The organism is Corallococcus exiguus, assembly GCF_009909105.1.
Taxonomy (GTDB): domain Bacteria; phylum Myxococcota; class Myxococcia; order Myxococcales; family Myxococcaceae; genus Corallococcus; species Corallococcus exiguus.
Genome location: NZ_JAAAPK010000014.1, coordinates 1 through 114,456, shown reverse-complemented (window position 1 = coordinate 114,456; position 114,456 = coordinate 1). Strand labels below are relative to the sequence as shown.

Here is a 114,456-nt window from a genome sequence, read left to right as displayed (position 1 = left end):
TCTCCAGCTTGTCGAACTCGTTGCGCCAGCTCTCCAGGTCCGCGCCGCGCCGGGACAGCTCCTCGTCGCGGAGGTTGACCTCCTTGCGCAGGACGTTGATGTCCTTTTCCTTGGAGGCGACGACCTCGATGAGGTCCTTCTCCGAGGAGAACTTCTGGAGGAGCAGGTCGTCGACGGTGGCGCCGTGCTCGCGCTCCTTCTGGACGATGGACTGCTGCGCGTCGTTGAAGCGCCGCAGCAGGTCGTCCACCTGCATCTTCAGGCCCTGCAGCTCCACGTCCTTCTCGTGGAGGCGGTCCTCCACGGAGAGCAGCTCGCGCTCGCGGACGCTCCAGATTTCCGACAGGCGCGCGAGCTGGGCTTCACGCGTCTTCAGCTCGTCCCGGAGGATCTGGACCTTGCCCTCGGGCGTGCCCATCAGCTCGCGGCGCGGGGGCGGGCGCTTGAGCTGACGCGACTCCGCCAGCAGCTCCGCCTTGCGGTCCGCGATGGACGAGAAGGCCCGGTCCATGAAGGCCTTGTCCTCGTCCGTCATGGCGCTGCGGCGCTCGCGCTTGGGCAGCTTGGGCGGAGCGCCCGTGCGCACGCCGGGCATGGGCGGCGGGGCTTCACGCGGGGCGCCGGAGAGCGCGGCGTCCAGATCCGCGTCCGAGTCGTCGGAGCCGGGCGGAACGATGCCCGCGCTCATGGAGGCCAGCTCGCCCATCTCGAACGGGATGACGAGGTAGCCGTCCGCGGCGGCCGGCGTCTCACGGTGCTTGTTCAGACCCTCCACGCCGGAGTCGGAGGAGAGCAGGAGGACCTTGAGATTCTGGCCCCACTTGCCCTTCTTGATCTGCCCACAGAGGGCGAAGCCGGACTGGTCCGGCAGCTCCGCGCGCACGACGACGAGGTCCGGTCGGCGCTTCTCCAATTCCCGCTGCGCGTCTGACGCAGTGGTGGCCATGGCCGTGTTGTAGCCCGCGCTCTTGAGCACGGAGGCCATGCTGAGTGCGAAGTCGTTCTGGCTTTCGACGATGAGGACGCGACGCTCCATGAAGCCCTTCACCCAGCAAAAAGTGCAGTGAAAACCGCCACATCCTATCGGGCGGGCACAAGGCTTGGGAAGTTTCCGAGCAGTGCTCGGTCGGCTGCCTCACGAGTTCTTGCCGCGAACCGCCCCCTGGCCGACAGGGGGGACCGACTCGGGGGGCACGCCTGCTTCCGGATCCCGCCCGGGGAAGTTGGTGGGCGGGGTGGGCCGGGTGAAGCGAGCGCCCTCCGGAGGGCAGTACCCGTGCGCGAGCTGAGCGAACCACGGGTTGAGGGTGGAGTCGGGCGGCGCGGGCGGAGGCCCTGGGTCCTCTGCGTCCGCGGCCTCCACGTCGAGCGAGTCCGCGTCGTGGACCTCGTCGTCGTTGATCTCCTCCGCCTCGGCCAGCGCCGCGCTGGCGTTGGAGGGCGTGTGCCCGGCGTCGTCGTCCAGGGACAGGGCCTCGTCGGCGGCGATCTCCTCCGGCTCATCGTCCGGTGACGCGGCCGTGGCGGGCTTCAGCACGGGCGGCGTGGGGATCAGCCGGGGCGGCGGTCCCTGGCGAGGAACGGGAGGCGGCGCGGTGGCGCGGGGCGGCAGCTGCGGCGGGCGGTCCGCGTCGGAGACGGAGCCTCCGCGGATGGGCGGCTTGTCTGACTCCGCGAGCACCGGGGGGCGGGAGGCGGGCCGGCCTGGATCCGCGGCGAGGCCGCCACGGATGGGCGGTTTGTCCGCGTCGGCCATGGGTGAGGGACTTGGGAAGAGACGCGGGGGTTCAGAGGGAGCGGAGTCCTGCGGCCGCTGCGCACGGCCGGCGTTCGTGCTCCGCGCTCCGGTCAGCAACGAGCGCATGGGCACGATGGGCGTGGGCGCGGGGACCTCTTCCTCCTCACGCATCACTCCGGCCCGGCGCACGACGGGCGTGGGCGCGCGCTCCTCGTCCTCCGTGAGGGAGGTGGGGCGGCGCACGATGGGCGTGGCCGCCGGCGGCTCGTCTTCCGGCAGGGGCCGACGCACGACAGGCGTGGGCGCGGGGGCCTCTTCCTCGGAGGCCGGCCTGCGCACGATGGGCGTGGGGGCGCGTTCTTCCTCCTCGGAGGCCGGCCTGCGCACGATGGGCGTGGGCGCGGGGGCCTCTTCCTCGGAGGCTGGCCTGCGCACGATGGGCGTGGGGGCGCGTTCTTCTTCCTCGGAGGCTGGCCTGCGCACGACGGGCGTGGGGGCCGGCGTGCTCGTGTCGTCTTCTTCCACTTCCACCGGCCGGCGCACGACCGCCGTCGCTCCGGAGGAGCCATCCTCGGAGGCGCGGGCCTCCGCATCCGAATCCCCGGCGTCGTCCCCGCTGGCATCCTTCAAGCCGAGGGCCTTCACCAGGGGACTTGTCACCATCTCCGTGGGCGGAGCCGGCTCCGAGCCACGGCCTCCCAGCGGTTCCGGCTCCTCTTTCTTCGCGGTGTCGTCGGTCGTCTTGGGCGCGGCCGCGGGCTCCGGAGGCGGCGTGGCTTCCTTGCTCGCGGGGGCCGGAGCGGCCTTTGCGGACTCGCGCAGCGGCAGGCCCATGACCATGGGCACTTCGTCCGGCCGCATGTCCGGCTCGGTCTTGACGAGCCGGGTGTCCATCCCGTCGTCCAGGGCCATGCCCATCACCACGGGCGCGTCCTCCGCGCCATCCTTCGCGGGGGGCGGGGCGGCTTCGTCGGAAGCGGCCTGGGCCGCGGGCTTCGCGGGCTGCCTGGCCGCGACCGCGGGCTGGGACGCTTCCGGCATGCCCAGGCTCGCGAGCCGGTTCGTGGGCGTGCCCGTCATCGTGACGTCGGGCGGTTCGCTGGCGGCTTCGACCGGGACGTGGCCGCGCTTCTCCAGCAGCGAGTCGTAGAGGTCCAGCAGCTGGCCCCGGATGAGGCCCGCGTCCAGCACCTTCTCCGCGAAAGCGCGTCCGGCCTTGCCCAGCGCGACTCGGCGGGGCACGTCGCGCGCAAGGTCCAGGATGCGCTCGGAGAGGGCGCGGGCGTCGCCCGGAGGGAAGAAGACGGCCGCCTCCTTCGGAATCAGCTCGCGGGTGACGGGCAGGTCCGCGGCGATGACCGGCCGGCCGGCGGCCAGGTACTCAGAGACCTTGGCCAGCGGTCCGCCCTGGAGCCGGTTGCGCTCCGAGTCGTCCAGCGGCAGCACGCCCACGTCCGCCAGCGCCAGCACCTTGACCAGGTCGTCATGCACGACGGGCGGCTGGAAGTCGACCTTCTCCTTGATACCCAGGTCGTTGACCAGGTCCTCCAGGTGCGGCTTCCAGTCCGGATGGTGCGCGCCCACCAGCGTCAGGCGCACGTCCACCTGCTGGGCCGCGAGCGCCGTGGCGCGCAGGAGGGTGGGCAGGCCCTGCCAGCCCACGTGGCTGCCCAGGTACATCATCCGGAGGGGCGAACCGTCCGGGGCGCCGAGCACCTCCGGGTCGTACGGCTTCAGGTCCACCGGCGCGCGAATCGTCCGGAGCTGGTCCTCCGCCGCGCCCAGCCCCTGGATGAACGCGCGCGTCGTCTGCGATCCGGTGACGACGAGGTCCGCGTTCATCAGGCAGAACAGCTCCTGGCGGCGGATCTTCGACAGGAAGCGGCGGTCGCCGTCCGTCTGCGGATGGGTGTAGCGCAGCTCCTGTGAGGGGAACGTCTGCGCCTCATAGATGAGGCGGTAGCCGTAGTCCGCCTTCAGCTCGCACAACGCGTACCCGCCGAAGGGGTCCGTGAAGTGGGCGAGGGCGTAGTCCTCGCTTTCGAGCTGGCGGCGAACGGCCCGTTCAAAGGACTGGATGCGCGACGCCAGGTCCCCTGAGCCTACCGGGACGCGGAGCAGCCGGGCGCCCTGGTACTTCTCGATATGGGAGTGGTCGGGCGTCTTCGCCGACAGCACCACCACGGAGAAGCGATCAGGCAACGCCTTCAGATACTCGGTCAGTCGGCGTGAGGAGCCAGACGGGCCGGGGATGACGTCAAAGCTGCACAGGAGAAGTCTGGGCAGGTCGCTCAAGCGGTCGCAGGATACTTGGACAGGGGTGAGGTGTCATCGGTCGTGACGGAAGATGAAGGGGGTCGGCGGAACAACACATCCCGTGACGGATGCGTTGACCCCCTGTATGCCGCGTCATAACGAGGCGAGGTGTCCATGGATGAGCGGAAGGGCGTCACCGTGAGCTACCTGCGGCAGCTGGCCCGGAAATACCTCCGGGAGGGAGCTGGCGCGTCCCGCGGGCGGGAGCTGGTCACCTCGCTGGCCGAGCGCATTCCCGCCCTGGGGCGGCTCGCGCGCATGGCCGGCCTGGCGACGTCCCGGCGCGGCTCCGGTGACGTGGGCGGCGAGGAGCGGACGCTGGATTCCGGCCCTGCGGATTCCCGCTCCGCCAAGGGGCCGACCCCCGAGTCCATGCCCCTGCCTTCGCCCGAAAGTGCCGCCGCGCCGCAGGCACGAGAACTTTCCGAGGAGCCCATCACGGAGCCCAGCGGTGGCCCCAAGACGCGGCCCGCGCGCGTGGTGACGTTCCCCGCCCGCGAGAAGGCGCGCCGCGACCCGGAAGACGAGGACACGGTGTCCCTGTCGCCGGAAGCGCCCACGCCGCGCCCGTCGAGTTCTCCCAAGGCAGAACAGCCCGCCGCCGCGCCGCCCGCGCCCGCGAGCGAGCCGCCGCACGCCGCCGAGCCCCTGGTGGAGGGGTTCTTCGTGACGAAGATGGCGGGGGAGAAGGAGGCGCGCCGCCATCACCTTCTGGAGGAGCAGGCGCCGCGTCTTCCTCCGGCGGACGCGTCGCCCGAGCGGAACGAGCACCTGGCCATGCTGCCCCTGGACTACCAGGACGACGCGATGGTGCTGCTCGCGAGGGATCCGCACACGCTCTTCGTCTTCTGGGACTTCAGCGACGCGAGCCGGAGCCGGGCGCTGGACGACCTGCCGGCGCCGCGCGCGGTGATGAAGGTGTTCGACGGCGAGGGCGTGTCGCGCGAGGTGGACTTCGCGCTGGAGTCGCGCAGCTTCTATCTGCAGGGCATGACGCCCGGGCGAACGTACCGGGTGGAGGCGCACTTCGTCGGTTCGGATGGCCGGTCGCGCCGCATTGGACATTCGTCCAATCGGGCCACGCTGCCGCCCGCGGGGCCGTCGGCGGACACGTCCATCCGGTTCCTGCGCATGCCGCCTCCACCGGTGGTGGACCGGTCGCGCGAAGCCGTCCCCACCGCGGCGTCCGTGCGCGTCCCTCGGGTGGAGGAGCGCGAGTACGTCACCTGGCGCCGGGTGCAGCTGCCGGGGAGCGCCGGGTTGGCGGACGTGCCGGAGGTCCACCGTGAGCGCACCGAGACTTATGTCGATGCGCCGCGCGTCCCTGGGGCTTCGGATCAGCGCTACGCGGAAGAGGCGTATCTGGAGAGCGCGCCGCGTGCGCCGGGGGCGTCCGACCAGCAGTATGCGCGCGTGGGGGAGGCGACGCTCGGTGAGGGCGCGGTGCTGGCCCCGTCTCGCGCTCCCGGGGCGTCGGATCAGCGCTACCTGGACGTGGAGCGGGCTCCGGGTGCTTCGGACCAGCGCTACGGTGGAGACGTCGCGGGTCCTTCGTACCTGGAGGTGCCGCGCGCTCCGGGTGCTTCGGATCAGCGGTACGGTGGAGACGTGGTGGGCACTCCGTATCTGGAGGTGCCGCGCGCGACGGGCGCTTCGGATCAGCGCCACGGTCAGGTGCTGCTGCCGGGCGGCGTTTCGGAGTACCGCTATCTGGACGTGCCGCGTGCACCCGGCGCTTCGGACCAGCGGTACGTGGCGGGAGGGCAGGGGACCCAGGGCGTGCAGCGTGCGCCGGGGACTTCGGACCAGCAGTACCTCACCGTGCCTCGTGCCGCGGGCGCTTCGGATCAGCGGTATCTGACCGTGCCTCGCGCCGCGGGTGCGTCGGACCAGCAGTACTTGAGCGTGCCTCGTGCCGCAGGGGCTTCGGACCAGCAGTACCTCACCGTGTCGCGTGCGGCGGGCGCTTCGGATCAGCGCTACCTGTCCGTGGATCGCGCCACGGGCGCGTCGGATCAGCAATACCTCACCGTGCCTCGGGCGGTGGGCGCATCGGATCAGCGCTACCTGTCCGCGGATCGTGCGACGGGCGCATCGGATCAGCCTGGTGCGGCCGGGCGCTCGGATGCCTGGTCTCCGGAGTCCCCGACCTCACGGGGTGACCTGCTCGAAGCACGGGACCTCTCGTCGACATCGTCTCCAGTGGGCGCCGAGGGTTCGTTCCCGTCCGGCCCATCGACGCACGGCGCGGCCACCACGGATTCGTGGCGGCCCACGGAGCCGGAGCCTCCCAAGGACCCGTGGGCCTTGAGCGTGGCGCGCGGTCCTTCCGCGTCCGAACAGCGTGCCCTCGACAAGGCCCGCGAGGCCGCGCGACGGGCCGCAGTGGCCTCCGTTTCCGCGAGCCCCTCGCCCGCGAAGGCCGAGGCTCCGCGCACTGCGCCCGCGCAAGTCGAGGCTCCGGCCCCGAAGGTGGAGACCCCGGCGGCTTCGAGCGCCGTGGCTCCCAAGGCGGACGCCGCGAAGTCCCCGCCCGCGAAGGCGGCCCAGAAACCACCGGAGCCCAAGCCCTCGGGCTCCAAGTCCTCCAAGTCCCGGCCCTCGCGCCGTGGACGGAAGTGAACCCGCACGGCCTCTCCGACCGACCTATGAGCCTGGGCTCCCTCGCGCTGGTCCTTCACGCGCACCTGCCGTTCGTTCGCCACCCCGAGTACGAAGACTTCCTCGAGGAGGACTGGCTCTACGAAGCCATCTCCGAGACGTACCTGCCGCTCTTGCGCGTGTTCGACAGACTGGTCGAGGACCACGTCCCCTTCCGGGTGACGATGACGCTCTCGCCCACGCTCGTGTCGATGCTCAACGACGACCTGCTGCGGGAGCGCTACGCCCGGCGGCTGGATTCGCTCTGCGAGCTGGGCGCCCGCGAGGTTCACCGCACCCGGGACGACCCCACCTTCCACCCGCTGGCCGTCTTCCACCGCGACCACTTCGAATCGCTGCGGCTCGCGTACCACAACCACTACCGGCGCGACCTGGTGGCCGCGTTCCGCAGGCTCCAGGACTCCGGCCACCTGGACATCCTCACCTGCAACGCGACCCACGGCTTCCTGCCGCTCATGCAGCAGACGCCGGAAGCAGTTCGCGCGCAGGTGACGGTGGCGGCGAACCACTACCGCCAGAACTTCGGCCGAGACCCCGCCGGCATCTGGCTGGCCGAGTGCGGCTACTACCCGGGCCTGGAGCGCATCCTCTCCGCCGAGCGCATCCGCTACTTCTTCGCGGACACGCACGCGCTCACGGACGCCACGCCCCGCCCGCTGCACGGCCCGTACGCGCCCATCTTCACCGAGCCCGGCGTGGCCGCCTTCGCGCGCGACCCGGAGAGCAGCCAGCAGGTCTGGAGCACCGAGCACGGCTACCCCGGCGACCCCGTCTACCGCGAGTTCTACCGGGACATCGGCTGGGACCTGGACCTGGACTACGTCCGGCCCTTCATCCAGCCCACCGGCGACCGCAAGAACACCGGCTTCAAGTACTTCCGCATCACCGGCAAGACGAACGACAAGCAGCCCTACGACCCGGCCGCAGCTCGCGAGCGCGCCTGGGTCCACGCGGGCAACTTCCTCTTCAACCGCGAGCGCCAGTTCGAATACCTCGCGTCGCGCATGGGCGGCCGCAAGCCCGTGGTCGTCGCGCCCTATGACGCGGAGCTCTTCGGCCACTGGTGGTTCGAGGGTCCCCACTTCATCGACGCCCTCATCCGCCAGGCCGCGCGCAACCCCAGCCGCTTCCAACTCATCAGCCCGCTGGACGACCTGCGCGAGCACCCTGAGAACCAGGTGGCCACGCCGCCCCTGTCGTCCTGGGGCGCGGGCGGCTACGCGAACATGTGGCTGGATGGGACCAACGACTGGATCTACCGGCACCTGAACCACGCCGCGCGGCAGATGGTGGAGCTGGCCCGGGACTTCCCGGACGCGTCGTCCCTCATGCGCCGGGCGCTGAACCAGGCCGCTCGCGAGCTGCTGCTGGCGCAGGCCTCCGACTGGGCCTTCATCATGAAGACCGGCACCATGGTGGACTACGCCGTGCGCCGCACGAAGGAGCACCTGCAGCGCTTCCTGCGCCTGCACGACCAGGTGCGCGCCGGAACCATCGACGAGTCCTGGCTGTCCCACGTCGAAGGACGCAACAACCTGTTCCCCGAGCTGGATTACCGCGTCTACCGGCCCGGTTGAGCGGCTCGGGAACAGGCGGCCGGGTTGGGGGTTCACCTTCCGTCACCGGACACGGTCGTTCCGGTTGCGGGGCTTCGTTTCCGCTTTAGGTTGAGGAAATCCATGACCCACACGCTCCCTTCGTCCCGTCGCAAGCTCGTGGCCGCCGTGCTGGTGTTGGCGTCGCCCACGCTCGCCCTCGCGCAGGCTCCCGCACCCCAGCAGCCGGCCGCGCCCAAGACGCAGCAGGCGGCCTCCGGTCAGGCCGGCAACCTCCAGCCCGCCACGCGTGAGGCCCAGTCGCTGGCCTCGCTGGCGCCCCTGGTGGAGTCGGTGAAGTCCGCCGTGGTGAACGTGGACGTGCAGGCCCGTCCGGAAGTGCCGGAAGGCATGGAGGACAACCCGCTCTTCGACCGCTTCTTCGGAGGCAACGGGCGGGGCCGCGGCGGCGGACGCAGCGAGCGCGAGCAGATCCGCCAGGGCGCCGGGTCCGGCTTCATCATCGACCCCAAGGGCCTGGTGCTCACCAACAACCACGTCATCGAGGACGCGGTCACCATCACCATCCGCCTGGACGACGGCCGTTCGTTCTCGGGCGAGGTGGTGGGCCGCGACCCGCTCACCGACGTGGCCGTGGTGAAGATCAAGGAGAAGGTGGATCAGCTCCCCACCGTGAAGCTGGGGGACTCCGACGCCGTGCGCGTGGGTGACTGGGTGCTGGCCATCGGCAACCCGTTCGGTCTGGCCTCCAGTGTGAGCGTGGGCATCCTGTCCGCTCGTGCCCGGGAGATTGGCGCCAGCGTGTACGACGACTTCCTGCAGACGGACGCGGCCATCAACCCTGGCAACTCCGGTGGCCCGCTCTTCAACATGAAGGGCGAGGTGGTGGGCATCAACACCGCCATCGTCGGCGGCGGCACGGGCATCGGCTTCTCCGTGCCCAGCAACCTCATCAAGGCGCTGCTGCCTCAGCTGGAGAAGGAGGGCGCCGTCACGCGCGGCTGGCTGGGCGTGGGCATCCAGCCCCTCACGCGCGAGCTGGGCCAGGCGCTGAAGCTGTCGGTGAGCGAGGGCGCCATCCTCACGCAGATCACCCCCGACTCCCCGGCGGCGAAGGCCGGGCTCAAGCCGGACGACGTGGTGGTGGCCGTGGACGGCAAGCAGGTGCGCTCCGACAGCGACCTCACCCGTACCGTGGCGCTCAAGAAGCCCAACACCGTCGCGACGCTGTCCCTCTACCGCGACGGCAAGAAGCAGGACGTCAAGGTGACCATGGGCACCCGGCCGGACCTGGAGGGCCTGTCCAAGAAGAAGCCGGGGGCCACCGACGAGCAGGACAGCTCACGCCGCGTGGGCGTGTCCCTGCAGGACCTGGATGCCCGCACGGCGTCCCAGGCGGGCTTCACCGAGCGCGCCGGCGCGCTCATCACCGACATCGTCCCGGGCTCGCCCGCGGACCGCGCGCAGCTGACGCCGGGCATGCTGGTGGTGGAGGCGAACAAGAAGCCCATCGCCAGCGCGAAGGAGCTGGCCGCGGCCATCCGCGCCGCGCCCAAGGGCAGCACGCTGCTCTTGCGCGTGGCCGGCCCTGGCGGCGGACGCCTGCTGCGCGCGCTGACCGTTCCTTGAGCTGGGGATGAGCGTCAACTACGTCTCGTTGGGTGACAGCACGGCGGTGGGGGTGGGGGCGTCGCAGGGCGGGGGATATCCCGACCGGCTCGCCTCCCGCCTCCGCAAGGACGGCCTGCCCGTGGGCCATAGCAACCTGGGGCAGAGCGGTGCGCGTGTGCGCGACATCGTCAACAACGCCCTCAAGCGCGTCATCGCGTTGCAGCCCACGCTCATCACCCTGGGCGTGGGCACCAACGACATCTGGCGCGGCACCGAGGTGGCGGAGTTCCAGGATGACCTGGACCGCATCGCCCGGCGGCTGAAGCAGACCGGCGCGTCCATGGTGGTGGTGAACCTGGCGGACATGGCGCTCGCGCCGGTGGCGAAGATGGTGCCCAGCGCGCTGTATGAAGGGCGCATCGAGCCGTTCAACGAAGCCATCGCCTCCGTGGCCCGCGCGCACGGGCTGCACCTGGTGGACCTCTTCACCGCCAGCCGGGAGATGATCCCCCGGCGCCCGGACTTCTTCTGCTCGGATGGCTTCCACCCGTCCGCGGTGGGCTACGAGGAGTGGGCGGACCTGATGCTCCCCGTGGTCCGCACGCTCGTGCAGCGGTAGCGCCGGGCAGGGCGCCCTGGCGCCCCGCGCTCAGGCCTTCGCGATGCCGGAGGGCGCGGGCGGCGTGGGGGGCGCGTCCGCGGGCGGCGCGCTGATGCTGCGCTCGCGTCCGGGGTGGACCTCCATGCCGGGCTCGAACGCCGTCACCCGGTTGCGGCCCGTGCGCTTGCTGCAATAGAGCGCCGAGTCCGCGCAATCCACCAGCATGTCCTGCGCCGACGCGTCCGTGGGGAAGTGCGAGACGCCGATGGACACCGTGACGTGGCCCCCGGGCAGCCCCGGGCGGCTGAGCGTGACGGAGTCCGCCACCGCGCGGCGCAGCGTCTCCGCCACCTCCACCGCCGTGGCCTTGGACACCTGCGGCAAGAGCAGCACGAACTCCTCGCCGCCGTAGCGCCCCAGCGTGTCCACCTTGCGCGCGCGGGTCCGGAGCACGTCGGAGACCCGGCGCAGCGTCTCGTCTCCGGCGCGGTGTCCGGCCAGGTCGTTGAGCCGCTTGAAGTGGTCCACGTCCACCATCAGCAGCGCCAGCGGCACGCCGAAGCGCTGGGCCCGCGCCAGCTCCAGGTCCAGCCGCTGGAAGAGGTGGCGGCGGTTGGGCACGCCCGTGAGCGCGTCCGTCAGCGTGAGCTTCACCGTCTCCGCGTGCAGGCGCGCGTTCGTCACCGCCGTCGCGGCCTGATCCGCCACCGCGGTGAAGAGTTCGATCTCCTCCGCGGAGATGCTCGCCGTCTCCGGGCGCTGGAAGTTGATGACGCCCAGGAGCGTGTCCGCGTGCACCATGGGCACCGCCAGCAGCGAACCGTGCTCCGAGCCGCCGCGCAGCCCGCGCCGCGCGAAGATGCTGGTGCTGTCCGTCAGGTCCGGCAGGTACACCGCCTTGCGCGTCTGGGCGGCCCGGCCGCACGCGCCCTCGCCCATGGCGAAGGTGTGGCCCTCCAGGCCCCGGCCCTGCGGCCACGCGTGCTTCACCTCCAGCATGCCCTCCTCGTTGAGGAGCATGATGGAGAAGTCCGGGATGTGCAGCCGCTCCACCACCAGGCGGGTGATGCGCGACAGGAGCTCGTCCAGCTCCAGCGTGGTGTTGAGCGAGCGGGCCACGTCGAACAGCAGCGACAGCTCCGTCAGGCGCTCCTCCAGCTCGTCCTTCAGCGCCAGCTTCTCCTTCACCAGCTGCAGGTCGCGGTGCGTGTCGATCTCCTCCACCTTCATGGAGGTGAGCCGCGCGAGCATCTGGTTGAAGGCCGCGCCCAGCCGGGAAATCTCGTCCGTGCTCCGGGCCTCCGCGCGCACCAGCAGGTCGCCGTCGGCCGCGCGGCCCATGGCCTCGCTCAGCCGCTTGAGCGGCGCGGTGAGCACGAAGCGCAGGGACAGCCACGTGACGAGCCCCAGGATGCCCACGAAGAGCACCATCGCGCCCAGCGCGTCCTGGAACACCGTCTGGAGCTGGCGGGTCAGCGCGGGCTCGCCCATGCGCACCTGAAGCACGCCCATGCGCTGCGCGGCCTCGCCGGTGTGACAGCCGGAGCACTCAGGACCGCCCAGGGGCCGCACCACCTCCGTGCCGTGGTCGCTGGAGCGCGCCGTCTCCGGCCCCGTCGCGGACAGCCGCGCGGCCTCCGGGTGCGGATGGCCCTGCTCGGCCGGCCGCCTGCTCCACCGGATGCGCCCGTCCGGCGTCAGGACCCGCAGGTCCTCCACGGAGCGGAACAGCCGCGTGTCCGACGACAGCACGTCCGCGACCGCGCCATGCGGTGCCGCGCCCGGCGCCTGCGGCAGCGTGAAGGTGGAGGCGACGGCCTCCGCCAACGCGAGCGCCTCCAGGTGCGTGCCTTCACGCACCGCCTGCCGGGCTTCGCGCGAGAAGTGCCCCACGCCCAGGAGCGCCACCACCAACCCGGGCAGCGCGATGCTCCACAAGAGCTTCCTGCCAATCGTCTCGGAACCGAGGGCCATGTGCGGGGCGCAGTGTGCTTCGTGCACTCGCGTTCTGTCCGCGAGTGACGGAGTGTTCAAAATTGTCAGGGGCATGACACGCCCTGTCAAACGTACTGGTGTCGAAATATTGAAATGGGGGTGTTGTTCCTCGGCATGTTCCTGTTTTCACGGGCTGTACCCGTGGCACGGTGGCGGTAGTCCCGAAGACCGCGTCCGGAAAGAGGAGTTCCGCCCATGACCCCGACCGTGTTCCTCACCTCCGCGCTGCTGCCGGTGCCCCACGGCTTCGCCACGCGCGCGGGTGGGGTGTCCGAGGGGCCCTACGCGTCCCTCAACCTGGGCTTCTCCGTGGGCGACGAGCGTCCCCACGTGGAGGAGAACCACCGCCGGCTGGCCCAGGCCGCGGGCGCGCGTCTGGGCTCGCTCTGCCGGGTGTCGCAGGTGCACGGCGACACGGTGCTGGAGGCTCGCGGCGAAGCCGACGACGTGCTGCGCCCCACGCTGGGTGAGGCGGACGCGCTGTGGACGGAAGGGGAGGGCAGCTGGGTGGCGGTGGGCACCGCGGACTGCGTGCCGGTGCTGATCGTGGATCCGCGAGCCCGGCGCGTGGCGGCGGTGCACTCCGGATGGAAGGGCACGGACCTGGAGATCAGCGCCCGCACGGTGGAGGCGCTGGTGGCCCGGGGCAGCCGGCCGGAGGACCTGCTCGCGGCGGTGGGCCCCTGCATCCAGGCGTGCTGCTACGAGGTCTCCCCGGAGCTGGGCGACCGCTTCCGCGCACGCTTTGGTCCGGACGTCGTCCGCGCGGGAGCCAGGCCGCACCTGGATCTTCCACTCGCGGTGAAGTCGTCCCTCACAAAGGCGGGCCTGAAGCCGGAGCAGGTGGACGTGCTACAGGCCTGTACGGCGTGTGATCCAGAGCGGTTCTTCTCCCACCGCCGGGACGCGGGGCGCACAGGGCGGCACCTCAACTTCGTGCTGCACCGCTTCTAGCAGAGGCCCGCCGGGGTCGTTTTCTTGACGGTCTCCGACCGGCCTTCCTATCCTCGACCTGGAATTCCCTCCGTCCAGGCTCGTGCCGGTGCGTCCCTTCCTCTTCCGCCTGTTTGCCGCCGTCGCGCTGTCCGCGCCGACCGCCTGTGCCACCACCGCTGCTTCGCAGACGGAAGTGGGCCGGCTGGAGGCTGAGGTGCGCACGCTGCGCGCGGCCCAGTCGTCGCTGATCGAGCGCCTGGAGCGGCTGGAGAACCGCGACGCCGTCTCGCGCGCCCGCGCCGCCGCCCCGGCCCCCGCCGCGTCGTCCCCGAAGGCCCCCGCGAGCGCGAAGCCGGAGGCCGCCTCGCCGGAAGTAGGCGAGCCGCTGGGTCTGGCGCCGGCGGAGCTGACGGTGGTCCGGCTCAAGCCGAAGAAGGAACCCGCGCCGCGCATCAACACGGCGGTGGCGGTGATGGAGCCGGACACCGACCAGATGGAGATGTTCATCTCCCCGGTGGAGGGCTCGTCGGGGACGGGCTCGGTCAGCCTGGGAGGCTCGATGGCCTCCACCACGGCCACCCGCATGGAGCCGCCGGAGAAGGATCCGGACATCCTCGACGCCGAGTACGAGCGCGCGGTGGCCATGCTGCGCACCGGCAACGTGGAAGGCGGCGTGGAGACGCTCACGCGCTTCGCGGCGGAGAACCCGCGCCACCCTCGCGCCGACAACGCCCTGTACTTCAGCGGCCTGGGCCAGATGGGGCTCAAGGACGCGACCGGCGCGGCCAAGACGTTCGAGAAGCTCATCAAGAACTACCCCGCCGGGGATGCCGTCCAGGACGGCATGCTCCGGCTCGCGGAGTGCCGGGTGCGGCTGAACCAGGCCGTGGATGCCCGAGCCCTCTATACCCGCGTCGTCACCCAGTTCCCGGGGACGGCCGCCGCCACGCAGGCGGAGCAGCGGCTCGCCGCGCTCTCGCCGTAAGCCCTTTTTGTGAAAGGAAGTCGTCCGATGCGCTCCCGGATCCTCGCCTCCCTGCTCGTGCCCCTCACCGTCGCGCCGGCATGGACGGCTTTCGCCCAGGACGCGCAGGAGGATGAATCCCAGTCGTCCTCCGAGACGGAAGGGCAGGACATCTCCGACGACGTGGAGCAGCGCCCCACCTCCGTCACGCTCCCGCCCGGCGCCGCGCAGGGCCGTGAGAGCGCGCCCGGTCAGGTGCACACGGTGGAGACGGGCGACACGCTGTGGGACCTGTCCCAGCGCTACCTGGGCAGCCCCTGGTACTGGCCCAAGGTCTGGTCCTACAACCCGCAGATCGCCAACCCGCACTGGATCTACCCGGGCAACAACGTGAAGTTCTTCCCCGGCGGCGAGGAGGTGCCCTCGCGCGTGGAGGCCGGTGACCTGCCCTCCGACGACGTGGCGGCGCCCACGGACGTGAGCGGCGGCCGCCTGGTGTCGGTGGTAGGGAAGATCGGCTTCGACCCGTCCGCTTCCAGCCCGGTGACGACCAAGGGCTTCGTGACGACGCGCGAGCTGGACGAGGCGGGCCGCATCGAGGGCTCGACCTCCGAGGCGCTGATGCTCTCCGCCCCGGAGAAGGTCTACCTGCGCTTCAAGAAGCGCGGGTCCGCCAAGATTGGCGACCGCTACGTCATCTTCCACACCGTGGAAGAGGTGAAGCACCCGGTGTCCAACGCGCGCACGGGCTACCTCACGGAGCTCCTGGGCACGGTGCAGGTCGTCTCCATCAACAACGACGTGGTCACCGCGCGCATCATGGAGACGTGGGACCCCATCGCCCGTGGCGACCTGGTGGGCCCCTCCAGCGAGAAGCTGTCGGAGCGCATCGCCCCCAAGCCCAACAGCAAGGAGATCCCCGGCTTCGTGCTCACGCCGATGACGCCGGGCCAGACGCTGCTGGGCGAGCACAACTTCATCGTCGTGGACCGCGGCACCGCGGACGGCGTCCAGGTGGGCAACACGTTCACCATCGAGCGCCGCGGCGACCCCAGCAAGGACGTGCTCGGCCGCAGCGACTACAAGATGGGCGACGCGGGCAAGGAGCAGAAGGCCTACCCCTGGGAGGCCGTGGCCCAGTGCATGGTCACCGAAGTGCGTGAGCGCACCTCCAACTGCCTGATGACCCGGTCCATGGTGGAGATCTCCGCCGGCGACCGCGCCACCATGCGCAAGGACGGAACGCCCACCGCCAGCCGCTGACCCAAGCCGGCGATCGGCAGGAATGCTGCATTCCGACCCGCCCGGGAAGGGCGGGTCGCTTGACCCTCGAAGAACCGGTGTTATGTGTCACGCCCCTCCCGGGACCACCTCTATATAGGTGGGAAACAGGCGGGGACGGCATGGCGGACACAAACACGGATACGCACCTACACTGGGACGAGCAGCGCGCCACCCTGGCGCTCTGGGCCATTGCTGGCCTGGGGCCCCGGACGTTGGACGCTGTGCGCGCGTTCGCCGGTGGGGCGCTGTCCCGGCTCGCGTCCACGCCCGTGCGGGACTGGGTGGCGGACGTGCCGGTGCCCGCGACCGTCCGCCAGCGGCTGGCCGCCGTCGCATCGCTGGACGCCCTGGCGTCCCGGACGGAAGAGGCCTGTGCCCGGACGGGGCTCCAGGTGGCCTTCGCGGGCTCGCCAGCCTATCCCGCCCGGATGGTGGGGCTGGAGGACGCGCCCCCGCTGCTGTTCTTCCTGGGCAACCCGGGGCCGCCCCGCCGCAGGCTGGCGATGGTGGGCAGCCGCCATCCGGATCAGGGCTTCCTGCCGTTCGCGCGCTCCTTCGCCCGGAAGGTGGCGGAGGCCGGGGTGGGGGTGGTGTCGGGCGCGGCGGAGGGCGTGGACCGGGCCTGCCACTGGGGCGCGCTGGATGTGGGGGCGGAGACGTGGGCCTTCCTGGGCTCCGCGCTGGACGCGTTGGACCCCGCCCAGGCCCGGATGCTGCCCCACTTCCTCGAGCGGGGAGGGGTGTACTTCAGCGAGCTGCCGCCGGGAGTCCGAGCGAGCACGACGACCTTCCCCCGGCGCAACCGGCTCATCGCTGGCGCGTCGGATGCGGTGCTGGTGATGCGGGCGGGGGAGGGTTCCGGGGCCCTGTACACGGCGGAGGCGGCGCGGGTGCAGGGCCGGCCGGTGTTCGCCCTGCCCGGGGACGTCTGGCAGCCGGCCGCGGCGGGCTGCAACGCCCTGCTGGCGGACGGGCTGGCCCGCGCATGTACGTCCGCGGAATCGATTTGTGCGGTGGTGGGCGTTCACCCGGTCCGCGCGGTGCCTGCGGGGCGGGACAGTGGGTGGTGGGAGGCGCTGTCGGCGGAAGCGCGCGGGGCCTATGGGCTGTTGGACCGGGCTCCCCGTTCGTTCGACGAGGTGCTCGCCGCAAGCCCGCTGTCGCCCGCGGCGCTCACGAGCGCCCTGGTGGAGTTGGAATTGTCGGGGCTGGTGGTCCAGCACCCGGGTAAACGGTACGAGAAGGTCTAGAGGCAGTTCGAGGTAGGAGAGCCATGGCCACGCGGAAGAAGACACAGGCGGCGCAGACGGAGGCGGCGGCGGAGGAGGAGACGCCCAAGAAGGCGGCTGCGAAGAAGCCGGCGGCCAAGAAGGCCGCCAAGAAGAAGACGGCGGCGAAGAAGACGACCGCCAAGAAGAAGACGGCGGCCCGTCGCCGTGGCGCGGACGCCGAAGAGCTTCCCACCGTGGACGCGGACGCGGACGCCGAAGAGGAAGTGCCCGAGCGTCGTGGCAAGGGCCCGCACTACCTGGTGGTGGTGGAGTCGCCCGCCAAGGCCAAGACCATCAAGAAGTACCTGGGCTCCGGCTACACGGTGAAGGCCTCCGTGGGGCACGTGAAGGACCTGCCCAAGAGCAAGATTGGCGTCGACGTGGAGGACGACTTCAAGCCCGAGTACACGGTCATCAAGGGCAAGGAGAAGGTCCTCAACGAGCTGAAGAAGATGGCCAAGACGGTGGATCGCGTCTTCCTGGCGACGGACCCCGACCGCGAGGGAGAGGCCATCGCCTGGCACATCAAGGAGGAGCTGGGCCACCCGGACTCCCTGCGGGTGACCTTCAACGAGATCACCAAGCGCGCCGTGCAGGACGCCATCGCGCAGCCGCGCCAGCTCAACCAGGACAACTACGACTCGCAGCAGACCCGCCGCATCCTGGACCGGCTCGTCGGCTATCAAATCTCGCCGCTGCTCTGGAAGAAGATCCGCCGGGGCCTGTCCGCCGGCCGCGTGCAGTCCGTGGCGGTGCGCCTCATCGTCGAGCGCGAGGCGGAGATCAAGGCGTTCCAGCCCGAGGAGTACTGGACGCTGGACGCGCTGGTGCAGGGCCCGCAGGGGCCGCCGCCCTTCAAGGCGAAGCTGTCCCGCGTGGACGGCAAGAAGGTGGAGCTGAAGGACCGCGCCACCACGGACGGGCTCGTCGCGGAGCTGAAGGACGTGCCCTTCACCGTGGCGAAGGTGGACCGCAAGGAGCGGCGCCGCAACGCGCCCGCGCCCTTCATCACCTCCAAGCTCCAGCAGGAGGCGGCGAACCGGCTGCACTTCACCGCCAAGAAGACGATGACGCTGGCGCAGAAGCTGTACGAAGGCGTGCCGCTGGGTGAGGAGGGCCAGACGGCGCTCATCACGTACATGCGTACGGACTCCACGCGTCTGTCCGACGACGCCGTGACGCAGGTGCGCGAGTTCATTGGCCAGAAGTACGGCGCGGACTACCTGCCGCCGGAGCCCATGGTCTACAAGAGCCGCAAGAGCGCCCAGGACGCGCACGAGGCCATCCGGCCCACGTCCCTGGAGTACCCGCCCGAGCGCGTGCGTCCCTTCTTCGACGCCATGGACGAGCTGGACATGTTCCGGCTCTACGAGCTCATCTGGAACCGCTTCGTCGCGTGCCAGATGAAGCCCGCCGTGTATGACCAGACGGCCGCGGACATCACCGCGGGCCGCGCCACCTTCCGCGCGTCCGGCAGCACCCTGAAGTTCCCCGGCTACCTGGGCGTCTACGGCGCCGGCCTCACGCCGGAAGAGGAGTCCGAGCGCGACAAGGCCAAGGCCGCCGGTGAAGAGGGCGCCGAGGACGTGGTGGGCGAGCTGCCCCCGCTCAACGAGGGCGAGGTCCTCTCGCTGGACAAGCTGCTCAACGAACAGCACTTCACCCAGCCGCCTCCGCGCTTCAGTGAAGCGACGCTGGTGAAGGAGCTGGAGGAGCGCGGCATCGGGCGTCCGTCCACGTACGCGGCCATCCTCTCCAACATCCAGGACAAGAAGTACGTGGAGAAGCTGGAGAGCCGCTTCCGTCCCACGGACCTGGGCCAGATGACCAACGAGCTCCTGGTGAAGCACTTCCCCCATGAGCTGGACGTGTCGTTCACGGCCAGCATGGAGGAGAAGCTGGACCAGATCTCCGACGGCGGCGCGTCCTGGAAGACGGTGCTGCACGACTTCTACGGCCCCTTCAAGGAGACGCTGGAGAAGGCCGAAGCGGAGATGCGCGACGTCAAGCGCGAGGAGATCAAGACCGACATCGCCTGCGAGAAGTGCGGCAACCCGTTCGTCATCAAGTTCGGGAAGATGGGCCACTTCCTCGCCTGCTCGAACTACCCCGACTGCAAGAACACCAAGGACTTCAAGCGGGACGCCGAGGGCAAGATCGTCATCGTGGAGGAGGAGACCACGGACGAGAAGTGCGAGAAGTGCGGCAAGCCCATGGTGATCAAACGCGGCCGGTTCGGGCGCTTCATGGCGTGCTCGGGCTACCCGGACTGCAAGACGTCCAAGCCCATCTCCATTGGCGTCAACTGCCCGGAGTGCAAGGTGGGTTACCTCACCGAGCGCCGCAGCGGCCGCGGGAAGATCTTCTTCGGCTGCAACCGGTATCCGGAGTGCAAGTTCGCCGCGTGGGACCGGCCGCTGGCGGAAGCCTGCCCGCAGTGCGCGTCGCCCTACCTACTGCAGAAGTTCTCCAAGCGGGACGGCGCCTACATCGCCTGCCCGAACAAGGAATGCGACTACCGCCGCGAAGTGGTGGAGCCAGCCATTCCGGGGGCTTCCACGGAGGCTGCGCCTGCTCCCACGCCCACCGTGGAAGCCTGAGCGCAAAAGCCCAGTCATTCCAGGGGGGTAGGCTCTGCCCCCTGGCTTGACACCCTCGCAGGCGAAGTCCTAGAAGTCCGGATTGCTCCCGGCCCACCAGCATGCCTCCTGCCCGTTTCGCGGCAGGAGTGCGCGCGGGGGCAGCGAAAGGACGCCGTCCGCGATGATTCCCTCCATGAATGAGTTGCTGCGTGTGGTGGTGGCCGAGGCCGCTCCCGCCGCGGCGGGCCATGCCTCTTCGGGAGGCCTGGGGGACTTCATCGTTGGTGCGTTCAAGGCCGGCGGCCCGTTCATGTTCGTGAACCTGTTCTGGCTGGCCGCCTCGCTGGCCGTGATTGGCGAGCGCGCGGTGACGCTGCTCTTCCGCTACCGCCTCAACGCGACGGCGTTCATCGAGCAGGTCCACAAGATGGTCCGCAGCGGCAACCTGGACCGCGCGGTGAAGTTCTGCGGCATGGCGCCGCGCTCGCCCCTGGCCCGCGTCATCCGCGCGGGGCTCATCAACGCGAACCGGGGTGAGCTGGAAGTGGCCAAGGCGGTGGAGGAGGCGCTGGCGGAGTACACGCCGCACGTGTCGCGCCGGGTGCAGTGGCTTTGGTCGCTCGCGAACATCGCGACGCTGGTGGGCCTGGTCGGCACCATCGTGGGCCTCATCGGCACCTTCCGCGCGCTGGGCAACGTGCCAGCGGAGCAGAAGCAGGCGCTGCTCTCCAACGGCATCTCGGAGGCCATGTACAACACGGGCTTCGGGCTCTCCATCGCGGTGCTCTGCATCGTGTCGCACCTGTTCTTCAGCAACTACTCCAAGAACATGGTGGAGCTGGTGGAGCTCAACGCGCTGAAGCTGGAGAACCTCCTGTCGCGCCGGGGCTCGCTGGAAGTCATCCCTTCGGACTCCGACGTCCGCGCCGCGTCTTGAGCCGCCGAAAGGCACCGGACACGCCATGGCGTTCCACTACTCGCGCCGAAAGCTGAAGCCGAGGGAAGAGGAGGAGGCGGGCGAGCTGAACATCGTCCCGTACCTCGACATCCTCATGAACCTCATCATCTTCATGCTGCTGTCGATTACCGGCCTCACCGCCTTTGGCGCGCTCAACGTGAACGCGCCCAGCTACGGCGCCACCGCGGGGGCGGGAGGGGACGCGGACGCGCCCAAGCTGAACCTGTCCGTGCTCATCTCCCAGAAGGGCCTCTTCATCCGAGGCGACAGCCCGGACGCCGCGCCCGCGGAGGGTGGGGCGCCCTCGGTGCCGCTGCGCGCGGATGGCACGCACGACTTCGCCGCGTTGAACGCGCGGATGGTGAAGCTCAAGGCCGCCTTCCCGAAGGAGACGAAGGTCATCGTCGCGGCGGATCCGGACATCCCCTACGACGCGCTGATCCAGACGATGGACGCCCTGCGTGAGACGACGGGCACCGTCGCCGAGCGCAAGCTGCTCTTCCCCGACGTCACCCTGGGCGTCCTCTAGCCATGTCCGAGACCGCGCCCCTGTCCGCCGAAGAAGCCGACCAGCTCGCGCGCATGCGCTACCGCCGGGCCCTCGCGCGCAAGAAGCGCAAGGAGCGCGAGGCCGCCAGCGAGGTGAAGGAGCTCAACATCACCGCGATGATGGACATGATGACCATCATCCTGGTGTTCCTCCTGAAGTCCTTCGCGTCGTCCTCCGCGGCCATCACCGCGTCCGAGGACGTGCGGCCGCCGGTGTCCTCCACGCGCGCCACGCCCAAGGACACGGTGGCCATCACCATCACCCCCAAGAACATCATGGTGGGGGACAAAGAGGTGGTGCGGCTGGAGAACGGCCGCATCCCGGCGAACCAGCTCCAGGGTGAGCGCCTGGTGCTCGGGTTGGACGCGCAGCTGAAGAAGGAAGTGCAGAAGCTCAAGTACATCGAGGAGCGCAACCCGGCGGCGCCCTTCACGCACGAGCTGTCGGTCATCGCGGACAAGATGGTCCCGTATGACCTGCTGCTCACGGTGCTCTACACGGCGGGCGTGAACGAGCTGCAGAACTACCGCTTCATCGTGCTCCAGCGCGACGCGGAGTAGCCGCCGGACACTCGACTCCCCCGCGCGGGATGGACGCACGGGGGAGCGCTCGGACGGCTTCGCTAGAGGGACAGGCTGCCCACGTGGCGCGCGGCCTCCCGCGTCTCCTGCTCGTGCAGGGCGGCGTCTTCCTCACAGCGGATGGCGAAGGGCATGGCCTCCAGCCGGTCCAACGAGATTTCGTTGCCGCAGTCCACGCACTCGCCGAACACGTCGTTCTCCATGCGGCTCAACGCGGCGTCGATGAGCATGATCTCCCGGCGCTGCGCTTCGATGAGCGTGGAGAGCGTGTAGTCCGCCAGCTCCGCTTGCGCCTGTTCCTCGTACTCGGGATCGCGCTCCTGATCCTTCAGGGCGGCCAGCTCCCGGCGGGCCCCCGCCTGGGCGGTCTCGGTCGTCCTGCGACGCTCCTGCAACAGGCCCCGGATCTTCAACAAGTCGTTGGCTCGGCTCATGGCTGCGTCACTCCCATCCCAGATTCGAGGTTGTAGGGCGCTCGCTCGGACGCTTCCCGTCCCGAGCGAAGACCGCGAGAAACCTAGGGTTGGATCCCAGGTGGGGAAACCTCACCTCCCGTTCCGCACGCATGGTGGGACGTGGGGCAGGCGGGCGAACGTGAAAGGGAGTGGCCTCTCTGCTAACAGGGCCCTTTGGGCCCCGGTGCGGGGGCCCGGAGGCATGCATGTCGGACGCGAAGCAGCAGCGGGTGACGGTGATTGGTGGCGGCCTGGCGGGGACGGAGTGCGCGTATCAGCTGGCGCGGCGTGGCGTGCCGGTGGTGCTGCGCGAGATGAAGCCGCACAAGCGCTCCCCGGCGCACAAGTCGGACACGCTCGCGGAGCTGGTGTGCAGCAACTCGCTGCGCTCGGACAACCCGGAGAGCGCCATTGGCCTGCTGCACGCGGAGCTGCGCGCGCTGGGTTCGCTGGTGCTCTCCAGCGCGGACCTGCACCGCGTGCCCGCGGGCGACGCGCTGGCGGTGGAGCGCGAGGGCTTCTCGCGGGAGATCACCACCCGGCTGGTGTCCGGCGCGGGCGTGGAGATTGTCGGCGGCGAGGTGGAGAGGCTTCCGGAGGACGGCGTGGTGGTGGTGGCCACGGGGCCGCTGACGTCGGAGGCGCTCACGGTGGACCTGGAGCGCCACGTGGGCACGAAGCTCTACTTCTACGACTCCATCGCGCCCATCCTGTCGGGGGACTCCATCGACATGGACATCGCGTTCCGCCAGAGCCGCTACGGCAAGGGCGGCGGGGATGACTACCTCAACCTCCCCATGACGAAGGACGAGTACTACCGCTTCGTGAACGAGGTGAAGGCGGGCCAGAAGGTGGTGCCGCACAGCTTCGAGGAACCGAAGTACTTTGAAGGGTGTCTGCCCATCGAGGTGATGGCGGAGCGAGGCGACGAAACGCTGGCCTACGGGCCCATGAAGCCCGTGGGCTTGAAGGACCCTCGCACGGGGACGGACCCGTACGCGGTGGTGCAGTTGCGCATGGAGGACCGGGCGGGCACGGCGTGGAACATGGTGGGCTTCCAGACGCGTCTGACCTGGGGTGAACAGAAGCGCATCTTCAGCACGTGCATCCCGGGTCTCCAGAATGCGGAGTTCCTGCGGATGGGGCAGATCCACCGCAACACGTTCATCGACTCGCCCCGCCTCTTGGCGGAGGACCTGTCGTTGAAGACGGAGCGGCGGGTGTTCTTCGCGGGACAGGTGACGGGCGTGGAGGGCTACGTGGAGAGCGCGGCGTGCGGCTACATGGTGGCGCTGGCGGTGCACGCGCGGCTGACGGGCACCGCGTTCGTGCCGCCCCCGGCCACGACGGCGCTGGGGTCGCTGTACCGGCACCTCACCGGGGAAGCGCACCCGCCGGATCACCCGCACCAGCCCACCAACGTCATCTACGGCCTGTTCCCGCCGCTGTCCGGGCGGATGAAGAAGGCGGACAAGCGCGCGGCCTACTCGGCGCGGGCGAAGCAGGACCTGGCGGCCTGGCTGCCACTCGCGGGCGTTGTCGCCCAGACGGAAGGACAGACGAGCGCATGATGCGAACCGGGATGGTGGGCCTGTTGGCCCTGCTGGCGGTGTCGGGGTGCAAGAAGGGCGAGGACAACGCCGCGCCCTCCCAGCGCAGCGCCGCGCAGGGGGACACGGTCCGCAGCGCGGCGAAGGGCACCGCGGTGGTGGGCGGGCAGGGGCAGTTGCTCGCGGCGGGACGCGCGGCGGATCTGCGCCTGTCTCCGGACGGGCAGTTCGCCACGTTCCTGCTCAACGGGCAGAAGCCCCGGCTGGACGGCATTCCGCCGCAGATGCTGGTGGGCTCGCTGCACGTCGTGCCGACGGCGGGCGGGAAGTCGCGCGCGCTGGGCGACGGCGTGACGAACGTGCCGGGCAGCCTGCTGTTCTCCCAGGACTCGAAGCACCTGCTGTACGTGACGGGCTACAACCCGGCCTCGCAGTCCGGCGAGTTGAACGTGCTGTCGCTCACGGACGCGGGCGCGGAGCCGGTGAAGCTGGGCACGGCGGTGAGCTACCTGCTGCCGTCCCCGGACGGCGTGAGCGTGGCCTTCGTGGACGCGGGCACGCTGAAGCTGGGCAAGCTGCCGCAGGGGCCGTTCCAGGACGTGGCGGGCGAGGTGAGCACCGCGCAGTTCACCCCGGACGGCAAGACGCTGCTCTTCAAGCGCCGGCTGTCAGCGGCGGGCGGGCTGGCGGCGGTGACGGTGGGCTCCACGGAAGCGCCGCGCAAGCTGGCGGATCAGGTGGGCGACTACCAGGTGTCCTCCGACGGCAAGCACGTGGCCTACCAGGTGCGCAGCGAGGCCGTGCGCGGGATGTATGACCTGTTCCTCGCGGACGTGCCCGCGCTGAAGGGCACGAAGCTGGCCACGGGGACGAAGGCGTTCGGCTTCTCGCCGGATGGCCAGTGGCTGGCGCGCACGGAGAACGGCAAGCCGGAGCAGCTGGGCGACCTGCACGTGGGCCCGGCGTCCGGAGGCGCGGGGCGCAAGGTGGGTGAGGCGGTGGAGGAGATGGCGTTCGCGCCGGACTCCAAGGCGGTGGCCTTCCTGGAGAAGTATGATCAGCCGTCGCGCGCGGGCGCCCTGGGCGTGGCGTCGCTGCCGGACGGCGCGCCCAAGCGCGTGGGGGACCGGGTGCCCAACTTCGTGTGGGGCTCGGACAGCCGCTACGTGGCGTTCCTGTCGCGCTTCGTGAAGCCGGTGTTCTCCGTGGACCTGATGCTGTACGCGCTGGGCCAGGAGAAGGCGGAGAAGGTGCAGCCGGGCGTGTTCGGCTACGGCTTCGCGCCGAACAACAGCGCGGTGGTGTTCCGCACCAACTGCATCCGCAACGGCCGCGCGTGCGACTTCAAGGCCGTGGACCTGAACGAGAAGCAGGCCGAGGCGAAGACGTGGATGCAGGGCATCTTCAGCTACAAGATCTCCGAGGACGGGGCTCGCGTGCTCGCGACGTACGCGCGCATGGACGCGGACACCTACGACGTGGCCGTCTACGACGTGAAGTCGGGGGCGCGGAAGACGCTCGACCAGGGCGTGCAGGTGCCCGTGTACTTCGCGGGCAAGGATGACGCGCGAGCCGTCTACATCATCGGCCAGGGGCAGAATCCCGGCGTCTACAGCGCCGTCGCCACCGCGCAGTAGCGGGTGACCCAGGGCAGGGAGGCCGCCGGGGCCTTCCTGCCTGGGCGCGACCTGATGTTGAGGCGTGCACACCCGGACAGGGTGTGCTGTCTTCTCGCGCCGAATGGCACAGCTCGTCTATCGCCGCTATGGCGGCTCGCTCCAGGTCGACATCCCCGATTTCAACACCCTCACCGAGGCGGTGAGGATCCCCGCGACGCAATGGATGGCGCTCGCGTGCCCCATGGAGGGCATCGCGTGTGATCCGCGCTTCCTCACGCTGATGGACGCGGACGGCAACCGCCGCATCCGCGTGGAGGAACTGCGCGGCGCGGTGGACTGGACGGCGGCGCGGCTGACGGATCGCAAGGGCGCGGACGCGGGCAGCGACGTGCTGGAGCTTTCGGCGCTCTCCGATACGGCATCCAACCTCAAGGGCGCGGCGGAGCTGGTGCTGCGCACGCTCAACGCGCCGGACACCACGCGCCTGTCGCTGGAGCAGCTGCGCACCAGTGACAAGGCGCTGCGCGACGCGGGCAAGAACGGCGACGGCCTCATCGCGCCGGTGTCGCTGCCGGAGCGACTGCGGCCCCTGGCCCAGTCCATCATCGCGGCGTTCCCGCAGGTGACGAACCGCGCGGGCCTGGCGGGCGTGGACGTGGGCCTGGTGAAGCGCTTCCGGGACGAGCGCACGGCCCTGCTCGCGCACCTGGGCGGCCGGGATGCCGTGTTCACCTGGGGCACGGCGAGCCTGGAGCAGGCGAAGCGGGTGCATGACGTGGCGCCGCTGCTGGATGGCTACTTCGTGCAGTGCCGGCTGGTGGCCGCGCAGCCGGAGGCCGCCGCCAGCCTGCGCCTGCGCGCGGACCGGGTGGAGGGTGCGCTGGGTGACCTGGGCGCCATGGGCAAGGCCGCGAACGAGCTGCCCATCGCGCCGCCAGACCCGAGTGGCGTGCTGGTGTGGGCGCGGCTGTACCGCGGCGCCGGCTACGAGAAGCTGGAGGCCTTCCACCAGGAGGTGGCGACGCCGCTGCTGGGCGACGGCGTGAAGCTGACGGACACGGCCTGGCGCGAGCTGTCCTCGAAGGCGGAGGCCATCCTCGGCTGGCAGGCGAAGCGCGACGCGAGCCCCCTGCACGCGGTGGCGGACACGCTGGGCACGGTGTCGGATGAGGAACTGGACGCGCTGGAGGCGGTGAGCCGCGAGGACCTGTCGCTCAAGCCCACGCTGGACGTCATCGCGGAGCTGGAGCGGTTGGTGCTGTACCAGCGCTGGCTGCTGCAGTTCGCCAACAACTTCATCAGCATGCCCAACCTGTACCTGCCCAAGCGGCGGGCGCTGATGGAGCGGGGCACGCTCATCCTGGCGGGGCGCAAGTACACGCTGTCCGTGCTGGTGACGGACCGCGCGGCGCACGCGGCGCTGACGGGGCAGGGGACCACCTGCATCCTCTACGTGAAGGTGCTGCCCCGCGACGCGACGGACGGCTACGAGGTGGCGGTGCCCGTCACCGCCGGCCGCAGCACGGAGCTCGTCGTGGGCAAGCGCGGCGTGTTCTACGACGTGGACGGCAAGGAGAGCGACGCCATCGTCACGCAGGTCATCCGCCAGCCCGTGTCGCTCTGGGAGTCGATGACCATGCCGTTCATGCGCATTGGCGCGTTCATCACCAGCAAGGTGGAGGGGCTGGCCGCGTCCGGGGAGAAGGACTTCGATTCATCGCTGGAGTCCGGCTACAAGCAGACGGTGACCGCGCCTCCACCCACGGCGGCTCCAGCCCCGGCGGCCGCTGCGCCCGCGGCGGCTCCCTCGGGAGGCGGCATCGCGGGGGTGCTCGCGGCGGGCGGCATCGCGTTCGCGGCGCTGGGCTCTTCGCTGGCGTTCATCCTCACGCAGGTGAAGTCGCTCACGCTGGTGGACGTCATCACCGCGGCGACCATCCTGGCCATCGTGGTGATGGCGCCCGCGGGACTGCTCGGGTGGCTGAAGCTGCGCCGGCGCAACCTGGCGTTGCTGCTGGAGGGCTCCGGCTGGGCGCTCAACGACCGGCTGATGCTCACGCGCGGCGTGGCGACGCTCATCACCCGCAAGCCTAAGTTGCCCAAGGGGGCGCGCGTGGACCACGCGGACCTGGTGCGCGGGGCGCTGCGCCACACGCAGGACGACGACGAGACCGAGAGCATGTCGGTGGGGGCCCGCATCGGGCTCACGCTGGTCATCCTCTTCGTGCTGGGCTGGCAGGTGCGCGTGCCCGTCACGGAGTGGCTGTGCACGTACCACTGGCTGTCCGAGGACGCCTGCCGCGTGCTCTTGCCCAAGCTGGTGCCCACCGAGCTGCCGGCGGGGGCCATTCCCGTGGTGCCAGTCGCCCCCGCTCCGGCGCCCGCGAAGTAGGGCGGGGCTCGCGGACCGACACGAATCTTGCGAGGCTCGGGGAGGCCCCTAGGCTTCCCCGACCATGTCGACCCTGTCCCCGCTGCTGGAGCAGTTCAAGGTCCACCTCGAAGGCGAGAAGGGCGCGTCCCCTCACACGGTGCGCAACTACCTCATCGACCTGGTGGACTATGAGCGCTACCTCGTGGAGCGGATGAAGCTGTCGCTGCTCGCGGGCACGCACGCGGCCATCCGCGGCTACCTGGGCACGCTCGCGGTGGACCACGCTCCGTCGAGCCGCGCGCGGCGGCTGGCCAGCATCAAGTCGTTCTACAAGTACCTGGTGCGCCAGAAGCTGCTGTCCGCCAGCCCCGCGAAGCTGGTGAAGAGCCCCAAGCTGCCGAAGTCGCTGCCCAAGGTGCTGCCGGTGGAGGAGGTGTTCGCCATCCTCGACATGCCGGACGTGAAGACGGTGCTGGGGCTTCGCGACAAGGCCATCCTGGAGATGCTCTACGGCGGCGGCCTGCGCATCAGCGAGCTGTGCGGCCTGGACCTGCTGGGCGTGGAGCGCAGCAGCCGCATCGTCCGGGTGATGGGCAAGGGCAGCAAGGAGCGGCTGGTGCCGCTCAACGCGAAGGCCATCCGGTCCCTGGAGGCCTACCTCGCGCGGCGCGGCGAGCTGCTGGCCGAGGTGCGCGAGGGCCAGGATCCGGATGCGCTCTTCCTCAACTTCAAGGGCGGCCGGCTGACGGCTCGGAGCATCGCGAGGCACCTGGACGCGTACGTCCTCAAGCTGGCCCTGGCGCGCAAGGTGAGCCCGCACGCGATGCGCCACTCGTTCGCCACGCACCTCTTGGGCGGTGGCGCGGACATCCGCAGCATCCAGGAGTTGCTGGGCCACGCGAGCCTGTCCACCACGCAGAAGTACACCCACGTGACCTTCGAACAGCTGCAAGAGGTCTACGACTCCGCGCACCCACGCGCGTGACGCAGCGGAAGGAAGGAGCCGGAGATGGCGAACCGGGGCGGCGAAGTCGAACAGTTCATGGCGGAGCTCGAGCACCCGCTGAAAGCTGAGATCGAAGCCGTGCGCGCGGCCATCCTGGCCTCCGACGCCAGCATCACCGAGCGCATCAAGTGGAAGGCCCCCAGCTTCGTCCACTCGGGTGATGACCGCGTGACGTTCCGCCTGGCCCCCAAGGGCATCTTCCAGGTCATCCTCCACCGGGGCGCGAAGGTGAAGGACGCGGCGGGCTTCGCCTTCGAGGACGGCTCCGGGCTGGTGGAGTGGCTGGCGAAGGACCGGGGCGTGGTGACGCTTCCGGACGCGAAGACGGTGAAAGCGAAGAAGGCCGCCCTGATTAAGCTCGTGGGCCGCTGGATGAAAGCGACCGCGACCTGAGCGCCTTGCGCAGGGTGAGGGAGCGGACAGCCGCGCGGTTTTTGTGGGTAGGGGCCGGGTGGTCTTGTTAAACCTCCGGTCATGTTCCACGGAACCACCATCCTCTGCGTCCGTCGCGACGGGAAGGTCGTCATCGCGGGCGACGGCCAGGTCAGCCTCGACAAGACCATCATGAAGAACACGGCGCGCAAGGTGCGCAAGCTCGGCGAGGGGCAGGTGCTCGCCGGCTTCGCGGGCAGCACCGCGGACGCCTTCACCCTCTTCGAGCGCTTCGAGGCCAAGCTCAAGGAACACCAGAAGAACCTGGCCCGCGCCTGCGTGGAGCTGGGCAAGGACTGGCGCACCGACCGCTTCCTCCGCCGCCTGGAAGCGCTGCTCATCGTCGCGGACAAGGAGAAGACCTTCATCCTGTCCGGCGCCGGCGACGTCATTGAACCGGACCACGGCATCGCCGCCGTGGGCAGCGGGGGGCACTACGCCCTGGCCGCCGCGCGCGCCCTCCAGGCGCACTCGCCGCTGTCCGCCCGCGACATCTGCACGCAGGCCATGGCCATCGCCGCGGACATCTGCGTCTACACCAACGCCAACGTCACCTACGAAGAGCTCTGAGAGGACCGCCCCGTGGCCGAGTCGCGCAAGTTGTCCGCCTTCACGCCTCGCGAGGTCGTCAGCGAGCTGGACCGTTACATCGTCGGGCAGAACGACGCCAAGCGCGCCGTCGCCATCGCGCTGCGCAACAGGTGGCGCCGCCAGCAGGTGACGGACGACCTGCGGGATGAAATCTACCCGAAGAACATCATCATGATCGGCCCCACCGGCGTGGGGAAGACGGAGATCGCCCGCCGCCTGGCGAAGCTGTCCCAGGCCCCCTTCGTCAAGGTGGAGGCCAGCAAGTTCACCGAAGTGGGCTACGTGGGCCGCGACGTCGAGTCGATGATCCGCGACCTCGTCGAGGCCGCCATCGCGCTGGTCCGTGAGGAGGAGACGGAGAAGGTCAAGCCGCGCGCGGAGGAGCTGGCGGAGGACCGGCTGATGGAGCTCATCAAGAACGGCGGGCAGACGCGCACGCCGTCCTCTCCGCCGTTCGGATTCTCGCCTCCTCCGACCCCCGCGCCCTCGCCGCTGGGCGAGAACGAGCGGGAGAAGCTGCGCGCCCAGCTGCGCGCCGGCACGCTGGATGATCAGACCGTGGAGGTGGAGACGAACGAGAGCTCCCCCACGTTCATGCGCAACTTCAGCGGCCAGGGCATGGAGGAGATCGGCGTCAACCTCCAGGACCTGTTCAAGAACATGCCGGGCATGAAGAACACCCGGAAGCGCAAGCTGCGCGTGCCGGAGGCGCTCCAGGTGCTGCGCGCGGAAGAGGCGCAGAAGCTGGTAGATCCGGACCGCGTCCAGCGCGAGGCCGTGGCGCGCGCCGAGTCCAGCGGCATCGTCTTCATCGACGAAATCGACAAGATCGCCAGCCGAGAGGGCGGCAAGGGCGGCGGGGGCCCGGACGTCTCGCGCGAGGGCGTGCAGCGCGACATCCTTCCCATCGTGGAGGGCTCGGCCGTCAACACCAAGTACGGCCAGGTGAAGACGGACCACATGCTCTTCATCGCCGCGGGCGCCTTCCACGTCTCCAAGCCGGCGGACCTCATCCCGGAGCTCCAGGGCCGCTTCCCCATCCGCGTGGAGCTGGAGCCGCTGTCCGGCGACGACCTGGTGCGAATTCTTCGCGAGCCGAAGAACTCGCTCTTGCGCCAGTACACCGCGCTGCTCGCCACGGAGGGCGTGCGGCTGTCCTTCACGGACGACGCGGTGGCGGAGCTCGCCCGCATCGCCCAGCAGGCCAACGAGCGCACGCAGAACATCGGCGCCCGGCGGCTGCACACCGTGCTGGAGCGCTTGCTGGACGACGTGTCGTTCACCGCCAGCGAAATGGGACCTCGCGATTTCCAGGTAGACGCCGCTTATGTGCGCGAGCGCCTGGCCGCCATCGTCCAGGACGAGGACTTGTCGCGCTACATCCTCTAGCGCGCTAGGGTCCGCCGCGTCGCCACACCGCGTCGTCAGGAAGAGAGAGGTACACCCCCTTGCAAACGCCGCCGTCCCCCGCATCCGCCCCTGGTAACGAGAACCTCATCCAGAAGGCGAAGCAGCACCTGCTGCAGAACTACAAGCAGCAACCCATTGCCCTGGTGCGCGGGCAGGGGACGCGGGTGTGGGACGCGGATGGCAAGGCGTACCTGGATTGCATTGGCGGCATCGCCGTATGCGCCCTGGGCCACTGCCACCCGGAGGTGGTCGCGGCGGCCAAGGCGCAGCTGGACACGCTGTGGCACGTCTCCAACGTCTTCTACTCGCAGCCGCAGATTGACCTGGCCGCGCAGCTCACCGAGTGGGCGGGCCTGCCGCGCGCGTTCTTCTGCAACTCCGGCGCGGAGGCCAACGAGGCCCTCATCAAGTTGACCCGCAAGGTGATGAAGGACCGGGGACAGCCCGAGCGCTTCGAGATCCTCACCTTCGAGAAGAGCTTCCACGGCCGCACGCTGGCCACCGTCACCGCCACCGGCCAGCCGAAGTACCACGCCGGCTTCGAGCCGCTGCCCCAGGGCTTCCGGCACCTGCCGTTCGGCGACCTGGAGGCGGTGCGCCGCGCCGTGGGGCCGTCCACCGCCGCCATCCTGGTGGAGCCCATCCAGGGCGAGGGCGGCGTGCGCATGGCGCCCCCCGGTTACTTCCAGGGCCTGCGCGCCCTCTGTGACGAGAAGGGCCTGCTCCTGCTCGTGGACGAGGTCCAGACGGGCATGGGCCGCACGGGCCAGCCCTTCGGCTTCATGCACCACGGCATCCGGCCGGACGCCATCAGCATCGCCAAGGCGCTGGGCAACGGGCTGCCCATGGGCGCCATGCTCTGCCGCGAGGAGCTGGCGGTCAGCCTCTCCGCGGGCACCCACGGCTCCACCTTCGGCGGCAACCTGGTGTCCGCCGCCGCGGGCAACGTGGTGCTGCGCCTGATGCGTCAGCCCGGATTCCTGGAAGAGGTGCAGGCCAAGGGGGAGCACTTCCTCGCTGGCGCACGCGCGCTCCAGGCCGCGCTGCCGGAAGGCCGCATCAAGGCCGTGCGCGGGCAGGGGCTGCTCTTGGGCGTGGAGCTGGACCGGGAGGTCGCCCCCGTCATCGCGAAGCTGCGCGATGACGGGCTGCTGGTGAACTCCGCCGGGGACGTGACGCTCCGGTTCGCCCCGCCCCTCATCATCACCCGGAACGAACTGGACGAAGCGCTGGGCATCCTCCAGCGTGTCCTCTCCACGCTGTAGAAGGGGGAGCGGTTTGGCGGTGCCGGGAGGTTTGACGCCCTGCTTCCCGGACACCTACACTTGGGGATTCGCCAGCCTGCGGAACTGACACCTTGAGCGCGCCCATCCCCATCGTCGGCCTGGGGGGCAGGACCGACCACATCGCCACGGTGCCCCACCTGGACCCGGCCCGTCTCCAGCTCAGCCCCGAGGAGGGCTCCGTGCTGGCATTGGTGGGCCGCGTCGAACGCATCGACGCCGTGCTGTCCCGCTCCTCGCTGGGCGAGGCACGCACCATCGCCGTGCTGCTGGCGCTGCGCGCCAAGGGGGCCATCGTGCCCGCCCGGGTGGTGCAGCGCGCCCCGTCCGCTGCCCCGGCGGTGGATGCCTCCATGGCGGAGGAGGTGGACCTGGATCCCGACCAGAAGCGAGACATCATCGAGATGGAGCGCTCGCTGGAGCGGATGGACCACCACGCGGTGCTGGGCGTGGCCCGGGGCGCGAGTCCCCAGGAGGTGAAGCAGGCGTATTACAACGCGTCCCGCCGCTTCCACCCGGACCGCTACTTCGGCAAGAACCTGGGCAGCTTCCGCGCCCGGCTGGAGCGCATCTTCAAGCGCCTCACGGACGCCCACAACGCCCTCAGCCGCCAGGAGCCGACGCGCGCCCCCGACGCGCCCCCGGCCCCGGCCGCTCGCGTCCCGACGACGCCTCCGCCGGCCGCCGCGCCCCCGCGGACGGTGTCCGGCAGCAACTTCGCGGCGATGATGCCCCCCTCCGTTTCGGGGGCGCGCCCGCCCTCGGGGTCGTTCGCCACGGTGCCGCCTCCCGCCGCCTCGCCCCCGGACGACGCGGAGTCCGAGGCCCGCCGCGCCGAGCGCCAGGCCCGCTTCGCTCGCCACCCGTACATGGCGCGCAGCCACAAGCTCACGGAGCTCATCGCCCGGGGCAGGGCGGCCACCGCGCGCGGGGACTTCGAGCGGGCCTACCAGGACTTCAACCACGTGCTGGGCCTGGACCCGAAGAACCGCGAGGTCGCGCAGCTGCTGGTGGAGGCGCGCCGCAAGCACGACCTGACGCGCGCGCAGGCGGAGGTGGAGCGCGGCCAGGAGCTGGAGATGCGCGGCGACTTCGCCGGGGCACAGGCGGCCTACCGGCTGGCCGTGTCGCTCAACGGGGACAACCCGGAGGCGGCCTTCCAGGCGGCGCGCGTGGGCCGGGAGCTGGCGCAGGACGCGCAAGAGGTGATGAAGCTCGCGCAGCGCGCGGTGGAGCTGAAGCCGGGGCGCGCGGACTACCAGCTGCTGCTGGCCCACGTGCTCCTGGTGGCGGGGCAGAAGAAGCAGGCCAAGCACCACTTCGAGGAGGTCGTGCGCCTGGACCCCGACAACGCCGACGCTCGCGCCGCCCTCAAGAAGCTGCGCTGGACGTTCACGTGATGAGGTGCATGCGTCCCCATGGCTGCTGAGCCCGAACCGCTGATTGGCATCGACCTGGGGACGACGAACAGCCTCGTCGCCACGGTGCAGGACGGTCAGCCCCTCATCATCAAGAACCGCACCGGCCAGCCCCTCACGCCGTCCGTGGTGGCGGTGTCGAAGAACGGCAAGCGCCTGGTGGGTGGCATCGCCAAGCGCCAGGCCATCACCAATCCGCAGGAGACGGTGTCCGCGGCCAAGCGCCTCATCGGCCGCAAGTACTCCTCGCACCCGGTGCAGGACGCGCTGCGCGCGCTCACGTACCAGGTGGTGTGCGGCGCGCACGACGATGTGCGCATCCGGCTGGCGGGCCGCGACCTCGCCGTGCCGGAGGTCAGCGCCATGATTCTCGCGGAGCTGAAGGCGGACGCGGAGGCGCACTTCGGCCGGCCCGTCACCCAGGCCGTCATCACCGTGCCGGCCTACTTCAACGACGGGCAGCGCCAGGCCACCAAGGACGCGGGCCGCATCGCGGGGCTGGACGTCCTGCGCATCATCAACGAGCCCACCGCGGCGGCGCTGGCCTACGGCTTCGGCCGCACGGTGAACGGGAAGATCGCCGTGCTGGACGTGGGCGGCGGCACCTTCGACGTGTCGGTGCTGGAGATCAACAACGGCATCTTCGACGTGGTGGCCACCGGCGGTGACACCTTCCTCGGCGGCGAGGACTGGGACCACCGCATCATCGAGTGGATGGTGTTCGGCTTCGCCAAGGAACACGGCATCGACCTGCGCAAGGACCGCATGGCGCTGCAGCGGCTGAAGGACGCCGCGGAGAAGGCGAAGGTGGAGCTGTCGTCGGTGAAGGAGGCGCAGGTGCACCTGCCCTTCATCTGCACGCCGCCGGGCGGAGGCGCCGCGCTGCACCTCCAGTCCACGCTCACCCGCGAGAAGCTGGAGGAACTCACGGCGGACCTGGGCGAGCGCCTGGTGGGCATCACGTCGGAAGTGCTGGGCGAGGCGAAGGTGCGCCCCTCCGACCTGAAGGAGGTCATCCTCGTGGGGGGCATGTCGCGCATGCCCCGCATCGTGGAGCAGGTGCGCCAGTACTTCCGCCGCGAGCCCTGCAAGGGCGTGCACGCGGAGGAGGTGGTGGCCCTGGGCGCCGCCATCCAGGCGCACGCGCTGGTGGGCCAGCAGAGCGAACTGCTGCTGCTGGACGTCACGCCGCAGAGCATGGGCGTGGCCATCGCCGGCGGCTACGTGCGGCGGCTGATTCCGCGCAACACCACCGTGCCCACGTCCGCCACGGAGGTGTTCGCCACCTCCAAGGACTTCCAGCGCACGGTGAAGATCATGGTGCTCCAGGGCGAGCACGAGCTCGCGCACCACAACGAGCTGTTGGGCGAGTTCCTCCTCACCGGCCTGCGCGAGGCGCCGCGCGGACAGGTGGAGATTGAGGTGACGTTCGACATCAACGCGGAGGGCATCGTGTCCGTGTCCGCGCGCGACCGCGATACGGGCCTGCGCCAGTCCATCACCGTCACCGCCTCCAGCGGCCTGACGGAGGACGAGCTGCGCCGCATCATGGACGAGCAGCGCGACTGGCTGGTGGCGGCGCGCAACACCGAGGAGCTGAAGGCCAAGCGCGTGGAGCTGGAGATCCTGGCGCGCGACCTGGTGGACGCGCTCTCTCGCGTGCGGCTCATGCCCGGGGCCGGAGGCCTGTCGCCGGATGTCGTCGCCCGCGCGGAGGCCGCCCTGGATTCCGCGCGTCAGGCGCGCGGCGCGGAGGACGTGGGCGCGCTCACCCGGGCCTGCGAGGCCCTGGCCCAGAGCCTGCCGCTGTTGCGCTCGGCGGGCTCGCGCGGAACGCCGGGGAGGTAGGCGATGAACGCGCTCCGCGCCAAGGCGCTGGTCGAAGCCGGGTTGCTGCTGCGACTGAGTGGCGACATGGCCGGCGCGGAGAAGCTGTTCACCCGGGCCCTGGAGCTGGACCCGGGCAACGCGCGCGCGCGCCGGCTGCTGGGGCGGGACGGCCCGGTGGATCACGGCGGGGACACCGGCTGGAACCTGACGGGCCCGGATCAGGAGGCGGACTGGGGCGTCTGGGCCGGTCCCTCCGAGCCCGGCCCTGTGCAAGCCCCCTTGCGTGAATCCGTGAGCCTGCCCGAGGGCACGGGCGTGCGCGGCGACGCGTTGGACCTCATCGCGGAGGCGCACCGCACGCAGGAGTTCGGGCTGCCGGACACCTTCACGCCGGCGGGCGGGCTGCCGGAGGGCTCGGAGGTGGAGAGCCTGCTGCGGGGCGCGGAGGACCTGCTGGCGCTGGATGACCACTCCGGCGCGGTGGAACTCCTGCGCCGGGCCCAGTTCCTGGCGCCGGAGAACCCGCGCGTGGAGGCGCTGCGCGACCGCAGCGAGCGCATCCTGGTGGCCATGCTGGAGGCGCGGCTGGGAGATTTGCACCGCATGCCGCGCGTGCGGTTGCAGCCGGACGACATCATCTGGCTCAACCTGGACCACCGCGCGGGCTTCGTGCTGGCGCAGATTGACGGCGCGGTGAGCTTCGACGACCTCTTCGCGCTGTCCGGCATGTCGCGCCTGGACACCGCGCGCATCCTCGCGCAGCTGCTCGACGAGGGCATCATCGCCCCCGGCGAGTAGGCGCACGCGGTTTCTGCTTCACCCGGGGCGGATGACGGCCGTCCACACGCCGCGCACCACGGGCTCGCCCTTCGCGTTGCGCGTCTCCGTGGTGACGACGAGGAAGTCCATCCCGGCCTTGCGGTACAGCTCCGTGATTTCGCCCGTGGTGGTGAGCACGTCCCCAGGGCGCATCACGCCCAGGAACTCCAGCTCCTGCTCCCCGTGCACCAGGCGCACGCGGTCCACGCCCAGCTCCGGATCCGCGATGGCGGCGCTGAAGGGGCGGATGGCGAACACCACCGCGAAGCTGGGGAAGGCGATGACGTCGCCGTACGGGCCCGCCTGGGCCGCCTCCTGCGAGTAGAGCAGGGGGCTCACCTGCGCCGGGGGCTCGCCGAAGGTGCCCGCGGAGGGCACGGAGCCGCCGAGGATGAGGGAGAACTCGCGCAGCTTCTCCCGGCCAATCTCATAGGTGAAGGGGCCGTACGCACGGCCGACGAACTTGGGGTCCAGGGCCATGGCTATCCGAGCGAGGTTTCGACGACGGCGCCCCGGAGGACGGGCTCGCCGCGCTGGTTGGTGGCGGTGACTTCCGTGGTGAGCCGGCCGTCCGCGACGGCGGTGACGCGGCCCTGGAAGGTGACGGTGTCCTCCGGCAGCACCGGCCGGGAGAAGCGCACCCTCACCCGGCGCACCAGCCCCGGGTCTCCCACGAAGACGGCCACCGCCTCCACTGCCCAGCCCAGCGTGCAGAGCCCCTGGAGGATGACGCCGTTGAAGCCGGCCTGCCTGCCCACCTCCGGGTCGATGTGGATGGGGTTGTAGTCCCCGGAAGCGCCCGCGTAATACACCGGCCGCAGCCGGTCGCACTGGCGGACGTGCGTGAAGGTGTCTCCCACCTGGAACGTGCGTGCCATGAGGCGCGCGAGCCTACCGCATCCCTTTGTCCGTGGATGCCCACGGGAAATGAAGAAGGGGCGGCCCCCACTCGCGTGAGGACCGCCCCTCGTCACTTCAGGGCTTCAGGATGAAGCGCCGGCTTACGCCTTGCGACGGCGAGCGAACGCCATCGCCGCGAACAGCGCCATCAGCGGCGCCATGCCGCCAGCGGAGCCGCCCGTGGAGGAGCAGCCGCCGCCGTCGTCGTCGGCCTTCGGCACGGAGACCTTGATCTCGGCGGTGCTGGTGGCACCGGCCGCGTCCTTCACCGTCACGGTGAAGGCGTAGTTCTCCAGCGTCTTCTTCGCCGGCGGGGTGAAGCTGGCCTCGGCGGCGTTGGCGCCGGTCAGCGTCACGGACGGGCCACCCGTCTGGGCCCAGGCGTAGGTCAGCGTCTCGTTGTCCGGATCCGTCGACGTCGCGGCGTCGATCTTCACCAGCTCACCGCCACGCACGCCCGAGATGACCCGGACCTTGGCGACCGGCGCCTGGTTCACCTGCTTCACGTTGACCGTGTAGACGTACGGGCCAGCGACGGCGCCGTCGGAGTCCGTCACGGTCAGGCTGAAGGCCAGGGCCGTATCGACCTGGACCTGCGGCGCGGTGAACTTCACGTTCGCCGTGCCCGTGCCTTCGAGCGTCACGTTCGTGCCACCGACCTGGGCCCAGGCGTAGGTCAGCACGTCACCGTCCGGATCCGTGATGCCGGAAGCGTCCAGCTCCACGTTGCTGCCCTCATCCGCGTCGACGGCGGACGGAGCCTGGCCCACCGGGTGGCGGTTGGCCTTGCGCACCGTCACGTTGACCAGGTCGGAACCAGACTGGCCGCCGGAGGTCGCCGTGAGCTTGAAGGTGAGCTCGGTGGGGGCGCTGACGTCCGGCGCCGTGAAGCTCGCCGTCGCCGTGTCCGCACCCGTCAGCGTCACCGTGGTGCCGCCCGTCTGCTCCCACAGGTAGGTGACCGCCGTGCCGTCCTCATCCGTGCCGGTGCCGGTCAGCGTCACCGTGGAGCGGGCATCCGCTTCCACATCCGCGCCGGCGTTGGCCACCGGAGCGCGGTCCACGTTCTTCACCGTCACGGCGACGGCCTTGGTGGACTTCGCGCCGCTGCTGTCCGTCACGGTGACCGTGAAGTTCAGCTGCGTGTCCGCCGTCACTTCCGGAGCCAGGAACGTGGCCTTCGCCCGGGTGGCGTTGGTGATCGTCACCTTGGGCATCGAGGGGCTCGTCTGGACCCAGGCGTACGTCAGCGTGTTCGCGTGGATCACGTCCGCGTCCGTGGAGCCCGAGGCGTCCAGGGTCACGGGCGTGGTGTCACGCTCGTTCACCGTCGCCGGCGCGGTGGCAGCGGCCACCGGGGGCTGGTTCACGTTGTTGATCTGGATGTCCACCGTCTTCGGGGCGCTCGCCTTGCCAGACGCGTCGGTGACGACGAGCTGGAAGGTGAGGGTGTCCGTGTAGTCCACGTCCGCCACGAAGCTCGGCGTCGCGGTGTCCGCGCCGTTCAGGGAGACAGGCGTGGCACCACCGGTCTGCGTCCAGCTGTAGGTGAGCGCTTCACCCGCGGCGGCGTCCGGGTCGAAGCTGCCCGTGCCGTTCAGGGTGATGGTGGCGCGGTTGAGGACGCCGCTGACGAGCGTGCCCTCGGCGACCGCCGCCGTGCCCACGCGCGACGGACCCGCGTTGGCCACCGGAGGCACGTTGCACGCGCCCGTGGAGGCCGGCTGCTCCGCCTGGCCCGAGAACACCGCCGTGGCGCCCTCGAACTTCACGTTGTCGATGTCCAGGCCGTACCCGCCGACGGCCACGTCACCGCCGATGCGGAAGCGGAAGCGGACGTTCTTGAGCTCCAGGTCGGGGAAGAAGGTCCCGAAGTTGATGCTCGCGGCCGTGAACGCCGGGAAGCCCGCGCTCACCTGCGCCATCGCGGCGCGATCCTCGAGGGGGTTGCCGCCGCCCGCGGCGATGTAGTCCACGTAGCCCGGATCCGCGTCCACCACCGGGTACAGATCCCAGGGGTCGATCCAGTCGATGCCGTCGACCGTGAACTCGAGCACCGCGCCGTCGTAGGAGGCGTTGGAGTCGAACTCGAAGGAGTGGCGGTAGTTGTAGCTGATCACGAAGTCGGCCGCGTCATCCACCGTCAGCCAGGGGCTGGTGATGGTGGTCTCCGCGATCGTGCCCGGGTCACCGCCGTGCGCGTAGCGGTTGGCCGGAGAGCCGGACAGCGTCCAGTCGCCAGAGGACGACAGGTTCTGCGACACCGTCCACCCGGTCAGGCCGCCCTCGAACGTCTCCGTGTTGCTGGTGGTGGGGACGTTGTCGTAGTTGACGCGCGGGTCGTACGTCGCCGTCTTCGCCGCCGCCGGGATCTCCGTGGAGTCGAAGGCGACCTTGATGCCGGCGCGCGCGGGCGAGCCGGACACCGCGGTGACGTTGACGGGCACGGTGATGGTGGCGGAAGCCCCACGCGACAGGGCGGGGACGTTGATCGCGCCGCCGCTCGGGAACTCCACCGTCGCCGTGGTGCTGGTGCTGCTGACGGTGCCGGAGAAGGCGCTCAGCCCGTTGCCGCCCACGTTGCGCACGGTGATCTTCAGCTCACCCTGCTCACCGATGTCCAGGATGCCGTCCTGGTCGCAGCCGCCGGCGTTGTCGGTCAGCGTGATGCTGGTGACCTCCAGGTTGCCACCCGTGGCGAAGCTCTCCGTCACGCTCAGGTGGTCGAACGCGTCGCGGTCCGGCGACTTGGCGCCGAAGCCCATGCCGCGCTTGGCGAAGGCCGCCACGAAGCGCTGGTAGTCCGCCGGGTCGCTCGCGAGCGCCACGGCCAGCACCGCGTCACGCGCTTCCGTGAAGGTCGGCGCGTTCGGCGTCGCCTTGTAGGACGCGACGAGGTACTGCTTCATGCGGTTCTGCGCTTCCGCGAACGGGTGCGCATTCAGCAGGCTCGCGTAGCACTCCCACAGCGCGGTGGCCCACACCTCACCGCTGTTGTGGACCTCGCTGTTGATGTCCGTGCGCGTGCCCGCGTCCGTGGGCAGGGTGGTGAAATTGGCGATGTGCTTGAACGTGTAGCCGTTCTTGCTCATGTCCGTCGAGTAGGGCAGGCGACGGATGCCGAAGTAGTAGCCCTGGTTCTTGCCACCGCTCGTGACGTAGCCCGCGGTGCTGTAGACGCCCTGCCAGTTGCTGTTGCCCGCCTTGGTCCGGTCGGACTCGCGAACCTGCATCAGCATGGCGTGGAAGTCGCCCCAGCCCTCGCCCATCGAGCGGCCCTGGTTGTTGCTCAGGCCCGCGGCGTTACCGATGAGGCGGTTGCTGATGTAGTGGCCCCACTCGTGCGCGACGATGCCGTTGTCGAGCGTGCCGTCGCGGTCCTGGTTCGGCTCGCGCAGGAAGTGCACGGACACCGGCTCGGTGGACGCCTTCCACGCGTTGGCCGCGTCCAGGGTGATCATCAGGGACGGCGTGGTGACCTTGGCGTCGTCCACGTTGTTGCCGCCCATGCTGATGGTGCTGCCGGCGGCGTTGTTCGCGATGACCGTGGCGATGGCGCCACCGTTCTGCGCGTTGAGCGACTTGATGACGAAGTTGCACGTCCCGCGGTCGATGAGGGCGATCTTCCCGGTGAAGGTGCCCGCGGGGAACGCGGTGCAGCCGTCCTTGTTGGTCTCCGGGATCTGGATCTCACCCGTCACGTCGTACGCCTGCTTGCCGTAGCTGGCGGAGCCGGCCTCGTAGACACCGGCCAGGGGCGCGGGAGCCGTCACGGACAGCTCGGGCGTGCCGTCGAACACGTACATCTGCATGCGCGGCGACGCACCGTCGGCCGGCGTGCTCATGTTCGCGTTGTTGCGGCCGCCGTAGTCCTGCGCCTGGGCCTGGATGGGGTCGCCTTCCACGCCGCCACGGCCGAAGTTGAACGCCTGGGCGTTGGCCGAGGCCTCGTCGAAGCCGGCGTCGTAGAACCAGTCGTGCAGGAAGTTGTTCACGTAGAACAGGTTCACCACCGAGGCCTTGATCTGCTCGGTGCTGGAGCCCGGGGCCTTGGTCGTGTCGTAGACGTACGAGAAGGTGTTGTCGCTCGTCGTCTCCGCGCGCTTGTCGTTCGTGCCGGGCTGGAAGCCGTCCGGCGCGTTCAGGTCCGCGTACGCGTCCACGTTGTTACCCGTGGTCTGCGTGGCGTTGGCCGGCAGCCAGGGGTCGTTCTTGCTGTAGGGGCTGTTGGCCAGCGTGATGTCGTTCGCCGGGCGGTTCAGCGGGGCCTGGTAGCCGTCCTTGGTGCCCGTGGGGTGCGGGGTCGCGTCGTTGCCCTGGGGACCGTCCTCCGGGATGAACGGAGACGCCGTGTCCGCCCAGACCTTGTACGTGAAGGCCGTGCCCGCGTCCGCGGTCAGGTCGTTGCGGAAGAGGACCTTGCCGGTGGCCGCGGAGACCACGTAGCCGAAGTACTGGCTGGAGCGCGCGGCTTTGGGGCCGGCGTTCACTTCCACGTACCAGGCCGGCTCCAGGTTGCCGGCCAGCATGAAGTACACCTGCCGGGCGCGGGCCGGGGTGGCCAGGTCCTGCGGCAGCGCGGACTTCGTGGCGGGGGCCAGCTCGAAGAAGGTGTAGTCACCCTTCGTGCCCACGTTGATGAACGACGTGGCCTGCGTGCCGGAGCCCGTCAGGTCCTTGAACGCGCCGGACACCGCGTCCGCGGCGCCCAGGTTGTAGCCGGCGCGCGCCTTGCCGCGCGCGGAGAGCGCCAGCTCGGACGGGGCCAGGTAGCCGCTCACGGCCACCAGGCGCAGGTCCTGGCCCATGACGACCTTGATCTCGTTGCGGAAGACGGGGATGCCACCCACCGACTGGCTGAAGGTCGCGATGATGGCGCCCTTGCCGGTGTTGTGCATGGAGCGCAGGTTGGCGCCCGCGACGTCGTCACGCGTCAGGCGGTAGTTGTCCGCCACGGACTGCAGGTGCGCGCGCGCCGCGTTCTCCGCCGTCATGCCAGCGCGGATGACGGACTTGGACTGCGCACCGTCCTGCGTCGCCCAGGCGAACGTAGGCACGCCGAGCCGCTGCTCGGTCTGCTCGATGCGAAGCCCGCGGGACACCGCCGTGTTCGAATCCACGGCGAGAGAGCGGGAGTCCCGCTGCTCCAGGAACGCGTCGAAGTTCGACCGCTCCTTGGCCCACGCACTGGTACCCGCGATGGGCACCAGCAGCAGGCTGGTCAACAGCTTTTCCCTGAGACGCATGCGCCTTCCTTCTTGGGGGTGATGAACTGCAGGACGAGGGGACTGCGAGTGACGACGACTGCGACAGGAGAAGTCCGCCGGGGGAGGCGGGCCGCTCCTTACGGATGGTGGACCCTGGGTGGACAACAGCCCGATAGGAAACGCAGCCCAACGCCACAGGTCGCATTGGCGACGTGAGCGGGGAACTCAGCGTGGAAAGGCGGCACGCACGAGGCGAGCAGGGCGGGTGCGAAGCGCTGCGACAGGCTGGACAGTCGAGGCGCCACACCCGAACCCGGGGCGGCCCATCCGAATCGACTGTCTACGGTCACCGGCAAGCGCTGCTCTCCAACCCACTCTTCTGGCCGCGGTTGTCTTCACCGCGCCAGATTCAGTGGGAGCGCATGCTAACCAGGACACTGTTTCGTTGCATAGAGGGGGGGCCCCTCAATTTTGCGTTAGCAACCCAGTAACAATTGGCAGTCTGGAATAAGCCGTAGCGGCCAGGCGGGCGCGAGCGTGTGACACGTGGCGCGCCGCACCTTGCCTGCGGGCCCGAACCCTGTTCAGCGGCGCGAGCGCGGTGCCGGCGCGCCTTCATCCGAAGTGGGCAGTGGACCGTGGTCCAGTGGATCCTCGACCTCCGCGCCCTCCTTGCGCTGCTTGTACTGTTCCCGCACGTAGGCGACGAGCTGATCCAGGTACGACGACAGCGGGGGACACCGCACGCCGGTGCCGTCGAGCAGCTCCAGCGTGTTGTGGCAGTTGTAGATGGCCAGGTGGTTCACGTAGCTGATGGCGGCGCGCTGGGGCCGGGCCAGCTTCTCCAGCACGGGCAGCCGCAGCATCACGTCCGCGGCGCGCGCGGACAGGTTGAAGCGCGGCAGCCGCTTGTGGGACTTCTCCGCGATGAGCTCGTACACGCGCCGCGCGCTCATGGGGTTGGGGTCCACCAGGTGGAAGATGCGCCCCTTCGCGCGCGCGTCACGCGACAGCCGCCACACGGCCTCCACCACGAAGTCCACCGGGACGACGTTGAGCGGCGCCACGCCGTTGCCCGGCAGGGGCAGCGGCACCACCAGCGGGGACGTGACGAGCAGGATGCCCAGGTAGTAGGGGCCCTCGAAGCGATCGATTTCGCCCGTGCGCGAGTCGCCCACCACGCTGGACGGACGGAAGATGGTGACGGGGAGGGTGGCGGAGGCGCGCTGCACCAGCCGCTCCGCCTGGAACTTCGTCTCCTCGTAGGCGTTGCGGAAGGACTGGCCCCGGTCCAGCTCGTCCTCGGCGATGACGCCCACGCGGTCGCCGGACACGTAGCAGGTGGAGAAGTGGTTGAAGCGGGAGAGGTTCTCGCAGTCGCGCGCCAGCTCCAGCAGGTTGCGCGTGCCGTCCACGTTCACCCGCCACGCGGTCTCCTTGGGCACGCCCAGCTGCGATACCGCAGCCAGGTGGAAGATGTCCGTCACCCGTTCGCACAGGCGCTGGTACTCCTCGCCGGACAGGCCCAGGTGCATGTCCACCGCGTCACCGGTGAGCAGCTCCACGCGCGCGCCCTTCACCTTCGCCGCGAGCGACTGCGCCTCCTTGAAGGCCTTGGGCTGCACGAGCGCGTAGATGTGCCCCTTCGGGTCCTCCCGCGCGATGTGCTCCACCAGCCGCTTGCCGATGAAGCCCGGGTAGCCGGTGATGAAGTAGGTGCCAGGGCCCTGCCGCGTCTTGGACGTCTCGCTCATGCGCGGCGCAGCATAACCGCCCGTCAGCCGTGTGCGAGCATCGCCCGCCACACCGCCTCCACCTGAGGGCGGGTGGCCTCCGGCGCGCCGCTGTTGTCAATGACCCAGGTCGCGTGCTCGCGCTTGTCGTCCAGCGCCATCTGCGCCTGGAGCCGCGCCTCCGCCTGGTCCGCCAGGAGCCCGTCGCGCGTCATCAGCCGCGCCTTCTGCACCTCGCGCGGCACCCACACCACGGCCACGCCCTCCATGGCCTGGTGCAGCCCCGTTTCGATGAGCAGCGGCACGTCGTAGACGGCGTGGGTGACCCCTTCCGCCTCCAACGCCTGGAGCTTCTGGAGGAAGAGGGCGCGTATCTCCGGGTGCACGATGGCGTTGAGGGCGGCCCGCTCCTCGGCGTTCGCGAAGATGTGCGCACCCAGCTTCACCCGGTCCAGGCGGCCGTCGGGGCCCACCACGCCGGGGAAGCGCTCGTCGATGCGCCTCAGGCCGGGCGTGCCGGGCTCCACCACCTCGCGGGCGAGCACGTCCGCGTCCAGCACGCGCGCGCCCAGCTCCCGCAGCATCCGGCTCACCGTGCTCTTGCCGGAGGCGATGCCGCCCGTCAGTCCGAAGACGTGCACGGGCTACTTCGCGGCCTTGGGGGTGGTGAAGACGAAGGACTGCACCGTCTTGCCGTCCTCGTTGAAGAAGATGGCCACGCCCAGCTTCACGTAGAGGAAGTAGGTGCGGAAGTCGTCCGTCAGCTTGCGCAGGTAGCAGGGCGTGGCGGGCATGGCGCCGGCCGGGCACGCGGGGCCGTAGCTGTTCTCGATGGTGTCCTTCTCGATGACGGGCCCGGGGAACACGTCGATGCGCTCCACCATCTGGGTGGCCGGGTCCACCTTGAACTGGGCCTGGGTGGTGCCCTTGATGGCCTCCTTGGCGAAGTAGGCCAGGATCTCCTTGCCCTCCTGGCTCATGGTCCGGGACGGCTCCCCGAACTTCTTCACCACGTCCTCCTTCTTGGAGGACCCGGGCTCGATGCCCTGCCACGGCTTGGCGGAAGCAGGCAGGGAGACGGCAGCGACGGCAACGGCGAACAGGACGGCAATCACGGGGGTCCGCATCTCGACTCCTCCCTAGCGGATCAGGCAGGCACGCCTCAAGGTCCGTTACCTCAAGCCACGCAGCTGTCCGCCCGGTATTCAATCACGAACGAGACGCCTTGCCCCCTCCAGGGGCCTCTGCTACGTGCTCAAGGCATGTCTTCTCGTGCCTTCCGGGTCTTTTCCGCCCTCTTGCTCGCCGTTTCCGGCGGCCTCGCCGGCGCCGCGGACTTCACGGGCCCCGACAGCTGCAAGGGCTGCCACCCGGAGGCGTACGACGCGTGGATGAAGTCCAAGCACGCCCGTGCGACCGAGACGCTGGCGGAAGGGCAGAAGAAGGACGCGCGCTGCCTGTCCTGCCACGCGCCGGACCAGGCGGAGCAGCAGCTGGCGGCCGTCACCTGCGAGACATGCCACGGCGGCGGGCAGTACTACTCGCCGTCCTACGTGATGAAGGACCCGGAGCTGGCGCGGCTGGTGGGGTTGGTGGACCCGTCGGAGAAGCAGTGCCGCACCTGCCATGACGCGTCCTCGCCGTCCCTGCGCCCGTTCGACTTCAAGGAAGCGCTGAAGGCCATCGACCACTGGTCCGCCGAGCGCGCTCGCAAGCAGCAGACCCGGGCGGACGCCGCCCCCTCCACGCCGGCTCCGGCCACGGCGAAGAAGTAAGTGACCTCCGCTTGATCAAGATCCTCGATTCCCGCTTCGTCACCACCGCCGTGGAGCTCAAGGGGCTGCCCACGGACCACGGCGCGGAGGTGGCCTTCGTCGGCCGCTCCAACGTCGGCAAGTCGTCCATGATCAACGCCCTGACGAACCGGCGGAAGCTGGTGCGCGTGTCCAACACGCCGGGGCGTACCCGCACGCTCAACTTCTTCGACATCGACCTGGACCGCGACGGCGTGCGCCACACGGTGCGCCTGGCGGACCTGCCCGGCTACGGCTTCGCCAAGGCGAGCAAGGCGGACAAGGCCCAGTGGCAGGAGATGATCACCACCTACCTCAAGAACCGGCACCGGTTGGAGGTGGTGGTGAGCATCATCGACGCGGAGATTGGCCCCACGCCGGAGGACATGCAGACGCTGGACTACCTCCAGGAGCACAACCGCCGCATCCTCGTCGTGGCCACCAAGGTGGACCGGCTGACGAAGGCGCAGCGCAAGCCCCGGCTGCACAAGGTCGCGGAGCAACTGGAGCTGCCCCGCGAGGCGGTCATCCCGTTCTCCTCCACGGAGAAGCTGGGCGTGGAGGAGGTCTGGGGCACGCTGCTGGACACCTTCGGCAAGGCCACCCGCGTCTGAGGCTGCCGGCCGTAGGCGCGCTGTGGTAGCACCCCCGGCGTGTCCCAGAACGGCAAGACGAATGGTGGTGGTTCGCCCCTCGCGCCTCGCGAGGAGCGTCAGCGGTTGATGCGCCTGTCCCCGCGCCAGCGGGTGGCGGCGCTCTTCGACGCGGAGGACACGCCCGCGCTGGTGCGCTCGCTGCCCGCGGAGGACCTCTACGTCACCATCCAGGAGGTGGGGCTGGCGGACACGACGGAGCTCGTGCAGCTGGCGTCGCCCGCGCAGTTCCGCACCTTCGTGGACCTGGGCGGCTGGGCGAAGGACAAGCTGGATCCGCACGCGGTGCTCACCTGGCTGCGCGCCGCGCGCGGCGACGAGCCGGAGGACTTCCTGCGCAAGGTGCACGCGGTGGACCTGGAGGTGGTGGAGACGCTCCTCAAGGAGTTCACCGTCGTCCACGACCTGGAGGAGAACCCGGACGTCAACCCGCAGGGCATGACGATGGAGACCCCGGAAGGGCGCTACCTGGTGGAGGTGAAGGTGGAGGGCGTGGAGATGTCCGCCATGCGCGCGCTCCTCAATGACCTCATCGCGGAGAACCCCTTCGAAGCGGTGCGCCTCTTCGAGGCCGTGCGCTGGGAGATTCCCTCCGAGCTGGAGGAGACCGCGTTCCAGTTCCGCCGCGCGCGCCTGTCCGACCTGGGCTTCCCGTCGCTGGAGGACGCGCTCGCCCTCTTCAGCCGAGTGGACGTGCCGCCGCGCCCCACGGGGCCCGGGACGCCCGCGCTCACCGCCACGGGCGGCCACCTGGACTACCTGGAGGCGGCCTTCCGGGACCTGTCCGACGTGGAGCGGATGAACGCGGAGGACGAGCTGCGGGAAGTGGCCAACGCGGTGCTCGTCGCGGAGCTGGGCGACCCGGGCGACCTGGACGCCGTGCGCCGCGTGGGCGAATGGGTGCGCGACTACCTGTCGCTGGGCCTGGAGCACCTGACGGGCGCCGACCCCGCGAAGGCGCCGGACGTGCTGCGGGATACGCCCCTGCGCCGCGTCTTCCAGGTGGGCTTCACGCTGACGCTCCAGCTCAAGTACCGCGCGGATCGACTCTTCAAGGCACCCTTCATGAAGCTGGAGGACGTGCCGCTGGTGCTCCCGGAGGAGGCCGCCGCGCTGGAGGCCCTGCGGCGCAAGCGTCCCCGGCGGGCGCTGCGCGTCCCGGGCGCGGAGCCCGTTCCGTTCCGTTCGCTGCGGGAGGTGGCCGGTTCGGAAGCACTGCTCGCGCGCGCGGAGGGACAGGTGGCGGCGCTGGGCGCGCTCCTGGGCGGCTCCGAGGACGCGGCGCACACGGTGCTGGCGCGCTTCGGCGTGTCGCTGGACGTGCTGGGCGTGGAGCGGCTGTGGGCGGCGGTCGTGTCCATGGCCGTGCTGGAGGAGGGCGTGGACGTGCGGCCCGTGCCGCTGGGGCGCACGGTGGAGCTGGGCCAGCGCCTGTTCGAAGGCACTCCGGATGCACCTCGCCTGCGTGCGAGCGCGGCGGAGCGCGCGGTGGCGGCGCTTTCGCCCGTGGTTCCGGAGCCAGCGCGTGAGGAGCTGCGTCGGGTGGTGAACGTCACGCTGGCGCGGCTTTTGTCGGAGCTGGGGCCGGCGTGGCTGCGCGAGGGCCGTTTGGATCTGATCGCCTCCGCGGTCCTACCGATGGAGAGCGCCCCGGTCCCGTAGCTTTTTCAGCCTTGCCCGGCCCGGCGGTCGGGGGCGAGCCCGCAACCTCCCGAAGATACAGGCCTCCCGCGTTGCCATCTTCTGGCACGCGCGCTGCTTTGCCCCTCGCCCGCTAGCTGTTTGCAAACCGCTGTTTGCAAACAGCAGACGGAAATCCACGAGGGCCAGGGGCACGCGTGTGACGGGACGAGCGACCGACAGCGAAGGGGTGGCGTACATGGGACCGGGCGCGGTGGGGCAGCGTCGCGACGTACTGGCTTTCTACATGCTCGCGGGGTTCGCGGCGGTGATGTACGCGGTGCCGGGTGAGTGGATCCCCGCGCTGGAGCCGCTGCGGCTCGCGCTGCTGACTTCAGGGCTTGGCGCGGGCCTGATGGTGATGCGCCGCATTGGCAAGGCGGAGCCTCTCTTCTTCGACGGCGCGCGGGGCATCGCGCTGCTGGCGTTCTCGTCGCTGGCGTTCTGCTCGGTGGCGTGGAGCGTGAACCCGGAGGTGACGCGCTTCCAGGGCGTGGAGCTGCTCAAGCTCACGGCCATCTACGTGACGCTCGTCAACGTCATCACCACGCCCAAGCGGCTGGCGGTGGTGGCCGGCGCCATGGTGCTGGGCGCCATCGTGACGTCCATTGGCGTCATCAACTGGTACATCGTCGGCGAGAACATGGTGGAGGGCTTCCGTTCGCGCTGGGTCGGCGTGTACGCGGACCCCAACCACATGGCCATGAACATGGTGCTGGTGGTGCCGCTCGCGGTGGCGTTCCTCGCGCGCAAGAGCACCCCGTGGGTGTTCCGCGTGCTGTGCGCGGTGTCCGCGGTGCTGGCGGTGGTGGCCATCGTGTTGTCGCACTCGCGCGGTGGCTTCATTGGCCTGTCGGTGGCGATGGCCATGTGGGCCATCCGCGAGAAGCGCCGCATGCAGGCCATCGTGCTGGGCACCGTGTTCGTCGCGGGCCTGGCGGTGTTCGCGCCCAAGAGCTTCTGGCAGCGCAATGAGACGGTGGCGTCGTTCCACGAGGACGCGTCCGCCATGGGCCGCGTCTACGCGTGGCAGGTGGCCAGCCGCATGAGCCTGGACAAGCCGCTGCTCGGCGTGGGCGCGGGCGGCTTCCGCTACGCCTGGTTCGAGTACGCGCCGCCCGAGGCGCACCGCGCCTACGTGGCGCACAACATCTTCCTCGACGTCATCGGGGAGCTCGGGTGGATTGGCCTCCTGTGCTTCCTGGTGTTCTCGGGCGGAGCCGTGGGCGGGGCCGCGGCCGCGTCGTCGGACTCGGAGATGGGATGGCTGGCACGCGCCTTACTGGCGGCGGTGGCGGGCTACCTCGTCTGTGATTTGTTCTCGGGCTACATCCTGTCCGCGCACTGCTACGTGCTCTTCGGCTTGGCCGCGAGCGCGCACCGCATCGCGCAGGCACGGGAGCGAGCCCTGGCGGTGGGGAGGCAACCGGCGATGAGTCCCGCGCCGGTGGCCACGTGGGAGGGGTCTGGGCATGCGGCGTGAGGATGCGCGGATGGGGCAGGAGCCCCTCCGCCTGGTGCAATTCACCCGGTCGTTCCACATTGGCGGCACCGAGGTCCAGGTGCTGGAGCTGCTGCGAGGCCTGCCCTCCAGCTATCAATTACAGGTGTCTGTGTTGGAGGACGCCGGGCCCTTGATGGGCTCGGTCTGGAAGCTGGGGCACGCGCCGGAGGTGTTCTCACTCAAGGGCTCGCTCGTGCAGCCCAACACGCTGCTGCAGATCCACCGGATGGCCCGCTGGCTCAAGCAGCACCGCGTCCAGCTGGTGCACGTGCATGACTTCTACTCCAGCATCATCGCGGTGCCGGCCGCGAAGCTCGCGGGCGCGAAGGTCATCGTCGGCCGGTTGGACCTGTCCCACTGGCAGGGCAAGGCCCGCCGCCTGCTGCACGCGCAGATGACGCGCATGGCGGATCACGTCATCGCCAACGCGGAGGCCATCCGCCAGCTGCTCATGAACGAGGAGGGGCTGCCCGCCTCACGCATCTCCGTCATCCACAACGGCCTGGACCTCCAGCGCTTCGATGCGCGCGCGGCGGAGGGGCTCAAGGACACACTGCCCGACACCAGCGGCGTGCCCACGGTCCTCCACGTGGCCAACATGAACCACCCCGTGAAGCGGCAGGAGGACCTGCTGCTCGCCCTTGCCATGCTGCGTCATGAGGGCACGAAGCTGAACGCGTGGTTCGTGGGAGACGGGCCGCGCCGGCCGGGGTTGGAGAAGATGGCGCACGAACTGGGGGTGGCGGACGGGGTGCACTTCCTCAAGCACCGCACGGACGTTCCGGCCCTCTACGGTCAGGCCACCTTCGGCGTCCTGTGCTCCACGGCGGAGGGCATGTCCAACGCAGTGATGGAGGGCATGGCGGCGGGGCTCCCCATGGTCGTGACGCGGGTGGGCGGCAATCCGGACCTCATCGCGGACGGCGAGCGGGGCCTGGTGGTGGAGCCGGAGCGGCCCGCCCAGCTGGCCCAGGCCTTCCGCCGGCTGCTGGCCAACCCCAAGGAGGCCCGGAAGATGGGCAAGGCCGCCCGGGGCTTCGTCGCCCGCGAGCTATCCCTGGAGAAGATGGTGCGCCGACATGACGCGCTGTACCGCCAGGTGGCAGGACTGCCCCCAGGCTGAAACCGCCCCCAGGGGCCGGCAAATGTCAGACCGATCCGGATAATCCACGCCCGTCCTCAGCAATTGGGGGCGGGCGCGTTTCGTAGAAAAGGGAGGCGGTTGCTCCCCGAGGACCTGCGTGTGCGCAGGTTATAGATGGGAATAGCTAGATTTTCGTGGAGATTGGTGGGCAAGGCGTGGTAATGGCGCCTCGGGTGTTGCCGGAGGTGGCAAGCGTGCCCACCCTGGGTGTGGCGGATCAGGCGGGTGGAGGAATCACCGCCGGTACGCAGGGGTTTTTGAAGGAAACGGACGCCGAGCGCGGGGCCCGGGACGCGGGACGCGGGGCGGATGGCTGGAAACATGAAGGTGGCGTGGGGTGGGCCGACAGGCCGCTCTCCACATCCGCCGCGACTTTACGAGGCCCTGCCAGTCGGCACGCGGCCCGGGGCGCTCGCCGGTAAAACTCCAAGGTGCCGGCGAGCGCTCTCTTTTTTTGCCTCACAGCGCCGCATCCGTGCGTCCTTCAGGGTCGTCTCCGCGAGGAGGACGCACCGGGTGGGATACGGGCGTCAGGCGTCCTCGACCAGATCGAACCGCTGGCCCACGCCCTTCACCAGGGCGACGTCGTAGAGCGCGCGGGCCAGGGCCACGTCCTGCACGGCGAGGCCGGTGGAGTCGAAGACGGTGACCTCGGTGCCGGTGCGGCCGGGCTTCCGGCCAGCGACGACCTCTCCCAGGGTACCGGCGAGCTGCTCGGCCTGGATGAGCCCGTCGTGCAGCGGCACGTTGACCTCGCCGGAGTGGAGCGCCTGATCCGCGTCGTCGATGAAGACGCGCCCTTCGACGAGCAGTCGCGGATCCAGCTCCTGCTTGCCGGGAGCGTCCGCGCCCATGGCGTTGATGTGGGCGCCGGCCTGGACCCACTCACGGCGGACCACCGGGGCGCGCGCGGGCGTGGCGGAGCAGACGATGTCCGCGCCAGAGGCCTCCTGGAGGCTCACCACGCGGCCGCCCTTCTCCTTCTGGAGCGCCTCCGCGGCCTGGGCGGACGCGTCCGCCAGCAGCAGCTCCAGGTCCCCGAAGAGGGCGCGGTGCGCGTCGATGAGGACACGCGCCTGCACGCCGCAGCCCACGAGCCCCAACGTGCGCGGCTTCTTCTTCGCCAGGTACTTGGACGCGATGCCGCCGGCGGCGCCGGTGCGCCACGCGGTGAGCAGCGTGCCGTCCAGGATGGCCAGCGGGGAGGCGGTGTCCGGGTCGCTGAGCACGTACACGGCGCGCACCGTGGGCAGCCCGTGCTTGCGAGGGTTGTTCGGATGGGCGTTGACCCACTTCACGCCGGCCGCGCCGTCGAGGAACGCGGGCATGGCGCGGAAGTCGCCGTCGTACTTCGGCAGGGACAGGTACACCTTGGGGGGCATGAGCGCGTCACCGCGGCCATGCGCCAGGAAGGCACGCTCGACGGCTTCCAGTCCGAGCTCGACGGTGTAGAGGCCGCGCAAGTCCTTGGCACTGAGGAGAAGGGTGGGCATGGGCGCCGCTATAGCCAACCGCCCCTGACCGTGTGCGTCGTGTCCGATGTGCAATGTCTGCCATTGGGCATTGTCACAATCACTACCCGGAGCAGGTAGGCAGGCACGGATAATGGGGAAAGGCGGGTTCAGGATAGGCTGGGGGCGATGAAGACCTCCCGGCCCACTGAAGACACCGGTTCCCAGGCGCCGAACACAGGCCACCCGACGGGTGACTCCAGCGCGCCGGAGCGTCCGCTCCATGCGACGCGCGTGGGCCGCTACGTGTTGCTGGCGCGGCTGGGCAAGGGCGGCATGGGCGAGGTCTTCGAGGCCTTCGACCCGGAGCTGCGCCGCACCGTCGCCATCAAGCTCCTTCACGAGCGGCGTCTGCCTGACGAGGAGGAGGACGCCCGCGCGCTGCGGCTGGTGCGCGAGGCCCAGGCCATGGCGCGCCTGTCCCACCCGAACGTGCTCACGGTGCACGACGTGGGCACACACGAGGGCCGGGTGTTCATCGCCATGGCGCGGGTGGAGGGCGGCACGCTGCGGCAGTGGCTGCGCGAGGGGCCGCACCCGCAGCGCCAGGTGCTGTCGGTGTGTCGGGCGATGGGGCAGGGGCTCGCGGCGGCGCACGCGGCGGGGCTGGTGCACCGCGACTTCAAGCCAGACAACGTGCTGCTGGGCCGCGACGGCGGCGTCTGGGTGACGGACTTCGGCATCGCGTCCGACGCGGGCGTGGGTACGGAGGCAGGGCCCGCGGTGCCACCGGCCGCGCTGTTGGAGGGGCCGCTCGACACAAGGCTCACTGCGACGGGCGCGCTGGTGGGGACGCCCGCGTACATGGCGCCGGAGCAGTACGCAGGCCGGGGCCCGGACGCGCGCGCGGATCAGTTCAGCTATTGCGTGTCCGTCTACGAGGCGCTCACCGGTCAGCGCCCCTTCGAGGAGGGGACGCTGCGGCGCATGGCCGTCACGCTGCTGGATTCGCAGCGGGCCCCCCAGGGCGCGGTGGTGCCCCGGGTGGAGCTGGAGCCGCCCGCGCATCCATCCGTCCCTGGCTGGGTGCACCGCGTGCTCGCGCAAGGCCTGGCGGTGGCGCCGGAGCAGCGCTTCGCGTCCATGGAGGCGCTGCTGGCGGCGCTGGAGCGCGACCCGGAGGCGGGACGGAAGAAGCTCGCGGGCCGCTCCATCGCGGTGGTGGCCGGGCTCTTCCTGGGCGTGGGCGTGGCGTGGGTGCGTCCCACGCCGTGCAGCGGCGCGCCCAAGCTGTTCGCCCGCGTGTGGGGCCCTACGCAGAAGGCGGCGGTGGCGGAGGCCTTCGAGAAGAGCGGCGCGAAGGACGCGGATGGCGCCTTCGACCGGGTGGAGCGCGCGCTGGATGCCTACGCGTCCGAGTGGAGCCGCATGCACCGCCAGGCCTGTGAGGCCACGCGCGTGACGGGAGAGCAGCCGGAAGCGCACCTGGCGCTTCGCATGTCGTGCCTGGATCGGCGCCTGCGGGCGGTGGACGCGCTGGGGGCTGAGTTGGCGCACGCGGATGTGGCGCTGGTGCAGCGCAGCGCGGAAGCGGTGGATTCGCTGCGCGGCGTGTCTGGCTGCGCGAACGTGGAGGCGCTCTCCGCCGCGGTGCCCCCGCCGGAGGACCAGGCGGCGCGCACCCGCGTGGACGCCGTGCGCAAGGACGTGGCGCATGCGCAGGCGCTGCTCGACACGGGCCGCTACGCGCAGGCGGTGCCCGTGGCCAAGGCCGCAGTGGAGGCGGCGCACGTGACGCACTACCGGCCCGTGGAGGCGGAGGCGCTCCACGTCCTGGGCTGGGCCCACCACCGCATGAGCCAGTCGCGCGACGCGCGGGCTACGTGGCACGAGGCCATGGCCGCCGCCACGGCGGGACGGCATGACGAAGTGGCGCTCCAGGTGGCCACGGAGCTGGTGCTCGGATTGAGCGGGGATCCCGAGTGGTTCCCCGAGGCCCACCTGTGGAGCGCCCAGGCGCACGCGCTCATCGAACGGTTGGGCTCCGCGCCGGACCTGGAGGGACGGCTCGCCAACCACGAGGGCATCCTCGCGCTGAACGAGGAAGCGCTCGACGCGGCGGCGGAGCACTACACGCGGGCCCTGGCGCTGCGCGAGCGCACCCTGGGGCCCACTCACGTGGACACCGCGAAGGTCTACAACAACCTGGGCATGGTGATGCTGCGCCAGGGCAAGAAGGCGGAGGCCACCGCGCTGTACCAGAAGGCGCTCGCCATCTACGAGGAGCGGCTGGGCCCGGTGCATCCGCTGCTCGCGGGCACGCTCACCAACCTGGGCTTCGCGGAGCAGGAGTCAGGAAACCTGCCGAAGGCGCTGGAGTGGTTGCAGCGCGCGTACACGTTGCAGCAGCAGACGCTGGGGCCGCTCAATTCCCAGACGTTGTTGCTGCTCCACGACATCGCGCTGGTGCAGGAGTCGCTGGGCGCGCCGGACCGGGCGCTCGCGCTGCACCGGCAGGCGCTGGAGGGCATGCGTCAGGGCTTTGGCGCGGAGAGCCGCGAGGCCATTGATTCCCTGAAGGCCTTGGCGGGCGCGGAGGAGCGGCTGGAGCGGGACACGGACGCGCTCGCGCACTTCCAGGAAGGGCTGACGCTCCAGCGCAAGGTGTTGCCGCCGGAGGAGTTCGCGGTGGAAACGCTGGAAGAGGACGTGGGGCGGCTGATGGTGGCGCAGGGCCGTCCGAAGGAGGCGGTGCCGCTGTTGCGCGCGGCGCTGGATTCCAAGTCGCGCTCGCTGGGCGCGGAGCATGCGCGGACCATCCACAGCCGCACCGCGCTGGGGCTCGCGTACTTCCTGCTGGGGCAGGGCGACAGCGCGCGTGAATTGCTGGAGACCTCCGAGCGGGTGCTGGCGCCGCTGGGTTGGAACCCCGTGGATGCGGCCATGACGCACTTCGCGCTCGCGCAGGCGCTCTGGAGCCAGCCCGCGGAGCACGCGCGGGCGCTGACGCTGGCGAAGCAGGCCGAGGATGGCTTCACCCAGGGCGGCTCCATGACACGGCGCGAACTGGCACAGGTGAAGCAATGGATTGCCAGTCGTTGAGTCTCACTGTCATTGGATTTGACCGCTATTGATGGAATTGCAGTGAAGGCTTGGAGTGGTCTGGGAAATCCGGATTGCCTAACATGCGGCCTTGTCGGAAGGCCGGGCGCCATGCCGGCGTCCTCCTCGGACCAAGGAGCCATCCATGAAGCCTGGAATCGCGTTGCTGCTGTGCACGGGTCTGGCATTGACGGCGTGCGGTGGAGCGATGACGCCCGAGGAGGCCGCCGCCGAGGAGACGCCGCTGGCCACATCGGAGGCCGCGCTGATCACGTGTGGCGATTGGGTTGGATGGAGTGACACCGGCCTGACGAGGTGTTTGGCCAATCCAGACTGTGGGACCAACTGGGTTTGTGAGCCGAGGCTGAAGGCGGACGAGGCTCCGTCCCTCGACAATGGACCCCAGCAGCGGCCACCGGTGTGCCCCGCGGGCCAGGTGGCCGTCCCGTACACCAACTCGGGCAAGATGCGTTATCAGTTCCAGTACCGGGCGTGCCACGACGAGGCCGGCAACTACACGCACACGGAATATCAATACCGGAACTACGCCAGCAGCTGCATCAGCTGCTGATCAGCTCCACCACCAGGCCGCCGCGGCAAGCAGGCTTCCCGCCACGGACACGGCCACCCACTTGAGCCACGATGCCTGTGAGGACGGTGGCGGCGGCTCGGAAGGCCGGAACCGCTTCACTGGCTCTGGGAGCGGAGCCTGCTCCTTCACGGGAGCGGGCTCCGGTGGCCGGGACACGGGACGCTGGGGCCTCAACGCCTGGGTCGGCGCCTCCGAGCGCAGAGGAGGCGCGGGCTCCAGGGGCAGGGTGGGCGGCACCTCCGGCTTCATCACCTCCGTGGGCGCGGGGGCGGGCGGTTCCGGCAGGGCCGGACGGAGCCTCCGGGGCTTGGCCGGGACGCCGGTGGGCGGCTCCATCAGCCGGGACGGAAAGAGCGGGGACTCGCCCAGCCGGGCCAGCTCCGCGCGGAGCTCCTTCGCCACGGCGGCGGCCTCCGTGGGCCTGCCCTTGCGGTCCTTGGCGAGCAGGGCTTCCACCAGCGACACCAGCGACGCGGGAATCCCCGGGCGCTGCGGCATGAGCGGTGGCGGAGCGTCATACAGCACCGACTCCATCAGTGCGCGGCCGCGCTGGATGGGGAACGGCCGACGTCCGGCGAGCAGTTCGTAAAGACAGATGCCCAGCGAGTACAGGTCCGCGCGCGCGTCCAGGACGTCGTCGCGGATCTGCTCCGGGGACATGTATGCCAATTTCCCCATCACCACGCCGGACGTCGTCTGCGTGCCTTCGGACGTCTTCACGATGCCGAAGTCGGCAATCTTCACCGTGCCGGTGTAGGACAACAGCAGGTTGTCCAGGGACACGTCGCGGTGGATGAGCTCCATCCACTTGCCCGACTCCGGGTTGACGAACTGGTGCACATACGCGAGCCCGTCACACGCCTGCGCGATGGCATCCAGGATGGGGCCCAGCGGCAGCAGCTCTGGCCGGCTCGCCGCGTGGACGTGCGCGAGGCTGGAGCCCGCGACGTACTCCATGGACAGGTAGACCTGGTCGTCGATGACGCCCGTCTCCAGCACCCGCACCACGTTGAGGTGGTCCAGTCCGGCGGCGACCTCCGCCTCACGCAGCAGGCGGCGGCGGAAGCGGACGTCGGCGGCGTGCTCGGAGTGGATGCGCTTGAGGACGACCGGCTCTTCCCAGCCCTCGCGTTCCGCGAGCGAGACGCGCCCCATGCCGCCTTCACCAATGTCCCGCAGGACGCGGTACGGCCCGAATCGCTGGACGTCGTTCATTCCGGGGCAAGCCTACCGTCACTCTCGCCCGGAACGCAGGATCACGCCGTGGGTCAGCCGCCGACCCGGGCCGAGTCGCTGGCCTGGAGGTCCTCTTCGGCCCCGATGCGGCCCTGGCCACTGCCGGAGTGCTTGGAGCCCGCGGACCGGGAGCTATCGCCCGTCGCCACCCGGCCACGGTGAGAGCCTTCCGGCGCGGCCCCACCCAGCAGCTTCGCGAACAGGTCGCGGAGCTTCTCGACCAGCTTCTCCACGGGGGACGACGGCTTCGACCCGGCCGTACCCGGCGCTCCGCTATCCGCAGGCACGAAGCTGCACGAGACCGTACCGGAGTGACCACCGCCCTGGCCCCTCACGCTGGAGCCGGAGGCGCAGGGCCGCGCCTTGCCGCCGTCGCCCACCGGGCCGCGATGGAGGCGGTCCTGGATCGAGATGCCGGGCTGGTCATGCGTGGGGCCACCCTGGAACTGGTCCGGGGGATCCTTGTAGCCCTGGGCGCTGGAGGCGCTGCCCTTGCCGCCGCCGAGAATGCTCTGTCCGGACGCACGGTGCACCGGAAGCTGGGTGGACTGCTCGGGCTGCGTGGAGCACGACGGCGGGCGGGCGATCTTCACGAAGCACCTCAGGACGGAGTTCCTGAAACCATCATCGGACCCACCACGTTCCAAGTTTCCGAGGAGTCCCGGAAAACCGAAGACGCGTCTGGGGTGCAGCGCGTCAGCGTTCAAAGCCAGACAGCGCTTCCGCGCCCACCAGAAGGTGGAGGGAAGGGGTGCGACAGGTATGGTGCGGCGCGATGACGACCGCCCCGCGCCCCAAGAGCGTTCCTCCTGAAGCCACCTTCGATGCCTCCACCAAACTCTGGCGATGCGGAGGTCCCAACGACGCGCGCGAGCGCCTGTGGATCCATCCGTCGGGCCTCCTGCTGCTCGACGCCACGCGCAAGGACGGCAAGCTGGATGGAGAGATCAAATGGTCGCTCGGCATCCACGAGATGTCGGAGCACGCACCGCGCCTGGCCATGCAGGAGGCGCTTGGGCTGCCGAGCGGGCCGAACAATACGATGATCGCGACGTTCGCGGACGGCGCGCTGGTCGAGGTGCGCTTCCGCCCCGGCTTCGACTTCCCGGACGAGCTGCGGATTGAACTGCGTGATGGCGTCATCGACGGCGCCCTCGAGTGGGTCGTCGGCCCGGTCGATGGCGCCCTGTTCGAGTACGCCGGCACGAAGCTCCTGCACAAGATCTTCAAGGTCCCGAAGCCCTGGCCTCATCGCCTGACGGCGGTGTTCGCCAAGGGCAAGCTGAAGAGCACGACGTTCTTCGCCAAGGACGGCACGCCGCTCGACGTGAGCAAGCCCACGCTCACCGAGTGGGGGGAGAGCACCGAGGCGAGCACCCTGGCCGGCTACATCGAGCGCGGTGACTTCGCGGCCGACGCGGCGCGCTTCTTCCCGAAGGCGCCCCGCGTGTCGAAGCCCGGCAGCAAGAAGGTTCGTGCCGTTCCCGCGGGTCGCGCGCTGGACGAAGTGGTGACGGGCGGTGGCGTGCCGTCGATGACCCTCGCCTTCGACTTCGACAGCTACGGCTTCGACTGCAAGAAGGAGGACCTGGCCGGTGCGAACGACGACAAGTACGTCGGCATCGCGAGCGACGGCTCCGGCGAGATGTTCCTCCTCGACGTCACGACGGGAGCGGTCGTCCGCTACGCGCACGAGGAGGGCTCTGTCTCGCCGGCCTTCGACTCACTCGATCAGCTCGCCTTCGCGCTCCTCCGCGTAGAGGCGGCCGCGAAGAAGCTGATCCCGAAGGCGAAGGTCTCGGCGTTGTTCAAGCGGCTGGACCTCAAGGTGGCCGCCGCGCTCCTGAAGGAGTACTGAGCGCACGGTCGCGGGAGGAACGGCGTCTTCAGTCCCTCCGGTGGGGCGTGCAGGGGGGATCGCCCTGCGTCCCGCCGGAGTTGCCCCGGCCGCCCGCGCGGATGCTGCTGCCGGAGGCGGTCGTGCCCGGGCCGCCGGGGCCCTGTGAGGGCTTGAACTTGTCCCGGTCCTCGATGCCCTGTCCGCCACTCGAGGCGCTCGCGCCGACGCGGATGCTGCTGCCTGAAGCACCCTGCTTGCTGTCACCCACGTTCGAGCTGGCCACCGGACCGTCGAAGACGTCGGAGGGGCTCTGCTCCGCGGGCGGCTTCGGCGGGACCGGCTGCGGCACGGAAGGGCGCGGCGTCGAGGTCGGCGACGCGGGCGGGGACGACGGCGGACGGGAGATCTTCAGGGCGCACCTCGAAGGGCGGAAGACGTCCCACCATCATCGCCCGGGGCCTGTCCCGAGTTTCCTGTGTCACCAGGAAGACAGGTTACCTGCCCCGGAGGGCAGGTGGGCCTATGCGGGCATGCCTTCGCGAGCGTCCACGCCAATCACGTCGCGCACGGAGGCGAAGCCGTCACGGGCCAGCAGGGCGCCCAGCTCCGGGAGGATGCGGTCCGCCATGCCCGGGCCTTCGTAGATGAAACCCGTGTACACCTGCACCACGGTGGCGCCCGCGCGCAGCTTTTCGTAGACGTCCTGCGCGGTGAACACGCCGCCCACGCCGATGAGGGGCAGGGCGCCCTTGCTGCGCTGGTACGCGCGGCGGATGACGGCGTTGGACAGCTCGCGCACGGGGGCGCCGGACAGGCCGCCGGCCTCCTTCGAGTGCTTGTGCTCGAAGGGGCGGGTGAGGGTGGTGTTGGTGGCGATGAGCCCGGACAGCCCTCGCGCCATCGCCACGTCCACCACTTCATCCACGGCCTCGGGCGTGAGGTCCGGGGCGATCTTCAGGAACAGCGGCGTGCCCGGGGCCACCGGGAAGGCCGGTCGCTGTCGGCGACCGGATGAAGTGCTGCCCGCGCGGACATGCTCGCGACGGTGAGCTGTGCGGAAGACTGCGGCTTTCACGTCCGGGGGCCATATGCGTTGGATGCTTGGGCTGCTGCTCGTTGTCAGCTGCGCGCCAGCTGGAGTGCACCGGCTAACGCCCGAGGAGGTGTGGCGGGAGGCGGGAACGACGGCAGGATGTCGCTATGACACGCACGACATCTGCACCGCGGCGCTGTGTGCCGGCGAGGGCTGCGCGCTGTACCGCTGCGAGGACCTGGTGCCCGGGCGCGTGGTGCGGACGCGAGGCGCCACGGTGGCACCACTCCTCGTCGCGCCTGGAAGTGGCGCGCAACGCAACTGGGGAAATGCCCAGGGACTTCCAGGCGGTGCGCAGCCCATCATGGTGTTTCGCTGGCACAGGCGAGAGCCGCTGCCCAGCGAACTGCGTCGGCAGCAGGCCATTGAAGAATGGGCGAGGCGACCGAAGGAGCGGCACCACATCTTCCCCCAGGCCTTCGAGCGTCGCTTCGCGCGCAGAGGCATCGATGTCCACCAGTACGTGATTGCCATTGATGCCGACCTGCATCACAAGATTCACCGCGGAGAGGCAGGCGGGCCGTGGAATCGCGAGTGGGAGGAATGGCTTCGCATGAAACAGGACCGTGCCAGGAAGGTGGAATACTTCGAGCAGGCGTCGGCCATGATTCAGAAGCACGGCCTCTTCGGCCTGACGATGACGTACTGGCAAGTCGTCGACCTGAGTCCCCAACCCGTAAGGGAGGACTGATGCGGTACTACGAAGTGCGCGCGTCGCAGGGGCCATGGCGGTGGAGCGGGCGCTACGACGCCGAGCATCGATGGGTGCTGCCAGGAGTGGACTGTCCGCGCTGCGGAACCTGGGCGGGCGCGGGCGCGTACCCGACGGTGGACTTGAGCGGGACGGGGGCACTCGCGAAGGAGCTCGAGGAGACGCTCTTGCCGACGACGGTGGCCGAGTACCGCCGGATGGCCGCGGCCATCACGCCCTGGGTGGCGGTGGACCAGGAGGTGACGCCAGGCTGCGCCTTTGGGCCACTTCGGGGCACCGCGTCCGGTGACTTCGGTCCGCTGACGGCATGGCCTGGCTGGCAGCTGCTGGTGCGCGAGGACGCACGGGCGGCCCTTCGCGAACTGCCGCTGCAAGGCGTGGAGGCGGTGCCGGCGCAGCTGCAGGGGAGCAGGGGACAGCTGTACGAGGTGGAGGCGCGCCCCATCGGCCGCGCCCACTACGCCTCGGTGACGCCGGACAGCCCGTCCTGCGACTACTGCGGCCACCAGGGCGGCTTCAGCCTCGCCACCGACTGGGCGCTGGACGCGGCCACTGTGTCATCGAGCGACGTGTTCCGCGTATGGGGAACGGGGGTGATGGTGGTCTCCGAGCGGTTCGCCGCGACGCTGGACAAGCTGGGCCCGAGCGACGTCGAGCTGCGCGAAGTGCCGACACACTGACGGAGCCGTGTCAGGAGTTGCGCGGAGAGTCCTGGGCGACTTCCCCGGCGTAGGGGTGACTCAGGAGCGCGAAGAAGAGGACTCCCCTAGCGAGCGTCCACGCCAATCACGTCGCGCACGGAGGCGAAGCCGTCACGGGCCAGCAGGGCGCCCAGCTCCGGGAGGATGCGGTCCACCATGCCCGGGCCCTCGTAGATGAAGCCCGTGTACACCTGCACCACGGTGGCGCCCGCGCGCAGCTTCTCGTAGACGTCCTGCGCGGTGAACACGCCGCCCACGCCGATGAGGGGCAGGGCGCCCTTGCCGCGTTGGTACGCGCGGCGGATGACGGCGTTGGACAGCTCGCGCACGGGGGCGCCGGACAGGCCGCCGGCCTCCTTCGAGTGCTTGTGCTCGAAGGGGCGGGTGAGGGTGGTGTTGGTGGCGATGAGCCCGGACAGCCCGCGCGCCATCGCCACGTCCACGACTTCATCCACGGCTTCGGGCGTGAGGTCCGGGGCGATCTTCAGGAACAGCGGCGTGCCCGGGGCCACGGCGTCCATCCGCTCGCGCACGGCGAGCAGCAGCGCGGACAGCGCCTCCGGCTCCTGCAGCTTGCGCAGGCCCGGCGTGTTGGGCGAGGACGCGTTGACGACGACGTAGTCCCCCAGCGACGCGAGCGCGTCCACGCACGCCACGTAGTCGTCGACCGCGCGCTCCAGCGGCGTGTCCTTGTTCTTGCCGATGTTCACGCCCAGCGGGCCGGGCTTCCACGAGCGGGCCTTGAGGCGCTCCGCCGCGGTGGCCGTGCCGTGGTTGTTGAAGCCCATGCGGTTGATGACCGCGCGGTGCTCCGGCAGGCGGAACAAGCGCGGCTTTGGGTTGCCGGGCTGGGGCTTCGGCGTGACGGTGCCAATCTCCACCGCGGAGAAGCCGCAGGCGAACAGCCCGTCCACGGCCTCCGCGTCCTTGTCCAGCCCGGCGGCGAGCGCCACCGGGTGGGCGAACTTCAGCCCCGCCAGCTCCACGGACAGGTCCATGGGCGCGAGGCGCAGCGTGTGCTCGCGCATGGCGCGGCAGCGGGCGTTCCACTTCCCCAGGGCCGCGAGCCCCGACATGCCCAGCCGGTGCGCGGGCTCCGGGGGCAGGCTGAAGAGCAATGCGCGAGTCAGGCCGTACATGCGTCAGGCCGGGATGAAGGACGCCTCGCGCGCCCACGCGAGTGCCTGGTCCACCTGCTCGGTGGTGAGCAGGTTGTTGGACTCGACGATTTCAATCTCCCGCCGCATGTCCGTCTCCAGCAGGTAGGGGCCGTCCGTGTTGATGGTGAACTTCACCTTGCGGTCCCAGAACGTCTGCATGATGTGCTTGAGCTCCTGCAGGTCCGCCACGGCCTTGGTGTGGATGTTGGACGTGGGGCACAGCTCCAGCGTGATGTTGTTCTCGCGAAGAATCTTCATCGCGGACTCGTCGTACGCGGCGCGGATGCCGTGGCCGATGCGGTGGGGCTTGAGCTTCTCCACCGCCGCCATCAGGCCGTTGGCGCCCGTGCCGGCCGTCTCGCCGGTGTGCACGGTGCACTTGAGGCCGGCCTTGCGAGCGCGGGCATAGAGGTCCTCGTACTCGGAGAGCGAGGCCTTGTGCTCCATCGCGTCGCGCTCCGTGCCGGCCAGGTCGATGCCGTACACGCCGCGCGAGCGGTACTTGATGGCCTTCTCCACGATGATGCTGTTGAGCTTGTGGTCGAACTCGCGGGCCAGGCAGAAGATGAGGCCCACCTTCACGCCGTACTCCAGCGTCGCGCGGTCCATGCCCCGCAGCGCCGCGTGGATGATGTGGTCCAGATCCAACTCGCTGGAGAGGTTGCGCTTCATCGGATTGAAGCGCAGCTCAATCTGCGTGACGCGGCTGCCCCGGTACTCCTTGCCAATCACCTCGTAGACGGAGCGCTCGATGGCGCTGGGAGAGGATTGGATCTTCTCCGTCCAGGTGTGGAGGATCTTCAGGTAGTCATCGAGGCTGCCCACCTTGCCCGGACGGGAGGTGATCAGCTCGACGAAGTCGAAGTAGTTCTTGACGGGGAGCTTGAAGCCCTGCTGGTGGGCAATGGACCACAGGATGTGCGGAGCCACCGCGCCACCCACGTGGATGTGAAGGTCAATGAGGTCGCGAACCATGGCGGCATGTATGCACAGCCACGGCCACGCGTAAAGCTATCGGCGCAGCAGCACGTAGACGGCGCCAGCCCCGCCGTCCTGCGGACGGGCAGTGGAGAACGCCAGCACCATCCGCTCCAGCCGCTTCTGCGACAGCAAGTCCCTCACCGCGTCCTTGAGCACCGGGATCTGATCCTTGGAATTCAAACCGCGCCCGTGGACGATGAGCACGCAGCGGCGCTTGGCGCGACGGCTGTCGGACAGGAAGCGCTCCACGGCGGCCTGGGCCTCGCGCTGCGTCTTGCCGTGAAGGTCCAGCCGGTCCTGCACGGAGAAGTCGCCCCGGCGCAGGGAACGCAGCAGGTTGGGGTCGGTGCCGGGGGAGGCGCCCTCGAAGGCCGCGTCCGAGCCGGTGAAGGACAGGGGCCCGTCCACCGCGACCAGGTCGGAGAGCTGCGCGAGCGCCTCCGCGTTGTCGTCGATGAGCTCCGGCAGGCGCGGGTTCGTCTTGGGGGCTTCACCGCGATGGGTGATCTGCTGCACGCCGTCCATGGCGGAGAAGAAGAGGCCCACGTCGTCGTCTTCCGGACGCGCCTTGGGGGCCTTGGTGGGCTTCTGCGCGACGGCCTTCTTCTTCGAGGCCTCCGCGGCGGCGGCCGCTGCCTTCTCCTGCTTCTCCTGGTCCTGGAGCGTCTTGATGGCGGACTTGAACGGGTTGTTCTGGAACTCCGCTTCCTTCTTCTTCGGGGGACGCTGGCTCATGGGATTCCTGTCTTCTAACCCGGGCTACAGGCCGCGCAGCCTGCGGATTTCCTCGTAGGCGTCGCGGGCGGCCTGGAACCGGCGGGCGGCCTGCTCGGCGGCCTTGGGCGCCAGGTGGGCGGCCTTGTCGGGATGGAAGCGGGCGGCGAGCTTGCGGTAGGCGCTCTTCACCTCCGCGTCGGTGGCGTCCGGGGGGAGGCCCAGCGTCTGGTAGTGGGCGGTGGCGTCGCCCAGGTGCAGTTCGGCCAGGGCCTGGACCTTGGCGTCGGGGACGTCCAGGCCTTCGGCCATGCGCTTCAGGGCCTCGCGTTCGGAGCGCTGGAGGGGGCCGTCCGCGAGCGCCATCTCATAGAGCGCGTCCAGCAGGCGGAGCCGTTCGCCCGAAGGCAGGGAGTCCAGGCAGGAGGCGAGGGAGGCGGGGGCGTCCAGGGAGGCGGGGCGGGAGAGGAAGTCCTTGAGGTAACGGCGCACGGCCTGGACGGTGTGGGCGTCGGCGCGGAGGACCTCCTCGAAGTAGCGGCGGACCTCGCGGACCTCCTCGCGGCGCATGTCGCCGTCGGCGCGGGCCACGTCCACGAAGAGGGCGGTGATGTCGCGGTCGAGCGGGTCCTCGTCCGGGGCCTGGACGATGGGGAACTCGCCCGGGCCCTGGGTGAGGGGGGGCTGTTCAGGAGGCGGCTCGAAGGTGGCGGGGAAGTCGCTGAGGATTTCAGGGAAGTCCGGGGGAGCGCCGTGCTGTTCGTCGAAGTAGTGGCCCAGGGCGGTGCCCAGGATGAGGGCGAGCACGATGGCCCAGGGCCCGCCAATGAGGAGGCCGGCCATGAGACCCAACATCGCCCCGAGAACTTTTCCCGCGCCCATGCCTTCGCTTCGCTCCCTTGTGCCGGGCCAGTCTTGCATAAGGTGGGTCGCATGACGGCTCAGTTGATTGACGGCAAGGCAGTGGCGGCGCGCGTGCGGGCGGAGATCAAGGAGGAGGTGGCGCGCCTGAAGGCCGAGCGCGGCATCACCCCGGGGCTCGCCGTGGTGCGCGTGGGTGAGGACCCGGCGTCCAAGATTTATGTGACGGGAAAGAAGAAGGCCGCCGAGGAGGTGGGCTTCAACTCCTGGGAGCATCACCCGGACGAGACCATCACCCAGGACGAGCTCCTGGCGCTGGTGCACCGGCTGAACGAGGACCCGGCGGTGCACGGCATCCTGGTGCAACTGCCCCTGCCCAAGCACATCGACGCGGACGCCATCATCGCGGCGGTGATGCCGGAGAAGGACGCGGACGGCTTCCACCCGATGAACGCGGGAAATCTGCTCCTGGGAAGGCCGGCGACGCGGGCGTGCACGCCCTATGGGGTGATGCGGCTGTTGGAAGAGGTGGGGTGCAATCCGGCCGGCAAGCGCGCGGTGGTGGTGGGCCGCAGCAACATCGTGGGCAAGCCGCAGGCACTGATGCTGCTGCAGAAGGACGCGACGGTGACGGTGTGCCACCGCAAGAGCGACCTGCCGGCGGAGGTGGCGCAGGCGGACATCCTGGTGGTGGCGGTGGGCGTGCCGGAGCTGGTGAAGGGCGCGTGGATCAAGCCCGGCGCGGTGGTGATTGACGTGGGGATGAACCGCAAGGCGGATGGGAAGCTGGTGGGGGACGTGGAGTTCGCCGCCGCGGCGGAGCGGGCTTCGTTCATCACGCCGGTGCCGGGTGGCGTGGGTCCGATGACGATCGCGATGCTGATGAAGAACACGCTGGAGGCGGCTCAGCGCGCGGGGAAGTAACCGCTGTCCGATCCCCGGATGCAGGTGTCCGGGACGGAGCGTCGGCAGCCCGCGAGAAATCTCGCGGTCCGCTGACATTGGTGGGGTGGGCCTCACGGATGCGAAGCCCGCCGCGCTTTCTACGGTGCACCGGTTCCGTCGCTGTTGATGGCCCAGGCGCCGTTCGCGAACCGGACCCAGCTCGTCTTCCGGCCGCAGCCCGTCACGCCGACACCGCGTGCGTCGGTGGGAAGCTTCGGGTCGCCCGCCACGGACAGGACCTGGAGCTCAAGCTGCTCGGAGGGGCAGTTCGTGGCGAACGAGGCCTGCGAACGGATGGCTCGCTCGTCATTCTCCCAGGAGTATGTTCCGAGGTGGAAGCCATCGCGCTCGACGGTGGAAATCGTGGCGCAAGCGGGGCCAAGCCACGCAAGGGCTGAGAGGCAGAGCAGGGGGCTTCGCATGAGCGCGCCAGATAGCACCTGGCTCTTCGGCGCGGCAAGGAATGGAGCCTCATCTGGATGTGTCACCAAGCTGTGTCCTCCGTGCGACTGGGCTCCCCATCCGTGAGTGGGCAGGGAGGCCGGGATGCCAGGAGCTACAGACCGCAGACGTACGGTCCGCCCTGGTTCTTGCAGGCGTCGTAACGGATGCACCAGCCGTCCGGCGTCGAATAGGCATACATGTAGAAGCCATTCGCGCAGCGGACGCGGTCGGTGGGAATGCGGCACCAGCCGACATCGGTGTCCGGGTCACAGCTGGTCGGTGGTGCCATGGCGTGCACCGGACGGTCTGACTCCGAGGACTGCGTCTCCGGCGGTGCTTCCTGCGCTGCTTCAGGCCCGCAGGCGACGAGAAGCATCGCAGCGCCGGCCGCCATTCCAACTGACTTCACCAATGAATGCCATTGCATGGCTGTCTCCGTGACGGGGTGGGGACCGCTGGAACAGTCTAGCTTGGAAATCCGAATAGGAAGCCATGGCCCGGGTTCCAGTCGGGAGCGACTGGAACCGTCACTGCGGACAGATAATTTCGGGACCCTGACTGTACTTGCAGACGTCGCGCGGGATGCACCAGCCATCCGGTGTCCAGATGGCATACATCTCGATGCCGTTGTTGCAGGGCACGCGGTCGCTGTAGACGCGACACCATCCGACATCCACGCTTTCGTCACAGCTGTTGGGCGGAGTCATCGCGCGCACCGGGCGGTCCGAGGTCTCCTGGGCGGCTTCGGGGCCGCAGCCAGCGAACAGCAACGCGCCGACCAACAAGCTCCAAGACTTCCTCAACGGCTGCATTTTCATGAGCGTGTCTCCAAGCGGGGAGGGGAGTCTAACCGCCATTCCTCTTCGCCCAGGGCGGGACATGACGGAGATTGCGTGCATGGGTCCGGCCTTGCACCGATGCGCAGTGGGCGGGGCCGCGCTGGGGCTGTTGCTACTTGCCACCCCCGCGCGTGCCCAGGACGCCACGGCCCTGCCCACGTTCTCCCTGGAGCGACTGGACCCGAACCCGGGGCTGGGACCCATTGCACTCGGTAATGGCGAACTGCTGGCGCCCGGGGTGCTGCGCATCTCGTTGATGGCGCACTACCAGCACTCCTCCCTGCAGATCCCGAACGGCTTGCTGGAGCCCTCGCTCGTCCTGTCCCGGACCACCGCCCTGGTGTCGATGGCCGTCGGCGTGCTGCCGTGGCTGGAGCTTCATGCCCAGCTTCCGGGAGTCATCCACCAGAGCGGCGCGGACCTGAGCACCTCGCTGTCCATCGCCTCGCCTTCGCGCAGCGGGCTGGGGGCGCCACGGATCGCGGCCCGGTTGGGCTTGCTGGGGACCTCCGCTCACGACGCCTTCCACCTGGCGGTGGACCTGGACATGCGGTTGCCCGTGGGCGGCTCGGGAGCGTTTGCCCGTGACCGGGGAGTCCGCGGCCAGGGCCGCGTCATGATGGGGAAGCGGTGGGGGGCCGTGGCTCCGGCGCTGGCGCTGGGCGTGCTCCTGCGGCGCTCGGTGTCCGGCTCCAGCGTGGACCGCATCAACGGCGTGGGCAACGAGCTTCGCGCCGGTGCGGGAGTGACGGTGGGCTACGCCCTTCGCGCGGAGGTGTCCGCGTTGGGTGCCTACTCCTGGCGGTAGCAGCGCTTCAGCGGCGAGCTGGTGGGCGGCCTGCGCTACGCACCCGTCCGGCCGTTCGAGTTCTTCGCCATGGGCAGCGCGGGTCTGGGCTCGGAGCCTGGGACGCCCCGCTTCCGGGTGCTCGCGGGACTTGCCCTGCTGCTCTTCGACAAGCCACCGCCTCCGCCCCCGGAGGACATCGTCTACGAACTCGTCCAGGGGCTGCCGCGTGCTCCCGCCGAGCCCCAGCTCGAGCCCGAACCCACGCCTCCCGAGCCCCCCACGCCCGAGCCCTCCGTCGAGCCGACATGGTCCGACACCGACCCGGATGGGGATGGTGTCGTGGACGCGCTGGATGCCTGCATCCACGAGAAGGGGACCCGGGAGTACGGCGGTTGCCCCGAGACCGGCGACCCGCTCGTCACGCTGGAGGTCTCCAGCGTCGGGCTCGGCGTCCAGAATATGAGTCGCACCTACCAGACCACGGTTCCGAGCCGTCCCGAGATGCTCAACATCATCCGGACCGCCTACGACCGGGGCGTCACCTTCTTCGATGCGGCCGAGGCATACGGTCCACATGAGGTCGAGCGCATCCTCGGCGAGGGCATTGCCTCATTCCGGGACAAGGTGGTCCTCGCATCCAAGTTCGGTTGGAACATCGACCTCGAGACCGGAGAGCGCCGCCCAGGCCTCAACAGCCGCCCGGAGCACATCAAGTTGGCCGTCGAGGGCATGCTCAAGCGCCTCCGCACCGACCGTATCGACCTCCTCTACCAGCATCGGGTTGACCCGGAGGTCCCCATCGAGGACGTCGCCGGGGCGGTCAAGGAGCTGATGGCCCAGGGCAAGGTTCTGCACTGGGGCCTGTCCGAGATGGGGCCGAAGACGCTGCGCCGTGCGCATGCCGCGCTGCCTGTGAGCGCCGTCCAGAACGAGTACTCGATGCTGTGGCGTGGCCCCGAGGCGGTCATCATCCCGCTCTGCCAGGAGCTGGGCATCGGCTTCGTGCCTTGGAGCCCACTCGGCGTGGGGTTCCTCACAGGGGCCATCGACGCGAACACGCGCTTCGCTCCGGGCGACATTCGCGGCGTCGAGTCCCGCTTCGCGCCCGAAAACCTGCCGCACAACCTGGCCCTCGTCGAATCGGCCAAGCGCTGGGCAGAGCGGAAGCGTGCCACGCCCGCCCAAATCGCACTGGCCTGGCTGATGGCGCAGACCGGCGTCAGCCGTGGGGTTTTGATCCTGAGGCATCCCCTCATCTGAGTCAGATAAGTCCGAAGGCCTCTCGGAGCACGGCGTGCTTGCGGACGAGTCGTCCAAAGCGCTCCACCAACGGGCGGAGATGAGCAGCAGCCTGTCTCGGCGCTCCGGTGTCTTCACTCGCACCTGCTTGAGGCCCATGCCGAACTTGAGGTCCTTCACGTCCCGGAATGTCTCCTCGATGGTGAACCTCCGGGCGTGAAGGCCCGGGGTGACATCCAACCGTACAGCTCCCACGAGGGGCGCCATGACTGAGCAGGCGTTGCGGGAGTGCATCCAGGACATCCCGGACCCGTGCCGTTGCGCCACCGGTGCCGTTGGGCATCGGGGAGATGGGCCTCATCGAGTCCGTGAAGCACATGGGAGAGGTGACGGTGCGGATGCACATCACCTCTCCCATGTGCATGCCTGCTGCCGCGTGACGAGGCGCGAACCGAACCCTCCTGACGGCGGTCACCCGCTGTTTCGCGTGAGGCTTCGCCGCCTCCAGCGTTCGACAATGGTTCCACGACAAAGACAAACACCTGTCTGGGCAACCACGGACCCAGGCAGGTGCTCTCAGCAATGAGCGCGGCTCACCAGCAACACGTCTGGCAGATGTCGAACTCGGACTCACAGTTCACTTCGCACGCCTCTGCGGGCGGCCGCCCGACGCAGGCCGCCAGGCATTGATCCAGCCGGGGCTGACACAGGGTACAAGGACGGCAGGCGAGAAGCTCCTCCGAGGAGCTCGCCTCACCCTGCGCGCCGCAGACGCCGGTCGCCGCCACGCTGGTGGTCAAATCCCCCTGCCCCGGGGAGAGGCCCTCATGAGCCTGGACACTTCCAAAAGCAACGAAACACAGAGAAAGGCACAGCCGCAGGGCGCGCTTCATGAAAATCTCCACTGTCTGTTGATGGATGCGCTTGGGAGCAACGAATCATTCCGTGGCTCCGGGAGGCAGAGAATAGAAATGGCAAAGGCAAGTCAAGCATTACAAGTCTGTGAAAGAGTTCCAGGGTTCCGCTCTCAAATCAGCCCGCCCTCAGAGAGATTAGAGGCTCCAGGTCTCCAAACTCGTGGGGCGGATCTTACCTCCTGGGGGAACCCCTCATATGAAGCCGAGCGCTTCTTGGAAGACAGGGTGGCGGTGGAAGAGTTTGGCGAAGCGCTCGACGAGAGGCCGCAATCGCTCCTCCTTCATCATGGGAGGGGCCTGGTTGCGTGTTCCGGACGATCGCGATCACCGATTCCGGAGCAAGCCGAACTGTCATGGGCCGCCCTGTCGGATCGCTCGCGGGTCACCCACCCAGATCGCGGTTTTGATCAGAGCAAGGAGCCCGCGTGCTCGGAAGCGTCAAGGGTCGGCTTCGCCGAAACCTGAACGGTTCTGCGCCCTTGACCCTGAAGGATCCCCTCATTTAGCGAGTTGATCAGCATCGGCTCGCTCGGTAGGTGAGTGGGACGGAGCTGGCAGTCGGGCAAAGAGTGCATCCACCATGAGGCGCAAGGTGGCCATTGACGCAGAGCAGGTGCGGGCGTTCCTGACGGAAGTGTTCGAGGACGACCTGCACGTCAAACGAATCCTGTCCCTGTCGCACGCGACGCTGGGGGCGGTGCAGGCGGCGAGCCTGTCGGTGGCGGCCATCGGCAAGGCCATGGCGTGGGCGCGTGGAGAGGATGTCACGTCCAAGCACGCGGTGAAGCAGGTGGACCGACTGCTTTCGAATGGGGGCTTCGACGTGTGGAGGCTCTTCGCGTCCTGGGTGCCCTTCGTGCTGGCGGAGCGGACCGAGGCGGTCATCGCGCTGGACTGGACGGACTTCGAGCAGGACGACCAGGAGACGCTCGTGGCCAGCCTCATCACCCGGCATGGGCGGGCCACGCCGCTCTTGTGGACGACGCTGGTGAAGTCCGCCTCCGTGGGCAACCGGCAACTGGTGGAGGGCCAGACGCTTCAGCGACTGCGCGAGCTGATTGCCTCGGAGGTGAAGGTGACGGTGGTGGCGCGGACCGGGGCTTCGCGGATGCGAAGTTCTACGCGCTGCTGCGGCAACTGGGCTCCGAGTGGGTCCCAGAAGGCGGACGCGCGAAGGTGCTCCGAGGCGCACGCGTCACCGCAGCCATGGCGCAGGTAGGGGCGGTGGTGTGTGTGAAACGCAAGGGCATGAAGGACTCCTGGTGCCTGGCCGCCAGCCTCACGGAAGCCACGGCCCAGGAGGTACTGGACGTCTACGCCCGGAGATTCACCATCGAGGAGACGTTCCGGGACGTGAAGGACCTCAAGTTCGGCATGGGACTGAAGCAGGTGCGCGTGAAGACGCCGGAGCGCCGAGACAGGGTGCTCCTCATCAGCGCCCTGGCCCAGGTCCTTTTGACGTTGCTGGGCGCCGCGGGCGAGCCGCTTGGTTACGACAAGCATTTGAAAGTGAATACGGTGACGCGGCGTACGCACTCGCTGTTCACCCAAGGCGCCTACTATTTCATGGCCATGCCGCGCATGAGCGGTGAACGACTCCGCCCGTTGGTGGAGCGTTTCGGGCAACTCGTCCGCGAGCATGCCGTCTTCCGAGAGGCCTTCGGACTTATCTGATTCAGATGAGGGGATGCTTCAGGGCGGGGACCGCAGGCTTAGCCTGGCTTGGAAATCCGGGCTGGGGCCATTGTCCGGGTTTCATATGGGAACGGCTGGAATGCTTGACTGGGAGCAGATGAACTCGGGGATCTGGCTGTACTTGCAGACGTCGCGCTGGATGCCCCAGCAGTCCGGCGTCCAGACGTGTCTGACCGCCATTCCCCTTCAGCCCGGGCGGGACCTGACGGATGATGCGCGCATGGGTCCGGCCTTGCACCGATGCGCAGTGGGCGGGGCCGCGCTGGGGCTGTTGCTGCTCGCAACCCCCGCGCGTGCCCAGGACGCCACGCCCCTGCCCACGTTCTCCCTGGAGCGCCTGGACCCGAACCCGGGCCTGGGGCCCCTGACGATGGGGAGCGGGGAGCTGCTGGCGCCCGGAGCGCTGCGGATCTCCCTGCTGGCGCACTACCAGCGGAGATCGCTGACGGTCCGCAACGGGCCGGACGAATACCCGCTCGTCCTGTCCCGGTCCACCGGAGTGGTGTCGCTGGCCGTCGGCGTGCTGCCCTGGCTGGAGCTTCAGGCCCAGCTTCCTGGCGTCATCCATCAGAGCGGCGCGGACGTGAGCACCGTGCTGTCCATCTCCCCGCCGTCACGCAGCGGACTGGGGGCGCCGCGGCTCGCTGCCCGACTGGGGCTGCTGGGGACCTCCGCTCCCGAGGCCTTCCACCTGGCGCTCGACCTGGACGTGCGGTTGCCCGTGGGTGGTTCGGGCGCACTCGCGCGTGATCAGGGCGTCCGTGGACAGGGACGGCTCATGATGGGCAAGCGCTGGGGGCCCGTGGCTCCGGCGCTGGAAGTGGGCGTGCTCCTGCGTCGCGCCGTTTCGACGGACTCCGGCGTGGACAGCCTCAACGGCGTCGGCAATGAGCTGCGCGCCGGCGTGGGACTGACGGTGGGGTATGCCCTGCGCGCGGAGGTGTCGGCGCTCGGCGCGTATTCGTGGCGGCAGCAGCGCACCAGCGGAGAGCTGCTGGGCGGCCTGCGCTACGCACCGGCGCGGCCCTGGGAGTTCTTCGCGTTGGGCGGCGCGGGCCTGGGCGCGGAGCCGGGCGCGCCCCGTTACCGGGTGCTCGCGGGATTCGCCCTGCTCTTCGACAAGCCGCCACCTCCGCCTCCGGAGGACATCGTCTACGAGCTCGTCCAGGGGCTCCCTCGTGCTCCCGCCGAGCCACAGCTCGAACCCGAACCCACACCTTCAGAACCTCCTCCTCCCGAGCCCGCCAAGGACGAGCCTGTCTCCGAGACCGACTCGGATGGTGACGGTGTCGTGGATGTGTTGGACGCCTGCATCCACGAGCGGGGAACCCGAGAGCACGGCGGCTGCCCGGAGACGGGTGACTCGCTCGTCACGTTGACCCGGGAGCGACTCGTCCTCCATGGCCAGGTCTTCTTCGAGGTCGGCGCGACGACGCTGCCGGGCCGTTCTCGCGTCCTGGATCAGGTGGCGCGGGTGCTGCTGGAGCATCCCGAAGTGGAACGCGTCGTCATCGAAGGGCACACGGATGCGGAGGGGTCGTCGGCATCCAACCAGCGCCTGTCCCTCGCTCGCGCGGAGGCCGTGCGCGAGTACCTCGTGCGAAAGGGCGTCCCGGCTCACCGGTTGGAAGCCCGGGGCCTCGGTGCGCGCCGGCCCGCGGGCTCCAACGGAACGCCGGCAGGGCGGGGTGAGAACCGCCGCGCGGAGCTTCTGTTGATCCTGGGCGAGCCCACTTCGGCCCGCACCGTCCCCGCGCCTCCACCCCCCTGAGTCCAGGAGGGCCTCCCCGGCGGAGGCACCCTGCGGAAACCTGTCCGACAGTCGGACAGCCGCGGCCCGCGGAAACCTGTCCGACAGTCGGACAGGTTCTGGCCGCACCGGGCCCGGGGGCCTAGCGGGCCCGCAGACCGCGACGGGCCCTTCGCCTGGCCAGCATCCACGCCGCCAGCACCCAGACCCCGCCGCTCCCGCCCACCGCGCAGCCGCTGCCCTCCACGGTGACGGCCTCGCCAATCCCCTCCACGGGAACGACCGTATGGCCCAGTCCGCCTCCGCTCGGCACCACGCGGACCTCGCCGCGCACCGTGCCCGTGCGCGTCGGATGGAACGTCACCGGGACGGAGGCGCGGCCACCGGCCGCGATGGCACCGCTCACCGCGCTCGCGTCCACGCGGAACGCGGCATCGGAGGAGGTCACCGCCACGGTGACGGGCACGTTGCCCGTGTTGACGAGCTCCAACGAAAGGGGCTGGCTGGTGGCGTCCACCCGCTGGTTGCCGAACACGATGGCTCCGGGCGTCACCGTCAGCCCCTGTGCCACGCCGGCCCCCTGCACCGTGATCATCAGCGGCGTGGAGGACGCATCGTGCCGCACCGCGAGCGACCCTGCGTAATCGCCCGGCCGCGGCGGCTCGAAGACGACGTAGAAGGGATGGCTGGTGCCGGGCCCCACGACATGGGGCAGCGGGAGCCCCGACAGGGAGAACCCGTCCACCGGATCCAGTCCCGTGATGGTGACAGGGCTCGTGCCGGTGTTGCGCAACTCCACGACGCGCTGCGAGGCCTCCCCGAGGAACTGGGAACCGAAGGTCAGCGCCGTCACGGAGGTTTCCATCGAGGCAGTGGTCCCGGTGCCCCGCAGCGTCACCTGGGCGGCGCTCGGCGCGTTGCTCTGGACCTCCAGCACGCCGTTCTCCGCGGTGGCCTCGGTGGGCTTGTAGCTGACCTGGAACGTGCGGTTTCCGAGTGGCGGCACGCTGGTGCCCACGTTGAGCCCTGAAACCTGGAACGGGCCGCTCACGTTCACCGCTGTCACGTTCAGCGACTCGCTCCCCATGTTGAACAGAGTGAGCTCCCGGGGCGGGCTCAGGCCCCCCAACCGCTGGCCGCCGAACTCCATCACGTCGCTCGCCATCCGGCCGACGGCCTGGAGCCCCTCTCCGTCCAGCTTCACCACCGTGGGAGACGACGGCGCGTTCGAGAACACACGGAGCACGCCGGTCGCGGCGCTGTCCTCGACCGGGATGAAGGTGACCTCCATGGTGAATGCGTCGCGCGGCGTGAGTTCCTTCGGCAGCTTCGGAAGCACCACCGAAAACGGCCCCGCCACCGCGATGGTGCTGAGGGTGAGCGTGTCCGTCCCCGAATTGACGATCGTCACCTGCACCGCCTTGCTGCTGTTCCCCACTTCCGTCCGCGCGAAGGACAGCGCCGAGGGAGTGGCGGTCAGCTTTCCTTCGACGCCTTGTCCGCTGAGCAGCACGGTCTGGGAGGAGCCACCCGGGCCGTCCGCGCTCAGCATCAGCTCCTGCGCGAACTGGGCGATATGCGGAGGCTCGAAGGTCACCTGGACCTGGGTCGTGGCGCCGGGGGCCAGGCTGAACCGTCCCGCGGGGGTCACGGCGAAGCCCGTGGGCGCCTGGATGGGCTCCACCACGAGCGTCCCGGCCCCCTCGTTCTTGAGCGTCAACGTCTGGGGCGCGCTCACGGAGCTGACCTCGCGCGAGCCGAACTCCAGCGCCGTGCCGCCATCGGACGCGGTGACCTTGAGCGCGGGGACCTCCACGCCCGTGCCGGTGAGCGCCACCTTCACGGCGGGGGTGCGCGGATCATTGCTCCGCAGGATGAGGTCCTTCGCGGCGCGGCCCGCACCCGGGGCGTAGGTCACCGTCAGGCTCGCCTGCTCCCGGGCCTGGATCGTCAGCGGAAGGCCGGACTCCACCGTGAACGGCGCCTCGACGTCGAAGGCGGTGAGGATGAGGTTGTCCAGGCCGTTGTTGCTGACCGCCAGCGTCTTGCGAACAGGGTCGACCCCCGCGGTGTGCACACCGAAGTCCAGCGAGGTCGCCGCCACGACGATGGCGGGTTCGATGCCCGTGCCATGCAGAGAGACCTCCGCGAGCGGCGTGGCGGACCCCTGGGCCTGGATGTACATCGGCAGGGACGACACTCCCGCCGTCGCCGTGAAGGTCACCGTGAGCGGGAGGACCGTCCCTGGCTGCACCACGCTGCCCCCCGGAGGCAGGCCGCTCACGGTGAAGGGAGCCTGCGTCAGCACGGCGGGAATCGTGAGCGGCAGGCTCCCCACGTTCTTCACCTGGAGGAGCAGGCTGCTGCTCGTGCCCACGCGCACGGCGCCGAAGTCGAGCGCGGCCGGCGCGAGCTCGAGCTTCGGGGCGCCGCCCGTCCCCTCGAGCTTGATCGGCAGGGATCCCTTGTCGGGGTCGCTGCTCAGCAGGCTCAGGATTCCCGAGTCCACGCGGTCGGCCGTGGGCGCGTACGTGACGGTCACGTCCAGGAACGCGCCTTCCTTGAGTGTGAAGGGCAGGGACACCGGTGTCAGCTTGAAGGGGAGGGGAAGCGACATGGCGTCGATGATCAGCGGGACGGCGCCCTCGTTGCTCAGCCTCACCTTCTGGGAGGCGGACGTGCCCACCGCGATCGAGCCGAAGGACAGGCTCGATGGATCGACCTTGAGCAGGGGCCGCCCCGTCCTCAGGCGGATCCGGGCGGCGGCGAAGCAGGTGGTCCGCTCCGAGCGCAGCGTGAGGGTATTGGTGTTGCCGTAGCGATAGCCGGGCATCCCCGTGGAGTCGGGCGCCTTGAAGCCGACTTCCGGCGTATTGCAGCCACCGCACACCCGGAAGGGATTCGGGGGCATGCTGAAGGCCCCCAGTTCCTGGCTGTTCAGCAGGACGGTCGTGAGTCCGCCGTCGTAGCCACGGCCGAAGAGTTCCACGTCGGCGGAAATCACGATCCAACCGGTCTTGACGGGATCCGTGAAGCTCCGGACCCCACCGTTCCAGTTTCCGGTGTTGTCCGAGCAGGCGTAGGACGGGTACTCGCAGGTGGGGCACTTCGCCGCGCCGTCCCACCTCAACTCGAAGTGGTAATCCTGTTGCACCAGCGAGGACTGCGCCCGCGAGGCTTCGCCAAACATCTCGGGCTCATCCGGCGCCTCGGGCTCCACGGTGGAGCAGGCGGTCAGGACAGACAAGCCAAGGACAAGCAGCAGGGGGAGCCGACGCATCCGGAGCGCCTCTCGTGAGGATGGGGAAGCCAGGCCCGAGAAAGAAGGGCGCGAGAGCTTCGCATGAACCGTGAACGCCGCGCGAGCCAGTCCCCTCTTTACGTTGATAGTGTCTTTGGTACACGATGGGTTGGCCCATGGACCTGGGAGGTTGGGGAATGATGAACCGCGAGGAGCGCATTGCGGGAGGGCTGTACGGGTTGCTCATCGGTGATGCGTTGGGCGTCCCCTATGAGTTCCACCGGCCGGAGACGATTCCGTCTCCCGAGGCCATCGAGTACACGCCGCCGCCGGGATTCGACCGGGCGCACGACCGCGTCCCCCCGGGGACGTGGTCGGACGACGGTGCCCACGCGCTGTGCCTGCTGGACTCCCTGACGTATCAGAAGCGGCTCGACTGCGAGGACCTGGGCCGGCGGCTGGTGAACTGGCAGGACTGGGGCTACCTCGCCGTGGATGGCGATGTGTTCGACGTGGGCATCCAGACCAGCACCGCGCTGCGCCGGTTGCGCGACGGCAGCCCGGCAATGCTCGCGGGGCCCAACGGCACCATGGACAACGGCAATGGCTCGCTGATGCGCGTGCTACCCCTGGCCCTGTGGCACCAGGGCAAGGACGCGGCGCTCGTCTCGGATGCCATGGCTCAATCGCGCGTGACACATGGCCACGTGCGCGCCCAGGTGTGCTGCGCGCTGTATTGCCTCTGGGCCCGCCGCATCCTGGAGGGCGCCGCGGACCCCTGGGCCGAAGCCGTGGCCACCTTCCGCGACCTGTACGTGGAAGGCTTCCCGCAGCGGGAGGAACTGGAGGCCCACATCCGCCCGGACGACCCGGCACCGGGAACGGGCGGCGGCTACGTCGTGGACTGCCTGCGCTCCGCACGCGCTTGCGTGGCGAACGGGAAGACCTACGAAGAGGTCGTCAAATCCGCCATCCGGCTGGGCCGCGACACGGACACGACCGCCTGCGTGGCGGGCGGCATCGCGGGTCTCATCCACGGCCTGAACGGGATTCCGCACCGCTGGCGTTCGCAGCTGCGCGGGCAGGAGCTCGTGGACCCGCTCCTGGAGCGGCTCATGAAGTCGCTGGGCTGAGACGTCACTGGGATGTGTGAGCCGGGCGAGCGCCTGTGCGCTGTGAGGACTCCACTCCTTCCAACTTGCCGGATGTTGGAGTGGAGCCACGCGGCACTCGAAGGATTTCTTGGGATGCGGGCCGGGCCATTCCCTCTTTGCCCCTGAGAGCTCGGGGATGACCCGAGCCGCCTCCCGCTGACCTGGCGTTTCCGTCCACCCCACTGGACCCACGTGTACCTCCGGGCATGCGTATGCCCGCCCACCGGAGTTCCCCATGGCTCGCGTCGATGAGAAGAAGCCGGTCGTCGTTCCGCCGCCGCCCCCCAAATCGGAGGCGCCCCAGGTCGAGCCGAAGGTGAAGGCCGCCAAGGACTTCCAGAAGGTGGCCCAGCGGCGGCGCGAAGACGCGGCGGTGGGGCAGCAGAAGGCGCATCAGGACGCGACGACGGCCAAGAAGGCCGCGGACGCGGACAAGGTCGCGCAGGCGCAGAAGCGCGAGGCCAGGGAGGACTTGGACCGGGCCCTTGGCAAACGGGATTCGCAGCAGACGCAGCAACTGGACCGGGGCTCCCGCCCGGGAGACGCCGAGCGCCAGAATGCCACCGACCGGAGGGTCGAGGAGTCGCAGGCGAAGTTCGACAAGGCCTCCACTCGCGCCGACAAGACCGCTCGCACGGCGCGGGAGGCCAGGGAGACCGCGGACACGTCCTGGCGCGCGGCCCACGACACGGCCAACGCCGCGCTGGAAGCGGAGCGGAAGGCCAATACGAAGGCGAAGGAAGCGGGACTCACGCAGCCCTACCCGGATGCGAACAAGGTCCGGGACGTCTTCGATGCGGGGAGCCTGGACCCAAAGGCGCAGGAGCGGCTGTTCGGGACCCGCGCGGCGGTCACGCCACAGGAGGCCGCGAAGGAGGACGTGAAGCGCGTCGCCGAAGCCACCCAGCGCAGTCCCCGCGAGGGCGCCGAGGAACTCCAGCGTCAGCTCGAGCAGGGACACGACCCTGTCTACCGCCAGTCGCTCGTGAAGGAGAGCGCGCCGCAGACAGAGAAGATGGCGGCGTCCCTGGCGGACTCGTACGTGCGCCCCGAGGACACGAACGCCACCGTGAAGGCCCTCGCCCAGAGCGCGTCGCTGGCGGGGCCGGAGGCGCGCAAGGAACTGGTCCGACAGCTCCTCCAGAATGAGCGAAGCCATGGCACGCTCGGCCAGGCGCTGAAGGCCAACGCGAAGGATCCCAAGGTGGTGGAGCTCGGCGCGGAGGCGAGCCGTCAGCACCGCGCGGCGGGCCGTCAAGAGGCCGCGGACGCCATCTCCGACATCAGCCCCGAGTTCAAGGCCAGCGCCCCCGAGACCCGCCAGGAAGCGGCGCTGCGCGAGGAGGTGGCCCTCCACACGGGGCTTGAGGAGAAGGAGGCGGTGGATGCCGCGCAGGAGCAGACCGACACCCGGGCCCGTGAACGGGCCCGGGAGCTCCTCGACCTGGCGGGCAAGGACCCCAAGGACCTGCCCCCGGGCATATCCGTGGAGCCAGGCTCGACGAAGAACCGCGCCGTCCTGGTCCAGAAGGACAAGGAGGGGAAGGTCGTCGAGCGCACCGAGGCCCGTGTCGAGGGGGGCAAGGTCGCCCTGGACAGCACCCGGTACGACCAGGGGCGCGCCGAGCGCAGCATCGTGGAGAGCACGGGCGTGGGCACCGACACCTCCACCACCGTCACCCAGGGCACGTCGTACTTCCAGGAAGGCACTCCGCTGCGGGTCACCGAGACGCAGAGCAAGGTGCTGGAGTCGCCCGCGGAGGGGAAGCGGGCTCCGACGACGGACGACCTGAGGAAGGTCCGCGAGGAGTCGAAGGACGCGGACAGCTCGCCGAAGACGTGGACGCTGGAGAAGAGCAAGCCCAACGAGCTGAACACCCAGGTGTTCGTCGAGGGGCAGCCTGACCTGACGGTCACCACCCGCAAGAAGGTGCAGGGCGACACCGTCACCGAGACCTCCGAGGGCAAGGTCCCGAACCCGGATGGCAAGGGCGGCCTGGTGGACATCCAGGGCACCACGTCCCGGACCTACAACGCGAAGGGCCAGGTCACGTCCTTCCACTCGGACCAGACGGACGCGAACGGCGCGCGGACGGTGCAGGACTACGCACGCACCGAAACACGCAACAAGAGGGGTGAGCGGGAGGTCACCGAGCGTGCCACGCGCAGCGAGACGCCCCGGGGCGGCCCTTCGCTCACCACCCAGCACGAGCAGACGTCTGTCCTCACGGACAAGGGCCCTCAGCTCACGCGCGCCTCGTTCTCCGTGACCGGTCCGGAGGGGAGCGCCCGGGCTTCAATCGCGGAGGGCGAGGGCACCCGGCTCACCGTCAATGGCAAGCAGGTCAAGACCGCCGACGACCTCCAGAAGCTCCCCAGGGAGCAGGGCGCGCTCGGCGCTCTCAGCATGGATGGGCTGTCGCAGCAGGTGAGTGACTTCAGCAAGACGGCGGCACTCTGGGACGGCAAGCCGAACGCCCCTGAGGCCGGGTATGGGCGGCCTGACCCCGCGGCCATCAAAGCCGCGGAGAGCACCAGCGCGTACGGTCTCTTCCTCCTGAAGAAGGAAATCACCACCGACAACCACAAGAAGCTTGGCATTGGCGACCCGTCCGCGATCAAGGACCGGGCCAGCTGGTCCAAGCGGCCGGAGTTCACCAAGCAGGCTCTTTCCATCAGCCTGAACCCCGAGCAGCGCCTTACGGGTGGAGCCTCTGGCGCCCTCCAGGCCGGCGCGGGCCTCCTGACCGCCTGGGCTGGCGGACGGCAGCTCCTGAACGGCCTGAGCCAGGGGAACCTGACCCAAGAGCAAGCCGTCACCGCGGCCAAGTCACTCGGGATGGGGGGGTGGGACCTCTATTCCGGTGGGTTGGCTCTGGCGACGTCGCTGAGCGGCAAGGGCAAGGGGCTCTCCCTGGGCTCATTGGAGGGCCGGCGCAACCCGGCCATTGCCGGAGCGCTGTCCGCGAGGGCCTCCGCGGGCCTGGGGGTGGTCACGGGGGGCTGGGACATCTTCCAGGGCGTCCGGGCGGATGATCCGTGGAGGATTGCCCAGGGGGCGGTGACGGCTGGCGGCTCGGCTGCGGGCTACTTCGCGACGGCCGCGGCCGTGGGAGCCTTCGGTGGCCCGGCGGGCGTGGCGGTGGGCCTGGGCATCGCCGCCATCACCCTGGGCGCGAGCTCCGCCATCAACGCCCACAAGCAGCGCGCCATCGCGGACCAGCGCATTTGAGCCTTCGGATGGTGACCCCTGGAGCTGATCGGCAGGAGGAGCGGAACGATGAAAACACAGCAAGGTTCCAATGCCAGAATCCGCCGCGTGCGCGTGGGTCCCATCAACCACATCCACATTGCTGGCGTCATCGATGAGACGTTCCCGCTGACGTCGTCCTCGCCAGACCTGGATGGGTTCATCATCGTCGACCTCGGCCGGGTGGAGCGAATCAGCTCCTTCGGTGTGCGGAGATGGGTGGAGTTCGTCAGCAAGCTGCCTCCGGGAGGCCTGTCGCTCTCCGTGGTCAACGCGCCACCGGTGATGGTGGACCAGCTCAACATGGTGGAAGGCTTCGCCGGCGTGTCGCGGGTGCTGTCGGTGCTGGCACCCTTCGCGTGCCGCGCCTGCGGCAAGGGCCGGTTGCGCCTGGTGGAGCTCCGGTCGGAGGCTCCCAGCCTCGCCGAGGGCCGGGTCCCCGGGCATGCCTGCCCGGTGTGCGCCGGCACGCTGGAGTTCGCGGAGCAGCCGAGCGAGTTCTTCGACTACGTGAGGCATCAGCAGCCCGGCACGGTGGAGCCGGTGGTGATGGGCTACCTGCGCGCCGCCACGCCGGGCGCGTCCTTCTCGCTCCCCACGCCCCTGAAGATTCTCCAGGACGACATCACGTACATCACCCTGGCCAGCGAGCTGAAGGGGAGCCTGAACGTGCGACGGTTGGCCTCGGGCCTGGACGGGCGCGTCGCCTTCGACTTCTCCCATGTCACCCGAGTGGAGCCCCAGGCGGTTCCCAAACTGGAGCAGGTGCTGGCCACGGCGGCGCAGGGCGCCAAGGTGGTGCTGTGCCGGGTGCCACCGCCGGTGCTGGGCGCGCTGACGCGCTTCACCCAACAGCTCACCGCGCGGATCGGCACGTTGTGGTTGCCGTGCGAGTGTCGCGACTGCGGCCACTCGCACTACCAACGCGTCCTGGCCTCCGAGTACCTGTCCAGGCTGCGCGCCAATGACAGCCTCGAACGAGAGTGCCCCGTCTGCGGCGGGACCGCGCGCCTGCCGTCCCTTCCCCAGTGGGGGCCGCTGCTGCGCCGCTCGTCGCTGGTAAAGCAGCCGCTGGAAGACATCGAGGCGCTCGAGCCGCGGGCCCTCAGCCAGTGCCTGTTCGGCCCCCTTCACCTGGCGCCAAACGCCAGGAGTGATAGCCCGGACCTCGGCGGCTCCATGGGAGGAGCCACCCGGGTGCAGATCATCCGCCGGTTGGGGCAGGGCGGCATGGCCGGGGTGTTCCTCGCCAGACGGGTGGGCGTGAAGGGGTTCGAGAGTTTCGTGGTGATGAAGAAGCTCCTCCCGCAGCTCGCGGAGAACGCGGAGTTCGTCGACATGCTCTTCGCCGAGGCGCGTGCCAATGCGCGCCTCACGCACCCCAACATCGTGCAGACGTTCGACGTGGGCATGAACGACGGCGCGGCGTGCATCCTCATGGAGTACGTGCGTGGCCCGGATCTCCAGAGGTTGATGAACGAGCTGCGGCGCAAGGGAATCGTCCTCCCCATCGAGCACGCGCTGCGCATCGTCGCCGAGACCGCCGCGGGCCTGCACTACGCGCACAGCTACGTGGACCCGGCCGGTGTGCCCCATCCGGTGGTGCACCGCGACGTGAGTCCCCACAACGTCCTTGTCTCGCTCGACGGCGCCATCAAGCTGAGCGACTTCGGCATCGCCAAGGTGCAGGGCGAGGGGAACACCCAGGCGGGTGTTCTCAAGGGGAAGATCGCCTATCTCTCCCCTGAGGCCGTCGTGGGCCAGCCCCTGGACGCGCGCAATGACGTGTTTGCCCTGGGCGTGGTGCTCTTCGAACTGCTCACCGGCCAGGTGCCCTTCAAGCGCGACAACAACGCGGCCACGCTCAGCGCCATCGTGCGGGAGCCGGCGCCCGTGCCGTCGCGACTCGAGCCGGGCATCCCCCGGGATGTGTCGGAGCTCATCCTGCGCGCACTCGTGAAGGATCCTGCGCGTCGCACGCCATCCGCAGCGGCCATGCGCGAGGAGATCGAGGCGGTGATGGCACACCACCGGCTCAACTCGTCGGCGGCGGCCGTGGCCCGGTTCTTCAAGGCCTCGCTGGGCGACTGGCTCGCGGAGTTCGGACCCACCCGGGAAGGTCCGTTCATGGGCGCGCTCCCGAGCATGGGAGAGCCGCTGCGCACGGGCTCTGGCGGTTCGCCTCGTGTGCACGCGGACCCGCGCCCCCGGCCGGGTGCCGGACCGCATGGAACCGTGCCGCGCAGAGGCCTGGCTCAAGGGCCCGCCGCGACCGCCTGCACCAGCCCAGCTCTCGCGGCCCGGCCCGCCGGGGCTCCGGCCAGGGCCCGGGCGAGACCCGCCACCTCCAGGCCCTCGCCGCTCAAGTGGGTGGTCATGGGCGTCATCGGGCTCGTGGTTGTTGTTGGGGTCGGAGTGGTGGCTCCCAGGCTGCTCTCGGGTGGAGGCGTCGAGGTGAACGACCGCGAGCGGGTTGAGCCGAGACGGCCAGGAGGGGGACGCGAGGGTGATGGGCGTCCTGGCGACGCAGACGCCTCAGGCCGCTCAGCGGAGAGCTCAATCCGTCGGCATGCCGTGGGCGTGGCGCCACCCCTCCGTGTCACGGAGCGCGCCCACTGATGTCGTCTGCCGCTGACTGGCGTCGATGACCCGGCTGGCGGCGGACGGTGACGGGGTCGACGTGGAGGTCCAGACCCGCGCGGCCTTGCGACGGCTGGGGCTCGGTACGCCGACGATGCTCGCGGACCCGAGCGACACGATGGACCACCACCCTGGCCGCGACGCGCGGATGAGACGCGATGCCCCCGGACCTGCTCCGTCCGGGGGCCGCGCGGACGGGAACTACAGCGACTGGACCTGCTCGGAGGCCGTCTGAGGCTGGCTCTGGGGCGCGCACGCCAGGAGCTCCTCCGCGGGGGCTTCGCTCACGACGCTGGCAGTGCTGGCGAACGGGCAGCCGCACCACGCGGTCCAGAGCACCACGCAGCAGGGAGCAGGGCCGCAGACGGAGCACTTATCTCCCTCTTCGACGGGCGCCTGCACCGAGGAAACCTGGGTGTCTTCCGCCGCGAACGTGGGCGCCGCGAACAGCATCAGGAGGGAAGCCATCTTCGGGAGGTCGGAGCGTCGGAGCAGCTTCATGGTGTACCTCGGGGGGAACGGCGTGTCGGGTCCACGCCGGTGGGACCCAGGAGCTTCGCACATCTTCCCCGTGGCCCGTGACGCCCCCGCCCCTCAGTCCGGGAAGATCTCCAGCACGTCCTTCAGCATCGCCGCGCCCGTGCCCCGCGCGCCCTGCTCACCGTTGATGACGGTGTTCACGCCGTGCAGGTCGCTGCGGAACACCGCGCCCATCTCCATCGCGCCCAGCCGGGCCAGGGGATGGGCCGAGTCCACCGCGGTGGGCCGTACGCTCCACTCCCACTGCTCTCCGCCCACGGGCTCGCCGCGCGCCAGCAGCAGCACCTGGCCGCCCTTCGCCTTCGCCGCGTCCAGCTCCGCGCGCGTCACGCCGCGCATGCCCGTCACGGCCACGTCCTTCAGCATCGTCGGCACGCGCATCACCGCGTTGGCCAGGATGACCAGCTTGCCCGCCGTGTCCCAGCCATCCACGTCCAGCGTGGGATCCGTCTCCGCGATGCCCAGCGCCTGCGCCTCCGCCAGCGCGGCCTCGTACGTCCTGCCCTCCGCCATGCGGCACAGCAGCAGGTGGCTGGTGCTGTTGAGCACGCCCTCGAACCGGCCCAGCTTTCCCAGCGCCAGGTCCCGGCGGCCCACGTTCACCAGTGGCATCGACGCGCCCACCGCCGCGCTGAAGCGCAGGGGAGGGCGGCCCGGCGACTCCAGGTCGCTCATGCCCGCCAGCTCCTGGAACCCCAGCACCAGCGGCCCCTTGCTCGCGAGCACCGCCGCCATGCCTCGCGACAGCGCGTCCCGCGTGATGTCCAACCCGGGCTGTCCGTCCTGGAAGCTCGTGGGCGTGGCCTCCAGCAAGAGGTCCGCCTTCACCTCGCGCACCAGGTCTCGCCCGCTCAACCCCGGACGCCCCTCCACCGGCAGCGACGCCACGGAGTGCCGTGCCCGCTTCACCGCCAGCACCGCGCCGATGTCCAACCCGTTCGGCGACACCGCCGCGCCGCCCGAGTCCGCCAACCCCACCGGCAACAGCTCCAGCCGGTAGCGCTCCATCAAGAGAGACGCGCGCGACTGGATGATCTCCAGGAGCGGCACGCCCACGTTCCCAAGGCCCGTGAGCAGGAAGCGCACCGTGCGGACGGCGCGCGGATTCATGGTGCGAAGGCCTCGCGCACCCCGTCACGGCGCAGCGTGAAGAGCATCCACACCGCCACCGGCACGCCCACGAAACAGCCGGGCGTCAGCGTGTACATCGCGCAGATGGCGCCCACCGTCGCCAGGCCGTACCCCTTGAGGTTCATCGCGTTCCACGCGCCCCAGACGGCGAGCACCCCGCAGAGGATCCCGCCCAGGATGGCCAGCGTGAAGCCAGTCGTGAACTCCAGCACCACCGGCGCCTGCCCCGGCGTCGAGAAGGGCGACGCCACCTTCAGCGCCGCCAGCAGCCCGCCGAGCAGGCTGAAGGTGACGTGCAGCACGCCCACGACGAGCAGGAAGAACGCCGGGAAGCGCACGATCTGGAAGATCTTGATGCGCGGGTCGCCCGACTCCAGCTGAGGACCAGGACCGCTCATGACCGCCCCTTCAGCGCGCCCACGATCATCCGCGTCGCGGGAGACTTGTTCAGCGTGTAGAAGTGGATGCCCGGCACGCCGCGCGCGAGCAGCTCCATGCACTGCACCGTGGCGTGCGCGACACCCAGCTGCACGACGGCGTCAGGCTGATCCTTCACGCGCTCCATCTGCAACGCCAGACGCATGGGCACTGTCGCGCCACACATGCGCGTGAAGCGCTGGACCTGCTCGTAGTTGGTGATGGGCATGATGCCGGGAACGATGGGGACGTTGATGCCCGCCCGCCGCGCCCGCTCCACGAAGTCGAAATAGAAGGCGTTGTCGAAGAAGAGCTGCGTCACCACGAAGTCCATCCCCGCATCCACCTTGGCCTTCAGGTGCTTGAGGTCGTCCTCGCGCGACGCCGTCTCCACGTGGCCCTCCGGATAGCACGCACCCCCCAGGCAGAAGTTGAAATCCTCTTCTCGAACGAATCGGACCAACTCCTCCGCGTAGCGGAAGCCCCCGGGCACGGGCTCGAACGTCGCCTGCCCCAGCGGCGGGTCCCCTCGCAGCAGGAGCACGTTCTCGATGCCTGCCGCGTCGAGCCGGCGCAGCACGTCACGAAGCTCGTCGCGGGTGTGTCCCACGCACGTCAGGTGCGCCATCGCTTCGATGCCGGTGTGCTTCTTGATGTGCGTGACCAGGTCCACCGTCCGGTCGCGCGTGCTCCCGCCCGCCCCGTACGTCACCGACACGAATCCCGGCTCCAGCGGCGCAAGCTCCTCCACCGTGCGCAGGAGCGAGGCCACGCCCGCGTCCGTCTTGGGAGGAAAAAACTCGAAGGAGAAGCTCGGCTTGGAGGGGTTGAGGCAGTTGCGAATCTTCATGTCGGGAGGAGTTTAGTCCCTTCCGCGTCGGCCTTGATCGGAGAAGGTGCGCCGCTATAGTCCGCGCCGTTTCGCCACCCCCTGCCCATCATGGAGAAGTCAATGACCCGGCGTACGCCCCTCAACGAGGCCCACCGCAAGCTGGGGGCCCGCATGGTCGACTTCGCCGGCTGGGACATGCCGGTGCAGTACTCGTCCCTCACCGCCGAGCACGAGGCCGTGCGCACCGCTGTCGGCCTCTTCGACGTCTCCCACATGGGCGAGATTGAGTTCACCGGCCCGGGCGCCCTGGAGACCGTGAACCGGCTCATCTCCAACGACCTCGCCCGCTGCCAGGACGGTCAGGCCGTCTACGCGGGCCTGCTCAACGACCTGGGCGGCTTCGTGGACGACGTCGTCGCCTACCGCTTCAGCCCCGAGCGCATCCTCATCTGCGTCAACTCCAGCAACCGCGAGAAGGACTTCGCCTGGATGAACGCGCGCGCGGAAGGCGTCAAGCCCGTGGACAAGAGCGACGACTACGCGCAGATCGCCATCCAGGGTCCCAAGGCCGTGGGGCTGGTGCAGCGCCTGACGAAGTCGGACCTGTCCCAGGTGGGCACCTACCGCTTCACGGAAGGGGAGGTCGCTGGCGTGAAGGCCATCATCTCCCGCACGGGCTACACCGGTGAGGACGGCTTCGAGCTGTACTGCGCCGCTGGCGACGCCGTGAAGCTCTGGGACGCGCTCCTGGAGGCCGGGCAGCCGGACGGCGTGAAGGCCTGCGGCCTGGGCGCGCGCGACTCGCTGCGCACGGAGATGAAGTACGCGCTGTACGGCAACGACATCGACGACGCGCACACCGCCCTGGAGGCGGGCCTGGGGTGGATCGTCAAGCTGGACAAGGCGGGCGGCTTCATCGGCAAGGACGCGCTCGCCGCGCAGAAGGCCGCGGGCGTGCCGCGCAAGCTGGTAGGCTTCGAGCTCACCGACAAGGGCATCCCCCGCCACGGCTACTCCGTCCTCAAGAACGGTGAGCGCGTGGGCGAGGTGACGAGCGGCACCATGGGCCCCACGGTGAAGAAGTCCATCGGCATGGCCTACGTGCCGGCGAACCTCGCCGCCGAGGGCTCCACCTTCGACGTGGACATCCGCGGACGCGCCGTGCCCGCCATCGTCGTGAAGACCCCCTTCCTCAAGAAGTCCTGATTCCCTTCCTTCCACACCTGTTGTGAGGAGCTGAACCCCCATGGCCGACAACGTCCCGCAGGACCTGAAGTACACCCAGGAGCACGAGTGGGCCCGTGTCTCGGGCAAGATCGTGGTGGTGGGCATCACCCACCACGCCCAGCAGACGCTGGGCGACATCGTCTACGTGGAGCTGCCCAAGCTGGGCGCCCAGGTGACGGCCGGCGATTCGTTCGGCACCGTCGAGTCCGTCAAGGCCGTGTCGGAGCTGTTCGCACCCATCTCCGGCAAGGTGGTGAAGGTGAACGATGAACTCGTGGCCTCGCCCGAGGACATCAACACGGAGCCGTACGGGGACGGGTGGCTGGTGGAGATCGAGCTCTCGGACGCCGGGCAGCTGAGCAACCTGCTGGACGCCGCCGCCTACGAGAAGCTCATCAAGGAGTAGTCCCGCGCGCGCAAGAAGTCGGGCGTCCCGGTTGTTAGAGACGCTCCATGGAGTGCCGAGCCCGCTCGGACGCCGAACTTCCTACCGCACCTCACGCGAGCCCTTCGACCATGTCCCTCAACTGGAAGTACCAGGAGTCCTTCGCCGGCCGGCACATCGGCCCGGAGACCCCTGAAGTGAAGCAGATGCTGTCCACGCTGGGCGTGGACTCGCTGGACGCCTTCGTGGAGTCCACCGTGCCGCCCGTCATCCGCTCCCCGGAGCCCCTGCGGCTGCCTGCGGGCAAGGGTGAGAACGAGGTGCTGGCGCAGCTGGAGGCCATCGCGGCGAAGAACCAGGTGTTCCGGTCCTTCATCGGCATGGGCTACAGCGACACCCACGTCCCCAACGTCATCCTGCGCAACATCTTCCAGAACCCGGGCTGGTACACCCAGTACACGCCCTACCAGGCGGAGATCGCCCAGGGCCGGTTGGAAGCGCTGCTCAACTTCCAGACCATGGTGACGGACCTCACCGGCATGGAAGTGGCCAACGCCTCCATGCTGGATGAAGGCACCGCCGCGGCGGAGGCCATGGCGCTGGCGCTGCACGCCAAGGGCACCGACGCCGGGGGCGCGTTCTTCGTCTCCGACGGTTGCCACCCGCAGACGGTGGACGTGGTGCGCACACGCGCCCTCCCGCTGGGCGTGGAGGTCGTCGTGGGCGACCACCGCACGGTGGACCTGTCCCAGAAGAAGTTCTTCGGCGCGCTGGTGCAGTACCCGGCGACGGACGGCGTGGCGCACGACTACCGCGCCTTCGGTGAGAAGGTGCACGCGGCGGACGGCCTGCTCGTCGTCGCGGCGGACCTGCTGTCCTTGACGCTGCTCACCGCGCCCGGCGAGTTCGGCGCGGACGTGGTGGTGGGCAGCGCGCAGCGCTTCGGCGTTCCGCTGGGCTACGGCGGCCCGCACGCCGCCTACTTCGCCACGAAGCACGCCTACACCCGCGTGATGCCGGGCCGCCTCATCGGCGTGTCCGAGGACTCCGGCGGCCGGCCCGCGCTGCGCATGGCGCTGCAGACGCGCGAGCAGCACATCCGCCGTGAGAAGGCCACGAGCAACATCTGCACCGCGCAGGTGCTGCTGGCCGTGATGGCCGGCATGTACGCCGTCTACCACGGGCCGGATGGGCTCAGGGCCATCGCGGAGCGCGTGCACGGGCTCACCGTGGTGCTGTCGCGTGGCCTGGCGAAGCTGGGCTTCAAGCCGAAGCACGAGCAGTTCTTCGACACGCTGCGCGTGGAGCTGACGGCCCCGCAGGTGCGGGGCGTGCTGGCCGCCGCGGAAGGCGCGAAGATGAACTTCCGCCGCATCGACGAGAAGACGCTCGGCCTGTCGCTGGACGAGACGACGCGCGCCAAGGACGTGGAGGACATCCTCACGGCCTTCATCCAGGGCGCGAACAAGTCCGCGTCCCCGGTGAGCCTGGACGAGGTCGCCGAAGGCCTGGAGAGCCCGCTCTCCCCCGAGCTGCGCCGCCAGAGCGCGTACCTCACGCACCCGGTCTTCAACCGCTACCACTCCGAGACGGAGATGCTGCGGTACGTGCGCCGGCTGGAGGCGAAGGACCTGTCCCTCACGCACTCCATGATTCCGCTGGGTAGCTGCACCATGAAGCTCAACGCCACCGCGGAGATGATCCCGGTGACGTGGCCCCAGTTCAGCAAGCTGCACCCGTTCGCGCCCACCTCGCAGGCGGCCGGCTACAAGGTCATCTTCGAGCAGCTGGAGCACGCGCTGTCGCAGGTGACGGGCTTCGCCGGGTGCTCGCTGCAGCCCAACGCGGGCAGCCAGGGTGAGTACGCGGGCCTGCTCGTGATTCGCGCCTACCACCAGGCGCGCGGGCAGGGGCACCGCGACGTGTGCCTCATCCCGTCCTCCGCGCACGGCACCAACCCGGCCTCCGCGGTGATGGCCGGCTATCGGGTCGTCGTCACGAAGTGCGACGAGAACGGCAACATCGACCTGAACGACCTGCGCGCCAAGGCGGACCTGCACAAGGACAAGCTGGCCGCGCTGATGGTGACGTACCCCTCCACGCACGGCGTGTTCGAGGAGGAGATCCGCGAGATCTGCTCCGCCATCCACGAGCGCGGCGGCCAGGTGTACATGGACGGCGCCAACCTCAACGCGCAGGTGGGCCTCACCGCGCCGGGCCTGGTGGGCGCGGACGTCTGCCACATCAACCTGCACAAGACGTTCTGCATCCCGCACGGCGGTGGCGGCCCGGGCATGGGCCCCATCTGCGTGGCGTCCCACCTGGTGAAGTTCCTCCCCGGACACCCCGTCATCCAGACGGGCGGGGGGGACGCCATCGGCGCCATCTCCGCGGCGCCGTGGGGCAGCGCGAGCATCCTGCTCATCTCCTGGATGTACATCCAGATGATGGGCGGCGAGGGCCTGACGCAGGCCACGAAGATGGCCATCCTCAACGCCAACTACGTCGCGGAGCGGCTCCAGCCGCACTACCCGGTGCTCTACCGGGGCAAGCGAGGCCGGGTAGCCCACGAGTGCATCGTGGACCTGCGCCCGCTCAAGAAGACCGCGGGCGTGGAGGTGGAGGACGTGGCCAAGCGCCTGATGGACTACGGCTTCCACGCGCCCACCGTGTCGTTCCCGGTGGCGGGCACGCTGATGATTGAGCCCACGGAGTCGGAGTCCAAGGCGGAGTTGGATCGCTTCTGCGACGCGATGATCGCCATCCGCCAGGAGATCCGCGACGTGGAGGAGGGACGCGTGCCCAAGGACAACAACGTCCTGAAGAACGCGCCGCACACCGCGCGCACGCTCACCGCGCCGGAGTGGAACCGCCCGTACACCCGCGAGCAGGCCGTGTTCCCCACGCCGTGGGTCCGCGACAACAAGTTCTGGCCGTCCGTGGGACGCCTGAACAACGTGCTCGGCGATCGCAAGCTCGTGTGCTCGTGCCCTCCCATCGAGGACTACGACACGCCCGCGCAGAAGGTCGCTTAAGCCGTCTGCGACAGCAGCAGTCACCGGGGCCGTCTTCCAGCGCATCGGAAGGCGGCCCTCGTGTTTCTAGCGGACCCGCGCGGGCTCCACGTGGACCACCACGTCCACCACCTGCGGATAGGCCCCTTGCAGTGTCTCCTCCACCTTGTCGGCCACTTCGTGGGCCTGCGCGGTGGTGAGCTGCGGGTCGACCTCGATCTTCAGGTCCACGTAGACGCTCTCCTCCATGCCCCGGCTGCGCACGTCGCGGCAGGAGCGCACCCCGGACACCGCCAGCGTGTGCTGGGACACCTGCGCCGGGTCCAGGCGCGCGGTGTCGGAGAGGATGCCCACCGCCTGCCGGACGATGCCGTAGGCCACCCGCGCGACGAAGACCATCACGGCCAGCGCCACCAGTCCGTCCGCGCGCGGGAAGCCCATCGCCACCAGGCCGATGGAGATGAGCACGGCGATGGTCACGAACACGTCCGACAGCGTGTGCTGCGCGTCCGCGAGCAGGAGCGAACTCTTGTACTTCTGCCCGTAGTGCCGCTCCACGCGGGTGACGATGAGGTTGATGATGAGCGTGAAGACCATCACCGCCGCCATCGTCACCGACACCGTGGGGTGCTTGTCGTGCAGGAGCGAGTCGAACGCCATGCGCCCCAGCTCCAGCATGCCCACGCCAATCATCGCGCCGATGCCCAGCGACGCGAGCGCCTCGAACTTGCCGTGACCGTAGGGGTGGTCCGCGTCCGCCGGCTGCGACGCGACGCCCATGGCGACCAGGCCCAGCACGTTGGAGCTGCCGTCAATGAACGAGTGCAACCCGTCCGCCGTCACCGACGCGGACTGGGCCATGAGGCCGAAGACGAGCTTGGCCACGGCCACGACCCAGTTGGCCACGAGGATGGCCAACAGGACGAAGCGGACCTTCCGGTTGCGCTCCTGGAGCGCGGCGCCACGGTCGATGAGAGAGGCTTCCACGGCGGGGCAGGGTAGTGCCCTGCGCCGTCCACCGCGAGGCCTCCGTGGGTCCTACTGTCGGAACAACCGCATCCGGGGGCCGCCGCCCATCTCCAGGAAGAAGCCGAACTGGAACCGCACCGTCGCGTCCTGGCTCAGCAGGCCGGACGGCGGGTTGGGGAAGGGCTGCGCGCGCTTGAAGGACGCCACGGCCTCCATGTCCAGGAAGTCCAGGCCGCTGCTCTTCTCCACCTGGATGTCCTTCACCGCGCCGCGCTCGTCCAGGGTGATGGTCAGCAGCGTCTGGCGGTCGCGCCCGGAGTAGATGTTCCCCGTCGGGTCGCGCATGCGCAGCTGCTCGTTGGGGTTCCAGTGCATGCCCACGCTCTGCTTCACGCGGTTGAAGAAGCTGGCGTACTTCCACTCGCGCGTGTTGAGGAAGGTGCCGTCGCCTTCCTCCTGGTCGCGGAGCATGTCGTTGGGCGCCGCGCCCACGACCTTGTCCATGGCCGCCTGCGACGGCATCAGCGTGGCCAGGCCCGGGGAGCCCACCCGGCCCGTGGAGCCCTCCTGCTCGCTGTCCTCGCCCTGGCCGGGCTGGATGCGCAGGCGCTTGGCGTTGCCCTGCGTGGCGTCGCTCTCCGACTGGTTCTTCACCGCCATGCCCGGGCCGCGCTCGCGAGGATCCGTCTTCATGGCGATCTCCTGCTTGCGGCGCGTCTCCGGCATCTCGAAGACGGGCTTCTTGCCGCCCTGGGTCTGGGCCCGGTCGTCCGCGCCCGTGCCGTTGTTGCCGGACACACGCGGGGGCTGCACCTGGTCCTGCGCCGCGCCCTCCTGCTTCTGGGGCGCGGTCCGCTGGGGCATGGCGTTGCGGTAGAAGGCCGTCTGGTCGCGCGCGCGCGTCTCCTTCTCCGTCGTGTTGTTGTGCTCGGCCAGGTACTTCGCGTCCGGGGACTGCTGATCATTCCCCGGCGCCACGTCCACCACCTGGCCCTGGGGCTTCGTCTCGTCCGGCTTCTTCTCTTCCTTCGGCTCGCGCTTCTCCGTGGGGCGGGGCTTCGTCTGCTGCGGCGTCACCGCCCCCCGGTTCTTCGCCCACTGGTCCGACGTGAGCGGCCGCACCGCCACGGACGTGGGCCGGGCGGGGCGCTTCTCGTGAGGGAAGTTCGCCTGCACGGCCGACACCAGGAGCACGAAGCCCACGAAGGCGACCTGGGCCAGGAGCGCCAGGATGCCCGCCACCAGGTAGCGCAAGGGCCCACGCTGCTTCCGCGCGCGCCGCTGACGCCAGTCTGTCGAGGAACCCGTGCCCACGGCCTGATGATAAACCTCCGGACCGCTTCTACAGTCCCGAACGTGCGGCCCGTAACACCCGGGACATGGAAGAGATTCGCGAGCGCGTGCGTTGGTGCGTTCGAAATGTCCGCTTCATCTCAGTAGATGGGGGCGACCTCCGCCCCGTTGAAGTAGAAGCGAAGGATCTCCGGATAGCTCTGCCCGGCCTCCGCCCGGCCGATGGCGCCTGTCTGACACATGCCCACGCCGTGGCCCCAGCCGCCGCCCCGGAACAGCCATCCGGTGGGCCGGCCCTCGGCGTCCCGCTCGGCCTCCACGGTGGCCATGCTGCTGTTGAGCATCCCGAAGAGCCGCCGGATGTTCAGCTCCCCGCGCACCTGGGTGGCGCCCTTCGTCCCGGACACGGTGAGCAGCCGGGCGCGCCCGGACACCCCGCGCTCGGACAGGGCGAGCCCCTGGATGGACCCCACGCCCAGCTTCTCCGTGAGCGCGTCCACCTGGTTTTGCGTGAAGCGCTTCTCCCACCGGAACTTCGTGGGCTGCGCGAAGCTGGACAGCTTGCACGCGGCGGGCACGTCCGAGGTCGCCAGCCACGCCTTGAGGTTCGACGGGCCGGGGACGTCCGGCGCGGGCTCCAGCAGGTCCGGCCGCCCGCGCAGGCTGGGGTCCGGCGCGCCACCCCACACCACGTCGTTGTCCTCGGTGTGGCCGCCGCACACGGCGCTGTAGACGGAGTCCACCAGTCGGCCCTCCTGGCTGAAGAGGGCCTGGCCCCGGGTGGCCTCCACCGCGGCGGTGGTGCTGGCCGCCTCGCCGGTGCGGCCCCGGTACACCGCGCAGTGCTGCTCCGAGCAGAGCAGATACGGATCCGCCAGGTGCTTGATGCCCACCTTCGCCAGCACCTCGCCACGCGCGGTGACGGCCTGGGCCTTGAGCGCCTCCGGGTGCGCGCGCGCGAAGATTTCGGACGGCACCAGTCCCTTGAGCAGGTCCTCCAGGCCCACCACGTTCACCACCGCGAGCTTGCCGCCGCGGTCCACCGCGAACTGGAGCGCGCCGCGGAAGCTGCGGTCCTCGAAGGCGTGGAAGTCGTAGCCCACGCCGTACTCCACCTGCCGCACGTCGAAGCCGGTGCCGTCCGGCGTCTCCGCGTCCAGCCTGTCTTGCGCCAGACCCACCACGGCGTCGTTCTCGTCCTTCAGCTCCAGGATGGCGCGGGAAGGCTTGCGGACCTCCTCGAAGAGCGTGGTGCGCAGGCCGTAGAGGCGCAGCAGCTCCTCCTGCTGTTTCGCCGCGGCCTCGGGTGTCAGCGCCTCGTCGCCCAGGAGGAGATAGCGCCGGTTGTCGATGACCTTCCCGGCGATGCCGTACACGGAGCCCAGCGTGTGCGTGCGCACCGCGAGCCCTCGCGCGCGCCATGTCTCCTGCGCCTCCGCGAGCCCCGCCTTGTCCGCGAAGCGGAACTCGCCCAGCTGCAGCCGCGCGCTCCACTGGGCCGGTTCGCCCTGCGTCACCCGCACCGTCCAGCGCGAGCCCGCGGGCGCGTCCAGCACCTTGTCTCCCGGCCCGCCGAAGCGCAGCCGCATCCGCGCGCGCGGCGAGAACGTCACGACCTCGCGCCCCTCCATCAGCTTGATGGGGAGTCGCGGCTCGCCGTTGCGGAAGTCCAGGCGCTTCAGGTCCTGCGGCCCGGGCAGGCCCGACGTGAGCGGATCCTCCAGGCCACTCGGAGCGGGGGGCTTCACGCCCGCGTCAGCCGGCTTCGTGGGGATGGAGACCTCCGGCTCGCCCAGGCCCCGGGTGCTGGGGGCAGGTGAGGGCGCCGGCGTGGCGCAGGAGGCGAGCAGCAGGGCGGTCAGGAGCAGGACGGCTTTGGACACGGCGGCGGCACCGTAGCCGCCATGGGGCCGAGCGTCACGGTTCTCCCTCCCGCTGCGGCGCGTCTCGGCCTGGATGACCGGCAGTGAATAGAACGCCCAACGCCGTGCGTTGCCCCTGCTCATGCAAATTCTTGGAGGCAACGGCTTGAAGACGCGACACACCCTGGTGGCCTCCCTGGCTGCCTGTACCCTGGCCCTTGGGCTGACCGCTTGTGGCGGCGGCGGTGGGTCTGGCGGAGGTACTGGCGGTTCGTCGGGCGCCGGTACCCAGGCCCCCGCGACGAACACGGGGACCCCCAAGGTCGAGAAGGCTCCCACCGCTCCGGGCAAGGCGCCCCCCATCGGCGTGCAGCCGGTGGAGAACACGCCCGCCGCGCAGATGCCGGATCATGCGGACCACACGCCCATCGCGGAGCCCGGTCCCCAGCCCGCCGTCAGTGCCCAGGCGATGCAGGAGACCCCCGCCACCACGCCCGCCCATGATTGGGTTGTGTCGCCCAACGGCGACGACGGTGCCCAGGGCACGGAGGCCGCGCCGCTGCGCACCATCGCCATGGCGGTGAGCAAGGCGGGCCCTGGCGACCGCATCCGCGTGCTCGCGGGCACCTACGCCGAGCGCGTGGTGCTGGGCGACAACACCAAGGCCGGAACTCCCGAGGCGAAGATCACCCTCCAGGGCGAGGGCCGTCCCAAGCTCACCCCGGGCAGCGGCTCCGGTGCGGCGGTGCAGGTGCGCCGCGCGAACTGGGTCATCGACGGGTTCGACATCGACGTGGAGGGACAGCCCATCTTCGGCGTCACCTTCGAGGGCGACGTGCAGGGCACGGTGCTGGCCAACTCGGAGCTGCACAACGGCACCGGCGGCGCGGGCGTCACCATGTTCAACAACGCCAAGGGACCCACCATCGAGAACAACAACATCCACGACTTCGTGCGCACCACCGGCAACAAGGATTCGCACGGCATCGTGATGCAGCCCGCGTCCTACGACGCGACGGTGCGCAACAACGACATCCACGACAACTCGGGTGACTCCGTGCAGTGCCTGGGGCCCGAGGGCTTCAGCGACCTGCCGCCCGCCACGGGCCTGCTGGTGGAGAACAACCACTTCTTCAACAACCGGGAGAACGCCGTGGACATCAAGACGTGCCACGACGTCACCATCCGCAACAACCGGATGCACAAGTTCCAGCCGTCGGAGACGGCGAAGGGCGATGCGCTCGTCATCCACTACTCCGCCAAGAACGTGCTGGTGGAGGACAACGAGCTGTATGACGCCGCGAAGGGCATCTCCGTGGGCGGCAACCACGAGGGCCCCGTGCCCGAGGCAGTCGTCGTGCGCCGCAACCGCGTGCACGACATCACCGACGCGGGCGGCGGCGAGGGCACCGCCATCCGCCTGGAGAACTCCAAGGGCACCGTGGTGGTGAACAACACCATCACCCGCGCCAAGGCCGGCATCATCCTGGGCCACGGCACGGGCGGCCCCACGGAGTCGCTGCGCGTGGAGAACAACCTCGTGGACGCGCCCGTCAGCGTGGACGTGGGCGGCCAGGCTCCCGGCCTCCAGATGAGCAACAACCTCTATCCGTCCGGCGCGCAGTTCAAGACCAACGGCCAGCTCCAGGCCCTGGACGCCTTCAAGGCCGCCGCGAAGGACACCACCTCCAACGGGGGTGACGTGACGGTGTCGGACACCTTCGCCCCGTCCGCCGCCGCCCAGGACAAGGGCCAGGACCAGGGCCAGCCCTTCTGCGGCGCGGCCCCGGACATCGGCGCGGTGGAGCTGGGCTGCTAGGTCCACCCGGGAAAGCACCCCCGGAAAAGCAGAAGGCCCGATGCGGAGACTTCCGCATCGGGCCTTTTGTCTTATGAGGCGCCACCCGGATTCGAACCGGGGAATGAAGGTTTTGCAGACCTTTGCCTTACCACTTGGCTATGGCGCCGCAGCGATTGGGGCCGGGGTTATACGCAGCCCGGTAGGAGCCGGTCAAGGAAGCAACACCATCCAGCCCCGCTTCTCGTCCCGCTACCATACGGCGCGGGGTGTCAGACCCTGACACGCGAGGGAGCACACGATGCTGCACGGCCATGGCGTCTTCCAAGAGGAGCACGAAGCCTTCCGCCGCACCGTCCGGGCGGTGGTGGACAAGGAGCTGCGCCCGTTCGCGGCGGAGTGGGAAGCTCGGGAGGAGTTCCCCCGGGAGCTCTTCACCCGCTTCGGCGAGCTGGGCTTCCTGGGCCTGAAGTACCCGGAGGCCTACGGGGGCACGGCGGCCGGGGAGCTGTACGAGGCGGTGCTCCTGGAGGAGCTGGGCCGCTGCGGCTCCGGCGGTGTGGCCGCGGGGCTGGGCGGGCAGTTCACCATCGCCACCGGCCCTCTGCACCTGTTCGGCACGGAGACCCAGAAGCAGCGCTGGCTGGCCCCCGCAATCCGGGGGGAGAAGATTGGCGCCCTCGGCATCACCGAACCGGACGCCGGCTCGGACGTGGCGGGGCTGCGCACCACCGCCCGCCGCGACGGCGACCACTTCGTCGTCAACGGCTCCAAGACGTACATCACCAACGGGGTGCGGGCGGACTTCGTGGTGCTGGCGGTGAAGACCGACCCGTCGCGCGGCCACAAGGGCCTGTCCATGCTGGTGGTGGAGAAGGGCACGCCGGGCTTCAGCGTGGGGCGCAAGCTCCAGAAGGTGGGCTGGCGCGCGTCCGACACGGCGGAGCTCTTCTTCGAGGACTGCCGCGTGCCCGCGGAGAACCTGCTGGGCGTGGAGGGGCAGGGCTTCTCGCAGATCATGGGCAACTTCCAGTGGGAGCGCCTGTCGCTCGCGCTGGGCGCCGTGGGCGCCATGGACGACATGCTGGAGACCGTGCTCGAGCACGTGAAGCAGCGCCGCGCCTTCAATCAGACGCTGGCCGGCTTCCAGGTGGTGCGCCACAAGCTGGCGGACCTGCACACCGCCCGCGAGTGCGCGCGCCAGCTCACCTACCACGCGCTGCGCCTGCATGTGGCCGGTGAGTACGCCGTCGCGCAGACCTCCATGGCCAAGAAGGTCGCCACGGAGACGTGCTGCCGCGTGGCCGACGAGTGCCTCCAGCTCCACGGTGGCGCGGGCTACATGATGGAGTACGACATCCAGCGCCACTGGCGCGACGCGCGGCTGGGTCCCATTGGCGGCGGCACCAGTGAGGTGATGAACGAAATCATCGCGAAGCAGCTGGGCCTCTGAGCCCGCGGGCCTTCCGGGAAGCAGGCGGGCGGACAGGCGGGAAGAGGGGAAAAAGCCCCCTGGTTCATGTTCGATGGAGCCCGTCGCCTCGGGGAGGTCCCGGTGGAGCCCAGCATCATCTGTGATGAGCTGTTCATGCGTCTGGGGGACGAGGATGTGCTCGTCCTGGATTGCCGCGACGCGATGGACTGGGAGCGGTTCGAGATCCACATCCCCGGCGCGCTGCGCATGACGGCTTCGGAGATTGCTCGGGACCTGGCGATGCTGCCGGACGACGAACTCATCGTCCTGTGCGGCACAACCCAGGACTGTGTGGACATCCGCCGCATCTGCCGCGTGTTGCGCCTGAGGGGGCGCAACGCCGTGTGTCTCGCCGGCGGCCTCCACGCCTGGGTGACGGGGGGCTACCCCACGGAGCGCCACGCACGCGCCCCCTCCCACGCCCACCGGTGAGCGGCGGATGCAGCGCGTCGTGAAACGGTGTAAGGAGCGCCCTGCCTCCCCCACCGGAGATCCCCCACGATGGCCAAGCTTCGCGCCGTACTCATTGGCGCCACCGGACTCGCGGGTCAGCAGTTCATCGCTGCCCTGAAGGACCACCCGCTCATCGAGCTGACCGGGCTCGCCGCTTCGCCCCGCTCCGCTGGAAAAACGTACGCGGACGCCCTGCGCGCCTCCAACGGCATGCTGGCCTGGTTCGTCCCGGAGCCGCTCCCGGAGTCCATCGCCCGCATGACCGTGGTCAGCGGCGACGCCGTCCAGGCGAAGGACTACGACATCGCCTTCTCCGCCGTGGAGGCGGACGTCGCCCGTGAAATCGAGCCGCGCCTGGCCCGGGACATCCCGGTGTTCTCCGCCGCGAGCGCCTTCCGCTACGACGAGGACGTGCCCCTGCTCCTCCCCCCCGTGAACGCCGCCCACGCCCCGCTCATCAACGAGCAGCGCCGGCAGCGCGGGTGGAAGGGCTTCATCGTCCCCATCCCCAACTGCACCACCACGGGCCTCGCCGTGACGCTGGCCCCCCTGGCCGAGCGCTTCGGCGTGAAGGCCGTGCTGATGACCAGCCTCCAGGCCATGTCCGGCGCCGGACGTTCGCCCGGCGTCATCGGCCTGGACATCCTCGACAACGTCGTGCCCTACATTCCCAAGGAGGAGCACAAGGTCGAGGTGGAGACGAAGAAGATCCTCGGGGCGCTCAACCCCGCGGGCGCGGCGCTCACTCCGCACGACGTGCGCGTCTCCTGCACCTGCACCCGCGTCGCCGTCCTGGAAGGCCACACCGAGTCCGTCTTCGTGTCGCTCGGGAAGAAGGCCACCGTGGCGGAGGTCGCCCAGGCGATGCGCGAGTGGCAGGGCGCCCAGGTGGCGAAGGACCTGCCGTCCGCTCCGCCCCGGTGGATTGAAGTGCTGGACGACCCGTTCCGCCCCCAGCCCCGCATGGACCGGGACACCCACGGCGGCATGGCCACCACGGTGGGCCGCATCCGCGAGGACGGTGTGCTGGAGAACGGCTTCAAGTACGTGCTCGTCTCCCACAACACGAAGATGGGAGCCGCAAAGGGCGCCATCCTTGTCGCGGAGTTGCTGCGGGCGCAGGGCTTGCTGGGCTGACCGGGGAAGCGGGCCGGGCTGGTACCTAAATTCAGGGTGCCAACACTGGCCGCAACCATCTACTGTGCGCGACCACGGACGCGCGGAATTCCGCACAGAGGAGACATCAACATGGCCTACGTCGTCGCCGAGCCTTGCATCAAGTGCAAGTACACCGACTGTGTCGAGGTGTGCCCGGTCAACTGCTTCTACGAGGGCGCCAACTTCCTCGTGATCCACCCGGACGAGTGCATCGACTGTGGCGCTTGCGAGCCCGTCTGCCCGACCAAGGCGATCTTCCCCGAGACCGAGCTGCCCGCGAAGTGGGCGGACTTCAAGAAGCTCAACACCGACTTCGCCTCCAAGTGGCCCAACATCGCGGAGAAGAAGGCCGCCCTGCCCGAGGCCGAGGAATACAAGGAGAAGGAAGACAAGCGCGGGGAGCTGAGCACCGCGCCCGGGAAGTAATCGCGGACCGTACCCCCCGAGCGCGCCCGTCGTGATGCAGGCCCTCGCGCCCCCTGGCGTGAGGGCCTTCGTCGTTCCTGGAGTCTGGCGCGGAAAGGGCATCGTCGGACGTTCACCCCGCCTGGAGGACGCTGAGCCGCAGCCCCCGGGCCTCCAGCGCGTCGCGCAGCCGCGCCACGTCCTCGGTGGGAACGGGCCCGTGGCGGCCCTGGATGCGCAGCGCCACCTCCCGGGGCCCCGTGCGCTCCACCTCCACGGTGGCCTCCAGCGCCCCGCGCAGGCTGAGGCCCAGCGCCGGCCGCTGTGACTTCACGAAGACCTCGATCTTCTCGATGAGCGCCAGCGTGGACTCGACCTGCGCGACGGGAGGGCTGGCCGGTGCGGCGCTCTCCGTGGCTCCACCCGCCGCGCGAGCACCTTCAGGCGTGGAGACGCGCGACAGGCCTTCCGAGGAACGGTCGTCACGCGTGGGAGAGGGGAGGGGACACGGCGCCGGACGGGGCTCCGCGCGGAAGGAGCGCTCCACCTCGCGGGCCAGCAACTCCGTCACACGATGAGAGGCCTGCGTGCCGCCGTCCGCGAGCGCCTCCTGGCGCACCGACCCCAGCCGCTGCGCCTCCACGTGCATGCCCTGCCGGGCCTGGCGGAGCGTCTCCGGGCTTCCCAGGGCGCTGCGCGTCGTTGCGAGGAGCGCCCCCGCCGCACGGACGCCAGGAAGCGCCGGAGTGGCTCGCGTCGCTGGCCCTGGCCCCTGCCCACCGGTACGGAGCAGGCCGGGCTTCGGAAGCAGCGTCCCTGGAGCCACCGGCTCGCGGCGGTCCCCGGGACGAGGTGGGGTGTCATTCCGTCCAGAGGTCCGCTGGAGGACCTGTTTGAACGCGTCCTTCTCCGGGGGGGCCTTCTCGTTTCCGGAAGGGGCGTCCTGACCTTCGACCTTCATGGCATGCCTCGCGCGCAAGGGATGCGCGGGCATGAGCAGCGGCCGTGCCAGTCAGGCGGGGCGCGCTCCCGGGAGGAGGGCGCGGGAGGAGGCGGCACGGTAGGGGTGCCGCCCCCGGGATGGGCGTGCGGAACGTGGGACGGCGCGCTTTTAGCGCTTGCCGCCGAAGCCGCCCGGCTGCACGGGCGCGGTGCCCGTCAGGTCGTTGAACGCGAGCGGGCAGGATGCCACGGCGTTGGGATCCGCGAGCGCGGGGTTCTGGGCCCAGTCGCGGTCCTGGAAGAGGTACGCGTCGCGCACCTCCAGCTCCTTGAGCTGCTTGCGGTACTCCCAGAAGCGGCCGCGCAGGAGCACGCGAGCGCCCTTCGGCAGCTGCGTCAGCGGCGTGTACTGGTCGTCCTTCAGCCGCGCCGTGATGTTGATGGAGGGCCGCACCTTGGGCTTGCCGTAGGTGAGCCCGGACAGCAGGCCGTCATTGCCCGGATCCGGCAGGTAGAAGACGAGCCGGGCCACCAGCGCGGGAGGCTCCGGCGGAGGGCCCTTCTTGCTCTTCTTCTTGGGCTTCTCCAGCTTCGCGTCGATGAACTCCAGCCCTCCGAAGGCCACCTCCTTGTCGAGGTAGTCGTCGCGGAACTTCGCGTCCGCCACGCTGGCCGCGGTGGTGTTGGCCTTGAGGACCTCCGTGTCGTAGCGCTCCAGCATCGCGGGCAGCGTGAAGAAGAAGCTGTCCACGGGCTTCACGCCATCCGCGATGAAGCGCAGCTTGCTCAGGTCCAGCGGCGGGTAGTACGGCGCGAGCGCCACCGCCGTCTGCATCCACTCCGGCGGCAGCCGCTTGTCGATGAGCACCCGGCGCATCATCGACACCAGGAACATGTTGGCGGGGAAGCGCGGCGTGGACAGCTGCGTGCCCAGCACCTGGATCAACACGGGGTCCAGGTAGAAGTTCTCGTCGCGCTTGTGCAGGTACGGCGCGGACTCGCCCACGATGGTGAGCAGCGCGCCCACGAGCTGCGCGCAGTTCGCGTCGCTCGTTCCCTGCACCAGGGCCTGATTGACGCGGGAGCGGAGGAACCGCTTGTCCATGTCCGCTTCGCGGAACACGGGCGGCTCTCCCGTTCCGAAAAAGAACTCCTTCTGGGCGAGCGCGGGCGTCGACAGCAGGCCCAGGGACAGGGCGATGAGGGCACGGGTACGCATCGGCCTGAACCCTACCACGCCCTCCCCTGGATGATCCTCCTCCGCTCCGCCCGCCCATGCGCGGAGTGGAACCCGCCCCGAGAGCCCGACGTGAGAGGGCAATTGCAACCGGATGACCCGATGCGGCGGGGCTTTCGCGACAAGCCCTTTCACGGGCAGGCGGCAGGTGACGGGCCGACCGCGCGGGGGGCATGGCGGGCCGGCCGACGGTGGTTTTTTCCGCCTGTTGGCGGCGCGGGCTTTTGTGTACCTTGCCCTCAGCCATGCCGACGCCTCCCGAGACCTCCCCGGCACCCGTCACCGTCGCCCACATCAAGGACGAGGCGGAGCTCATGCAGGCCCTCGCCATCCGTGAGGTGGTGTTCATCGAGGAGCAGCACGTCCCCGAGGGCATCGAGCGCGACGCCGAGGACGCCCTCGCCTACCACGTCATCGCCTACCAGGGCGGTCACGCCATCGGTACCGGCCGGCTGGTGAAGCTGCCGGAGCCGCCCGCCGGGCAGCCTGGAACGTGGGGCCAGATTGGCCGCATGGCGGTGCTCCAGGCGCACCGCAAGGCCCGAGTGGGTTCGCTGCTCCTCACGTCGCTGGAGGAGGAGGCGCGCCGCCGCAACGTGAGCGGCATCATGCTGCACGCCCAGCTCTACGCGCTCGACTTCTACAAGAAGCACGGCTACCAGCCCGTCGGCGCCGTCTTCGACGAGGCCGGCATCGACCACCTGGAGATGCACAAGCGGCTGTAGTCCCGCGCCGCGCGCTTCAGCGCCTCGGAGGACGGGGCGCGGGCGGCTCGGCGTGGCGCGGATCCTCGGGCCACGAGTGCCGGGGGTACTTGCGGCACAGCTCCTTGCGGATCGCCGGGTAGTGACGCTCCCAGAAGCCCGCCAGGTCGGTGGTCACCTGCACGGCGCGCATGTTGGGAGCCAGCAGGTGCAGCACCAGCGGCACGCGGCCCGCGCCCACGCTGGGCCCCTGCGCCATCCCGAAGAAGTCCTGCAGCCGTGACTCCACCCAGGGTGGCTTGTTGGGCTCGTAGTGCACCTTCACGCCGCGTCCGCCAGGCAGGGTGACGCGCTCGGGGGCGTGGTTCGCCAGCAGGCGCTGCTGCTCGGAGGTGAGGCGCGCGTAGAGCGCGTCCAGCAGCGACACGCCCTCCAGGTCGGAGAAGCTGCGCGCGCCCACGCACAGGGACGCCAGCGCGTCGCGCATGAAGCCCGCGTCCACGGTGGGAAAGCCCGTTTCGGGGAACGCCTTGCCCAGGAGCTCCACGCGGGTGCGCCACTGCTCCAGCGCCTCGGGTTCCGCGAAGCGCTCCGGGCCCGCGGCCAGGGCCGCCTCGGCCAGCACGCGCGCGGCCTCCTCGGACGGGGGCGCGGGTGTGCGCGTCTCCTCCAGCATGAGGTTGCCGTAGGCCAGCCGGGTGATGCGCTCCACGCGGCGCGAGTCCGCGTTCCACTGGAGGGTGTCCACCTCCTCCAGCGCGTCCGGGTAGAGGTCCAGCAGCCACTCGGCCTCCACGGTGCTGGCGAGTCGCACGACGGCGCCGCGGCCGGGGCGCTCCTCCGCGTCCACGGCGACCATCAGCTCCGCGTCCTGGACGACGCTGAACTCGGACAGGCTGGTGGTGCCGCCGCCGAACATGAGCAGCTCCGGGGAGCGGGGCCGCCGCCTGCGGGCCACGCGGTCCGGGTAGCCCGCGAGCACGCTGAGCATCAGCGCCTGCTCCACGTCCTCGGGGCGGCCGGGGCGGGAGCCCTGTTCCCGCACCGTGCGGCGCAGTTGCTTCTGCACGCGCTCCACGGACTGCACCGCGCCTGCGTCCAGTGACAGCGACTGCATGCGGCCGGAGGCGAAGCCCGAGCGGCCGGCCTCGCGGAAGCGCTCCAGGAGCTCCAGCAGGTCGGAAGGCCCGCTGACGAGCGCGGACGCGCGGCCTCCGCCGCCCAGGTTGGCGCGGGCCTCGCGGCGGATGTCGCGTTCGCCCATGAGGGCCGCGAGCACGGCGGCATCACCGCCCACGCCCCGGCGCTCGCCCTCGACGATGACGCGCGCCTGGCGAGGGTGGACGGGGAAGCGCAAGAGCCGCTGGCCCACGTCCGTGACCTGGCCCTTCGCGTTCACCGCGCCCAGGCGGCGCAGCAGCGTCTCCGCGGCCTCCAGAGCCGGGGCGGGCGGCGGCTCGAAGAACGGGAACGCCGTCAGGTCCTTCACGCCCGACGCGCGCAGCGAGAGCACCGTTTCGGCCAGGTCGGTGCGGCGGATCTCCGGGGCCTCCTGATCAGGCCGGCCGTCGAAGTCGTGCTGGGTGTAGAGCCGGACGCAGTGCCCGGCGCGCGTGCGGCCCGCGCGACCGGCGCGCTGGACGGCGGAGGCTCGGCTCACCTTGCCCAGCTTGAGCTGCGGCAGACCGGACCAGGGCGAGTGGGACGCCACGCGAGCAAGCCCGCTGTCGATGACGACCGCGACGCCGTCGATGGTGACGGACGTCTCCGCGACGTTGGTGGACAGGATGATCTTCCGGCGCGAGCTGCGGCGCACGGCGCGGTCCTGTTCCGCGGGAGAGAGGTCTCCATGGAGCGGGAGCACGTCGGCGTCGTGGCGCTCGGCGAACTCCGCGCAGGTGTCGCGCGCGCGGCGGATCTCCCCGGCCCCGGGAAGGAACACGAGCACGTCCCCATCGACGCCCTGGGTGAACAGGCGCTTGAGCGCGGAGAGCACCTGTTGATCCAGGTGCCGCTCATCCGGGGCGGCAAGGTATTCGACGCTGACGTCGAAGCGGCGGCCCTCGGAGCGCAGGGACGGGGCGCCGCCCAGATACGCGCGGACGGGCTCGGCCTCCAGGGTCGCGGACATCACCACGAGCTTGAGGTCCGGGCGGGCCGTCTCCTGCAGCCGCCGCAGGAGCGCGAGCGAGATGTCCGCGGACAGATGCCGCTCGTGGAACTCATCGAGCACGACGATGCCCACGTCGCGCAGGGTGGAGTCGGTGAGCAGGCGGCGTCCGAGCACCCCTTCGGTGACGAAGGACATGCGCGTCTTGGGCCCGCGGACGTCTTCGAAGCGGACCTGGTAGCCGACGGTTTCGCCCACGCGCTCGCCAATCTCCTCGGACACGCGCTGCGCGGCGAGCCGGGTGGGCAGACGCCTGGGCTGGAGGACGACGATCTCCTTGCCCGCGCCCAGCCCCGCCTCCAGCAGCGCGCGGGGAACGCGGGTCGTCTTGCCCGCGCCAGGGGGCGCCTCCAGCACGAGCGACCGCGAGCTCCGGAGCGTGGAGACGATGTCTGGCAGGAGGGGATCGATGGGAAGGGCGACGTCCGCCATGTCCGGGTTCCTCTTCACGGCGGGGGACTCACCGCGCGTCGGGTCTCAAGGCGTGCCAGCCTCGGACGGGTCGGTCTTCTTACGTCGCTTGGGGCGCACGGCCTCCGGAGCACCGGAAGCGGGGGCATCCGAAGGAGCGTCGGCCTGCGTGGTCTCGGCAGCCGGAGCGGCGTTCTTCGGGGGCCGGCCCCGCCGAGCGGGACGCGCCGGGACGGGAGCCTCTGGGGCAACGGGTTCGGAAGCAGCGGTGACCTCCTCGGATCCACTGTCCGAAGCCTCGGCCACGCCAGTCTCCGCCACAGGCTCCTCCAGGGGCGCCTGGGCCTCCGAGTCGTCGGGAGCCGCCACCATCGAGTCGTCCCCGGAATCCTCCTCGGAACCCTCGAACGCCTCCTCCTGGCCGGCGTCGCCCTCTTCACCGAAGAGGTCCGAAGCCCCGTCCTCGGCGGAGAGCGTGAGCGACTTGCCCGCGCGCTTCCGGGGCTTGAGGGTGAGGCCCGCGGCCTCGAAGACACCGGGCACGGGAACGAGCGCGGCCTCGGCGAGCAGCCGTCCCTGCCGCAGCGCCACGTCCAGGCGCCGTCCCAATGAAACCAGCGCCTCGCGCAGGGCCGCCTCCTGATCCGGGGGCAGGGGAGTGGGGGAAAGGCTCGCGGTCCACGCGGCGAACGTCGCGGCGACCTGATCCACGACGGGGCGGACCATGGCGAAGTCGTCGCGGGAGAAGATGCGGGTGACGTAGGCGCTCTTGAACCGCCGCTCGTACGACGTGGCGTACTCGTTGACCAGCTCCAAGGGAGCCCGGCGCAGCTGCGGGAACTTGAGGTGGGGGAAGAGCGCCTCGATGACAGGGGCGCGGCTGCTGGCCGTGAAGGTGATGCCGGCGTGCAGCTTCTCCAGCGCATCCACCCAGCGGCCCTGCTGATCGAACGAGAACTCCTCGCGGGCCTCGTCGAGCTCCGGCAGGTCCTTCACCTGTTCCAGCAGACCACCCGCGGGCTCACGGGCCTCACGCAGGCGCTCCAGCGCGGAGGCCAGCCATTGCTTCTCGGCCTCCAACCCCGGCCTGCCGATGACCATCTCCTCCGCCGTGGCGAGTCGGGCCTCGAAGGCCTCGGCGAAGCGGATCAGCTCATAGGATTCGAGCGTGGACGACATGCGTGGACGACTCCTCGGAGGGGCGGCGGAGATACCACACCTTCACCGTCCGACGAGCAGGGCCTCCATGGCTCCGGGGGTGGAGAAATCCGCGAAGGCCCACTCGGCGCCGGCGTCGCGCAGCGCCTGGGGCGTGAAGTTGCCCGTGCCCACGCCAATCGTCTCCGCGCCAATGCCCTTGGCGGCCGCGACGTCCTTCGGCGTATCGCCGATGATCACCACCCGGCACTCCTCCAGCGGCTGACCCAGCTGCGCCGCTCCTGCCTGGGCGCCGTGACGGATGAGCGCCACGCGGTCCTCGAAGTCGCAGCCAAAACCGCCGAAGGCGAACTGGTCGTGGATGCTCACGCGGTCCAGCTTCACCTTGGCGCCCGCGCGCACATTGCCGGTGCCCAGGCCCACCGCGAAGCCCGTCCGCGAGCGAGCCTCCATCACGGCCTCGCGCATGCCCGGATGCAGCCGGTACTCGCGCGCATCGACCTTGGGAACCTCCAGCCCCAGGTGGGCGACGTACGCGTCGATGACCGCGCTGATGGTGTCCTCGGTGTCGGACTGGCCGATGACGCCCAGGCCCTTACGGACGATGGCCCGGTCCGTCATGCCGGACATGCTGAAGCCGTCGCACGCGTCGCGCCGCCGGTGGAGCTGCTCGAAGGCCAGGCCCATGGCGCGGCGGCCGGCACCGCCCGTGGTGACGAGGGTGCCATCGATATCGAAAAGAAGGACGGTGGGGCGCATGGCCTCCCATCTAACGGAAGGTCCCGCCCGACGCGAGCCCCGAGCAGCCCACAAGGGCGGCCGCCACCACCATGCCCGGCGTCCGGCTCAGGGCTCCGCGAGCGTAAGACCCTGCTGGAGCGCTTCACGCACCTGGGGAACGTCCTCCAGGGGGAGCCGCTCCTCCAGCACCTCGCGCACCCGCTGACCCCCCAGCCGGCCAAGCGCCTGGGCGACGGCCTCACGCAGCCGCAGGTCGCGGTCCTCCAACCGGGCCTGCAGCGTCTTGACGGCCTCGAACCCCAGCCGCTGGCCCAGCGCGGCCGCGGCTTGTGAGCGGACATCCGAAGGCCGGTGCGGATCCTCCAGCATCGCCTGGAGCGTCTGGCCCGCTTCGGGCGACTCCACGCGAGCCAGCGCCGTCACGGCCCGCATCCGCTGCGCATCCGGAACGCTCGTATCCACCGCCAGCGCCGCGAGCACGGGCACGACCTCCGGCCCGAACCTGCGCCACGCTGCCTCGGGCGCCACGGAAGGTTGTGAGAGCAGGCCCAGGGCCTCCGTGCGCAGCGGTCCGGGAATAGCGGCAGGGGGCACGGTAGCCGCGGTCGGGGCCTTCGCGCCGGCGGGAGCCGCTTCGGACACGGGCCCCACGCCCGCGAGCACGGCGAGACCCGCCAGTGCCACCCATCGCGAGGAGGCGGAACGGGACGGGACCCGCGAGGGACGAACACCGCGGGGGCGGGACGGCTGGCTCGGCATGCGGAGCTCCCGGTGGGGAAGGGGAGCCCCGTTATACGACGGCTGCCGGTCCGGACTCGATAACGCTAAGGTCGGTCCACCATGGCCGGACGCGTCTTCTTCTTCCTCCAGCACGCCACGTACGAGCCCGCCTATCAGGCGGCCTCCATGGGCATCACCGCCGCCGCGATGGGCGACGACGTCTACTTCGTCTTCGCCTTCGAGGCCCTGCGCCAACTGGTCCGCGGCGGCTTCGGCCTGGCGCACAGCGAGCGGGAGCGCACCGAGGCGGCCCGGGCCGAAGGGCTCAATGTCCCCACACCGGCCCGCATGCTGGAGGAAGCCCGAGCCCTGGGCGCGAAGCTCGTGGCCTGCGACACCACGGTGCGCATCTGTGGCCTCTCACCCCAGGAACTGCACGGCACGCTGGACGACGTCATGGGCCTGGCCTCCATCTGGAGGCTGACCGACGGCGCGCGCGTCCTCACGCTCTGAGCGGACACCCGAGCCGGTCCCCTCCCTCCAGAAGGAGGCGGATGTCCGACAGGGGAACCGGACTCGCCCTCGCGGATCGCCTGACGTTGCAACTTGGCAGCATTACCTGAATGGAACCTGCCTGCCGCGCGTCGCTGTAGCCTCGGTGGGCGTCCACGCGTTACGCTGGGGCATTCGCTGTTCGTTGTTCCCCCCTGGAAGGAATCCTCAAAGCCTATGCGCGCCAAGTCGACCCCCCTGAGCGCACTGCTGGCCGGCACGCTCGGTGTTGCCGTGATGGCCGGCTGTCAGACGTATGACTTCGAGCCGGTGGATCCGCTCGCGATCGCTCAGACGACCGTGGAGTCGGTGATCACCGCCCGCAGGAGCAAGCCGGACGTGATGCTCCTCGTGGATACCTCCGGCTCGATGACCCATCCGGTCAACGGGCAGATCCCGGCCTGCACGATCACGGTCGAAGGCAGCCAGATTGAGTGTGGCGAGAAGTATCCCTGCGACACGGCAGTGTGCCCCACCCGTTGGTCGGAGCTCCAGGGCGCCATGGGACCGTTCCTCGCCGAGAGCGGCAAGCTGGTCCGTTTCGGCCTGACGACCTATCCGGCGCCGATACCTCCTCTGGCCCCCGGGCAGTCGGCGACCGTCGCACAGCTGTGCATGCCGGCTGCCGCTGACAATGCGAGCCAGAGCGTCCGCGCCGAGATCCCGCTCAACCTGGATTCGGATCAGGAGCTCCAGGACTACGCGAATCTGGTCAATGACAAGCTCCAGGGTATCCCCAACGGTGGTGACAACCGTCCCCAGGGCGGTACGCCGACGAGCGCGAGCTTGGAGTTCGTGGGCACGAAGATGCGGGCCAACTCCGAGGACCGCGACCAGATCATCATCCTGCTGACCGACGGTCTTCCCAACTGCAACGACAAGAACCAATACGATGGCAGCAGCGCTGAGTGCCGCTGCACGCTCGATGTTCTGTCGCAGTGCACGACGAAGGGGAGCCCGTATTACCAGCGGGGTTGCCTCGACAAGAACGCCTCCGTGTCGGCGGTGTCGGCGCTCAAGGCGAACCTGATCTCCACCATCGTCATCGGCTTCGGCGCGGAGACGTCGGCGGGTGACGGCCCCAGCGTCCTCAACGAGATGGCCCGCGTGGGTGGCTACGCGCGTGACTGCAAGGCCAGCGTCGATTGCGGAGCGGGGGACACCTGCGACGTCGCTACCGGCTTGTGCGGCCGCTCCTTCTACCAGGCGGGCAATCGCGAGGAGCTGGCGGCCGCGCTGAAGTCGATCAGCGAGGCGATCCAGCCGGGCGAGCCGTGCTTCACCAAGCTTGAGCCGAGCCAGCTGCCCTCCGATGAAAAGCTCATCGTCGTCTACATCGACGGCGAGCGCACGCTCGCGGGCCCCGACACCTGGTCGCTGGACCTGTCGAAGCCTGAGGCTCCTGGCGTGCGGTTCACGGGCAGCGCCTGCACCAAGCTGGAGTCGTCGCGTCCGGAGGACCCGGTCAGCGTCGAAGTGCGCGCCATCCGCCAGCTCTAGGCGGCAGGCAGGCGGAGGCGGCTTTACGCGGGCGGAGGCGAGGATTATAGGGTCCTCGCCGGGCCGGTCGCCTCCGCCATGAAAATCACTGTCCTCTCGCGCTCCGCTTCCATCTCGTCCACGCGGCGAATTGTCGAAGCAGGCCGCGCGAGAGGACACCGGGTCCGCGTGCTCAACCCGCTCCGGGTGCAGATGCATCTGGACGGGGGCAGCCAGGCGACCCTGTTCTACGACCGCAAGAAGCTCACGCCCACCGACGTCGTCATCCCGCGTATCGCCCTGTCCATCAGCACCTACGGGCTCGCGGTGGTGAACCAGTTCGGTCTGGCGCGCGTGCCCTTGGTGAACCACGCCCAGGCCATCGCGCAGTCGCGCAACAAGATGCGCGCGCTCCAGCTCCTGTCCGCCCACGGCATCGACATCCCCGCCACGGTGATGGCCCGGGACGCGGCCCACCTGAAGGAGATGGTCGGCCTGGTGGGCGGGGTGCCCGTGCTGGTGAAGCTCCTCCAGGGCCAGGAGAAGCACGGCGTGATGGTCTGCGAGAGCCTCCAGTCGCTGGAGGCCGCGCTCGAGGCGGTGCTCGGTCTGGGGCACAACCTCGTCATGCAGGAGTACGTGCGGAGCACCGGCCAGGACGTGCGCGTGCTCGTGGTGGGCGGTGAGGCCATCGCCGGAGTGCTGCGCAAGCCGCGCCCCGGGCGCCTCTCGCACACGCTGAACCGGGGCGCCCGCCTGGAAGCCCTGCCACTGTCCCCCAGCCATCGCGCCATGGCGGAGAAGGTCGCCCGGCTCGTGGGCCTGGAGGTAGCCGCGGTGGACATCCTGGACGTCCAGGGGCACCCCAAGGTCTTCGAAGTGAACAGCTCGCCCGCGCTCCTGGAGATGGAGGCCGCCACGGGCCTGGACCTGGCCACGCCCATCATCCAGCGGGCGGAGGACCTCGTCGCCGGCGCCGCCCCCGTCTGGACCGCCGCCCTGGAGACGCCCCAGGCCCTGCCCCCGCCGCCGCCGGGGCGCAAGGGCGCCGTGAAGGTGAACGCGCCGCGGAGTTAGAAGAGAAAGCGCTCCCCGCGCGTCCGAAGCCCCGGTATACGAACGCCGCCTTCCTGGAGACACCCATGCCCAGCACCCGCCGCCTCCCGACCCTGGCCCCCCTGCTGCTGACGCTCGTCGGCGCGCCGGTGCTGGCCCAGGACGTGGACCCCGCCACCCTCTACGAAGTCACCACCGAGGGGACGTCGACGCAGGTGAAGGCCGGAGGGCAGGGCACGTTCGTGCTCGCCATCAAGTCGAAGCCCGGCGCCCACGTCTCCGACGAGGCCCCGCTGAAGTTGGAGCTGACGGGCAAGCAGCTGACGCCCGCCCGGAAGACGCTGACCCGTGAACAGTCGGTGGCGAAGAAGGCGGACGGCCAGCAGTTCGTGGATCCCCGCTTCGAGGTCCCCTTCACCGCGGTGTCCGCCGGCAAGGGCACGCTGGACGCGACGCTGACCTTCTTCATCTGCACGGAGAAGATCTGCGCCCGTCAGAAGAAGACCTTCTCGCTGCCCGTGGAGGTCCAGTAGCCCCCATGCGCGAGCGCTCCCCCAAGCCTTCGAGTGGTGAACGCGGCGGCCACGAAGCCCCGCGCTACGTCCATGGCGTCAACCCCGTGCTGGAGGCCCTGCGCGCCCATCCCGACGCGGTGGAGCGCCTCTTCATCGTTGACGGGCAGGTTGGCGCCAAGGCCGCGGGCGAACTGCTCAGCCGCGCGCGTGACGCGGGCGTCCGGGTGGAGAAGGTCGGCCGGGAACGGCTGACCTCCATGGCCGAGGGCGGCGTGCACCAGGGCGTCGTCGCCGAGCTGCGCGGCTTCCAGTACGTCGAACTGGAGGACGTGCTGGAAGTGGCGAAGGCCAAGAAGCAGCCCGCGCTCGTCGTCGTGCTCGACGGCATCCAGGATCCGCACAACCTGGGCGCCATCATCCGCTCGGCCCATGCGCTCGGGGCCCATGGCGTCGTCCTGGCGAAGGACCGCGCCGTACAGGTGACCGGCACGGTGGCCAAGGCCTCCGCGGGCGCCGTCGAGTACTGCCCCATCGCGCGCGTCACCAACATCTCCCGCGCCCTGGAGCAGCTGAAGGAAGCGGGCCTCTGGGTCGCGGCCGCGGATGTGGAGGGCGCCGAGCCTCTGTGGAGCGCCCGTCTGGACGGGCCCCTGGCGTTGGTGGTGGGGGCCGAGGGGGCGGGCGTGAGGGAAGGCGTCCTCAAGCACTGCGACTTCCGCCTCCGGATTCCCATGGGCGGTCAGGTCGGTTCATTGAATGCGTCGGTTTCCGCCGCGATTCTGCTATACGAGGTCGCCCGCCAGCGGGGGCGGCCTTCCCGCTGACGACCCCGGATCAATCTCCTTGACTTGGAGAGTGGGGGCTTTTAAAAGGTCGCGCCGCTCAAGCCGCTGCGAGGGGTTGACGGTCCGCTCGGGATGAGGTAGGGCGGGGCAGTTGCTGGTTGGATGCCGGTGTAGCTCAGTCGGTAGAGCAACTGATTTGTAATCAGTAGGTCGCGGGTTCAAATCCCGCCGCCGGCCAGGTAGGACGGGCCGCGGATAAGGGCCCGGGACGCAACAGGATGGTGTAGAGAGCAGCACGAAGCACGACAAGCGAATATCTGGAGAGATGCCCGAGCGGCCAAAGGGAGCAGACTGTAAATCTGCCGGCTCAACGCCTACGGTGGTTCGAATCCACCTCTCTCCACTCGGCAATGCGGGAATAGCTCAGTTGGTAGAGCGTCAGCCTTCCAAGCTGAATGTCGTGGGTTCGAATCCCATTTCCCGCTCCAACCGTTGTAGTGAATCGCCAAGCCCTGATAGCTCAGTTGGCAGAGCGCATCCTTGGTAAGGATGAGGTCACCAGTTCAATCCTGGTTCAGGGCTCCATTTTTCGAGGAGTGTCATGTCCAAGGAAAAGTTCGATCGCAGCCTGCCCCACGTGAACATCGGAACGATTGGGCACGTGGACCACGGCAAG

The 114,456-nt window shown here is 69.8% G+C and carries 90 protein-coding genes, 5 tRNA genes and 3 pseudogenes (1 of these 98 only partly in view); 60 read left to right on the top strand and 38 right to left on the bottom strand.

Going from position 1 to position 114,456, the window contains the following annotated elements:
- On the bottom strand, nt 1-1,036 hold the start of the coding sequence (locus GTZ93_RS37450; RefSeq protein WP_161663297.1) for a response regulator. Its footprint begins 3,563 nt before the window's first position; only the first 1,036 of its 4,599 coding nucleotides appear in the window; its start codon is at nt 1,034-1,036; its stop codon lies beyond the left edge, outside the window.
- A 99-nt stretch (nt 1,037-1,135) separates the two neighbouring features.
- The gene (locus GTZ93_RS37445; RefSeq protein WP_161663296.1) at nt 1,136-4,033 is read right to left on the bottom strand and encodes a glycosyltransferase family 4 protein; all 2,898 of its coding nucleotides are present in this window, start codon (nt 4,031-4,033) and stop codon (nt 1,136-1,138) included.
- 135 nt (nt 4,034-4,168) lie between these two features.
- Between GTZ93_RS37445 and GTZ93_RS37440 the strand changes: the two genes are divergently transcribed.
- The 4 genes from GTZ93_RS37440 to GTZ93_RS37425 all read left to right on the top strand — a co-directional run bounded on the left by GTZ93_RS37440 (nt 4,169) and on the right by GTZ93_RS37425 (nt 10,501).
- Nucleotides 4,169-6,676: a DUF4912 domain-containing protein gene (locus GTZ93_RS37440; protein WP_139922892.1), complete on the top strand. Its 2,508-nt coding sequence runs from the start codon at nt 4,169-4,171 to the stop codon at nt 6,674-6,676.
- A 26-nt stretch (nt 6,677-6,702) separates the two neighbouring features.
- Nucleotides 6,703-8,292, top strand: coding sequence for a glycoside hydrolase family 57 protein (locus GTZ93_RS37435; RefSeq protein WP_139922894.1), 1,590 nt, complete (start codon nt 6,703-6,705; stop codon nt 8,290-8,292).
- Between the two features lie 102 nt (nt 8,293-8,394).
- Nucleotides 8,395-9,900, top strand: coding sequence for a trypsin-like peptidase domain-containing protein (locus GTZ93_RS37430; protein ID WP_139922896.1), 1,506 nt, complete (start codon nt 8,395-8,397; stop codon nt 9,898-9,900).
- A 7-nt stretch (nt 9,901-9,907) separates the two neighbouring features.
- Nucleotides 9,908-10,501: an SGNH/GDSL hydrolase family protein gene (locus GTZ93_RS37425; RefSeq protein WP_161663295.1), complete on the top strand. Its 594-nt coding sequence runs from the start codon at nt 9,908-9,910 to the stop codon at nt 10,499-10,501.
- Between the two features lie 30 nt (nt 10,502-10,531).
- Here the strand turns inward: GTZ93_RS37425 and GTZ93_RS37420 are convergent, their stop codons facing one another.
- Nucleotides 10,532-12,457, bottom strand: coding sequence for a GGDEF domain-containing protein (locus GTZ93_RS37420; RefSeq protein WP_139923852.1), 1,926 nt, complete (start codon nt 12,455-12,457; stop codon nt 10,532-10,534).
- Between the two features lie 216 nt (nt 12,458-12,673).
- On the opposite strand from GTZ93_RS37420, the gene pgeF reads away from it, so the two are divergent.
- From pgeF to GTZ93_RS37380, 8 genes are all read left to right on the top strand, one after another.
- The gene (pgeF, locus tag GTZ93_RS37415) at nt 12,674-13,432 is read left to right on the top strand and encodes a peptidoglycan editing factor PgeF (protein ID WP_121756027.1); all 759 of its coding nucleotides are present in this window, start codon (nt 12,674-12,676) and stop codon (nt 13,430-13,432) included.
- 82 nt (nt 13,433-13,514) lie between these two features.
- Nucleotides 13,515-14,399: a tetratricopeptide repeat protein gene (locus GTZ93_RS37410; protein WP_161663294.1), complete on the top strand. Its 885-nt coding sequence runs from the start codon at nt 13,515-13,517 to the stop codon at nt 14,397-14,399.
- A 27-nt stretch (nt 14,400-14,426) separates the two neighbouring features.
- On the top strand, nt 14,427-15,641 hold the full coding sequence (locus GTZ93_RS37405) for a LysM peptidoglycan-binding domain-containing protein (RefSeq protein WP_120575581.1): 1,215 nt from the start codon (nt 14,427-14,429) through the stop codon (nt 15,639-15,641).
- A gap of 140 nt (nt 15,642-15,781) precedes the next feature.
- Complete coding sequence (locus tag GTZ93_RS37400) at nt 15,782-16,912, top strand: DNA-processing protein DprA (RefSeq protein WP_161663293.1); 1,131 nt, start codon at nt 15,782-15,784, stop codon at nt 16,910-16,912.
- Between the two features lie 23 nt (nt 16,913-16,935).
- Nucleotides 16,936-19,533 carry a type I DNA topoisomerase gene (gene topA, locus GTZ93_RS37395; RefSeq protein WP_139920112.1) on the top strand — a complete coding sequence of 866 codons (2,598 nt, stop codon included), beginning with the start codon at nt 16,936-16,938 and terminating at the stop codon, nt 19,531-19,533.
- A 175-nt stretch (nt 19,534-19,708) separates the two neighbouring features.
- Entirely contained in the window at nt 19,709-20,452 is a 744-nt protein-coding gene (locus GTZ93_RS37390) for a MotA/TolQ/ExbB proton channel family protein (RefSeq protein ID WP_370457310.1), read from the top strand.
- Between the two features lie 25 nt (nt 20,453-20,477).
- Nucleotides 20,478-21,002: an ExbD/TolR family protein gene (locus tag GTZ93_RS37385; protein WP_121753100.1), complete on the top strand. Its 525-nt coding sequence runs from the start codon at nt 20,478-20,480 to the stop codon at nt 21,000-21,002.
- 2 nt (nt 21,003-21,004) lie between these two features.
- A complete protein-coding gene (locus tag GTZ93_RS37380; protein WP_120575586.1) occupies nt 21,005-21,583 on the top strand; it encodes an ExbD/TolR family protein in 579 nt (192 codons plus the stop codon).
- 62 nt (nt 21,584-21,645) lie between these two features.
- Here GTZ93_RS37380 and GTZ93_RS37375 read toward each other — a convergent pair whose 3' ends face one another.
- Nucleotides 21,646-22,038, bottom strand: a complete 393-nt coding sequence (locus tag GTZ93_RS37375; protein WP_139920114.1) for a TraR/DksA family transcriptional regulator — start codon at nt 22,036-22,038, stop codon at nt 21,646-21,648.
- Nucleotides 22,039-22,265: 227 nt separating this feature from the next.
- On the opposite strand from GTZ93_RS37375, the gene trmFO reads away from it, so the two are divergent.
- From trmFO to GTZ93_RS37320, 11 genes are all read left to right on the top strand, one after another.
- On the top strand, nt 22,266-23,630 hold the full coding sequence (gene trmFO, locus GTZ93_RS37370) for a methylenetetrahydrofolate--tRNA-(uracil(54)-C(5))-methyltransferase (FADH(2)-oxidizing) TrmFO (RefSeq protein ID WP_120575588.1): 1,365 nt from the start codon (nt 22,266-22,268) through the stop codon (nt 23,628-23,630).
- Complete coding sequence (locus GTZ93_RS37365; protein ID WP_139920116.1) at nt 23,627-25,246, top strand: PD40 domain-containing protein; 1,620 nt, start codon at nt 23,627-23,629, stop codon at nt 25,244-25,246. The genes trmFO and GTZ93_RS37365 overlap by 4 nt, the downstream gene beginning before the upstream one ends.
- 103 nt (nt 25,247-25,349) lie before the next feature.
- On the top strand, nt 25,350-27,620 hold the full coding sequence (locus GTZ93_RS37360; protein ID WP_139920118.1) for a kinesin: 2,271 nt from the start codon (nt 25,350-25,352) through the stop codon (nt 27,618-27,620).
- A 64-nt stretch (nt 27,621-27,684) separates the two neighbouring features.
- A complete protein-coding gene (locus tag GTZ93_RS37355; RefSeq protein ID WP_120575591.1) occupies nt 27,685-28,587 on the top strand; it encodes a tyrosine recombinase XerC in 903 nt (300 codons plus the stop codon).
- 24 nt (nt 28,588-28,611) lie between these two features.
- Nucleotides 28,612-29,001 (top strand): DUF1801 domain-containing protein, encoded by a 390-nt coding sequence (locus GTZ93_RS37350; RefSeq protein ID WP_254360687.1) that lies wholly within the window; start codon nt 28,612-28,614, stop codon nt 28,999-29,001.
- Between the two features lie 81 nt (nt 29,002-29,082).
- The gene (hslV, locus tag GTZ93_RS37345; RefSeq protein WP_120575592.1) at nt 29,083-29,610 is read left to right on the top strand and encodes an ATP-dependent protease subunit HslV; all 528 of its coding nucleotides are present in this window, start codon (nt 29,083-29,085) and stop codon (nt 29,608-29,610) included.
- 12 nt (nt 29,611-29,622) lie between these two features.
- Nucleotides 29,623-31,020, top strand: coding sequence for an ATP-dependent protease ATPase subunit HslU (gene hslU / locus GTZ93_RS37340; protein ID WP_120575593.1), 1,398 nt, complete (start codon nt 29,623-29,625; stop codon nt 31,018-31,020).
- 59 nt (nt 31,021-31,079) lie between these two features.
- Entirely contained in the window at nt 31,080-32,306 is a 1,227-nt protein-coding gene (locus tag GTZ93_RS37335) for an aspartate aminotransferase family protein (RefSeq protein WP_139920121.1), read from the top strand.
- Between the two features lie 92 nt (nt 32,307-32,398).
- Nucleotides 32,399-33,724 carry a tetratricopeptide repeat protein gene (locus GTZ93_RS37330; RefSeq protein WP_161663292.1) on the top strand — a complete coding sequence of 442 codons (1,326 nt, stop codon included), beginning with the start codon at nt 32,399-32,401 and terminating at the stop codon, nt 33,722-33,724.
- Nucleotides 33,725-33,742: 18 nt separating this feature from the next.
- On the top strand, nt 33,743-35,590 hold the full coding sequence (dnaK, locus tag GTZ93_RS37325) for a molecular chaperone DnaK (RefSeq protein ID WP_139917395.1): 1,848 nt from the start codon (nt 33,743-33,745) through the stop codon (nt 35,588-35,590).
- Between the two features lie 3 nt (nt 35,591-35,593).
- Nucleotides 35,594-36,370 carry a tetratricopeptide repeat protein gene (locus GTZ93_RS37320; protein ID WP_121753095.1) on the top strand — a complete coding sequence of 259 codons (777 nt, stop codon included), beginning with the start codon at nt 35,594-35,596 and terminating at the stop codon, nt 36,368-36,370.
- A gap of 18 nt (nt 36,371-36,388) precedes the next feature.
- Here GTZ93_RS37320 and GTZ93_RS37315 read toward each other — a convergent pair whose 3' ends face one another.
- The 6 genes from GTZ93_RS37315 to GTZ93_RS37290 form a co-directional block, all read right to left on the bottom strand.
- The gene (locus tag GTZ93_RS37315) at nt 36,389-36,871 is read right to left on the bottom strand and encodes an FAS1-like dehydratase domain-containing protein (protein WP_120575598.1); all 483 of its coding nucleotides are present in this window, start codon (nt 36,869-36,871) and stop codon (nt 36,389-36,391) included.
- Nucleotides 36,872-36,873: 2 nt separating this feature from the next.
- Entirely contained in the window at nt 36,874-37,269 is a 396-nt protein-coding gene (locus tag GTZ93_RS37310) for a MaoC family dehydratase (RefSeq protein WP_120596265.1), read from the bottom strand.
- A gap of 123 nt (nt 37,270-37,392) precedes the next feature.
- On the bottom strand, nt 37,393-42,537 hold the full coding sequence (locus tag GTZ93_RS37305; protein ID WP_139917398.1) for a myxosortase-dependent M36 family metallopeptidase: 5,145 nt from the start codon (nt 42,535-42,537) through the stop codon (nt 37,393-37,395).
- A 545-nt stretch (nt 42,538-43,082) separates the two neighbouring features.
- Nucleotides 43,083-44,252, bottom strand: a complete 1,170-nt coding sequence (locus GTZ93_RS37300) for an SDR family oxidoreductase (protein ID WP_167548635.1) — start codon at nt 44,250-44,252, stop codon at nt 43,083-43,085.
- A gap of 23 nt (nt 44,253-44,275) precedes the next feature.
- A complete protein-coding gene (coaE, locus tag GTZ93_RS37295; RefSeq protein WP_139917402.1) occupies nt 44,276-44,872 on the bottom strand; it encodes a dephospho-CoA kinase in 597 nt (198 codons plus the stop codon).
- A 3-nt stretch (nt 44,873-44,875) separates the two neighbouring features.
- Complete coding sequence (locus GTZ93_RS37290) at nt 44,876-45,358, bottom strand: hypothetical protein (RefSeq protein WP_120575603.1); 483 nt, start codon at nt 45,356-45,358, stop codon at nt 44,876-44,878.
- Between the two features lie 135 nt (nt 45,359-45,493).
- On the opposite strand from GTZ93_RS37290, the gene GTZ93_RS37285 reads away from it, so the two are divergent.
- The 5 genes from GTZ93_RS37285 (at nt 45,494) to GTZ93_RS37265 (ending at nt 50,984) form a co-directional block, all read left to right on the top strand.
- A complete protein-coding gene (locus GTZ93_RS37285; protein WP_120575604.1) occupies nt 45,494-46,006 on the top strand; it encodes a multiheme c-type cytochrome in 513 nt (170 codons plus the stop codon).
- 11 nt (nt 46,007-46,017) lie between these two features.
- Nucleotides 46,018-46,638: a ribosome biogenesis GTP-binding protein YihA/YsxC gene (gene yihA / locus GTZ93_RS37280; RefSeq protein ID WP_120575605.1), complete on the top strand. Its 621-nt coding sequence runs from the start codon at nt 46,018-46,020 to the stop codon at nt 46,636-46,638.
- 39 nt (nt 46,639-46,677) lie between these two features.
- A complete protein-coding gene (locus GTZ93_RS37275) occupies nt 46,678-48,339 on the top strand; it encodes a DUF6178 family protein (protein WP_139917404.1) in 1,662 nt (553 codons plus the stop codon).
- Between the two features lie 217 nt (nt 48,340-48,556).
- A complete protein-coding gene (locus GTZ93_RS37270; protein WP_139917433.1) occupies nt 48,557-49,840 on the top strand; it encodes an O-antigen ligase family protein in 1,284 nt (427 codons plus the stop codon).
- Nucleotides 49,830-50,984, top strand: a complete 1,155-nt coding sequence (locus GTZ93_RS37265) for a glycosyltransferase (RefSeq protein ID WP_139917406.1) — start codon at nt 49,830-49,832, stop codon at nt 50,982-50,984. The genes GTZ93_RS37270 and GTZ93_RS37265 overlap by 11 nt, the downstream gene beginning before the upstream one ends.
- A 551-nt stretch (nt 50,985-51,535) precedes the next feature.
- Here the strand turns inward: GTZ93_RS37265 and GTZ93_RS37260 are convergent.
- Nucleotides 51,536-52,498, bottom strand: coding sequence for an ornithine cyclodeaminase family protein (locus GTZ93_RS37260; protein ID WP_139917408.1), 963 nt, complete (start codon nt 52,496-52,498; stop codon nt 51,536-51,538).
- Between the two features lie 147 nt (nt 52,499-52,645).
- Between GTZ93_RS37260 and GTZ93_RS37255 the strand changes: the two genes are divergently transcribed.
- Together GTZ93_RS37255 and GTZ93_RS37250 are read left to right on the top strand one after the other, a co-directional pair.
- The gene (locus GTZ93_RS37255; RefSeq protein WP_139917410.1) at nt 52,646-55,558 is read left to right on the top strand and encodes a serine/threonine-protein kinase; all 2,913 of its coding nucleotides are present in this window, start codon (nt 52,646-52,648) and stop codon (nt 55,556-55,558) included.
- Between the two features lie 145 nt (nt 55,559-55,703).
- On the top strand, nt 55,704-56,129 hold the full coding sequence (locus tag GTZ93_RS37250; RefSeq protein ID WP_139917412.1) for a hypothetical protein: 426 nt from the start codon (nt 55,704-55,706) through the stop codon (nt 56,127-56,129).
- Here GTZ93_RS37250 and GTZ93_RS37245 read toward each other — a convergent pair whose 3' ends face one another.
- Together GTZ93_RS37245 and GTZ93_RS37240 are read right to left on the bottom strand one after the other, a co-directional pair.
- Nucleotides 56,130-57,365: a serine/threonine protein kinase gene (locus tag GTZ93_RS37245; protein WP_139917414.1), complete on the bottom strand. Its 1,236-nt coding sequence runs from the start codon at nt 57,363-57,365 to the stop codon at nt 56,130-56,132.
- A 53-nt stretch (nt 57,366-57,418) separates the two neighbouring features.
- Nucleotides 57,419-57,979: a hypothetical protein gene (locus tag GTZ93_RS37240; protein ID WP_139917416.1), complete on the bottom strand. Its 561-nt coding sequence runs from the start codon at nt 57,977-57,979 to the stop codon at nt 57,419-57,421.
- Nucleotides 57,980-58,161: 182 nt separating this feature from the next.
- On the opposite strand from GTZ93_RS37240, the gene GTZ93_RS37235 reads away from it, so the two are divergent.
- Nucleotides 58,162-59,244, top strand: coding sequence for an SMI1/KNR4 family protein (locus GTZ93_RS37235; protein ID WP_139917419.1), 1,083 nt, complete (start codon nt 58,162-58,164; stop codon nt 59,242-59,244).
- A gap of 28 nt (nt 59,245-59,272) precedes the next feature.
- Here the strand turns inward: GTZ93_RS37235 and GTZ93_RS37230 are convergent, their stop codons facing one another.
- A complete protein-coding gene (locus GTZ93_RS37230; protein WP_139917421.1) occupies nt 59,273-59,575 on the bottom strand; it encodes a hypothetical protein in 303 nt (100 codons plus the stop codon).
- A gap of 171 nt (nt 59,576-59,746) precedes the next feature.
- Nucleotides 59,747-60,211 (bottom strand): annotated as a pseudogene (locus GTZ93_RS37225) (quinone-dependent dihydroorotate dehydrogenase); the annotation flags it as partial.
- 103 nt (nt 60,212-60,314) lie between these two features.
- Between GTZ93_RS37225 and sitA6 the strand changes: the two are divergent.
- Nucleotides 60,315-61,010 (top strand): SitA6 family polymorphic toxin lipoprotein, encoded by a 696-nt coding sequence (gene sitA6 / locus GTZ93_RS37220; RefSeq protein ID WP_139917423.1) that lies wholly within the window; start codon nt 60,315-60,317, stop codon nt 61,008-61,010.
- Nucleotides 61,010-61,711: a SitI6 family double-CXXCG motif immunity protein gene (gene sitI6 / locus GTZ93_RS37215; protein ID WP_139917425.1), complete on the top strand. Its 702-nt coding sequence runs from the start codon at nt 61,010-61,012 to the stop codon at nt 61,709-61,711. The genes sitA6 and sitI6 overlap by 1 nt, the downstream gene beginning before the upstream one ends.
- An 86-nt stretch (nt 61,712-61,797) precedes the next feature.
- Here sitI6 and GTZ93_RS37210 read toward each other — a convergent pair whose 3' ends face one another.
- From GTZ93_RS37210 to GTZ93_RS37195, 4 genes are read right to left on the bottom strand one after another with little or no spacing between them, the layout of a single operon-like run.
- Nucleotides 61,798-62,871 carry a quinone-dependent dihydroorotate dehydrogenase gene (locus GTZ93_RS37210; RefSeq protein WP_139917427.1) on the bottom strand — a complete coding sequence of 358 codons (1,074 nt, stop codon included), beginning with the start codon at nt 62,869-62,871 and terminating at the stop codon, nt 61,798-61,800.
- Between the two features lie 3 nt (nt 62,872-62,874).
- Complete coding sequence (add, locus tag GTZ93_RS37205; RefSeq protein WP_139917429.1) at nt 62,875-63,867, bottom strand: adenosine deaminase; 993 nt, start codon at nt 63,865-63,867, stop codon at nt 62,875-62,877.
- Between the two features lie 36 nt (nt 63,868-63,903).
- On the bottom strand, nt 63,904-64,608 hold the full coding sequence (locus GTZ93_RS37200) for a Smr/MutS family protein (RefSeq protein WP_139917431.1): 705 nt from the start codon (nt 64,606-64,608) through the stop codon (nt 63,904-63,906).
- 24 nt (nt 64,609-64,632) lie between these two features.
- Nucleotides 64,633-65,430, bottom strand: coding sequence for a TerB family tellurite resistance protein (locus GTZ93_RS37195; RefSeq protein WP_315967411.1), 798 nt, complete (start codon nt 65,428-65,430; stop codon nt 64,633-64,635).
- A gap of 90 nt (nt 65,431-65,520) precedes the next feature.
- Here GTZ93_RS37195 and folD point away from each other — a divergent pair, with 90 nt between their 5' ends.
- Nucleotides 65,521-66,372, top strand: a complete 852-nt coding sequence (gene folD / locus GTZ93_RS37190) for a bifunctional methylenetetrahydrofolate dehydrogenase/methenyltetrahydrofolate cyclohydrolase FolD (protein ID WP_139922515.1) — start codon at nt 65,521-65,523, stop codon at nt 66,370-66,372.
- 119 nt (nt 66,373-66,491) lie between these two features.
- On the opposite strand, the gene GTZ93_RS37185 is transcribed toward folD, so the two are convergent.
- From GTZ93_RS37185 to GTZ93_RS37175, 3 genes are all read right to left on the bottom strand, one after another.
- Nucleotides 66,492-66,815 carry a hypothetical protein gene (locus tag GTZ93_RS37185; RefSeq protein WP_139922518.1) on the bottom strand — a complete coding sequence of 108 codons (324 nt, stop codon included), beginning with the start codon at nt 66,813-66,815 and terminating at the stop codon, nt 66,492-66,494.
- A 134-nt stretch (nt 66,816-66,949) separates the two neighbouring features.
- Entirely contained in the window at nt 66,950-67,126 is a 177-nt protein-coding gene (locus GTZ93_RS37180) for a hypothetical protein (protein ID WP_161663290.1), read from the bottom strand.
- A 238-nt stretch (nt 67,127-67,364) separates the two neighbouring features.
- The gene (locus tag GTZ93_RS37175) at nt 67,365-67,655 is read right to left on the bottom strand and encodes a hypothetical protein (protein WP_139922521.1); all 291 of its coding nucleotides are present in this window, start codon (nt 67,653-67,655) and stop codon (nt 67,365-67,367) included.
- A 91-nt stretch (nt 67,656-67,746) separates the two neighbouring features.
- Between GTZ93_RS37175 and GTZ93_RS37170 the strand changes: the two genes are divergently transcribed.
- Entirely contained in the window at nt 67,747-68,484 is a 738-nt protein-coding gene (locus GTZ93_RS37170) for a hypothetical protein (RefSeq protein WP_139922523.1), read from the top strand.
- A gap of 21 nt (nt 68,485-68,505) precedes the next feature.
- Nucleotides 68,506-69,726 carry an aldo/keto reductase gene (locus GTZ93_RS37165; RefSeq protein ID WP_257979478.1) on the top strand — a complete coding sequence of 407 codons (1,221 nt, stop codon included), beginning with the start codon at nt 68,506-68,508 and terminating at the stop codon, nt 69,724-69,726.
- Nucleotides 69,727-69,798: 72 nt separating this feature from the next.
- Here the strand turns inward: GTZ93_RS37165 and GTZ93_RS43100 are convergent.
- Nucleotides 69,799-69,927 (bottom strand): annotated as a pseudogene (locus GTZ93_RS43100) (IS4 family transposase); the annotation flags it as partial.
- Nucleotides 69,928-71,202: 1,275 nt separating this feature from the next.
- Between GTZ93_RS43100 and GTZ93_RS37160 the strand changes: the two are divergent.
- Both GTZ93_RS37160 and GTZ93_RS37155 read left to right on the top strand, forming a co-directional pair.
- Nucleotides 71,203-72,296: pseudogene (locus GTZ93_RS37160) on the top strand (transposase).
- Nucleotides 72,297-72,396: 100 nt separating this feature from the next.
- The gene (locus GTZ93_RS37155) at nt 72,397-74,088 is read left to right on the top strand and encodes an OmpA family protein (protein WP_222595366.1); all 1,692 of its coding nucleotides are present in this window, start codon (nt 72,397-72,399) and stop codon (nt 74,086-74,088) included.
- A gap of 121 nt (nt 74,089-74,209) precedes the next feature.
- Here the strand turns inward: GTZ93_RS37155 and GTZ93_RS37150 are convergent, their stop codons facing one another.
- On the bottom strand, nt 74,210-77,347 hold the full coding sequence (locus GTZ93_RS37150) for a choice-of-anchor D domain-containing protein (RefSeq protein ID WP_139923149.1): 3,138 nt from the start codon (nt 77,345-77,347) through the stop codon (nt 74,210-74,212).
- A 158-nt stretch (nt 77,348-77,505) separates the two neighbouring features.
- Between GTZ93_RS37150 and GTZ93_RS37145 the strand changes: the two genes are divergently transcribed.
- From GTZ93_RS37145 to GTZ93_RS37130, 4 genes are all read left to right on the top strand, one after another.
- Nucleotides 77,506-78,441: an ADP-ribosylglycohydrolase family protein gene (locus GTZ93_RS37145; RefSeq protein ID WP_139923151.1), complete on the top strand. Its 936-nt coding sequence runs from the start codon at nt 77,506-77,508 to the stop codon at nt 78,439-78,441.
- 256 nt (nt 78,442-78,697) lie between these two features.
- Nucleotides 78,698-81,694: a hypothetical protein gene (locus GTZ93_RS37140; RefSeq protein WP_161663288.1), complete on the top strand. Its 2,997-nt coding sequence runs from the start codon at nt 78,698-78,700 to the stop codon at nt 81,692-81,694.
- A 48-nt stretch (nt 81,695-81,742) separates the two neighbouring features.
- Nucleotides 81,743-84,331: a serine/threonine-protein kinase gene (locus tag GTZ93_RS37135; RefSeq protein WP_139923534.1), complete on the top strand. Its 2,589-nt coding sequence runs from the start codon at nt 81,743-81,745 to the stop codon at nt 84,329-84,331.
- Nucleotides 84,332-84,356: 25 nt separating this feature from the next.
- A complete protein-coding gene (locus GTZ93_RS37130) occupies nt 84,357-84,587 on the top strand; it encodes a hypothetical protein (protein WP_139923532.1) in 231 nt (76 codons plus the stop codon).
- Here the strand turns inward: GTZ93_RS37130 and GTZ93_RS37125 are convergent.
- The 4 genes from GTZ93_RS37125 to metF all read right to left on the bottom strand — a co-directional run bounded on the left by GTZ93_RS37125 (nt 84,554) and on the right by metF (nt 87,290).
- Nucleotides 84,554-84,853, bottom strand: coding sequence for a hypothetical protein (locus tag GTZ93_RS37125; RefSeq protein ID WP_139923530.1), 300 nt, complete (start codon nt 84,851-84,853; stop codon nt 84,554-84,556). The genes GTZ93_RS37130 and GTZ93_RS37125 overlap by 34 nt on opposite strands.
- Before the next feature lie 93 nt (nt 84,854-84,946).
- Nucleotides 84,947-86,002 carry a homoserine dehydrogenase gene (locus GTZ93_RS37120; protein ID WP_139923528.1) on the bottom strand — a complete coding sequence of 352 codons (1,056 nt, stop codon included), beginning with the start codon at nt 86,000-86,002 and terminating at the stop codon, nt 84,947-84,949.
- Complete coding sequence (locus GTZ93_RS37115) at nt 85,999-86,421, bottom strand: hypothetical protein (RefSeq protein ID WP_120577397.1); 423 nt, start codon at nt 86,419-86,421, stop codon at nt 85,999-86,001. The genes GTZ93_RS37120 and GTZ93_RS37115 overlap by 4 nt, the downstream gene beginning before the upstream one ends.
- Nucleotides 86,418-87,290 (bottom strand): methylenetetrahydrofolate reductase [NAD(P)H], encoded by an 873-nt coding sequence (gene metF / locus GTZ93_RS37110; protein WP_120577398.1) that lies wholly within the window; start codon nt 87,288-87,290, stop codon nt 86,418-86,420. Before metF ends, GTZ93_RS37115 begins: the two co-directional genes overlap by 4 nt.
- A gap of 102 nt (nt 87,291-87,392) precedes the next feature.
- Here metF and gcvT point away from each other — a divergent pair, with 102 nt between their 5' ends.
- The 3 genes from gcvT (at nt 87,393) to gcvP (ending at nt 91,919) form a co-directional block, all read left to right on the top strand.
- A complete protein-coding gene (gcvT, locus tag GTZ93_RS37105; protein ID WP_139918605.1) occupies nt 87,393-88,478 on the top strand; it encodes a glycine cleavage system aminomethyltransferase GcvT in 1,086 nt (361 codons plus the stop codon).
- A 40-nt stretch (nt 88,479-88,518) separates the two neighbouring features.
- A complete protein-coding gene (gene gcvH, locus GTZ93_RS37100) occupies nt 88,519-88,905 on the top strand; it encodes a glycine cleavage system protein GcvH (RefSeq protein WP_139918607.1) in 387 nt (128 codons plus the stop codon).
- Between the two features lie 110 nt (nt 88,906-89,015).
- Nucleotides 89,016-91,919, top strand: coding sequence for an aminomethyl-transferring glycine dehydrogenase (gcvP, locus tag GTZ93_RS37095; protein ID WP_139918609.1), 2,904 nt, complete (start codon nt 89,016-89,018; stop codon nt 91,917-91,919).
- A gap of 66 nt (nt 91,920-91,985) precedes the next feature.
- On the opposite strand, the gene GTZ93_RS37090 is transcribed toward gcvP, so the two are convergent.
- The 3 genes from GTZ93_RS37090 to GTZ93_RS37080 form a co-directional block, all read right to left on the bottom strand.
- A complete protein-coding gene (locus tag GTZ93_RS37090) occupies nt 91,986-92,885 on the bottom strand; it encodes a cation diffusion facilitator family transporter (RefSeq protein ID WP_139918610.1) in 900 nt (299 codons plus the stop codon).
- A 51-nt stretch (nt 92,886-92,936) separates the two neighbouring features.
- A complete protein-coding gene (locus GTZ93_RS37085) occupies nt 92,937-94,181 on the bottom strand; it encodes an energy transducer TonB family protein (RefSeq protein WP_139918611.1) in 1,245 nt (414 codons plus the stop codon).
- Between the two features lie 119 nt (nt 94,182-94,300).
- Nucleotides 94,301-96,166 carry a SpoIID/LytB domain-containing protein gene (locus tag GTZ93_RS37080; RefSeq protein ID WP_222595365.1) on the bottom strand — a complete coding sequence of 622 codons (1,866 nt, stop codon included), beginning with the start codon at nt 96,164-96,166 and terminating at the stop codon, nt 94,301-94,303.
- 22 nt (nt 96,167-96,188) lie between these two features.
- On the opposite strand from GTZ93_RS37080, the gene GTZ93_RS37075 reads away from it, so the two are divergent.
- Nucleotides 96,189-97,841, top strand: a complete 1,653-nt coding sequence (locus GTZ93_RS37075) for a right-handed parallel beta-helix repeat-containing protein (RefSeq protein ID WP_390625003.1) — start codon at nt 96,189-96,191, stop codon at nt 97,839-97,841.
- Between the two features lie 76 nt (nt 97,842-97,917).
- Here the strand turns inward: GTZ93_RS37075 and GTZ93_RS37070 are convergent.
- Nucleotides 97,918-97,989, bottom strand: a tRNA-Cys gene (locus GTZ93_RS37070).
- 132 nt (nt 97,990-98,121) lie between these two features.
- Between GTZ93_RS37070 and GTZ93_RS37065 the strand changes: the two genes are divergently transcribed.
- The 4 genes from GTZ93_RS37065 to fdxA all read left to right on the top strand — a co-directional run bounded on the left by GTZ93_RS37065 (nt 98,122) and on the right by fdxA (nt 101,331).
- Nucleotides 98,122-99,273: an acyl-CoA dehydrogenase family protein gene (locus tag GTZ93_RS37065; RefSeq protein WP_121754190.1), complete on the top strand. Its 1,152-nt coding sequence runs from the start codon at nt 98,122-98,124 to the stop codon at nt 99,271-99,273.
- 102 nt (nt 99,274-99,375) lie between these two features.
- Nucleotides 99,376-99,726, top strand: a complete 351-nt coding sequence (locus GTZ93_RS37060; protein WP_171808456.1) for a rhodanese-like domain-containing protein — start codon at nt 99,376-99,378, stop codon at nt 99,724-99,726.
- A gap of 69 nt (nt 99,727-99,795) precedes the next feature.
- Nucleotides 99,796-100,884 carry an aspartate-semialdehyde dehydrogenase gene (gene asd / locus GTZ93_RS37055; RefSeq protein WP_139918613.1) on the top strand — a complete coding sequence of 363 codons (1,089 nt, stop codon included), beginning with the start codon at nt 99,796-99,798 and terminating at the stop codon, nt 100,882-100,884.
- A gap of 111 nt (nt 100,885-100,995) precedes the next feature.
- Nucleotides 100,996-101,331: a ferredoxin FdxA gene (gene fdxA / locus GTZ93_RS37050; RefSeq protein ID WP_120596835.1), complete on the top strand. Its 336-nt coding sequence runs from the start codon at nt 100,996-100,998 to the stop codon at nt 101,329-101,331.
- A 112-nt stretch (nt 101,332-101,443) separates the two neighbouring features.
- Here the strand turns inward: fdxA and GTZ93_RS37045 are convergent, their stop codons facing one another.
- Nucleotides 101,444-102,271, bottom strand: a complete 828-nt coding sequence (locus GTZ93_RS37045; protein WP_139918614.1) for a hypothetical protein — start codon at nt 102,269-102,271, stop codon at nt 101,444-101,446.
- Between the two features lie 150 nt (nt 102,272-102,421).
- The gene (locus GTZ93_RS37040; RefSeq protein ID WP_120596837.1) at nt 102,422-103,471 is read right to left on the bottom strand and encodes a hypothetical protein; all 1,050 of its coding nucleotides are present in this window, start codon (nt 103,469-103,471) and stop codon (nt 102,422-102,424) included.
- A gap of 263 nt (nt 103,472-103,734) precedes the next feature.
- Here GTZ93_RS37040 and GTZ93_RS37035 point away from each other — a divergent pair, with 263 nt between their 5' ends.
- Nucleotides 103,735-104,214 carry a GNAT family N-acetyltransferase gene (locus tag GTZ93_RS37035; protein WP_120577409.1) on the top strand — a complete coding sequence of 160 codons (480 nt, stop codon included), beginning with the start codon at nt 103,735-103,737 and terminating at the stop codon, nt 104,212-104,214.
- 16 nt (nt 104,215-104,230) lie between these two features.
- Here GTZ93_RS37035 and hrpB read toward each other — a convergent pair whose 3' ends face one another.
- The 4 genes from hrpB to GTZ93_RS37015 form a co-directional block, all read right to left on the bottom strand.
- Nucleotides 104,231-106,795, bottom strand: coding sequence for an ATP-dependent helicase HrpB (gene hrpB / locus GTZ93_RS37030; RefSeq protein ID WP_139918615.1), 2,565 nt, complete (start codon nt 106,793-106,795; stop codon nt 104,231-104,233).
- Nucleotides 106,796-106,840: 45 nt separating this feature from the next.
- Nucleotides 106,841-107,953 (bottom strand): hypothetical protein, encoded by a 1,113-nt coding sequence (locus GTZ93_RS37025; RefSeq protein ID WP_139918616.1) that lies wholly within the window; start codon nt 107,951-107,953, stop codon nt 106,841-106,843.
- 42 nt (nt 107,954-107,995) lie between these two features.
- Nucleotides 107,996-108,691: an HAD family hydrolase gene (locus GTZ93_RS37020; RefSeq protein WP_120577412.1), complete on the bottom strand. Its 696-nt coding sequence runs from the start codon at nt 108,689-108,691 to the stop codon at nt 107,996-107,998.
- A gap of 87 nt (nt 108,692-108,778) precedes the next feature.
- The gene (locus GTZ93_RS37015; protein WP_257979180.1) at nt 108,779-109,357 is read right to left on the bottom strand and encodes a HEAT repeat domain-containing protein; all 579 of its coding nucleotides are present in this window, start codon (nt 109,355-109,357) and stop codon (nt 108,779-108,781) included.
- Nucleotides 109,358-109,513: 156 nt separating this feature from the next.
- On the opposite strand from GTZ93_RS37015, the gene GTZ93_RS37010 reads away from it, so the two are divergent.
- The 9 genes from GTZ93_RS37010 to GTZ93_RS36970 all read left to right on the top strand — a co-directional run bounded on the left by GTZ93_RS37010 (nt 109,514) and on the right by GTZ93_RS36970 (nt 114,365).
- Nucleotides 109,514-109,906 (top strand): DsrE family protein, encoded by a 393-nt coding sequence (locus GTZ93_RS37010; protein ID WP_120566049.1) that lies wholly within the window; start codon nt 109,514-109,516, stop codon nt 109,904-109,906.
- 216 nt (nt 109,907-110,122) lie between these two features.
- Nucleotides 110,123-111,445 carry an adventurous gliding motility lipoprotein CglB gene (gene cglB / locus GTZ93_RS37005; protein WP_139918618.1) on the top strand — a complete coding sequence of 441 codons (1,323 nt, stop codon included), beginning with the start codon at nt 110,123-110,125 and terminating at the stop codon, nt 111,443-111,445.
- A 78-nt stretch (nt 111,446-111,523) separates the two neighbouring features.
- Nucleotides 111,524-112,501, top strand: coding sequence for an ATP-grasp domain-containing protein (locus GTZ93_RS37000; protein WP_120600267.1), 978 nt, complete (start codon nt 111,524-111,526; stop codon nt 112,499-112,501).
- Nucleotides 112,502-112,566: 65 nt separating this feature from the next.
- On the top strand, nt 112,567-113,013 hold the full coding sequence (locus GTZ93_RS36995) for a hypothetical protein (RefSeq protein ID WP_180946069.1): 447 nt from the start codon (nt 112,567-112,569) through the stop codon (nt 113,011-113,013).
- Nucleotides 113,014-113,018: 5 nt separating this feature from the next.
- The gene (rlmB, locus tag GTZ93_RS36990) at nt 113,019-113,819 is read left to right on the top strand and encodes a 23S rRNA (guanosine(2251)-2'-O)-methyltransferase RlmB (protein ID WP_121754180.1); all 801 of its coding nucleotides are present in this window, start codon (nt 113,019-113,021) and stop codon (nt 113,817-113,819) included.
- Nucleotides 113,820-113,944: 125 nt separating this feature from the next.
- Nucleotides 113,945-114,017, top strand: a tRNA-Thr gene (locus GTZ93_RS36985).
- Nucleotides 114,018-114,099: 82 nt separating this feature from the next.
- A tRNA-Tyr gene (locus GTZ93_RS36980) sits at nt 114,100-114,183 on the top strand.
- A 9-nt stretch (nt 114,184-114,192) separates the two neighbouring features.
- A tRNA-Gly gene (locus tag GTZ93_RS36975) sits at nt 114,193-114,268 on the top strand.
- A 21-nt stretch (nt 114,269-114,289) separates the two neighbouring features.
- Nucleotides 114,290-114,365, top strand: a tRNA-Thr gene (locus GTZ93_RS36970).
- Nucleotides 114,366-114,456 lie beyond the last annotated feature (91 nt).

Excerpts from the sequence above, each read along its gene's own strand:
- GTZ93_RS37185 (WP_139922518.1), bottom strand. The coding sequence starts at position 66,815 with ATGCGAAGCCCCCTGCTCTGCCTCTCAGCCCTTGCGTGGCTTGGCCCC.
- GTZ93_RS37430 (WP_139922896.1), top strand. The coding sequence starts at position 8,395 with ATGACCCACACGCTCCCTTCGTCCCGTCGCAAGCTCGTGGCCGCCGTG.
- GTZ93_RS37010 (WP_120566049.1), top strand. The coding sequence starts at position 109,514 with ATGGCCGGACGCGTCTTCTTCTTCCTCCAGCACGCCACGTACGAGCCC.
- GTZ93_RS37000 (WP_120600267.1), top strand. The coding sequence starts at position 111,524 with ATGAAAATCACTGTCCTCTCGCGCTCCGCTTCCATCTCGTCCACGCGG.
- GTZ93_RS37080 (WP_222595365.1), bottom strand. The coding sequence starts at position 96,166 with ATGAGCAGGGGCAACGCACGGCGTTGGGCGTTCTATTCACTGCCGGTC.
- GTZ93_RS37260 (WP_139917408.1), bottom strand. The coding sequence starts at position 52,498 with ATGCCCACCCTTCTCCTCAGTGCCAAGGACTTGCGCGGCCTCTACACC.
- GTZ93_RS37420 (WP_139923852.1), bottom strand. The coding sequence starts at position 12,457 with ATGGCCCTCGGTTCCGAGACGATTGGCAGGAAGCTCTTGTGGAGCATC.
- gcvH (WP_139918607.1), top strand. The coding sequence starts at position 88,519 with ATGGCCGACAACGTCCCGCAGGACCTGAAGTACACCCAGGAGCACGAG.
- GTZ93_RS37255 (WP_139917410.1), top strand. The coding sequence starts at position 52,646 with ATGAAGACCTCCCGGCCCACTGAAGACACCGGTTCCCAGGCGCCGAAC.
- GTZ93_RS37385 (WP_121753100.1), top strand. The coding sequence starts at position 20,478 with ATGGCGTTCCACTACTCGCGCCGAAAGCTGAAGCCGAGGGAAGAGGAG.
- GTZ93_RS37235 (WP_139917419.1), top strand. The coding sequence starts at position 58,162 with ATGACGACCGCCCCGCGCCCCAAGAGCGTTCCTCCTGAAGCCACCTTC.
- GTZ93_RS37350 (WP_254360687.1), top strand. The coding sequence starts at position 28,612 with ATGGCGAACCGGGGCGGCGAAGTCGAACAGTTCATGGCGGAGCTCGAG.
- GTZ93_RS37380 (WP_120575586.1), top strand. The coding sequence starts at position 21,005 with ATGTCCGAGACCGCGCCCCTGTCCGCCGAAGAAGCCGACCAGCTCGCG.
- GTZ93_RS37135 (WP_139923534.1), top strand. The coding sequence starts at position 81,743 with ATGAAAACACAGCAAGGTTCCAATGCCAGAATCCGCCGCGTGCGCGTG.
- GTZ93_RS37310 (WP_120596265.1), bottom strand. The coding sequence starts at position 37,269 with ATGGCACGCACGTTCCAGGTGGGAGACACCTTCACGCACGTCCGCCAG.
- GTZ93_RS37145 (WP_139923151.1), top strand. The coding sequence starts at position 77,506 with ATGATGAACCGCGAGGAGCGCATTGCGGGAGGGCTGTACGGGTTGCTC.
- GTZ93_RS37210 (WP_139917427.1), bottom strand. The coding sequence starts at position 62,871 with ATGTACGGCCTGACTCGCGCATTGCTCTTCAGCCTGCCCCCGGAGCCC.
- GTZ93_RS37200 (WP_139917431.1), bottom strand. The coding sequence starts at position 64,608 with ATGAGCCAGCGTCCCCCGAAGAAGAAGGAAGCGGAGTTCCAGAACAAC.
- sitI6 (WP_139917425.1), top strand. The coding sequence starts at position 61,010 with ATGCGGTACTACGAAGTGCGCGCGTCGCAGGGGCCATGGCGGTGGAGC.
- GTZ93_RS37425 (WP_161663295.1), top strand. The coding sequence starts at position 9,908 with ATGAGCGTCAACTACGTCTCGTTGGGTGACAGCACGGCGGTGGGGGTG.
- GTZ93_RS37360 (WP_139920118.1), top strand. The coding sequence starts at position 25,350 with ATGGCACAGCTCGTCTATCGCCGCTATGGCGGCTCGCTCCAGGTCGAC.
- add (WP_139917429.1), bottom strand. The coding sequence starts at position 63,867 with ATGGTTCGCGACCTCATTGACCTTCACATCCACGTGGGTGGCGCGGTG.
- GTZ93_RS37065 (WP_121754190.1), top strand. The coding sequence starts at position 98,122 with ATGCTGCACGGCCATGGCGTCTTCCAAGAGGAGCACGAAGCCTTCCGC.
- GTZ93_RS37035 (WP_120577409.1), top strand. The coding sequence starts at position 103,735 with ATGCCGACGCCTCCCGAGACCTCCCCGGCACCCGTCACCGTCGCCCAC.
- metF (WP_120577398.1), bottom strand. The coding sequence starts at position 87,290 with ATGAAGATTCGCAACTGCCTCAACCCCTCCAAGCCGAGCTTCTCCTTC.
- trmFO (WP_120575588.1), top strand. The coding sequence starts at position 22,266 with ATGTCGGACGCGAAGCAGCAGCGGGTGACGGTGATTGGTGGCGGCCTG.
- GTZ93_RS37435 (WP_139922894.1), top strand. The coding sequence starts at position 6,703 with ATGAGCCTGGGCTCCCTCGCGCTGGTCCTTCACGCGCACCTGCCGTTC.
- sitA6 (WP_139917423.1), top strand. The coding sequence starts at position 60,315 with ATGCGTTGGATGCTTGGGCTGCTGCTCGTTGTCAGCTGCGCGCCAGCT.
- GTZ93_RS37305 (WP_139917398.1), bottom strand. The coding sequence starts at position 42,537 with ATGCGTCTCAGGGAAAAGCTGTTGACCAGCCTGCTGCTGGTGCCCATC.
- GTZ93_RS37150 (WP_139923149.1), bottom strand. The coding sequence starts at position 77,347 with ATGCGTCGGCTCCCCCTGCTGCTTGTCCTTGGCTTGTCTGTCCTGACC.
- asd (WP_139918613.1), top strand. The coding sequence starts at position 99,796 with ATGGCCAAGCTTCGCGCCGTACTCATTGGCGCCACCGGACTCGCGGGT.
- GTZ93_RS37440 (WP_139922892.1), top strand. The coding sequence starts at position 4,169 with ATGGATGAGCGGAAGGGCGTCACCGTGAGCTACCTGCGGCAGCTGGCC.
- GTZ93_RS37040 (WP_120596837.1), bottom strand. The coding sequence starts at position 103,471 with ATGCGTACCCGTGCCCTCATCGCCCTGTCCCTGGGCCTGCTGTCGACG.
- GTZ93_RS37125 (WP_139923530.1), bottom strand. The coding sequence starts at position 84,853 with ATGAAGCTGCTCCGACGCTCCGACCTCCCGAAGATGGCTTCCCTCCTG.
- dnaK (WP_139917395.1), top strand. The coding sequence starts at position 33,743 with ATGGCTGCTGAGCCCGAACCGCTGATTGGCATCGACCTGGGGACGACG.
- GTZ93_RS37290 (WP_120575603.1), bottom strand. The coding sequence starts at position 45,358 with ATGCGGACCCCCGTGATTGCCGTCCTGTTCGCCGTTGCCGTCGCTGCC.
- GTZ93_RS37045 (WP_139918614.1), bottom strand. The coding sequence starts at position 102,271 with ATGAAGGTCGAAGGTCAGGACGCCCCTTCCGGAAACGAGAAGGCCCCC.
- GTZ93_RS37115 (WP_120577397.1), bottom strand. The coding sequence starts at position 86,421 with ATGAGCGGTCCTGGTCCTCAGCTGGAGTCGGGCGACCCGCGCATCAAG.
- GTZ93_RS37285 (WP_120575604.1), top strand. The coding sequence starts at position 45,494 with ATGTCTTCTCGTGCCTTCCGGGTCTTTTCCGCCCTCTTGCTCGCCGTT.
- GTZ93_RS37180 (WP_161663290.1), bottom strand. The coding sequence starts at position 67,126 with ATGGCACCACCGACCAGCTGTGACCCGGACACCGATGTCGGCTGGTGC.
- GTZ93_RS37155 (WP_222595366.1), top strand. The coding sequence starts at position 72,397 with ATGCTTGACTGGGAGCAGATGAACTCGGGGATCTGGCTGTACTTGCAG.
- GTZ93_RS37400 (WP_161663293.1), top strand. The coding sequence starts at position 15,782 with ATGGCGGACACAAACACGGATACGCACCTACACTGGGACGAGCAGCGC.
- GTZ93_RS37245 (WP_139917414.1), bottom strand. The coding sequence starts at position 57,365 with ATGAACGACGTCCAGCGATTCGGGCCGTACCGCGTCCTGCGGGACATT.
- GTZ93_RS37250 (WP_139917412.1), top strand. The coding sequence starts at position 55,704 with ATGAAGCCTGGAATCGCGTTGCTGCTGTGCACGGGTCTGGCATTGACG.
- gcvP (WP_139918609.1), top strand. The coding sequence starts at position 89,016 with ATGTCCCTCAACTGGAAGTACCAGGAGTCCTTCGCCGGCCGGCACATC.
- fdxA (WP_120596835.1), top strand. The coding sequence starts at position 100,996 with ATGGCCTACGTCGTCGCCGAGCCTTGCATCAAGTGCAAGTACACCGAC.
- GTZ93_RS37390 (WP_370457310.1), top strand. The coding sequence starts at position 19,709 with ATGAATGAGTTGCTGCGTGTGGTGGTGGCCGAGGCCGCTCCCGCCGCG.
- GTZ93_RS36995 (WP_180946069.1), top strand. The coding sequence starts at position 112,567 with ATGCCCAGCACCCGCCGCCTCCCGACCCTGGCCCCCCTGCTGCTGACG.
- GTZ93_RS37270 (WP_139917433.1), top strand. The coding sequence starts at position 48,557 with ATGGGACCGGGCGCGGTGGGGCAGCGTCGCGACGTACTGGCTTTCTAC.
- GTZ93_RS37175 (WP_139922521.1), bottom strand. The coding sequence starts at position 67,655 with ATGAAAATGCAGCCGTTGAGGAAGTCTTGGAGCTTGTTGGTCGGCGCG.
- GTZ93_RS37355 (WP_120575591.1), top strand. The coding sequence starts at position 27,685 with ATGTCGACCCTGTCCCCGCTGCTGGAGCAGTTCAAGGTCCACCTCGAA.
- cglB (WP_139918618.1), top strand. The coding sequence starts at position 110,123 with ATGCGCGCCAAGTCGACCCCCCTGAGCGCACTGCTGGCCGGCACGCTC.
- pgeF (WP_121756027.1), top strand. The coding sequence starts at position 12,674 with ATGACCCCGACCGTGTTCCTCACCTCCGCGCTGCTGCCGGTGCCCCAC.
- GTZ93_RS37375 (WP_139920114.1), bottom strand. The coding sequence starts at position 22,038 with ATGAGCCGAGCCAACGACTTGTTGAAGATCCGGGGCCTGTTGCAGGAG.
- GTZ93_RS37195 (WP_315967411.1), bottom strand. The coding sequence starts at position 65,430 with ATGGCCGGCCTCCTCATTGGCGGGCCCTGGGCCATCGTGCTCGCCCTC.
- GTZ93_RS37020 (WP_120577412.1), bottom strand. The coding sequence starts at position 108,691 with ATGCGCCCCACCGTCCTTCTTTTCGATATCGATGGCACCCTCGTCACC.
- rlmB (WP_121754180.1), top strand. The coding sequence starts at position 113,019 with ATGCGCGAGCGCTCCCCCAAGCCTTCGAGTGGTGAACGCGGCGGCCAC.
- GTZ93_RS37300 (WP_167548635.1), bottom strand. The coding sequence starts at position 44,252 with ATGAGCGAGACGTCCAAGACGCGGCAGGGCCCTGGCACCTACTTCATC.
- GTZ93_RS37315 (WP_120575598.1), bottom strand. The coding sequence starts at position 36,871 with ATGGCCCTGGACCCCAAGTTCGTCGGCCGTGCGTACGGCCCCTTCACC.
- GTZ93_RS37140 (WP_161663288.1), top strand. The coding sequence starts at position 78,698 with ATGGCTCGCGTCGATGAGAAGAAGCCGGTCGTCGTTCCGCCGCCGCCC.
- GTZ93_RS37130 (WP_139923532.1), top strand. The coding sequence starts at position 84,357 with ATGACCCGGCTGGCGGCGGACGGTGACGGGGTCGACGTGGAGGTCCAG.
- GTZ93_RS37405 (WP_120575581.1), top strand. The coding sequence starts at position 14,427 with ATGCGCTCCCGGATCCTCGCCTCCCTGCTCGTGCCCCTCACCGTCGCG.
- GTZ93_RS37365 (WP_139920116.1), top strand. The coding sequence starts at position 23,627 with ATGATGCGAACCGGGATGGTGGGCCTGTTGGCCCTGCTGGCGGTGTCG.
- GTZ93_RS37025 (WP_139918616.1), bottom strand. The coding sequence starts at position 107,953 with ATGTCGTCCACGCTCGAATCCTATGAGCTGATCCGCTTCGCCGAGGCC.
- GTZ93_RS37120 (WP_139923528.1), bottom strand. The coding sequence starts at position 86,002 with ATGAATCCGCGCGCCGTCCGCACGGTGCGCTTCCTGCTCACGGGCCTT.
- folD (WP_139922515.1), top strand. The coding sequence starts at position 65,521 with ATGACGGCTCAGTTGATTGACGGCAAGGCAGTGGCGGCGCGCGTGCGG.
- hslV (WP_120575592.1), top strand. The coding sequence starts at position 29,083 with ATGTTCCACGGAACCACCATCCTCTGCGTCCGTCGCGACGGGAAGGTC.
- topA (WP_139920112.1), top strand. The coding sequence starts at position 16,936 with ATGGCCACGCGGAAGAAGACACAGGCGGCGCAGACGGAGGCGGCGGCG.
- gcvT (WP_139918605.1), top strand. The coding sequence starts at position 87,393 with ATGACCCGGCGTACGCCCCTCAACGAGGCCCACCGCAAGCTGGGGGCC.
- GTZ93_RS37320 (WP_121753095.1), top strand. The coding sequence starts at position 35,594 with ATGAACGCGCTCCGCGCCAAGGCGCTGGTCGAAGCCGGGTTGCTGCTG.
- GTZ93_RS37265 (WP_139917406.1), top strand. The coding sequence starts at position 49,830 with ATGCGGCGTGAGGATGCGCGGATGGGGCAGGAGCCCCTCCGCCTGGTG.
- hrpB (WP_139918615.1), bottom strand. The coding sequence starts at position 106,795 with ATGGCGGACGTCGCCCTTCCCATCGATCCCCTCCTGCCAGACATCGTC.